The sequence below is a fragment of the Sphingopyxis sp. GW821-FHT02C12 genome, from assembly GCF_059421785.1.
This window is the reverse complement of record NZ_JBWKVQ010000001.1, coordinates 1,815,172-1,924,017: the sequence shown is the minus strand read 5'-3', so window position 1 is coordinate 1,924,017 and position 108,846 is coordinate 1,815,172. Positions and strand designations below refer to the sequence as shown.

Genomic DNA, 108,846 nt, shown 5'->3' with positions numbered 1-108,846 from the left:
CGTCGACAGCGATCTGGTGATCGTCACCAAGCCCAACAGCATCGCGCTGCGCATGGCGCTCGTCGCCGACGACCGCGCCGATCTGGTCGCGACGCTGCGCTGGGGTTTCGAATGGGACGTCGCCGCCGCGGCGCTGATCGCGACCGAGGCGGGGGCCGCGGTGACCGACGCGTTCGGCGCCCCTTTGCGGTTCAACACCCCGCGCGCGCAGGCCTTCGGGGTCATCGCCTGTGCCCCCGGAATCCACCGGGCCGTCGTCGACCGCTTGCACGACCGGGCGGTGGCGCTTACAACCTCCGCCTGACCACCCGCCGCGGTGGTGCATTTTGCCGCAGTTCGCTTGACAATTCGGGCGACTCACCTTAACTGCGCCTCCATTCCGACAGCCTGACCGGACGGCGAAGCGCGCTCGCGCATTCGTGGTCCGTTTTTTGCGTTGGGAATCAGACGCTTTGAGATGGGGCCGGTTGCCTACGGCCCTGTGGAGCAGGAGAAAGTACCCCATGGCACGTATCGCGGGCGTCAATTTGCCCACCAACAAGCGCGTGATCATCGCGCTCACCTACATCCACGGCATCGGTCGCAAGACCGCCGTCGACATCGCCACCAAGCTGGGCATCGACCACACGCGTCGCGTTCAGGACCTCAGCGACGCCGAGATCCTGCAGATCCGCGAAACGCTGGACGCCGACCACACGGTCGAGGGTGACCTTCGCCGCAACACGGCGATGAACATCAAGCGCCTGATGGACCTCGCCTGCTACCGCGGCCTGCGTCATCGCAAGGGCCTGCCGGTCCGCGGCCAGCGCACGCACACCAACGCGCGCACCCGCAAGGGCAAGGCGAAGCCGATCGCCGGCAAGAAGAAGTAAGGTTCGAGCGCGTCCTTGCGGGCGCGCTTCCTTACTTTCCGCCGGAGGTCGCCACGACCTGCGGCCAGCTTCAGGATTTAGGATTAGGATTTCATCATGGCTCGTGAACCGCAGCGCCTTCGTCGGCGCGAACGCAAAAACATCTCGTCGGGCGTCGCCCACGTCAACGCGACCTTCAACAACACGATGATCACCATCACCGACGCACAGGGCAATGCGATTGCCTGGTCGAGCGCCGGCATGATGGGCTTCAAGGGAAGCCGCAAGTCGACCCCTTATGCGGCGCAGGTCTGCGCCGAAGACGCCGGCAAGAAGGCCGCCGAACATGGCGTCCGCACGCTGGAAGTCGAAGTCAAGGGTCCGGGCGCCGGTCGCGAATCGGCGCTGCGCGCGCTGCAGGCGGTCGGTTTCCACATCACCTCGATCCGCGATGTGACCCCGATCCCGCACAATGGTGTCCGCCCGGCCAAGCGCCGTCGCGTCTGATACCTGCTTCGGATCCGCCCCGTCCGGGGCGGCATCCGCTATCTCCTAACGCCGGACCGGTCGGTTTCCGCCCCCGCCCTGTCCCGCCAAAAGCAAAGGGAAGACCATGACTGTCAATATCCGGAACTGGCAGGAATTGAAGAAGCCCAGCAACCTGGAAATCAAGGCCGGCAGCGACGGCAAGCGCAAGGCGACCTTCGTCGCCGAGCCGCTTGAGCGCGGCTTCGGTCTGACGCTCGGCAACGCGCTGCGCCGCGTGCTGCTCTCGTCGCTCCAGGGTGCGGCCATCACGTCGATCAAGATCGAGAACGTCCTCCACGAATTCTCGAGCCTGGCCGGCGTGCGCGAAGATGTCACCGACATCGTCCTCAACGTGAAGCAGATCGCGCTGAAGATGGAAGGCGAAGGCCCGAAGCGGCTGCAGCTTTCGGCCACCGGTCCCGCGACCGTCAAGGCCGGCGACATCATGGTGTCGGGCGACATCAAGGTGATGAACCCGAACCATGTCATCTGCCACCTCGACGAGGGTGCGACGCTGAACATGGAACTCGTCGCCGACACCGGCAAGGGTTATGTCCCGGCGACCGCCAACCGTCCGGTCGACGCGCCGATCGGCCTGATCCCGGTCGACTCGCTCTTCTCGCCCGTGCGCCAGGTCGCCTATAAGGTCGACAATGCCCGCATCGGTCAGGAACTGGACTATGACAAGCTGTCGCTGACCGTCGATACCGACGGCACGGTGACCCCGGAAGACGCCGTCGCTTACGCCGCGCGCATCCTCCAGGACCAGCTGCAGGTCTTCGTCCACTTCGAAGAAGCGATGAACGACAGCGGCATGATCGGCATGGCGGCGTCGCCGACCACCGCCGACGAGTCGGACGTCAACCAGCTCAACCGCTTCCTGCTCAAGAAGGTCGACGAGCTCGAACTGTCGGTCCGTTCGGCCAACTGCCTGAAGAACGACAACATCATCTATATCGGTGATCTCGTTCAGAAGACCGAAGCCGAAATGCTCCGCACCCCGAACTTCGGCCGCAAGTCCTTGAACGAAATCAAGGAAGTGCTGTCGTCGATGGGCCTGCGCCTCGGCATGGACATCCCCGGCTGGCCGCCCGAGAATATCGAGGAAATGGCCAAGAAGCTCGAACAGGAACTTCTCGGCTGATCTTGCGCCCCGGCTTCGGCCGGGGCCAACAACGGGAAAGGGTCGGCCCGCAATCGACCTGGTCTGGGCTACCTCACACGGGCCTTTAACGAACGAAGGACAACATCATGATTCATAAAACCGGCGGCCGCAAACTGCAGCGCACCAGCGCGCACCGCACCGCGATGTTCCGCAACATGTCGGCCTCGCTGATCAAGCATGAGCAGATCATGACGACCGTCGCCAAGGCGAAGGAACTGCGTCCCTATATCGAAAAGCTGGTCACGCTCGCCAAGCGCGGCGGCCTGGCCAATCGCCGTCTCGCGCAGAGCCGCCTGCTCGACGAAACGCAGCTCAAGAAGCTGTTCGACGTCATCGCGACCCGCTACGCCGACCGCGCCGGCGGCTACACCCGCGTCATCAAGGCCGGTATCCGCGCCTCGGACGCGGCGTCGATGGCGATCATCGAATTCGTCGACCGCGACGTCGATGCCAAGGGCCAGGATTCGGGGCCCGTCGATCAGTATGACGACGAGGCGGAAGCCGCATAAGCCGCGCTTCCGGCAAAACGAAATCAAGGGCGGCGTCCGAAAGGATGGCCGCCCTTTTTCATGCCTCCCTCGTCATTGCGAGCGTAGCGAAGCAATCCAGAGCGGTTTACGCAGGCTCTGGATTGCTTCGCTACGCTCGCAATGACGAGGCTTTGAAACTCTATCCCAGCGCAATCCGCCGCGTCACCCCGACCGCGTCCAGGAATGGCGCGTCGTGGCTGACCACGAGCAGCGCGCCGTCATAGGCAGCGAGCCCCGCCTCGACCGCTTCCAGCGAGTCGATGTCGAGATGGTTGGTCGGCTCGTCGAGGATCAGCAGTTGCGGCGGCTGCGGCGCGCCGAGCGTGCAGGCCAGCCCGGCGCGCAGCATCTGGCCGCCGCTCAGCGTGCCGACGACCTGTAGCGCCGCATCGGCACGAAAGCGAAACCGCGCGAGCGCGGCGCGGCAGGCGTTTTCGTCGGTTTCCGGATGCAGGCGGCGGAAATTGTCGCGGATCGATTGTGCCGGGTCGAGCAGCGACACCGTCTGATCGAGCATCGCATGCTCGGCAATCACCCGCACCCGCCCCGCCCATGGCTGTAACTGGCCGGTGAGCAGCGCGAGCAGCGTCGTCTTGCCCGAGCCATTGGGGCCGGTGATCGCGACGCGTTCGGGGCCGACCATGGTGAAGGACAGGGTTTCGATCACCGGTTCGCCGGACGCATAGCCCGTAGTGGCATCCGCGACGTCGACGACAAGGCGGTTCGCCGCGAGGCCGCTGGGCGCGATGGCGACGGTGAACGGCTGAAGCACCTCGACGCGGCTTCGCGCAGCGGCCAGCGCGTCGCCGGCTTCGTCGCGCTTGCGGGCCGCCAGCCGCGCCCCGGCGCCGCCGCTGTCCTCGGCGCGGTCCTTCATCGCGCCGAGCAGGATGCGCGGCATGTCGCCCTTCGCGGCCTTCTTGCGCCCGCCCTTGTCCTTGCGCGCCTTGCGCTCGCTCGCCGCCTGCACCTCGCGCGCGACCTCGGCCGATCGGCGCTCGGCGTCGGCGAGGCCCTGCTCGGCCTGCGCGAGCTCTGCGGCCTTGCGCGCACGATAGGCGCTCCAGTTGCCGCCGTAGCGCGCCGCACCGAGCGACGTGAGTTCGACGGTCGCGTCCATTTCCTCGAGCAGTTCGCGGTCGTGGCTGACGACGATCATCCCGCCGCGCCAATCGGCGACCAGGTCGATCACCGCCTGCCGCCCGTCGCGGTCGAGATTGTTGGTCGGTTCGTCGAGCAGCAGGAAATCGGGTTCGGCGAGGACCGCCGCGGCAAGCGCGGCGCAGGTGCGCTGGCCGCCCGACAGGCCGGCGAGCGGCGTATCAGGGGTCGCGACGAGTCCGACGCGGGCGAGCGCTACTTCGATCCGGCTTTCGAGCGTCCAGTCGGCGTCGGCGAGTTCGTCGGCCGTCGCGGTGCCCGCCTCGGCACGTGCGAGCAGCGCCAGCGCGTCGGTCACCCTGAACAGATCGGCGATCCGCGCGCCGGGTTGCGGCTGGACGGTCTGGCGGAGCATCGCGAGCGTGCCCGCGACACGCACGCCGCCGGCTCGCGGCTCGATCTCGCCCGCAATCAGGCGCAGCAGCGTCGTCTTGCCGACGCCGTTGCGCCCGACGAGCCCCGTCCGCTCGGCGGCGAAGCCGAGGTCGAGGCCGGTGAACAGCGGCTGGGCGTCAGGGGTGGTGTAGTGAAGATTCGAGAGGGTGATCGTGGCGGGCATGGACTTCATCCTGCAAGGCAAGGCTTTGGGGCGATGGCTTGGCCGGGAAATCCATGGCGGCTTACTCTTCCTTCGAAATCAGGCAATCATGATAGGCCGCGCGGGCCGCCACCGCAACCCACGCGCCGGGCGATCGATCGCCTGGCCTTCAATAGGGCGCCTCGCCCGCCGCGACCTCATCGCGCTTGCGCCGCAGCGAACCGCGCAATTCGTCCGCGGGCAGGCTCGCGGCGATCCGATTGGCTTCGTCGATCAGCGCCTGGTCCCTGGTCATCCAGCCATGGTCGTAGAGCGCCTCGGCGAGCAGTATTTTTTCGAACCAGTCGTCGGGGATCGCCTTCACGCGGTAGCGGTTCGCCTGCACCCGCATCGCCGACCATTCGGCGAGCCGCGGATCGTCGAAACGCAGCCCATGGTCGAACAACTGGCCGGCGGCGCCGCGAAATTCATAATGATCGCCATCGCCGCCGCGCACCGCGAGCGCCGGGCCGAGCAGTCGCACGGTTTCGTCGAGCCAGGCGATTTCCTGTTGCTGACCCGCGACATCGCCATAGTCGGGATCATTGTGCTGCGCGGCATAAAAGGCGCCGATCGCCTGCAATTCGCGCAGCTTCAGGCTCGCCTCGGGGTCCGAGGCAAAGCGCACCGCCGATGCCTTGGCGCGCGCCTCGATCTGGATGAAGGCGTCGCGGATCGCGTCCTTTTGTGCGCTATAGTCGAGGCCGAAGGCATCGGAGACCATCTGCCCGATCGCCTCGACCTCGGCCTCGCCCGCCGCGCTCTCCACCTGCATCGCCATCGCGTTCGGCGCCGCCGCGCCGATCGCTCCCGTCGCCAGCAAAGCCGCCGCCATCCCTGTCCGCATAAAAGCTCCACCTTCCGGAGCGACCCTGCGCCCCGTCTAGCCGCGTTCCCGCTCTCACGGCAATATTGACATCGTTCCTGTTTCGACTATTATTTCTGTCATGACAGAAATTATCGAACATGAGTCGAAACTGTCCCCCGCGGCGACCGAGTTCATCCTCCATTGGGGCAATCTCGGCGGGCAATGGGGGGTCAACCGGTCGGTCGCGCAGATCCACGCGCTGCTCTTCGTCAGCGACCGCCCGCTGCACGCCGAGGAGATCGCCGACCTGCTGGGCCTTGCGCGCTCGAACGTCTCCAATTCGATCAAGGAATTGCTCGGCTGGCGGCTGATCAGCCGCATACCCGTGCTCGGCGACCGGCGCGATCATTTCGCCGCCGAAACCGACATCTGGGAAATGGTGACGCGCATCGCTGCCGGGCGCAAGGCGCGCGAGGTCGATCCGGCCGAGGCGGCGCTGAAGGCGTGCGTCGCACGCGCGGCACACGACCCCGGCCTGAGCGACGGCGCAAAGGCGCGGCTTTCCGACATGCTCGATTTCGTCACGACGATGTCGCGGTGGCACGACGAGATGCTGGCGGTGCCGAAGCCGGCGCTGATGCGGCTGATCAAGCTGGGCGCCGGGGTGACCAAGCTGATCAATTGGCGGCCCGGCAAGGGCAAAGAGGCCAAGTAGGAGACGGACGATGTGGGGCGGAGCGCAGCGCGAAACGGTCGAAACGGCCCCCGCCTCTTCCGTGCGCGGCGACGAGGCGCTGTATGACTACCGCTTTCGCCGCCTCGTCGCGTGCGCCGACTGGGACGCGCTGCCGGGCGACGTCCGCCGCCGCTTTTCCAAGCGACTCACCGGACAGGCCGTCGCGGCCTATAGCGGCGAGATCGTGTGGACCCGTCTTTCCCGGGCGGGATGGTGGCTTGCGCAGGTCTGCCGCCTGATCGGCGCGCCGCTCCCCCTCGCCGCCAGCGGCCCCGCCCCGGCGGCGGTCGCGGTGAGCGAGGACCGCCGCAGCGGCGGGCAATATTGGACGCGCCTCTACGGCCGAAAGGCGGGCCACCCGCAGGTGATCCACAGCGCCAAGAGCTTCGCCGGGCCGACGGGGCTGGAGGAGCATATCGGGCGCGGCTTCGGCATGGCGCTGACCGTGCGCGCCGAGGCCGACGCGTTGATCTTCGCCTCCGACCATTATTTCTGGCAGGCCGGCCGCCTGCGGCTGCGCCTCCCCCGCTGGGTCACGCCCGGCGAGACGATGGTCACGCACCAGCATCTCGGCAGCGGGCGCTTTGCTTTCGACCTCAAGGTGACGCACGCGCTGCTCGGCGAACTGGTTAACCAGCACGGATTGTTCCGCGATGGCTGATGGCCCGGTCATCCTGTTCGACGCCGAATGCGTCCTTTGCTCGGCCAATGCGCAGTTCGTGCTGCGCCATGACAGGGCGGGGCATTTCCGGCTGGCGTCGATCCAGGGGGAAAAAGGCGCCGCGCTCGCCCGCGCGCACGGCCTCGACCCCGCTGACCCGGTGAGCATGCTGATCGTCGAGGGCGATCATGTGCGCCGCGACAGCGACGCGGTGCTGTCGATCTACGAAGCGCTCGGCCTGCCCTGGCGGCTGATGGGTCTCTTCCGGCTGATCCCGGCAGCGCTCCGCGATCCCGTCTATCGCTGGGTCGCGCGCCATCGCTACCGCCTGTTCGGCAAGCGCGAAACCTGCTGGGTCGCCCCGCCCGAGTATCGCGCCCGCATCCTGTGAAAGACGTTCCATGAAAATCCTGATCCTCGGCGGCTATGGCGTCTTCGGCGGGCGTCTCGCCGAACTGCTCGCCGATTGCGCCGATCTGGAATTGCTTGTCGCGGGCCGCGACCGCCAGCGCGCCGAGGGTTTTTGTGCGGCCTATCGTGGGCAGGCGCGCGTCATCCCGCTCCAGCTCGACCGCCGCGACATTGCGGACGCCCTCACCGTGCAGCAGCCCGATCTCGTCGTCGACGCCTCGGGGCCGTTCCAGGATTATGGCGCCGACGGCTATCGCGTGATCGAAGCCTGCATCGCCGCCGGGGTCGACTATCTCGATTTCGCCGACGGCGCCGATTTCGTTTTCGGAGTGAGCCGCTTCGACGCGGCAGCCAAGGCCGCAGGGGTGTTCGTCCTGTCGGGGGTCAGCAGCTTTCCCGCGCTGACCGCCGCGGTGCTGCGCGAGATGGCGAAAACGATGGAGATCAGGACCGTCGACGGCGGCATCGCCCCGTCGCCTTACGCCGGGATCGGGCTCAACGTCATGCGCGCGGTGGTGGGTTACGCCGGCGCACCGGTGAAGCTGCGGCGCGCTGGCAAGGACGGACACGGCACCGGCCTCGCCGAAAGCCAGCGCTTCACCGTCGCGGTCCCCGGCCGCCTGCCGCTGCGCAATATTCATTTCTCGCTCGTCGATGTGCCCGACCTGCAGGTGCTGCCTCCCGCCTATCCGGCGCTGACCGACATCTGGATGGGCGCGGGGCCGGTGCCCGAAATCCTGCACCGCATATTGAACCTGCTCGCGAAAGCGCGTTCGACGCTGCGCCTGCCCTCGCTCGAACCCTTGTCGCGGCTTTTCTATTGGGTCCTCAACCGGATGAAGTTTGGCGAACATCGCGGCGGCATGTTCATCCGCGCCCGCGGGCAAGCGGACGGCGCGCCGGTCGAACGCAGCTGGCACCTGCTCGCGGAGGGCGACGACGGCCCCTACATTCCGTCGATGGCGATCGAGGCGATCGTCCGCAAGCTGCTTGCCGGGATACGCCCCGAGCCGGGCGCACGCTCGTCGATCGATGCGCTCGACCTCGCCGATTTCGAAGCGCTGTTCGCACCGCGCTCGATCCACACCGGCTTTCGCGCCGACGAACCCGACGCGCCCTTCTATCGTCGCATCCTCGGCTCGGCGTTCGACGCCTTGCCGCCTCGCGTCCGCGAACTCCATGCGAGCGAGGCCGCGCGCCGATGGCGCGGCGTGGCCGAAGTCCGCCGCGGCAAAAGTCCGCTCGCGCGGCTCGCCGCCGCGATCATCGGCTTTCCCAAGGCAGCGGACGCGGTGCCGGTGACGGTAAGCTTCACGCCCGAAGCCAAAGGCGAGCGCTGGACACGCGACTTCGGCGGCCGCCGCTTTTCATCGCTGCAACATGCGGGAAGCGGGAAAAATGCCTTTCTGCTCGTCGAACGCTTCGGCCCTGCCGCCTTTGCGATGGCGCTCGTCGTCGACGGCGACCGGATGCGGCTCGTGCCGCGCCGCTGGTCGCTGCTCGGCGTGCCGATGCCGCGTTTCCTGATGCCCGGCGGGCCGAGCTTCGAGACCGACACCGACGGCAAGTTCGAGTTCAATGTCGAAATCCGCCTGCCCCTGGCCGGGCTGGTCGTCGCGTATCGAGGCACGCTTGAGCCGGTCCTCCCAGCCTGAATCCGCTTGCCCGCCGCTTTTGCATCCTTACATTGGCACGCACGATAATTTCCCAAACCAAGAGGTCGCCTTGCCATGTCCCGTAAAGCCGTCACCGCGCCGCTGGCGCTGGTCGCCCTGTTCATGACCCCCGCCGCCGCACAGGCCGCCGGCGACGCCGCGAGCGCGACCACCCCTGCCGCGCTGACCTATCCCGACAGCGAGCGCGGCACGACGGTCGATCCGCAGTTCGGGGTCGACGTCGCCGACCCCTATCGCTGGCTGGAGGACGATGTCCGCGTCAATCCAAAGGTCGCGGCGTGGGTCGCCGATCAGAACAAGGTCACCGACGCCTATTTGGACACGCTGCCCGGCCGCGACGCGTTCAAGGCGCGGATGACCGAACTCTATAATTACGAACGCTTCGGCCTGCCGCGCAAGGCGGGCACGCGCTATTTCTACACCCGCAACGACGGGCTGCAGCCGCAGTCGGTGCTGTTCGTCCGCGAAGGGCTGAAGGGCGAGGGCCGCGTCCTGATCGACCCCAATGGCTGGGCCAAGGACGGCGCGACCGCGCTCGCCGAATGGACCCCGTCGGAGGATGGCAAGAATCTGCTCTATTCGGTGCAGGACGGCGGCACCGACTGGCGCATCGTCCGGGTGATGGACGTCGCCACTGGCAAGGATTTGCCCGACGAAGTGCGCTGGGTGAAATTTTCGTCGCTCGACTGGGCGAAGGACGGCAGCGGCTTTTATTATTCGCGCTTCCCCGAGCCGAAGGAGGGCGAGGCCTTCCAGTCGCTCAATGAAAATCACGCTGTCTATTTCCACAAGCTCGGCACGCCGCAAAGCGCCGACGTGCTGATCCACGCGACCCCCGACAAGCCCAAGCTCAACAACAGCGCCGTGGTCAGCGACGACGGCAAATATCTGATCGTCGTCGGCTCCGAAGGCACCGACGAACGCTATGGACTGACGCTCTATCCGATCGGGCCGAAGGGCGCGGGCAAGCCGGTGTCGCTGGTGAGCGACTTCGCGAACAATTGGGAATATGTGACCAACACCGGAACGCGCTTCACCTTCCTCACCAACAAGGGCGCGCCGCGTCAGCGGCTGGTGTCGATGGATATTAGGAAGCCCGCGGCGCTGACCCAGCTCGTCGGCGAACAGGCGGGCACGCTGGTCGGCGCCTCGCGCGTCGGCAACCGCATCATCCTGTCCTACCTCGGCGATGCCAAGTCGGAAGCGCGGATGGTCGCGCTCGACGGCAAGCCGGTCGCCAATATCAACCTCGCCGACATCGGGTCGGCGTCGGGCTTTGGCGGCAAGTCGGCCGACCCCGAAACCTTCTACAGCTTCTCCAGCTACGCTCGGCCAACGACGATCTATCGGCTCGACACCGCGACCGGAAAGAGCGAGATTTTTGCCGAGCCAAAGCTGACCTTCAATCCGCAGGACTTCAGCGTCGAACAGCGTTTCTATACGTCGAAGGACGGCACCAAGGTGCCGATGTTCCTGGTGATGAAGAAAGGCCTCGACCGCAGCAAGGGATCGCCGACCCTGCTCTACGGTTATGGCGGCTTCAATGTGTCGATGACCCCGGGCTTCTCGCCCACCCGCCTCGCCTGGGTCGACAAGGGCGGCGTGCTCGCGATCGCGAACCTGCGCGGCGGCGGCGAATATGGCAAGGCGTGGCACGACGCCGGCCGCCTCGACAAGAAGCAGAATGTCTTCGACGATTTCATCGGCGCGGGCGAATATCTGATCGCGCAGGGCATCACCGGCAAGGGCCAGCTGGCGATCGAGGGCGGATCGAACGGCGGGCTGCTCGTCGGCGCGGTGACCAACCAGCGCCCCGACCTGATCGCCGCGGCGCTGCCCGCGGTCGGCGTGATGGACATGCTGCGCTTCGACCGCTTCACCGCCGGGCGCTATTGGGTCGACGATTATGGCTATCCGTCGAAGGAGGCCGATTTCAAGACCCTGCTCGGTTACTCGCCCTATCATAATATCAAGGACGGCACCGCCTATCCGGCGGTGCTGGTGACCACCGCCGACACCGACGACCGCGTGGTTCCGGGGCACAGCTTCAAATATACCGCCGCGCTCCAGCACGCCCATGCCGGCGACAAGCCGCACCTGATCCGCATCGAAACGCGCGCCGGCCACGGATCGGGCAAGCCGACCGACAAGATCATCGCCGAAGCCGCCGACAAATATGCCTTTGCGGCCAAATGGACCGGGCTGAGCGTCCAGTAAGGCGCTGGCCCTGGGTCGCCGCCACCATCCTCCTCGGGCTGGTGGCGGCGGTCTGGGCCGTGCTTCCCGACGGCAGGGCGGCGCGCGTCGAACGCCACGCGGCGTGCGGCGACCTCGCCGGCCTGCCGCGTGTCGAACGCCTGGCCGACGGGCGAAGCGCGATGCGGCTGCGCGTGCTGCAGTGGAACGTCGAGGGCTTGCCCTGGCCGATCCGTAGCGGACGCGAAGCAAAACTGGCGCGCGTTGCCGACTGGATCGCGAAACACCGCGCCGCGGGCCTCGGCCCCGACATATTGATCCTGCACAAGGCTTTCACGCCCACAGCCTCGCGCATCGCCGTCGCGGCCGGGTTCCGCACGATCCTTCCCGGTCCGGCGCGCGATCAGCGGCGCGAACTCGCCTCGGCGCCGCCGCCCGCGGGCTATGCCGACGCCGCGCGCTGGTGGAAGGGCGAACATGTCGGCAAATGGCTCGACGGAGGACTCTATGTCGCGACCGACCTTCCCGCCATGGGCGTCGTCAGCACTGCCTTCGGACGCGACAGTTGCGCCGGATATGATTGCCTGTCGAACAAGGGCGCCCAGTTCCTCGCGCTCCCCCTGCCCGGCGCGCCCGAGCCGCTCGCGATCTTCAACACCCATCGCAATTCGCGCGAACCCGCCAAGGTCGGGATCGCGCGCGCCGAGACCGCGCATATGTTGCAGACGAAGGAAAACGACGCTTTCCTGACCGGGTTCGCGGCGTCCGATGCGGCGATGATCGCCGCTGGCGATTTCAACAACTATCGCGCCGGCGACCGCAGCGGACGCTTCGCCGCCGATCCGGCCTTCCGGCTGGTCGGGAAGGGCGCGGGCTTTGCCGCGCGCCCGGCGCCGATGACCGACCACGCGGCATGGAAACAGGCCTATGACCTGATCGGTTATCGCAGCAACGACCGGCTACGCGTCGAACCGCTTTCGGTCGCGACCCTGTTCGATGGCAAACATGGCCCTCGTCTTTCGGACCATGACGCCCAATATATCGTCTTTCGCATCAGCTGGCGCAGCGACGCTCAGCCGTTCGACCCTCCCCCCTGCTTCAAAGGGAAATGACATGTCCTTCGCCTTCGCCCCGACCGCCACTACCGCCGACGCCCAATGGGCCGAAACCGCCGCCGCCGCCGAAGCGCTGATAGAGGGCGAACCCGACGGCATCGCCAATATGGCCAATGTCGCGGCTCTGATCTGGCAGGCGATCCCCGATTTGAACTGGGCGGGCTTCTACCGCTTCGACGGCAAGGAACTCGTACTCGGCCCATTCCAGGGCAAGGCGGCGTGCATCCGCATCCCGCTCGACAAGGGCGTGTGCGGCGCTGCGGCGCGACTGCGCGCGACCCAGCGGGTCGAGGATGTCCACGCCTTCCCCGGTCACATCGCGTGCGACGCCGACAGCCGCAGTGAGCTGGTGGTGCCGATCGTCGCCGGCGACCGGTTGATCGGGGTGCTCGACCTCGACAGCCCCATCCCCAATCGCTTCACCGCCGACGATCAGGCCGGTGCCGAGTCGCTGGTCGCGCGCATTGCGGCGGCGCTCGCCCCTTGAAATCTGACCCAAATCGGGACGAAATCGTCAAGGTAAACGGATTCGCGGAAAAGCCGCGATTTTGCTAACAAGCTGTTAACCAATCGCTGTTGCCGCCCCCGGCGACCGCTGTCGGAACAGGGAGTTAGACCATGCGCACCGCAATTCTTCTCGGGCTCGCCGCCGGATCGCTGCTGCTGGCGGGCCAGGCGCACGCCTTTGGCCATGATCCCGCGCCGCGGCTCGACTATGGCGCGCCGTCGGCGCCCGACGCGCGCGTCTACACCGGTTATCCCGACCGCGTGCCGAGCGAAGTCGATTACCGCCAGGTCAACGGCACCTACGACGCCGAGGGGCGCTGGACGGGCACCTGGAACGGCACCTATGAAGCGCCCGACGGCCGCCGTTACGACGGCCGCTACGAAGGTACGGTCGAGGGTGCGGGCACCAGCTATGCGCCGCCGCCCGCGTACGATCCCTACTATGACAATCGTGGCGGCTATGACGGGTACGACGCGCGCTATGACGAGGAAATGAATCGCCGCTGTGGCCGGGGGGGCACGGTCGGCGGTGCGGTTGTCGGCGGCGTCGTGGGGGGCATCGCCGGCAATCGCATCGCGGGGCGCGGCAACCGGACCGAAGGCACGCTGATCGGTGGCGCGCTCGGCGCCGTCGCCGGCGGCGCGATCGGCAGCGACGCCGACCGCAAGCGCTGCGACGAGTGGCACAGCCGCCGCAGCTCCTATCAGCAGGGCGGGGGCTATCCGCCGCAGGGCTATTACGGCCAAGGCGGCACGACCGTCTATCAGCAGGGCGGCTACGGCTATCAGGGCTATGGCGCGCCCTATGGCTATTACACCCCGGGGGTCGTCGTGACGACGATCATCACCACCGGCGCGCCGGTGGTGACCGAGCGGGTCGAGACGACCACCCGCTCCTATTATGAAAATGTCCCGGTGCGGAAGCGCTATGTCGCCAAGAAGAAGTGGAAGCCCCGGCCCAAGCCGCGCTGCGCCTGCTGAACCACGGATCGGCAAGAGCAGAGGGCCCGCCTCCCGACAGGGACGGCGGGCCTTTTGCCGTCCGGCAACGTTTCGTCGTGCCCGAATACCGGTTCAGCGGCGCGAAAGCATCCTGGTCCTATTGCGCGACGATGGCGGACCGCGATGGGCGATGTCCGCGCGTGGGGAAGGAATCCTCGATGCGTAAGATTGCCAATATCGCCGCCGCCGCCGCGGTCGTCATCACCTCGGTCGGGCTGAGCGCCGTTCCCGCCGAGGCGCGCGGGCGCCATGGCGGCTGGGGCCATCGCGACCGCGACAACATCAGCACCGGCGAAGTGCTCGGTGGCCTGTTCGTCATCGGCGCGATCGCCGCGATCGCCAGCGCCGCGACCAAGGACAAGGACCAGCGCCGCGAGCCACGCTACGACCCGCCCTATCCGAACGATCAGTATCGCGAAGTGCCGCGCTACCAACCCGACGCCGACAGCGACGCATCCACCGGCGCCTATGGCCGCGGCGAGGCCGAGGCGCGCGCCGCCGACGCGTGCAGCTGGGCGGTCGAGGCCGAAATGGGCGACGATGCCCGCGTCGACCGCGTCGACGGCACCGAGCCGAACAATGGCGGCTGGTATGTCACCGGCACCGCCTCGCACGCCAACGGCGAGGTCCGCAGCTTCGGGTGCAGCTACAGCAACGGCCGGGTGGTCGACGTCAACTTCGGCGGCTGATCACCACCCACCGCATTCGCAAAGGGCCGCGTCACCCAAGGGTGGCGCGGCCCTTTGCTTTTGAAGCTGAACCCCCGCTAAACCAAGTCTGAACCCCAGATAAGCGGCGGGTTCAGACCCGCGACACCCCCCTCCTTCTATACCGGCATCAACAGGCGGCGAACTCTGCCCCCTGCGTTGAAGGAGACCGAACCATGGCTATGACCAAATTGACCAAGGCCGCAGTTGGTGCGGCCACCGCCGGCGCAATGTTGCTCGGCAGCACCCCCGCGATGGCCCGCGACCGCGATCGCGATCGCGATGGCGACGGGATCAGCGCGGGCGAAGTGATCGCCGGCGCCGTCGTCCTCGGCGGCCTCGCCGCGATCCTGTCGAGCGGCGGCAACGACCGTTACGACCGCGGCGACCGTTACGATGGGCGCTACGACAACCGCGGCGGTGGGCGCTACGACAATGATGCGCGGTACGGATATGGCTATGACTATGGCCGCTATGGCAACAGCCGCAGCGCGGTGAACCAGTGCGTCAACGCGGTCGAGCGCGGCAGCCGCCGCTATGGCAACACCGACGTCACCCAGGTGACCAGCATCGACCGCAAGCGCGACGGCTACAAGGTCAAGGGCCGCGTCGTCGTCCGCGACGGCTACGGCGGTCGCTGGGGCCGCGGCGGCTATTACGACCAGGGCAAGTTCAGCTGCGACATCCGCTATGGCCGCGTGCAGGACATCAAATTTTCGGGCCTGCGCTAAGCTCCTTGAGCCCCTCCCTTCCGGGGGAGGGGCTTTTCTTTGTCCGCGCCAAGCCGCATGAAGCGGCATGATCAAACACAGCCTGTTCACCGCGCTGCTGCTGACCGCAGCCACCCCCGCCCTGGCGAAGGACGACACCCCCGCCGCCGACCCCGCGCGGCTGAAAGCCGATGTCGAGAAGCTCGTCGCCTTCGGCACCCGCCACACATTGTCATCGGCGACCGATCCGAAGCGCGGCATCGGCGCCGCGCGCAATTGGGGCGCCGCCGAGTTCGAGCGCATTTCCAAGGCCTGCGGCGGCTGCCTGACGGTGTCGCGAATCAGCGACCGCTTCGAAGGCCCGCGCGCACCCGACGGGGTGATCGTCGAAAACGTCCTCGCGATCCAGAAAGGCAGCGGCGATCCGGCGCATGTCATCATGATCGCGGGCCATATCGACAGCCGCGTCACCGACCCGATGAACTTCACCGCCGACGCCCCCGGCGCCAACGACGACGCGTCGGGCACCGCACTGGTGATCGAGGCGGCGCGGCTGCTGTCGAAGGACAAGCACCGCGCGACGATCGTCTATGCGCTGCTGTCGGGCGAGGAGCAGGGGCTGTGGGGCGGCAAGCTGCTCGCGCGGCACGCGCAGACCGAGAAGTGGCAGGTCGCGGCGATGCTTAACAACGACATCGTCGGCGGCACCCACGGGCTCGACGGCACGATCGTCGACGGCCGGGTGCGCGTGTTCAGCGAGGGCATCCGCGCGTCGGAGGATCTGGCGGCACAGCTTGCACGGCGCGGCATCGGTGGCGAGGACGACGGTCCGTCGCGCGCGCTCGCCAAGGCGGCAATCCGGGCGGGCGAAGCGAATCCGGCGATCGGGCTGGAGGTGCTCGCGGTGCGCCGCCCCGACCGTTTCCGCCGCGGCGGCGACCATCTGCCGTCGCTCGAACTCGGCTATCCGGCGATCCGCTTCACCGTCGGGGTCGAGGATTACGACCACCAGCACCAGGATCTGCGCACCGAGAACGGCCGCAAATATGGCGACACGGTCGACGAGATGGACTTCCCCTATCTCGCCCGCGTCACCGCGCTCAACGTCGCGCTGGCGCGCACCCTCGCCGACGCGCCGCCCGCTCCGGCCAGCGTCAGCATCGACGGCGCGGTGAGTTCGGACACGAAAGTCGCCTGGACGCCGGTCAAGGATGCGGCCGCCTATCGCATCCACTGGCGCCGCGCCGACAAGAGCGGCTGGACCGATTCGAAACTGGTTCAGGCCGACGCCGGCGGCGAAATCCTGCTCAAAGGCGTGCAGATCGACGACCATTTTTTCGGCGTGTCGGCGGTGTCGTCGGGCGGTGCCGAAAGCATCGTCACGTTTGGCGGTCTGCCACCGCAAAAATAGGGTGAGCCGACGCCCGCGCTAGCCGATTATTTACCATCCGGTGCTATAGGCAGCGATGGGACCAAAATCGCTGCCCGGAGTGGGATCCGGCGGCATGATTTGGGTCGCCCATGTCGCACGACGAGGAACAATCTGCTTCCGAAAGCGCCGAAAAACGGCAGCCGCGCCAGTCGCGGCTGGTGAAGGCCGCGCTCGAATCCGACCGGTTCGGCCGCTTCGACGTGACCGTGCGCAATGTGTCGCAGACCGGCATCGGCGGCCAGGCGCCGCATTGCCTGGCGCGCGGCGAACGGCTCACCGTCCATTTGCCGGGCCACAGGGCGATGATGGGGACGGTGCGCTGGGTCGTCGATCAGCGTTTCGGGATCGAAACCGACGAGGAAATCCGCCTCGACCAGCTGCGTGCGGCACATGGCGGCGGCGTCCCCTCGGCCGACCGCAGCGTCGAATTCCGCATCATCCCGCCGCCAAAGGACGTTGCGAAGCGCCCCGGCCTGTCGCTCGGCGCGGCTTCGCCCGGCAATCCGTACATGAGCGACTGGCGCGCGCGGCGGTAACGCCCGTTTTCGAGCGAAACGCGACGTTCCATTTCTCGTCACCCCGGGCTTGACCCGGGGCCTGCCTTGTCTTTGAACCGGCAGCGAAAGAAGGAAGGCGGGTCCCGGGTCAAGCCCGGGATGACGATGATGGAGGCGTCCGCTTTCCACCCCAAAGCCGACCTGCAGACGGCAAAACGGAAAACCGGCGCGGATCGCTCCGCGCCGGGTCCCCCGTGTAAACCTGCGATAAAAAAGTGCGCTGCGCGTCAGGCGACGCGGCGCACTTCATTGCCTTCTTCGTCGATGTCGCGCAGCACATAGCCGCGGCCCCAGACGGTCTCGATGTAGTTTTCGCCGCCGCACGCGAGCGCGAGTTTCTTGCGCAGCTTGCAGATGAAGACGTCGATGATCTTGAGTTCGGGTTCGTCCATGCCGCCATAAAGATGGTTCAGGAACATTTCCTTGGTCAGCGTCGTGCCCTTGCGCAAGCTGAGCAGCTCGAGCATCTGATATTCCTTGCCGGTCAGATGGACGCGGGTGCTGTCGACTTCGACCGTCTTGGTGTCGAGATTGACCGCCAGCTTGCCGGTCTTGATGACGCTCTGGCTGTGGCCCTTCGAACGGCGGACGACCGCATGGATGCGGGCGACCAGTTCGTCGCGGTGGAACGGCTTGGTGACATAATCGTCGGCACCGAAGCCGAACGAGCGTACCTTCGAATCCATTTCGGAAATGCCCGACAGGATCAGCACCGGCGTCTGCACCTTGGCGGTGCGGAGCTTTTTCAGCACGTCATAGCCGTGCATGTCGGGCAGGTTCAGGTCGAGCAGGATGATGTCGTAATCATAGAGCTTGCCCAGATCCAGGCCCTCTTCCCCCAGATCGGTGGAATAGACGTTGAAGCCTTCGGTCGTGAGCATCGTGTCGATCGCCTTGGCGGTCGTCGGCTCGTCCTCGATCAGCAATACGCGCATTGGGCACCCCTTGACTGTTTCCCACGATGACCCCGCGACCCGTCCGCTTGATCACCTGCGTGATGTCACCGACCGAACCCCTGTTGCGGGACTGCCGGAACATTAACCATGAAAGCAATGAAGGGAAAAGGTTAATTTTGATTTAACCCGCAGGAATCCACGAGTCGCGAGGCATTCATGCCACAGTTTCGGGTCCCGAACGCCCCGAAGCGAGCATCAGATGCTGCGCATGCGCACCGGTGCAGGAGCGCTTGAGCGTGTCGACCAGATGGTCCGACAACGCCTTGACCCGCGCCGGGCGCAGCCGCGATGGTGGCGAAAGAAGGTGAAGATAGGATTGCGGCAGCGACCAGTCGGTGAGGATGCGGACGACGTCGCCCTTCACCAGCGCCTCCTCGGCGATGAAATCGGGAAGCACCGCGATGCCGCCACCGGCGATCAACAGCGGGATCATGATGTCGCCATTGTTGGTAAACAGCGGCCCGGTCGGGATCACCGTCGCCTCTTCGCCGTCGCGGTGGAACCGCAGCGGCATCGCGCGTTCGCGGTGGCCGTATCCGATCAGCCTGTGGCGGCCGAGGTCGAGCGGGTGGCGCGGGGTGCCCTGTTTTTCCAGATAGGCCGGGCTCGCGATCACCGATCCCGCGACCGGCGCGATGGTGCGCGCGAGCAGGCTCGAATCCTCCATGCTCGCGATGCGCAGCGCCAGGTCGATCCCCTCGGCGACGACATCGTGGCGCGCATCGCTCAGCATCACCTCGATCTCGACCGCGGGGTGCATTTCTAGGAAGGTCGCGAGCGGGCGGCCGAGCACCTTGATCCCGAAGCTCATCGGCGCGGCGAGGCGGATCGGACCGGCCAGGTCGTTGCGGTCGCCGCGCGCCGCCTCGGTCGCCGTGGTCGCCGCCGCGACCATCGCATGCGCCTCGCCGAGCAGCCCGGCGCCGGCGGTCGAGACGGTGACGGTGCGCGAACTGCGGTGGAGCAAGGCAATGCCGAGCGATGCCTCGAGCCGGGTCACCGCCTTCGACACGCTCGCCTTCGACAGGCCGAGCGTCGTCGCGGCGGCGGTAAAGCTGCCGCTATCGGCGACGGCGGCGAAACAGGCCCAGCCTTCATAATCGGGAAGCGCCATTCTCTTCGTCCTCTATTGCCTGCCCATGGTCGCCACCTGTTGCCCCGTCATTGCAAGCGAAGCGAAGCAATCCAGGGCGGATTACGCACACTCTGGATTGCCGCGTCGCCTCCGACTCCTCGCAATGACGAGGTCTAAAATGGAAACGATAGATTTCCATCTACGCTATTTTAGAAACGATCCCAATCGCTATCTTGGCTTCAACAAGACGGCCACCGCGGCACCCGCCGAAGGCCGATAGAAAGGACGACGCCATGATCGACATTCGCAAATTCGACAGCCTCGGCCACGCCGACCATGGCTGGCTCGACGCCCGCCACCATTTCTCCTTCGCGAACTACCATGACCCGAAGCGCATGGGCTGGGGCGCGCTGCGCGTGTGGAACGACGATGCCATCGCGGCGCAGGCAGGGTTCCCCCCGCACCCGCACCGCGACATGGAAATCATCACCTATGTCCGCAGCGGCGCGATCACCCACCGCGACTCGATGGGCAACACCGGCCGCACCGCGGCGGGCGATGTCCAGGTGATGAGCGCCGGCACCGGCGTGACGCACAGCGAGTTCAACCTCGAGGACGAGCAGACCACGCTGTTTCAGATCTGGATCATGCCCGACCGCGCCGGTGGCAACCCCGGCTGGGGCGCGCGCCAGTTCCCGCAGGCCGATCGGTCCGGCCAGTTCGTGACGCTCGCCAGCGGCATCGAAGGCGATGACGCTTTGCCGATCCGCGCCGACGCCCGGGTGGCGGCGGCAACGGTGAACGCCGGCGAGACGGTCTCCTACGACCTCGAAGCCGGGCGCCACGCCTATCTCGTCGCCGCCAAGGGTCGCATCCGCGTCAATGGCGAGGACGCCGATCCCCGCGACGGCATCGCGCTGCGCGATGTCGGCACGATCGAGGTCGAGGCGATCGACGACGCCGAACTGGTGCTGGTCGACAGCCTGTAACGAAGCCCCGGGCCGCCGCCTCTCCCCCTCCCCTGGCGGCGGCCCACCCCTGTGCCGCGAGTTCCCCTCCCCCCGGCAAATGAACTCGCGGCACCCCCTTCTTCCCAATGTTCCAGTCCAAGGAGTAAAATCATGTCCCATATTCTTCGCATCGATGCCTCGGCCCGCAACAGCGGTTCGACCACCCGCCAACTCACCGACCAGCTCGTCGCCCGCCTTGTCGAACAGGGCTATGGCGCCGCGGTCACCCAGCGCGACCTCGCGCTCACCCCGCCGGCGCTGCTGACCGAAAACTGGGTCGGCGCCAATTTCACCGACGATGCCGAGCGCAACGACGACCAACGCGCGGCCCTCGCGCTTTCGGACGAGCTGATCGCCGAACTCGAAGCCGCCGACACGATCGTCATCGGCGTGCCGGTCTATAATTTCGGCATCCCCGCCGCGCTCAAGGCGTGGGTCGACCTGATCGCCCGCGCCCGTCGCACCTTCCGCTACACCGAGACCGGCCCCGAAGGCCTGCTCAAGGGCAAGAAGGCCTATCTCGTCGTCGCCTCGGGCGGCGTGCCGGTCGGCAGCGATTATGATTTCGCGAGCCGCTACATGCTCCAGCTGCTCGGCTTCGTCGGCATCACCGACGTGCAGATCATCGCCGCCGACCAGCAGATGGTGGACGGCGAAGCGATCGCCCGCGCGACCGCGTCGATCGCCGACCTCAAGCAGGCGGCCTGAATCGATGCGCCGTCTCCCGAGCCTTTTCGTTTCGCACGGCTCGCCGATGATGGCGCTCGAGCCCAGCCCGGCGCGGACCTTCCTCGCCGGGCTGGGCACCCAATTGCCGCGCCCGCGTACAATCCTGATGGTGTCGGCGCACCACGACGCGGCGTACCAAGGGGGCCGCGCGACGGTGACCTCGTCGGCGAACCCGCCGACGATCCACGACTTCGGCGGCTTTCCCGACGAACTCTTTGCGATGCGCTATCCGGCGCCGGGCGACCCGGCGCTCGCGGCGCGCATCGTCGCTCTGCTCGGCGACCACCGCCTGACGGTCACCGCCGATCCCGAACGCGGGCTCGACCATGGCGCCTGGGTGCCCTTGTCGCTGACCTATCCCGGTGCCGATATCCCCGTCGTCCAGCTCTCGATCGCGTCGAACGCCTCGCCCGAACGGCATTATGCGCTCGGCCAGGCGCTGACCCCGCTGCGCGACGAAGGCGTGCTGATCATCGGGTCGGGCAGCATCACCCACAACCTCCGCGCGCTCTTCTCGGCACGCCCCACCATCGACGCCCCCGCCCCGGCGTGGGTGACCGGTTTCACCGACTGGGTTGCCGAACGCATGGCGGCGGGCGCGGTCGACGATGTGCTGCACGCGGTCGAGCGGGCGCCGCACGGCCACGACAATCATCCCACCATGGACCATATCCTGCCCTTGTTCGTCGCGATGGGCGCGGGCGGCGCACCCTTCGCGGCCGAGCGGCTGCACGCCAGCATGACCTATGGTCTGCTCGGCATGGACGTTTATTCTTTCGGCTGACCGGCGCGCGGCCTATAGGCCGCCGATGTTACTCACCGACCATATCCTGTTCCTCGACGGCGAGGCGATCGTCGTCGACAAGCCGGCGGGCCTGCCCGTCGATGCGCCGCGCGATGGCGGCATCAGTCTGATCAATCATCTCGACACGCTGAAGTTCGGGTTCAAGCGCTGGCCGCTCGCGGTCCACCGGCTCGACCGCGACACCTCGGGATGCCTGCTGCTCGCGCGCAATCCCAAGGCGCATGGCCGCTTTACCCAGGCGTTCGAGGCGCGCGCGGTCGAAAAGGCCTATCTCGCGATCGTCGACGGTCTGGTCGCGGGGACAAGCGGCACGATCGACCTGCCGCTCGCCAAGGTTTCGACCGCCGAGGATGGCTGGCGCATGGTCGGCGACGCCGACGGCAGCAAGCGCGGCAAGCCGTCGATCTCGCATTGGGAAAAACTCGCCGAGGTCGGCGGTCGCAGCCTGCTGCGCTTCCGCCCCGAAACCGGGCGCACCCACCAGCTGCGCGTCCACGCGCTCGAAGGGCTCGGCTTTCCGCTCGTCGGCGACCCCGTCTATGGTAGCGGCGGTCCGCGTGATCGCACGATGCTCCACGCCGAGCGGCTGGTGGTGGCGCGCGGCGACAAGCCGTCGATCGTCGCCGAAGCCCCCTTCCCCGACCGCTTCACCGCGCTGGGTTTCGCCGCGCCGGAGGGTGCGGAGCCGACGCGTGGCTGAGATTCCGGAATCGGCGATCAGCGAGAAATTCCTCGCCGGAACCGGGCCGGGCGGGCAGAATGTCAACAAGGTCGCGACCGCGTGCCAGTTGCGCGTCAACGTCTATGCGCTCGGGCTCGACCCCGAAGCCTATAAACGGCTGAAGACCCTCGCCGGCAGCCGGATGACGACCGATGGCGAACTCGTCATCCTCGCGCGCCGCTATCGCACCCAGGAAGCGAACCGCGCTGACGCGCGCGAACGGCTGACCGCGCTGGTCAACGCCGCACGCGTCCGCCCCGAACGGCGGGTGAAAACCAAGCCGAGCAAGGCGGCGAAGGCGCGCCGCGTCGACAGCAAGAAGGCGCGCAGCACGATCAAGGCGGGGCGCGGACGCGTCCGCCCGTCGGACTAAGGCGCAAACCGTCCCGCCGCGAGACAGTAAAGCCGCATTTCGCAGATATTTACGCTCTCTGTTTACCGCTGCGAAAGCATCGTCCCCTAGATTCGCCGCTCCACTTCAACGGGAACGCAGCCGACCGTGAAACACTCTGGTACATTCTCCACCAAGCCGGGCGCCCAAACCCGCGGCGCCGAGCGCGCGCAGGTCAAGGCGAACGCGCGGTTTCGCGAGGCGGGCTTCAACCCCTATGACGCCGAGCTGTTCGACCTGTCGTCGACCGGCTTTCGCATGAACACCTTCGCGCGCCCGGCGATCGGCAAGCATATCTGGGTCAGCCTGCCCGGGCTGCAGCAGCTCGAATGCATCGTCCGCCGCGTCGACGGCAATGAATATGGCTGCGAGTTCGTCAACCCGCTGCACCCGTCGGTCGCCGCGCACATGCAGACCAAGCTGCGCACGCCGCTGCGCTGAGCGTCAGCCTTCGGGCTTTTCCGACTTCTTCAGAATATGCTTCCACTCGGCGGGCGTTACGCGCCCGACCGACAACCGCGACAGCCGGATCAGGTCCATGTCGGCGAGTTTGGGATCGGCCTTGATCGCCGCCAGCGTCACCGGATTGGCGAGCGGACGCACCGGCGCAACGCGCACGATGACCCACGGCGAGCCGTCCTCGGCGGTCGGATCGGGCGACGCCTCCTCGACGATCTCCATGATCCCGACGCATTCCTTGCCGATATTGCTGTGATAGAAGAGCGCCTCGTCGCCGACCTTCATCGCCTTCATATTGAGCTTGGCGCTGTGGTTGCGCACCCCGTCCCACATGCCCTTGCCGTCCTTGACGAGCGTTTCCCACGCATAGGCGTCGGGTTCGGATTTCATCAGCCAATATTGCTTTGCCATGGCGGCGGGCTTAGCCGAGCGATGCGCGGGACGGAACCGCCTTTTTCCCTTTAACCTGTGCCGCGCAACGCCTAAATCGCATGGCATGACGCGCGCCTCGGCGCCGCCCCCTTGCTAGATGGATGACAAGATGACCGCCGCCGTACCCGTGATTTCCATGGCGCTTCCCGCCGACCGTTTCGCGCAGGATTTCGGCGCCTCCTTCGAACGCTTCGGCTTTGCGATGATCACCGACCATGGCATCGACCCCGATCTGATCGACGAGGCGTGGGACAAGGCGAAGCAATTTTTCGCGCTCGATGAGGATCAGAAGCGCGCCTATCATATCCCCGGCGGCGGCGGCGCGCGCGGCTACACCCCGTTCGGGACCGAGATCGCCAAGGGCGCCAAGGAAGTCGACCTCAAGGAATTCTGGCACGTCGGCCGCGACCTGCCCGCTGGCCACCGCCTCGCCGCGCAGCAGCCGAACAATGTCTGGCCCGCCGAGATCGCGGGCTTCCGCACCGCCTACGACAAGCTCTTCGCCGAATTCGACCGCGTCGGCGCCCGCCTGCTCTCGGGCATCGCGCGCTATCTGAAGCTCGACCCCGCCTTCTTCGACGACACGGTCAAGGACGGCAACAGCGTGATGCGCCTGCTCCATTATCCGCCGGTCGAGGCGCCCGCCAAGGGCATCCGCGCCGAGGCGCATGAGGATATCAACACGATCACCCTGCTGCTCGGCGCCGAGGAAGCGGGGCTGGAAATCCTCGACAAGGACGGCAGCTGGCTCCCCGTCTCGCCCCCGCCGGGCGCGATGGCGGTCAATGTCGGCGACATGCTCCAGCGACTGACCAACAACAAGCTGCCCTCGACCACCCACCGCGTCCGCAACCCCGATGCGGGGCGGGCGAGCGTCGCGCGTTACTCGATGCCTTTCTTCCTCCACTTCCGGTCGGACTATCCGATTCAGACGCTGGATAATTGCGTCGATGCGGCGCACCCGGACCTCTACCCGACGCCGATCACCGCGGATGAGTATCTGCAAGAGCGGCTGCGCGAAATCGGGTTGAAGAAATAGGCCCGGACGCGGCGGCAATGCACTGGAAAGACAAGGTCGGTGAGGCTGTGGTCGGCGGACTGGCGGGACTCGCCGTCGTCGTCGTCTTCCTGATCGCGCAGGCCATCCTTTACGGCGCGACGCCCGGCGACTGGCTCGCCTTCGCCGGCGCCATGATCGGTATCGGCGGAGCGACCGGCACTGCCATCTATGTCGCCGACCGCTCCCGCCGCACCGCCCGGCGCGACGACGTCAATTTGCTGGGCGGTGCGATGCATGATCTCGACGCCACGCTCGCGAAGATCGCGCGCGGCGACGCGGGCGGGCCGGACAAGGCGAAGCAGAAGGACAGCATCGTCCTGCTGCTCACCCAGCTCGAATTCGGGCGCGAGGTTTTCGCCCATGCGCTCACGACCTCGCGGATCGACGACGTCGCGCTATGGCGGCACGTACGCCTCATCGAGAAAAACATCGCCGATAACGCGAAGATGATCGCGCGCGAAACCGCGATCGTCAGCAAGAACGAGCCGACCGACGACATCCTCCGCATCTACCGTGAACATACGAAGGCTTTTGCAAACGAATTGCGGCCGCTGCTGCGCAGCGCAATCGAGCGCATCGATCGGCTCTGAGGCCGCTGTGTCGCGACACACGTCGCCACGATCAGCGCCGCTTCCGGCGCAGCACCTTTGCGTGCGACAGGACTATTTCGCCGTCACTGCCATTGAAAGGCAGAAGGTTCGACAGACCGATTCCCGCCGACAGGATCGCCAGAACCTCGGCAGAACGGTGGAGCAGCGCGCCGATCCACACGCATTTTTCCTGCCGCGCGACCTCGGCAAACGCGCGCCGCATCGCGTCCTCGTCGGGCAGCCCGGCATAGCCCCCGCTGATCGCGATCATCGGATCGCGCGAGACGATGCAAGCGGTCGGGTCGGGGAGAAACAGCAGCGCCGCGCCCGCAACCAACGCCAGAAGCAAATTGGCGCCCGGCCCGGCCAGCGCGATCGCGAGGGCGCTCTTCGAGGAATGCTGGACCGGATGCGGCGCATAAGAAACGTAACCACCCACCTCCGCCTTGTGCGGTAAGCGGCGAAACGAGAGCCGCCTCTTGGGCACGTCATAATGGATGCCCATGACGCAGATGGTGCGCAGCGTTGCACCCCAGCGCACCACCGCCCAGGCATGGCCGAGTTCGTGGATCAGGATGACGAGGAAATTCAGGACGACGATCAGTACTATAACCGCCCAAAGGTCGAGACGCAGTTCCCTAAGGCCGGCGAAGACGATGAAACTCAGGACCGACTGCACAAGATATGCGAGCTGTCTGATCACCTATCGCCCCGACCAATAATCGAACACCGCCTGCTGCTGCTCCTTTATGAAGCGCGCCGCCGCCGCGCCCTCCCACGGGCCGTGATAGCCGAGCAGCAGCGCCGTGCCGCCGACCCACCAGCCCTGCCCCGGCAGGCGGTCGCTTTCGCGCACCACCAGCACCGCCATGTCGGGCTGACCGTCCGCCGCGCACAGCCGGTCGACCTCTTCGAGCGTGCGGCACACCGCGCGCATCTTGGGCCGGGTGAAACGAAAGCCAAGGTCGCCGAGCAGTTCGGAGTAGCTGACGCTGCGCCCTTCGCGCGCCGCTTCGGTCAGGATCGCGCGGATGCGCGGCGCATCGCCGAGCGCGCTTGCATCGGCGGGGACCGGTCGGTCGGCATCGAGGCCGGGATCAAGCGCCACGCTTTTTCACGACCCATGTTTTTTCGGCGGCCAGGGGATGAAGCCCGACGTGCGCGCGACATAGGCGTCATAGCCCGGCCGCGTATGCTTCATGCCGCGTTCGAGCAGCGCCTTGCCCGACCATTTGGTGAGGGTGAAGGACAGGAACAACGGCCCGATCACGCTTGCCGCCGCGACCCACAGCGCCGCGTCGGCGGCGACGAGCCAGATGCCCCACCAGGTCAGCGCATCGCCGAAATAATTGGGATGCCGCGTATAGCGCCACAGCCCGGTGTCGAGGATCTTGCCCTGATTGTCGGGGTTGCCGCGAAACCGGTCGAGCTGCCAGTCGCCCACGCTCTCGAATGCGATGCCGGTCAGCGCCGCCGCGACCCCGATCCAGCCGATCACCCCGATCTGCGACGCCGGCGATGCCGCGCTTGCGAAAACGCCGATCTGCGCCGGCAGGCTGGTGACGAACAGCAGCGGCGCCTGGGTCAGGAAGACGCTGACCAGCGCGGTCGTTTCCCACCCCCAATGGCGCTTTTTCATGATCCCCGCGATGATCTTTTCGTAACGCGGGTCTTCGCCGCTCCGCCGCCAGCGGATGAACAGGTGGGTCGCGAGGCGCAGCCCCCACAGCGTCGTCAACCCGAGCAGCAATTGCGCGCGCAGCCCTTCGTTGCCGACCTGGATCGCGGTGCCCCACGCGAGCAGCACCATGCCGAAGGCCCAGAAGGCATCGATGAAGGACACGTCGCGGATCGACAGCGCGATCAGCCACAGCACACCGATGACCAGGATCAGGCCGAAGAAATTGGTCGCCAACACGATTCCCACGCTCGTCATCGCCGTCTCCTGCCCCTGTTGCGTCCGGTCCTAATCCGCCCCCACGATATCGTCGATCGACTTCACCGCACGCTCCGGAAATTTCGGGATGCAGCTCTTATAGACCTCCAGCACCTTCATCATGTCGGCGCGAAAGTCGCCCGTCGGCCAGATCAGCGGCCCGAGGCCTCCCGTCTTGGTCCCATAATCCATCATGCCGACGACCATCGGCACCTTGGCCGCCATCGCGATCTGGTAGAATCCGGTGCGCCATTTCTTCGCCTTGCCGCGCGTCCCCTCGGGCGCGACGGTCAGCATGAATTCAGCGCGGCGCGCGAATTCATCGACCATCTGCTGCACCGCGTTGCTGGCATTGTGGCGATCGACCGGAATGCCGCCCATCTGTTTCATGAAGCCCGCGAGCGGCCATTTGAACAGCGACAATTTGCCCATGAAATGCGCGCGGACCTTCAGGTCGGCGGTCAGACCGAGGAAGTTGACGAAATCCCAGTTGCTGGTGTGCGGCGCGGCGATGATGATGAAACGCCGCGGTTCGGGCACCTCGCCGACCGCTTTCCAGCCGCGCATCCGGTACATCAGCAACAACAGACGCCGCACGGCGCGCGCCACGAGTCCGGGCGGATGATCGTCGATTTCGGTCACTTAGGCTCCTCTTCCCTGAAGGCGGGGATGCGCGAAAGCCAACGACCACGCAAGAAAAACAACAGGAACGTGCTGAGAACGCAAGCGATGACTGGCGCCAGCTTTGGGTAGGAAGCGGACATGGGAATCCTCCCTGTGGCGAAGCCATGGGGAGGGGGACCGCCGCCGCAGGCGGTGGTGGAGGGGCCGCAACGTCGCGCCATAGCCCCTCCGTCAGCCCTGCGGGCTGCCACCTCCCCATGGCTTTGCCACAGGGCGGATCACGAACGCACCCTCGCGCCCGAAACCGACCTCTCACCCACCCGCGAAAAACCACTTTCCTAAAAAACCGCGCTATGATCTACCCTGCCGGATGACGGCGTCGCCTGCCCCTTGCAGCTTATCGCGAACCTCCCGCACCCACCCTCCGCTTAAAGCGACAAAGGAGACATTTCGGACGCGTTCGTCCGTATCCTTTGTCTCCTTAAGGCCCGAACCGCCCGTCAATCCGCCTTGCGAGCACCGTCGCTTTCTGCTCCCTTCGTTTGCGAAGGGGATTTCATCTTGAAGACAATCTGGCTGCCGTTGCTATCCGCGCTGGCCTTCGCCACGCCCGCCGCCGCACAACAGGCGCCGCGTCCCGACCAGATCGCCTTTCGCGAGATTTTCAAGGAGCTGATCGAAACCAACACGACGCTGTCGTCGGGCAGTTGCACTCTCGCCGCCGAGCGCATGGCGACGCGGATGAAGGCGGCGGGTTTTCCGGGCGACCAGCTCACCCTTTTCGCCACCCCCGACCATCCCAAGGAAGGCGGCCTCGTCGCCGTCTATCCGGGGACCTCGAAGACAGCGAAGCCGATCCTGGTGATGGCGCACATCGACGTGGTCGAGGCGAAGCGCGAGGATTGGGAGCGCGACCCCTTCACCCTGTTCGAGGAGAATGGCTATTTCTATGGCCGTGGCACGCTCGACGTGAAGTCGCAGGCCGCGGTGTGGGTCGACATGCTGATCCGCTTCCAGCAGGCGGGCTATAAGCCCAAACGCACGATCAAGATGGCGCTGACTTGCGGCGAGGAAAGCAATGGTGCGTTCAACGGGGTCGAGTGGCTCGTCGCCAACAAGCGCGACCTGATCGACGCCGAGTTCGCGCTGAACGAGGGCGGTGGCGGCGACAGCGACGGCAAGGGCAAGGTCATCGGCCAGTCGGTGCAGGTCGGCGAAAAGACCTTTGCCAACTTCCGCCTCGAAACGCGCAATCCCGGCGGGCACAGCTCGGCGCCGGTGCCCGCCAATGCGATCTACGAACTCGCCCGCGCGCTGACCAGGATTGAAGAGCATGACTTTCCGGTCGAGATGACCGACGTGACGCGGCGCTATTTTGCCGAAGCCGGCGCGGTCCGCGGCGACGACATCGGCCGGGCGATGATGGCACTGGCGAAAGACCCGGCGGACACGGCGGCCGAGGCGATCGTCAACAAGGACCCGTTCCTGCACAGCAACCTGCGCACCACCTGCGTCGCGACCTTGCTCGACGGCGGCCACGCCCCCAACGCACTGCCGCAGCGCGCGGGCGCGAACATCAACTGCCGCATCTTTCCCGGGCACAGCATCGAATCGATCAAGGACGAACTGGCGAAGGTCATCGGCGACCCCGGCGTCGCCATAACCCAGTTGCCGCCCAAGCGCCCCGCACCGCCCGCGCCGCCGCTCGACCCGAAGGTCATCGGCCCGATGGAAAGGCTGGTCGCCAAATATTGGCCGGGGCTGAAGGTGATCCCGTCGATGGCGAACGGCTATACCGATGCGACCTTCCTCGGCGCGGTCGGCATCCCGACCTATGGCATCCCCGGCATGTGGGGCGATCCCGACGGCAATGGCGTCCACGGCCTCAACGAACGGATCGAGGTGAAATCGCTCTATGTCGGGCGCGATTATATGGTCGATCTGGTGAAGGCCTATGCGGACTGAGCTTTAACCGACGAACGCGCGCTCGATCACGAAATCGCCCGGCGCGGCGTTCGAGCCTTCCCTGAAGCCCAGCGCTTCGAAGCGCGCCTGCAGGTCGCGGATCATCGCCATGCTGCCGCACATCATGATGCGGTCGCTGGACGGGTCGAACGCCGCCGGTCCGGTCAGCGGATGGCTGAACAGCGCGCCATCGTCGATCAGCGCGTCGATGCGCCCCGTGGTACGGAACGGCTCGCGCGTCACCGTCGGCAGATAATGGAATTGCAGCAACGCCTGATCCTGCACCAGCGGATCGCCGGCGAGCTGGCTTTCGAGGTCGTCGCGGAACGCGAGGTCGCCGACCTGACGCACGCAATGGACCAACACGATCTCGTTGAACCGCTCATAAATGTCGGGATCGCGCGCGAGGCTGAGGAAGGGGGCGAGGCCGGTGCCGGTCGAGAGCAGGAACAGGCGGCGACCGGGGGTCAGCGCGTCAGCGACCAGCGTGCCCGTCGGCTTGCGCCCGAGATAGACGGGGTCGCCGGGCCGGATCGACTGGAGGCGCGAGGTCAGCGGGCCGTCCGGCACCTTGATCGACAGGAATTCCAGTTCGTCGGCCCAGGCGGGACTGGCGATCGAGTAAGCGCGCAGCAGCGGCCGCCCCTCGCCACCCGGCAGGCCGATCATCACGAACTCGCCCGAACGGAAACGAAAGCTCGACGGGCGGGTGATCGTGAAGCTGAACAGGTGGTCGTTCCAATGGCGGACGCTGCGCACCGCTTCGACGGTCAGCGAGGCGGAGGGGGCCAGCTTGGCCGCGGCGGCGATACGGTCGCTCATCACTTGGATTCCTGATGTGTCTTGGGGGGTGGGGCGGAAAGCGGCGACAGGTCGAAACCCGCCGCACCGAGCGCGGCGACCGCGCTGGTCATGGCCCTGGCGATCGGCGCGGCAACATCGGGCGCGACCAGCAACGTCAAAGTGACGCGCAGCCGCACCGCTTCACCACGCGCGGCGTCGCGCCACAGCCCGATGAGAATGGCCTCATCCTCAGCAATCCGGCCGCAGGCCATCGGCGCGAGCGTCAGGCCTGCGCGTCCGTCGCTCGCCAGCATAGCCATCGCGACGTGGAAATCGGGCAGCGCCATTCTGGCATTCATCCCCGAAAAACCGCGGTGCAGTGCGCGTGGCGGGCATTTGCCCCGCTCCGCCGCCCCGACCCAGCCGCGCATCGCCTACAACAGGAAGCGGCCGCCGTTGCACAGGCTGTCCACGGGGCGGTCGACAAAGGCGTACATAAACTCTCCGGCGCTGGCGATGCACCGGCTCTATATGGTATTGCGAGTCATTTGCAATAAACTTCTTCTACGCGGCACCTTCGCCAACATCCGCCCGCCATCAACACCCCCTTTGCCTTGTGGCGCCAGCCTTGCTATCGCGCCGCGACCATGGCGAATTCGACCGACGATCCCGATAGCAACGCACCCGTTCCCGGAATGACCGACACGCCCTTCGACAGCGCGCTGTCGGAGCGCTACCTCGTCTATGCGTTGTCGACGATCACCGCGCGCTCGCTGCCCGACCTGCGCGACGGGCTGAAGCCCGTCCACCGCCGGCTGCTGTGGGCGATGCGCGCGATGCGGCTCGACCCGTCGCAGGGCTACAAGAAATCGGCGCGCGTCGTCGGCGACGTCATCGGCAAATTCCATCCGCACGGCGACACCGCGGTCTATGACGCGATGGTCCGCCTCGCGCAGGATTTCTCGCTGCGCTATCCGCTCGTCGACGGCCAGGGCAATTTCGGCAATATCGACGGCGATAATGCCGCCGCCTATCGTTACACCGAAGCGCGGCTGACGCGCGTTGCCGTCGATCTGATGCAGGGCCTCGACGAGGGCACCGTCGATTTCAAGCCGACCTATAATGGCGAGGACGAAGAGCCCGAGATCATGCCGGGGCTGTTCCCGAACCTGCTCGCCAATGGCGCGAGCGGGATCGCGGTCGGCATGGCGACGAACATCCCGCCGCACAACGCAGCCGAGGTGATCGACGCGGCGCTGGTGCTGATCGAGAACCCGCGCGCCGAGCTGACCGAACTGCTCGACCATGTGAAGGGCCCCGACTTCCCGACCGGCGGCATCGTCGTCGACAGCCCCGAAACGATCGCCCACGCCTATGCCACCGGCCGTGGCGGTTTTCGCGTCCGCGCCCGCTTTTCGACCGGCAAGGCCGAGAGCGGCTGGGAAGATACGGGGATCGAGAAACAGGCGGGCGGCACCTGGCAGCTCGTCATCAGCGAAATCCCCTATGGCGTCGCCAAGGGCAAGCTGATCGAGCAGATCGCGCAGCTCATCGCCGACAAGAAGCTGCCGATCCTCGAGGATGTGCGCGACGAAAGCGCCGAGGACCTGCGCATCGTCCTCGTCCCCAAGAGCCGCAACGTCGACCCCGACGTGCTGAAGGAAAGCCTGTACCGGCTGACCGATCTTGAAAGCCGCTTCGCGCTCAACCTCAACGTGCTCGACGCAACACGCACGCCCAAGGTGATGGGGCTGCACCAGCTGCTCACCGAATGGCTGCAGCACCAGATCGTCGTGCTCGTCCGCCGCGCGCAGCATCGCATCGCGAAGATCGACGACCGGCTCGAACTGGTCGCGGGCTACATCATCGCCTTTTTGAACCTCGACCGGATCATCGAGATCATCCGCACCGAGGACGAGCCCAAGCCGGTGATGATCGCCGAATTCATCCTGACCGACCGGCAGGCCGAGGCGATCCTCAACATGCGGCTGCGTTCGCTGCGCCGCCTTGAGGAAATGGAGCTGAAACGCGAACAGGCGGATTTGACCGCCGAGCGCGAGGAACTGACGAAGCTGGTCGAGAGTCCGGCGCGGCAGAAGACGCGGCTGCGCAAGGACCTGGAGAAATTGCGCGCCGTCTATGGCCTCGACACCCTGCTCGGCGCGCGGCGCACGACGATCGCCGAGGCGGCGCCGGCGCGCGATATCCCGCTCGACGCGATGATCGAGAAGGAACCGGTGACAGTCATCCTGTCGAAGCGCGGCTGGATCCGCGCCCAGCGCGCGCATGTCGCGGCCGACCAGTGGGGCGAGTTCAAGTTCAAGGAAGGCGACGAACTCGCCTTTGCGGTCCATGCGCAGACCACCGACAAATTGCTGATCGCGGCGAGCGACGGGCGTTTCTATACCATCGGCGCCGACAAATTGCCCGGCGGCCGCGGTTTCGGCGAGCCGCTGCGGCTGATGGTCGATATCGACCCCGAGGCGCGCATCGTCGCGCTGATCCCGGCGAGCGCCGACGGCCGGCTGCTGCTCGCCTCGACCAGCGGGCACGGTTTTGTCGCGCAAATGGGCGAGATCATCGCCGAGACGCGCAAGGGCCGAAACGTCGTCAACCTCAAACCCAAGGCGCAACTCGGCGTCGTGCGGCCGATCGGCGCGGGTGACGACAGCGTCGCGGTGGTCGGCGAGAACCGCAAGCTCGTCGTCTTCCCGCTCGCCGAAGTGCCGGTGATGGCGCGCGGCCAGGGCGTCATGCTGCAACGCTATCGCGACGGCGGGCTGTCCGACGCGGTCGCCTTTGCCTTTGCCGACGGTTTGAGCTGGGCGATGGGCGGCGATACGGGGCGCACGCGCACCGAAACCGACCTGGCGCCGTGGCGGGTAGCGCGCGGCGCGGCGGGGCGCATGCCGCCGACCGGCTTCCCACGGAACAATCGTTTCGGCTGATCGCTTTTCGATGTAGCCGTAAATAGCTTCTTTACCCCCCGCCCCATAGTGTTTGAGCAATGGGGAAAGGTCGCACAAAACCCTCTTTTATGCCTATCGATCGAACCGGCGAGGACCGGCCCCTTCTGTTCGTCGGCTGGATCGACGCATTACCGGTGCCGGCGGCGCTGATCCGGCCGCTCGCGCGCGGCAATTTTCGCCTGCACGCGAGCAACGCCGCCTTCGACCGACTCGCCCTCTCGCCCGCCGGTGCGAACGCGCCGATCGAGCTGCGCCGCGCGATCGAACGCGCCGAACAGGCCCCTGATGATACGCAGGAATTTTCGTGCCAGCTGGGCGAGGGCCCGGCGGCGCGCGACCTGCGTGGATCGATCGGGCCGCTGTCCGAAGAATGCGGCGACGACAATCTGTTCCTGCTGACGCTGATCGACCGCACCCAGGAAATGATGACCGAGCGCAATCTGCGCCGCGAGCTGGTGTCGGACAGCCTGACCGGCCTGCCCAACCGCGCCGGATTCGAGGAACTGGTCGAACAGCGAATCGCCGCCGACGGCGAATCGGACCATGCCATCCTGCTGCTGGACCTGGCGCGGTTCAGCCGCATCAACGAACATATCGGGCCGCTGGCGGGCGACGAACTGATCATCACCGTCGCACGTCGGCTGAAGTCGAGCCTGCGCAGCGGCGACATATTGGCGCGCACCGGCGGCGACGAATTCGCCATCTCGTCGCGCATCGCGGGCGGCCGCGCCGATGTGCGCGAGATCGCGCGCCGCATTCGCGGCTGTTTCGACCACCCCTTTCGCATCGGCGAGCTGAAGGTCAGCGTCGACTGCGCACTCGGCTGCACGATCCAGCCCGCGGCGGACACCGATGTCGCCGACCAGATCCGCCACGCCCAGATCGCCCTGAAGCGCGCCAAGCAGACCGACCGCATCGAGATTTACGAGCCCGAGGCGGCGATGCTGTCCGACAATCGCTTCGGCCTGGAAACCGCCTTGCGCAGCGCGATCGAGGAGGACCGGCTCCACCTCGCCTTCCAGCCGCTGATCGAGCTGGCGACGGGCAAGGTTTCGGGGTTCGAGGCGCTCGCGCGCTGGGACAATGCCGGCAGCCGTTCGATATCGCCGACCGAATTCATCCCCATCGCCGAGGATTCGGGGCTGATCGTCCCGCTCGGCCAATGGGCGATCGCCAAGGCGGCAAGCACAATCGCCGAATGGGATGCCAAGAATGGCGGCGTGCCGGTCGATTGCTATTTTTCTGTCAATGTCTCGGCGATCCAGCTGGTGCGCGACGATGTCGCCGCGGCGGTGCGCCAGGCCCTGGCGTCCAACGGGATCGGCGGCGAGCGGCTGATGATCGAGCTGACCGAAAGCGCGATCATCGGCGATCCCGACCTCGCGCTGTCGGTCCTGAGCGAACTCAAGGCGCTGTCGACGCGCGTCGCGATGGACGATTTCGGCACCGGATATTCGAACCTCGCCTATCTCCAGCGCTTGCCGCTCGACGTGCTCAAGATCGACCGCAGCTTCGTCGAGCATATGGTCGAGGACCGCGACAAGGTCGCCATCGTCCGCACGATCCAGAGCCTGGCCGAAGCGCTGGGCATGAAGACCACCGCCGAGGGGGTCGAGACCGCAGACCAGGCGCGGCTGCTGTCGGCGCTCGGTTGCGATTTCGGGCAGGGCTTCCTGTTCGCGCACCCGATGGTCGCCGACACCGCCTTCGATTACTGGCGTCAGTCGCTGACGCGCCCGATCTTCTGATCGAGCAACGCGGCGACGCGCGCCGCATCGGGGAAATCCTCGGCGACCCATGCCGCTTCGACCGCTTTCAACAGCGCCGCGACTTCGGGTCCGACGGTGACGCCCCGCGCGACGATCTCGCCGCCCTTGAGCGGGAGGGTCGGAACGGTCCAGCCCGCCAGCGATTGTGCGGCATCCGCCGCCTCGTCGGATCCCGCGGCAAGCAGATAAGCGTCGGTCGCAGCTTCGATGCCGATCTTGTGCGCAAGCTGGCGCGGGGGCGGCAGCGCGGCAGCGCGATGCGCGGCGAGCGCGGAGAGATGTTTCCGCTGGCGCGAGGAGAGGCGGAGTCGGCTCGCGACATCCTCGGCGGTCGGTGCGTCCGGCGGGAGCAAGGCGGCGAGGCGGCGGAAGGCCGAAGGGGCCGCGCCGGCAGTGGCTTCATTGGCGAGCAGGCGGTCGAGCGTCGCGGCGAAATCGGGAGCGAGTTCGGGCAGGATCACCGCGAACATGCCGTCGGTCGCCATCTGGCCGACGATGGCACGCGGGTCGGGAAGCGCCAATATCTTGGTAAGCTCGTCGGCGACGCGTTCGCGCGACAGGCTTTTCAGCGACTGGCGCGCGGCGATCACCGCCGCATGGCTGTCGGGGTCGAGTTCGCCCTGTCCGAAGCGCGCCGCGAAGCGGTAGAAGCGCAATATCCGCAAATGATCCTCGGCGATGCGCGTGGCGGCGTCGCCGATGAAGCGGATGCGTCCCGCGTCGAGGTCGGCCAGACCGCCGAAATAATCGTCGACCGCACCGGTCAGCGGGTCGGCATAGAGCGCATTGATCGTGAAATCGCGCCGCGCCGCATCGTCCCGCCAGTCGTCGGCGAAGGCGACCGTCGCGCGGCGGCCGTCGGTCGCGACGTCGCGGCGCAGCGTCGTGATCTCGTGCCGTTCGTGGCTGGCGATCGCGGTGACGGTGCCGTGCGCAATGCCGGTGGGCACGACCTTGATCCCCGCCTTTTCGAGCCGCTGCATGACCTGATCGGGCATCAGCGGGGTCGCAAGATCGATGTCGGCGACGGGCAGGCCGAGCAGCGTGTCCCGCACCGCACCCCCGACGAGCTTCACCGCCCCGCCGCGTGCGAGCAGCGCGGTGACGATGCGCCGCAGCCCCTCGCCATGGCGCCATTCGGCGTCGGGCAGCACGGTCATCGGTGCCAGTCCGCCGGCATCCGCCGCGCGAGGTTGATGATGATGCCCGCCGTCACGCCCCAGATCCGCCGTCCCTGCCACATCATGTCATAATAATGCCGATCATGGCCCTGCCAATGCGCATGGTGGAGCGCGTAATTTTCGGGGTCGAACAGGATATCGATCGGCACCTCGAACCAGTCCTCGACCTCGTCGGGATTGGGATCGAGCGGCAGGTCGGGCGGGATTACGCCGAGCACCGGGGTGATATGATAACCGCTGCCCGACCGATAGGCGTCGCAGGTGCCAGCGATCGTCACGTCGCGTCGGTTGAGTCCGATTTCCTCCTCTGCCTCGCGCAGCGCAGCGTCGACCGCGTCGACGTCGCCGGGATCGATCTTGCCGCCCGGAAAGGCGACCTGCCCCGCGTGGCTACGCAGCCATTGCGGGCGCTGGGTCAGGATGATGCCGGGTTCGGGGCGGTCGGTGAAGGCAATGAGCACCGCGGCATCGCGCAGCGTCGGCGTACCGAGATAGGTTTCGTCCTCATCCTCGCCGGGGAGCAGATTGTCGAGCGCGACGCGCAGTTTGTCGGAGAGCATCAGCCGGCCACCAGCGCGAAGCGCGCGCCATTCGACCAGATCGCGGGTGGATCGTCGCCCTCGACGAGCGCGAGGTCGGCGATCTCATAATAGAGCGCTCGATCGACGCGTGCTTCGAGGCCATTGCCGGGCGCGCCGCGAACGTGGAGGCGCGGGTCGGGATTGTCGGGGTCGGTGCCGAAGCTCAAGGGATGGTCGGGACCGGCCATCACCAGGTCGTCGGTGTCGAGGCGGAAGACCAGCTTGCGGTCCTTGCCAGCGCCTTCGCTCTTCATCTCGACCGCGCGGAAGGGCATGTCCTCGACCGCGATGACGAGCTTTTCGGCGGGGGTGACGAGGACATGGCTGCCGTCGGGTTCGCGGCGCAGGATCGTCGAGAAAAGCCTGACCATAGCGGGGCGGTTGATGCGCCCGCCCTCATGATACCAGCTGCCGTCGGTGCGGATTTCCATCGCGCTGTCACCGGTGCGCTCGGGATGCCATTGCTCGACCGGCGGCAATTTGCGCGCCGCGAGCAGTTCGGCCGCCTCGGTCAGCGACAGCTGCGCGAAATCCCTGGGAAGCGATGGCGCGGGGGTTACCATGGCGCCCCGACCTTCGCGGGAAAAAGCGGCGGAAAAGCGCGCAACTTCATTCGCGATGCGCGTTCGGGATAGCGAAGGGCCGACAGGAGCACCGGCACGAAAATCCCGGAAAACTGCGCAACTTCATTCACGATGCGCGTTCCGCGGCGATCTCCCGCAAAAGACGTCAGGGGCCGACCGCGTTTCCCCGCCATGGACCCAGGCTTTCGCCGGCGAGCCGCGCGAAGCCGATTCAGAGAAATGGCGGAAAACTGCGCAACGTCATTCGCAAATCGCGGTCGGGAGGGGAGGCAGGGAATCATCGAAAAAACGCTAAGCGAGCGGGATAATGTAGGACAGCGTTTTTTGTCCGCTAGCGCGGGCCGATCATCCCTGCGCCGGTCGGCAGGCCGTGCCCGTTCACCGCGCGCGCGAGCAGGCGACGCTTTTCATAGGGGCCTGGCAAATCCCACGCCCCGGTCGCATCGGCGGTGAAGCCGAAGAAGCGGCCATAATATTCGGGGTCGCCGATCATCATCAGTCCGCTGTCGGCCTCGGTCTCCGCGGCCTCCAGCATATAGGCCATCAGCGTGCGGCCATGGCCGGTGCGCTGGAGGTCGGGGCGCACCGCGACGGGGCCGACCATGACGAGCGAGGTCGCGGCGCCAACGGCGTCGACATGCGCGACGGGCCAGCACTGGATCGTGCCGACCAGCGCGCCATCCTCGACCGCCGCGAAGCTCAAAGCCGGCACCGCATCCATGCCCTGACGGATGCGATAGGCGGTTCGTCCAAAGCGGTCCGCCCCGAATGCGGCGTCGAGGATATCCTCGACCGCCGACGGTGCAATATCCGACAATGGAAGTAACTCGACCAACGTGCGCCCTTTCGCTAATGCGGCGGCGCTTTAGGGTCCGGGGTCGGCGATGGAAAGCCGAATGTCGCCCCGGCCGAACAGGAATTTCTTGTGACCGATACATTGTGGCTGGAGGTGGACGGGCTGACCGTCCAGGTGCTGACCGGCATTTATTCCGAAGAAACCCATTTGCCGCAGCCGCTGCGTATTTCGGTGCGCGCCAAGCTGGCGATGGCCGATCATTATGATCCGACGACGCCGCTCAGCCGGTCGAAGAACTATATGCACCTGAAATTCGCGGCGACCGAGGGGCTGCCCAAGGATGTGCATTTCGTGCTGATCGAAAGCGTCGCCGACCATATCATCGACACCCTGTTCCTGCAGGACGACAAGGTCGAGGCGGTCGAGGTCAAGATCGTCAAGCTGGCGATCGCCGAGGAAGGCGAACAGATCGGTATCACGATGCGGCGAACCCGCCCGGGTTTGGGCAAATGACGCAAAAGCTGGCGCTGGTGACGGGTGGCATCCACCGCGTCGGCGCCGCGATTTCGGCGCGGCTGGCGCGTGAAGGCTATGCGCTGGCGCTGCACAAACGCACCGCCGCGGAGGCCGACCCGGTGCTGGCCGAGGCGCTGGCCGAGACGGGAGCGGTGAGCCACCGCTTCGCCGCCGACCTGTCCGATCCGGCTGCGGTCGATGCGCTGGTGCCGGCGGTGATCGAGAAATTCGGCCGCGCGCCCGACCTGCTGGTCAACAATGCGGCGCATTTCGCCGAGGGCGAATGGACCGACCTGTCGGCGGCGGCGCTCGCCGCGATGATGCAGGTCAATCTGTCCGCGCCGGTGATGCTCGCCAAGGCGCTCGTCGCCGCGAGCGAAGGGCGGCGCCCCGCGATCGTCAACATCGTCGACCAGCGCGTCGTCCACCCGGTGCCCGACCAGATCGCGTACAGCCTGTCGAAATCAGCCTTGTGGCAGGCGACGGCGACGCTGGCGGTCGCGTTCGGCGGCCGCGCACGCGTCAACGCGGTGGCGCCGGGGCTGACGATGGCGACCGGCGATTATTCGGCGCCGCAGGTCGAGCGGCTCGGCAAGCGCATGCCGCTCGGCGCGCTGCCGACGCCGGGGCAGATTGCCGATGCAGTGATGTATCTTGCGCGCGCCGAGGCGGTGACGGGGCAGACGATCTTCGTCGACGGCGGCGCGCATCTGGCGCCGATGGCGCGCGATTTTGTCGCACTGGAGCGGGATTGAACTGGATATTCCTCCCTGTCGCGAAGCGATGGGGAGGTGGCAGCGCAGAGCGCTGACGGAGGGGCGACAACGCAGCGTCGCGGCCCCTCCACCACCGCTTCGCGGCGGTCCTCCTCCCCATCGCTTCGCGACAGGGAGGATTTGCCTCAATAAATATGCACCGCCTTGGTGACCAGATAGCCCTCAAGCCCTTCGGGGCCGCTCTCGCTGCCGAAGCCCGATTGCTTGATGCCGCCGAACGGCATGTCGAGGGTCGAGATGACGAAGCTGTTGACCCCGACCATGCCGCTTTCGATGCTGTCGACGATGCGGTTGATGCGGCGGCCATTTTCGGTGAAGGCGAAGGCGGCAAGGCCGAAGGGCAACCGGTTCGCCTGCTCCAGCGCCTCGTCCTCGGTTCCGAACGGGCGGATCAATGCCATCGGGCCAAAAGGTTCGATGTTCATTGCATCGGCCTCGACCGGGACGTCGGCGATCGCGGTCGGCTGGAAGAAATAGCCGTTGCCGGTCGCCTCGCCGCCGGCGATGACGCGCGCGCCCTTCGCCTTGGCGTCGGCGACCAGAGCCTCCAGCGCGGGCACGCGGCGCGCATTGGCGAGCGGGCCCATCTGGGTATCGGCGTCGAGACCGCTGCCAATCTTCACCTTCGCGGTGCGCTCGGCGAAACCCTTGACGAAAGCGTCGTAAATGCTCTGCTGGACATAGAAGCGCGTCGGCGAAATGCACACCTGTCCAGCGTTGCGGAATTTCTGCCACACGACCTTGTCGAGTGTCGCCTCGAGATCGCAATCGTCGAAGATCAGCACCGGCGCGTGGCCGCCGAGTTCCATCGTAATGCGCTGAACATTATCCGCGGCGAGCTTCATCAGATGCTTGCCGACCGCGGTCGAACCGGTGAAGCTGACCTTGCGGATCACCGGGCTGGCCAGCAGGTGCCGGCTGATCATGTCGGGATCGCCATAGACGAGCTGGACCGCATCGCCGGGGATGCCGGCATCGATCAGGCAGCGCATGATCGCGCTGGTGCAGCCCGGGGTTTCCTCGGGCGCCTTGGCGATCACGACGCAACCCGCGGCGAGCGCCGGGGCGATCTTCTTGACCATCAGATTGACCGGGAAATTCCACGGGCTGAAACCCGCGACGGGGCCGATCGGATGCCTGGTAACCATCGCGCGCTGTCCGGCCGGACGCTGCAGCACGCGGCCTTCGATGCGCTTGCCCTGTTCGGCGAAATAGGCGAGCAACCCCGCCGCCGACAGCACTTCGCCGCGCGCCTCGGCGATCGGCTTGCCCTGTTCGAGCGTCAGCAGTGTGGCGATATGGTCGACGCGTTCGCGTATCAGCCCGGCGGCCTTGTGCATCAGCGCGGCGCGCTCGTCGGGGGTCTTGGCGCGCCAGCTCGGCCAGCCGCGGTCGGCGGCGGCGAGCGCTTCGTCGAGGTCGGCGGCGGTCGCCACCGGCAGCTCGGCGATCGTACCCGCGGTCGCGGGGTTATAGACCGGCCGCGCCTCGCGCCCCTCGCCGCTTCGCCAGGCGCCATTGATGAAGAGTTGGAGGTCGGCGTCGTAGGTGGCGGTCATAGGGTGACTTTCGTTCTAGAGTGCCGTCATTGCGAGGAGCGAAGCGACGCGGCAATCTCCAGCTATCGGCCCGGCGCCAGGTCGATAGCTGGAGATTGCTTCGCTTCGCTCGCAATGACGGTGGGAATATAAGACGGCTCAGCGATAGTTAAAGCTGATGCTGATGCGTTCGCCCTTGCCCGTGTGCGGCATGACCTCGTGGCGCAGCCAGCTTTCCCAAAGGAAGACGCGCCCGGCAGCGGGTTCGGCATAGACGAAGGGCAGCAGATGTTCGGGCGCATCGTCGGTGCGGCCGGGCGCCGCCATCAGCATCGCGAGGCGCGGATCCTCGAGCTTGAGCGCGCCCGATCCCGGCGGGACCGCGACGTAAAAGGTCCCCGACACGATGCTGTGCGGATGGATATGGCCGCTGTGGGTGCCGCCGGGTTTCAGGATATTGACCCACAGGCTGTCGAGTTTGAGTGGCTTGGCGAGGTCGAAATGCGCCGCTTTGGAGAAGGCTTTGACCTCCTTGTCGAGCAGTTTTTTCAGGTCATAAAAGGCCGGATCGCGCTCGGGCAGGTCGCCGAGGCTCGCGTAGCTGGTGTAGCCCTTATAGCCATGGTCGCGGCTCCAGCGCCGGCCCGCGCCATCCTCTTCGGCGAACAGCCGGCTGCTTTCCTCCAGCTCTTCGAGCAGGTCCGCCGAACCGATGTCGGCTTCGTAGAAAATACTGGCGAAGAGCGAGCGAACGGGCATGATGCGCGCAAAGCACAGCAGCAAAGCACACGCAAGGGAGACGAGGATGGCCGAGTTTGAATTGATCGCGAGCGGATTGCGCTTTCCCGAGGCGCCGGTCGTGATGGACGACGGCAGCGTCATCGTCGTCGAGATCGAGCGCGGATGCATCACGCGCTGCTGGCCCGGCGACAGGAAGGAAGTGATCGCAACCCCCGGCGGCGGTCCCAACGGCCTCGCGATCGGTCCCGACGGCAAACTTTATTGCTGCAACAACGGCGGCTTCAACTATGTCGAATCGAACGGCTATCTGGCCCCGCACGGCATCGCGAGCGACTATTCGGGCGGCCGGATCGAACGCATCGACATCGACACCGGCGCGGTCGAGATATTGTACAAGTCGGGCGACAACGGGGTCGTTTTGCGCGGCCCCAACGACATCATGTTCGATGCGCATGGCGGCTTCTGGTTCACAGACCATGGCAAGATCGATTACAGCAAGCGGAGCCACGACATCGTCGGCATCTTTTACGCCAAGGCCGACGGCAGCTTTATCGAAGAGGTCATCTTTCCGTCGAACAACCCCAATGGCGTCGGCCTGTCGCCCGACGGCAGCATACTCTATGCCGCCGAGACCTACACCTGCCGCCTGATGAAGTTCAACATCGTCGCGCCGGGCAAGGTCGCCGCCGACGCCGGACCGGGCGGCCCCGGCATCCCGCTCTATCGCCCCGCCGGCTATAAATTCTTCGACAGCCTCGCGATGGAGGCGTCGGGCAACATCTGCGTCGCGACGATCGGCGAATGCGGGATTTCGGTGGTGTCGCCGGCGGGCGATCTGGTCGAATTCGTCGCGACCGACGACATTTTCACCACCAATATTGCGTTCGGCGGACCCGACCGGCAGGATGCCTATCTGACGCTGTCGGGCAGCGGACGGCTGGTGAAGACCCGCTGGGCGCGGCCGGGACTGCAGCTGCAATATTAGGGCCAGAAACGGAAAAGGCATGCACGAGGAAACCCACGCGGTCACGCGGATCGGCTGGCTGCGCGCCGCGATCCTGGGGGCCAATGACGGCATCGTCTCGACCGCCAGCCTGATCGCCGGGGTCGCGGCGGCGGGCGCCTCGGCCTCGTCGATCCTCGTCACCGGCACCGCGGGCCTCGTCGCGGGCGCGATGTCGATGGCGGCGGGCGAATATGTGTCGGTGAGTTCGCAGGGCGACGCCGAGAAAGCCGACGTCGAGCTCGAAAAGCGGCACCTTGCCGCCGATCCCGAGTTCGAGCTGGAGGAGCTGACGCAAATCTACGAGCAGCGCGGTCTCGACCGCGCGCTCGCGCAACAGGTCGCGGCGCAACTGACCGCGCACGACGCGCTCGACACGCATCTGCGCGACGAACTCGGCATGTCGCGCGAGATGGCGGCGCGGCCGATCCAGGCGGCGGCCGCCTCCGCCGCGAGCTTTACCGTCGGCGCCGCGCTGCCGCTGGCGACCGTATTTTTCGACCGCGGCGCATCGCTGCCGTGGACCGTCTCGGCGGCGTCGCTGCTCTTCCTCGCGCTGCTCGGCGCATTGGGCGCCCGGGCGGGCAATGCGCCGATGCTGCGCCCGGTGGTCCGCGTCACCTTCTGGGGCGCGATGGCGATGGCGGCGACGATCGCGATCGGGTCGCTGTTCGGCGCGGTGGCGGGTTAGCGCGCGAGCAGCCACTCGCGCAGCGCCACCGCATTGTTCCGCTCTTCGCTCTTCGCGGCGTAAAGCAATGTCACGGGACCCGCCTTCGCGGCGGCATCGAGGGTGAACAGCGCCGCTTTCACCTCGTCTCCGCCGCCGTCGAGCTCGGCAAAATAGCCATGGCGGAATGCGTCCCACGCCTCATCCGAATCGGCTGTCGCATGATGAAAGCGTTCACGCAGATCGTCGCTGGGCGACAGCGGCTTCAGCCAGGCGGCGAGCGCGGCCTTCTCCTTCGACACCCCGCGCGGCCACAGCCGGTCGACGAGGAAGCGGGTGCCGTCGTCCGACCCGGCCGGTTCGTAAATGCGTTTCACCGCGATTGTCAGGGGCGCTGCCATCTGTATGACTATCGACCATCCCGCGTTCGCGGGCAAGCAGCCGGAGGGGTCCGCACATGAATGAAACCGGATGGGCGATCGACATCGATCGCGACGATATCGCGCGTGCCGCGCTTGTGGCCGATCCCGCCGCGCCGCTGGCGCCGGGACAGGTCCGCGTGCGCGTCGACGGCTATGCGATGACCGCGAACAACATCACCTATGCGGTGTTCGGCAAGCCCGCCGGGCTGTTCGGCAACGACCAGGGCTATTGGGATTTCTTCGCCGAACGCGATGTGCCCGGCCGTCTGCCGGTGTGGGGATTCGCGACCGTCACCGAGAGCGCCGCCGAGGGGATCGCGGTCGGCGAGACTTTCTATGGCTATTATCCGATGGCGAGCCATGCCGTGCTCAATGTCGGCAACGCCGGCCCCGGCGGCTTCACCGATGTGACGCCGCGCCGCACCACCCTGCCCCCGATCTATAACCAGTATCAGCGGATCGGCGCGCTGCCCGACTATCGCGCCGCCGATCATGATTATTGGCCGGTGTTCCGCCCGCTGTTCCTCACCGGCTGGCTGATCGCCGACCAGTTCGAGGATGAGGGCGATTATGGCGTGCAGCAGATTTTGATCGCCAGCGCGTCGAGCAAGACCGCGATCGGGTTGGGCTTTTCGCTGGCGCAGCGCGCCGGACATCGCCCCGAAACGATCGGGCTGACCAGCGCCGCCAATGTCGATGCCCTCGCCGCGCAGGGCATTTACGACCGCGTCATCAGCTACGACCAGATCATGACGCTCAACGCCGCCACCCCCGCCGCGCTCGTCGACATGGCGGGCAATGGCGCGGTCACGCGCGTCGTGCACAGCCATTTCGGGAATCAGTTGAAGGCGTCGATCATCGTCGGCAAATCGCACTGGGACGCGCAGGCCGATGTCGAGGGGCTGCCCGGCCCCGAGCGCCAGGGATTCTTCGCCCCCGGCCGCAGCCAGAAGCGCATCGCCGACTGGGGCGGCCCGGCGTTCGGGCGGAAGATCGCCGAAGCCTGGCTGGCGTTCATGGACGTCGCGCCGCGACTCGCGACGATCGACAAGCGCCATGGCGGCGAAGCGGCGCTGGCCGCCTATCGCGAAATGCTGTCGGGCGACGCCGACCCGAAGGCGGGCATCCTGGTCCTGCCCGCCTGATCCGATCCCCGGCTCTGCCCGTCGATTGGCGGTGCGGGGCCGCCGCTTTTCGTGTATGAAAAGCCCCCCGCCATCGCGGGGCCAGAACAGAAACGCCGGTCGCTGCAACGGGCGTCTTTCGAAATGCGTCGCTCGCCAAGTCCGAACAATCCCGATCATGGGGGATGGAGGGCGACATGGGTAGTTTTCTCGAGGATCTGGCGCTGAAGGCGATCACCGCGGTGGCCGGCCGCAGCGGAGTCAATGAATTCCTGATCGACAAGCTGGTCGACGGCGCGCGCAACCGCCCGCATCCGTGGAGCACGCGCTATGATTATATCTGCTGGGACGGGCTGACCGACCGCAGTTACAATGCGCGGCTGCTGCCGGCGAACCGTTACCCCGATGCCGAGGCGATGCGCAGCCGGCGGCCGCCCGAGAACAGCGTCGCGGCGCTGTTCGTTCCCGGTCCGGGCGGGCAGCGCCCCTGCGCCAAATCGACCTGCCTGTTTCCGGCCTTTGCCCAATATCTGACCGACGGCTTTATCCGCACCCAGTTGTCGAACGACGACGCGCTGACCAACCGGCGGCGCACGACGAGCAATCACGAGATCGACCTGAGCGCGCTCTATGGCCGCACCCGGCGCCAGACCGATGTGTTGCGGCTGCGCAGCGAAACCGCGGGGCACAAGGGCCGGCTCAAGACCCAGACGGTCGGCGGCGAGGAGTGGCCGCCCTTCCTCTATCGCGACGACGGCAGCATCGACCCGCATTTCCTGGCCGACGACGGCAGCCAGATTCTCGACCCGCCGCTCGGACTCGATCATGCCACGCCCGAAGGGAAAAAATCGCTGTTCGCGGTGGGCGGCGACCGCGCCAATGCCTCGCCGCAGGTGACGATGGTCAACACCCTGTTCCTGCGCGAACATAACCGGCTGGCGGCGATGCTCGACGCACAGAACCCCGGCTGGGACGACGAGCGCGTGTTCCAGATCGCGCGCAACATCCTGATCTTCATGTTCATCAAGATCGTGGTCGAGGAATATATCAACCACATCAACACATCGGCCTTCCGCTTTCGCGCCGATCCGGAGGTCGCGTGGGAAGCCGACTGGAATCGCCCCAATTGGATGACCGCCGAGTTCAGCCTGCTCTATCGCTGGCATTCGCTGGTGCCCGAAAACCTCGTCTGGGACGGCGCGACGCTGCCGGGTGCCGGCCTGTTGCTCGACAACCGGCTGGTGCTGCGCGACGGGCTGGCGACCTCGTTCGCCGAGATTTCGGCGAACAACGCCATGCAGATCGGGCTCCACAATTCGGCGAGCTTCCTGATCCGGGCCGAGACCAAGGCGGTCGAACAGGCACGCGTAAACCATATCGACGGCTATAACGCCTATCGCGCCGCGATGGGGCTCGACCGGGCCGAAAGCTTTCGCGACATCGTCGGCAAGAGCAAGAATGCCGCCGAGGATGCGCGCCGCAAGGCCCTCGCGAGCGAGCTGGAGGCGCTTTACGGGACGCCCGACAATGTCGAATTCTATGTCGGCCTGTTCGCCGAGCCGGTGGGTCACAATGGCCCGCTGCCCGACCTGATCCTGGCGATGGTGGCGATGGACGCCTTTTCGCAGGCGCTGACCAACCCGCTGCTCAGCCGCCATGTCTATGGCGATCCGGCGAACCGCGAACTGGCCTTTACCGCCAAGGGACTCGAAGCGATCGAGGCGACCCGCACGCTGCGCGACATATTGACGCGCAACGCCCGCGGGCTCGGCGAGCGCTTCGTCGGAATGACGCGGCGCGACTGGCGGCGCGACTGAGGCGAGCGATCGGCGAATGGCGGTTTGACGCGGCGGGCAAATTTCGCTCTAGCCGCGCCATGTCCATCACCACCGTCATCTTCGACTTCGGCGGCGTCATCACCGCGTCCCCCTTTGAGGCTTTCAACCGGCTCGAGGCCGAGCGCGGGCTGCCGCACGATTTCGTGCGGCGGGTCAATGCGGCCAACCCCGACGACAATGCCTGGGCGAAGTTCGAGCGCGCCGAAATCGACGCCGCGACCTTCGACACGATGTTCGCGGACGAGGCCCGCGCGCTGGGGCATGAATTGGAAGGCAGCGCGGTGCTAGCGGTCATCGCGGGGGCGGTGCGGCCCGACATGGTGACGGCGCTCGACACGCTGAAGGCGAAGGGCTTTCGCATCGGGTGCATCACCAACAACGTCCCCGGCGGCAAGATGGGGATCAAGGGCGCCGGCATGACGCGCAGCGAGCAAGCCGCGCAGGAAGTCGCGCGCATCATGGCGCGCTTCGAGCATGTCATCGAATCGAGCAAGGCCGGCGTGCGCAAACCCGACCCCGCCATCTATCTGATGATGTGCGAAACGCTGGGCGTCGAACCCGGCGAATGCGTCTATCTCGACGACCTCGGCATCAACTGCAAACCGGCGGCGGCGCTCGGCATGCACGCGATCAAGGTGACGAGCGGCGAACAGGCGCTCGCCGACCTGTCGGCGGTGCTGGGGATCGCGCTGCCCTGACGCGTCAGTGGGCGAGCAGCAGCGCGATGCGCCCGCTCGTCACCAGATAGCGCGTCACCCCGCCGAACAGCGTCTCGCGCAGCCGGCTGCGGCCGAAGGCGCCCATGACGATCAGCCCCGCCCCCATGTCGAGCGCGGCACCCTCGAGCCTCTCTTCGACCGACAGCGTCCCGCGCGGGATGACCCGCGCCCCGGCATGGATGTCGTGGCGCGAGAGATAGGCGAGCGCATCGGTCGCGGGCAGCCTTCCGTCATCTTCGCCGACGCCAACCAGTTCGACCCGCCGTCCGGCGAACAGCGGGAGCGCGGCGCGCAGCGCGTGCGCCGCCTCGGGACTGCCGTTCCAGGCGACCATCGCGGGCGCATCGAGATCGAGCGTCGCCGCGTCGCGCGGCAGCGCCAGCACCGGCGCGCTGATCGCCAGCGAAAGGTCGCCGGCAAGCAGGCCGGGTTCCTTCCAGCGATCGTGCCCGGCGCCTGGCAGGCTGACGATCGCGAGGTCGGCGAAGGTCGCCGCCGCCGCGAGCGACGCCGCGATATCGCCGTCGGCGGCGGCGATGTCCCACGGCACATCCTCCTTCGCCAGCCGCGCCGACAGCGCCGCGTCGAGCGCGGCATCGTCGAGCTGCGCCTTCGCCATCGCCTCGGTGGCGAGATAGGTACCGCCGAACGGATCGACCGCGATGAATTGCTGGAACGGCGTCGCGATCATCAGCGTGACATGCGCGCGCTGTCGCCGCGCGATGGCGAGCGCGGTCTGCAACCGCCCTTCATTCGCGCTATCATGATCGGCGTGGACGAGAATCGAACGCATCGGGACCTCCTGTGCTGATGGGGTCCCTCTTGGCGTCAGCCGGATGCCCCATCATTGACCGGGGTCAAATTTGCGCCGGCGATGCGCAATTGCGCCGCTTCGTCGAAAATGCGCGTCAGCACCGGCTCGGTATCGGCGACGCGCATCGCGACCTGGAATTCGACCGGCGCGAGCGCGGGCAGCCCCGCGAGTTCGACCAACGCCCCCTCGGCCATCGCGCCGCGCACCATCGGTTCGGGAAAGATGCCGACGCCGCCGCCCGCCCGCGCGATGTCGATCATCATCCGCGCATTGTTGCAGAGGTTGAGCGATTTCTGCGCGATGCGCGACGACCGGATCGCCTCGCGCATCCGGCCGTGGATCGGCGAATGGCTGGCAAGCGACCAGACGGGCACCGAGGCGCCTTCACGCCCTTCGGAAAAGGCCGCGGCGGTCGCGGGACTCGCCAGCCAGACCAGCGCCACCTCGCCGATCGGCCGCGTCTTGAGCGCCGGATGCGCGACCGGCCCGGCGGCGAAGGCAATGTCGGTGCGCCCGGTGAGCAGTTGCTGGATCAGGTTCGCGGTGAGGTCGATCTCGATCTCCAGCCCGACCCCCGGCATCTGGTCCTTGAGCGCCGCGACGAAGGGCGGCAGGCAGCTTGCCGCCGCGATCTCGCCCGCGCCGATCCGCACCACCCCGCTCGCCTCGGCAAAACCGCCCGAGCCGAGCAACGCGCGCTGCATGTCGCGCAGCAGCGGATCGCAATCGCGCACCAGCTTGCGCCCCGCCGCGGTCAACGACATGCCGCGCCCGTCGCGCCGGAACAGCGCGGCCCCCATCCGCTGCTCCAGCTCGCGCATGCGCGCCGACACCGCCGGCTGGGTCGTGTTCAGACGCTCGGCCGCCGCCGAAAAGGTTCCCAGCCGGTCGATCCACAGCAGAGTTTCGAGATGGTAGAGCGAGATGCGACTGATAGACATCATTTATGTATAGCGGAAAATTAGAATAATTAGAATTGATGGATCAAATGCGCCAATGTCGGCGCCGATCACCCATCAAGGAGGCTGTTTCATGGGGAACAAGCGCTATTCCGACGCCGCCGCCGCACTCGAAGGACTGCTCTTCGACGGCATGCAGATTTGTGCGGGCGGCTTCGGCCTTTGCGGCATTCCCGAACGGCTGATCGACGCGATCCGCGACGCGGGCACCAAAGACCTGACCATCGCCAGCAACAACGCCGGCATCGACGGCGAAGGACTCGGCAAGCTGCTACGCACCAAGCAGGTCAAGAAGATGATCTCCTCCTATGTCGGGGAGAATAAGGAGTTCGAACGGCAATATCTGGCCGGCGAACTCGAGGTCGAATTCTGTCCGCAGGGCACGCTCGCCGAACGCTGCCGCGCGGGCGGCGCGGGCATCCCCGGCTTCTACACCAAGACCGGCGTCGGCACGCTCGTCGCCGAGGGCAAGGAAGTGAAGAATTTCGACGGTCAGGATTATATCCTCGAACGCGGCATCTTCGCCGACCTCGCGATCATCAAGGGGTGGAAGGCCGACGAGAGCGGCAACCTGATCTTCCGCAAGACCGCGCGCAACTTCAACCAGCCGATGGCGACCGCCGCCAGGATCTGCGTCGCCGAGGTCGAAGAGATCGTGCCGACCGGCAGCCTCGATCCCGACGCCATCCACCTGCCTGGCATCTATGTGAAGCGGATGATCGTCGGCGCGCCCTATGACAAGAAGATCGAGTTCCGCACCGTGCGCCCGCGCGAGACGGCGTGATGTTCGGTCGGCGACCGGAGCATCCTCATTCCGTACCGTTGACCGGTCATGCGGAACTCGACGATCGGTATCACGAGGTGGCTCGGTTCTGGGTCTCGACAGAACGATCCTTCGTTCTCGTAGCGCCCGACGTCGTAAATTCGCCCGCACTACTCGGTTCGCTTTTGGTGGAATGCATGCATACGGCCGCGGCAGGATATGCAGCGACGGGTAGCTTTAGCGAGGAAGAAGCGCTGAGCGAGCTTTGGAAGGGCTTCGACGAGGAACGTTCTCGCATCGAAAGCCCCGATCAAACGGAAAGGGCCAGCTAATGCCCAAGGCCAGCGTCCGCATTGAATCAGGTGGCGTCGCGGTCGCCATCGCGCTGTCGCTTGCAGGATGCGCAGCAACACCCGATGCGACCGTTTCCGTTCCACCGCCCCCCGGCCCCGCGCTGGCCGAAGCGACCAAGCCGCCGGTCGCGCTGCAATATCTTTATGGCTCGCCCGAGGCGGCGGTTGCGGTGCGTGCGACCAATGCGCGGATCGCCGACTATGGCGTGGAACGGATCAAGCAGCGGCCCAAGGACAGCGTCGTCCTCGCGCCCGGCGCGGGCGTCGATGCCCCGGCGTTCGAGCCGTGCGGCGACAAACCCTTTGCCGCGGTGTTCGACGCAGACGAGACCTTGATCTGGAACCTCGGCCCTATGCGCCATTTCGCCGAGACGGGCACCAGCTTCGACCCGAAGGTCTGGGACCAGTGGGAAAAGACCGGCGCGGGCAAGGCGGTCGCGATGCCGGGGACGATCGAGATGGTGAACGCCCTGCGCGCCGCGGGAATCACCGTCATCGCCAACACCAACCGCAGCGCCGCCAATGCCAAGGGTAGCGAGGATACGCTGCGCGCCGCCGGGCTTGGCGCGTTCAAGCATGGCGAGACCTTGTTCCTGATGGGCGACGACGCCGGCGGATCGAGCAAGGATGGCCGCCGCGCGGCGATCGCGGCGAAATATTGCGTCATCATCCTCGGCGGCGACCAGCTCGGCGACTTCAGCCAGCAGTTCAACGTCAGGGATTTGCCCGCGGCGCAGCGCATGGCGCTCGCGACCAGCGCGGGCGCCACCGCATTATGGGACAAGGGCTGGTTCCTTTTCCCCAACCCCGTCTATGGCCCCTGGGAAAAGCTGGGCTGGGACGACGCTTTCCCCTCCGACAAAAAATGGGAGCCGAAATAATGGCCTGGACGCGTGATGATATGGCGGCGCGCGCCGCGAAGGAACTGCAGGACGGCTATTACGTCAACCTGGGGATCGGCATCCCGACTTTGGTTGCGAACCATATCCCAGCGGGGATGACGGTGACGCTGCAGTCGGAGAATGGCATGCTCGGCATCGGGCCCTTCCCGCTCGAGGGCGACGAGGATGCCGACCTGATCAACGCCGGCAAGCAGACGATCAGCGAGCTGCCGCAAACGGCCTATTTCAGTTCGGCCGACAGTTTCGCGATGATCCGCGGCGGGCATATCGACCTGACCGTGCTCGGCGCGATGGAAATCGCCGAAAATGGCGACATCGCCAACTGGATGATCCCGGGCAAGATGATCAAGGGCATGGGCGGCGCGATGGACCTCGTCGCCGGGGTCAAGAAGATCATCGTCGTGATGGAGCACAATGCCAAGGACGGCAGCCCCAAGTTCATCCCGGCCTGTACGCTGCCGCTGACCGGTAAGAATGTCGTCGACATGATCATCACCGACCTCGCGGTGTTCAAACGCGACGACCATGACAGCCCGTTCCGGCTGGTCGAAGTCGCCCCCGGGGTGACGGCCGAGGACGTCGCCGAAAAGACGACGGCGCATTATATTGCATGATGTCGCGGCGGGTCCCGGCTCCGCCTGGCTGATCGTCGGCGGGTGGCTGTCGGTTCTGGCCGCGCTGCTGCACATCACCTGCATCTTCGGCGGCCCCGACTGGTATCGGTTTTTCGGCGCCGGCGAGGGCATGGCGCGCGCCGCCGCGCGCGGCGACTGGACGCCGACGCTGATCACGCTGGGGATTGCCGCCGTGCTGATGGTCTGGGCCGCCTATGCTTTTTCGGGCGCCGGGTCGCTTCCGCGCCTGCCGCTGCTGCGGACCGGGCTGATCGTCATCACCGGCGTCTACCTGCTGCGCGGGCTGGTCTTTGTGCCCCTCCACCTGTGGCGGCCGCAGCATAGCGACAGTTTCGCGATCTGGTCTTCGCTGATCGTGCTGGTCTATGGCGCGGTTTACGCGGTCGGGACGGTCAAGGCCTGGCGCCATCTGGCACCGTGAGCCGCTGCGGGGGTGACGGCGGGGGAAGTCGCCGCTAAGACGACAGCCAAATATAAGGTCGCCATTCAGTCACGAGTCCATGAAGCGCTTTTTCCTTGTTCTGATAGCCCTCGCCGTGCTCGGCTCGGCGGGCTGGTTTGGCCTTGGTGCCTCTGGTGGCAGCCACACGCTTGCCAGCATCCCGATCCCGATGGCAGCCCCTGAGAACCTGCCCGACACACCGGCGGAATGGCGCGGGCGGATCGACTATCGCGCGCTCGACAAGCAATTGACCGACCTGGCGCAGCGCCCCGAAATGGCCGGGCTGGCGGTGGCGGTGGTCGAAGACGGCAAGCTGAGCTTCGTGCGCGCCTATGGCGTCGCCGACCGCTCGACCGGCGCGCCGGCCACGCTGCAGACCCTGTTCCGCTGGGCCTCGGTTTCCAAGACCGCGACGGGCGCGATGGCCGCCGCCATGGCCCGCGAAGGCCGGATCGATCTGGACCGTCCGGTCGGCGCTTCGCACGCATCGCTGCGCCTGCCCGGCGGCGCCGAAGCGCGGATCACGCTCGCCGATGTGCTGGCGCAGCGCACCGGCCTCACCAAAAACGCCTATGACGAGAAACTGGAGGAAGGGCAGGACCCGGCATTGCTGCGCGCCAGCCTTGCCACCGCGCCGCTGCAATGCGAACCCGGCACCTGCCACACCTATCAGAACATCGCCTTCGATACCGCGAGCGAGATATTGGGCCGCGCCGCGGACAAACCGTTCGGCAAGGCGGTCGAGGACCGGTTTTTCCTGCCGCTGGGCATGGTCAGCGCGGGTTACGGGATGGCGCGGCTGACCGGCGCGAAGGATTGGGCGAGGCCGCATGGCAACGGCCATGTCCGGCCGGTCAAGGAGGCCTATTGGCGCGTTCCCGCCGCCGCGGGGGTCGAGAGCGATATCGTCGATTTCGCCACATGGATGCAGGCGATGATGGGCGCCCGCCCCGAGGTGCTGCCGGCCGCGACGTTGCAGATCGCCCATCGCCCGCGCGTCGGCACCGCGCGGCTCTATGGCGGCGCCCTGCGTCAGGCCACGAACGAGGCATCCTATGGCCTCGGCTGGCGGAACTTCACCTATGAGGGCCACCGGCTCGAAGGCCATTCGGGGGCGGTGTCGGGTTATCGCGCGACGATGATCTTCGAACCGGCGACGCGCACGGGCGTCGTCGCGCTGTGGAACAGCGATTTCGGTTTCCCCTTCCGCATCCCCTTCGCGGCGATCGACAGCTATCACAAGCGCGCGGGCGCCAACTGGCTCGACCTCAGCGAACTGCCCCAACAGGGCGGCGCCGCGGCCAAGGCGCGCCCGATTGCCGAGGAAACAAAGGGATAATCGTCCCGAACCGGCAGGGCAATCGAGGGCTGGCGGCGCCTCTGGCGCCGCGCTAGGACTATGGTCTTGGGCGCCGAATCATCCTTGACCGCGCAACGCCACACCGCCATCGGCACCGATGCTAGGCGGCCCCCCTTTCACATCTGGCTGGTCAAGCCGACGCGCTACGACGACGACGGCTATCCGCTGCAATGGTGGCGGTCGATCATCCCATCGAACTCGCTCGCCTGCCTGACCGGGATCATCGAGGATGCGCTGGCACGCGGCGTGCTCGCGGACCGCGAGGTGCGCATCGAGGTGGTCGACGAGATCCACAGCAAGGTCGACGCCGCGAAGATCGCCCGCTCGATCCGCCGCGCCGGTGGCGGGTTTGTCGGGCTGGTCGGGGTGCAGTCGAACCAGTTCCCCCGCGCGCTCGACCTCGCGCGCGACTTCCGGTCGGGCGGGGTGCAGGTCGCGATCGGCGGCTTCCATGTCTCAGGCTGCCTGTCGATGCTGAAGGCGATGCCGCCCGAACTGGTCGAGGCGCAGGACCTCGGCGTCTCCTTCTTCGCCGGCGAGGCCGAGGAGGGCCGGATCGACGAGGTGCTGGTCGATGCCGCGAACGGTGCGATGAAGCCCGTGTATAACTGGCTCGGCAAGACCCCGCATCTCGAGGGCGCGCCGCTGCCGCTCCTCCCCAAGGCGCAGGTCGACCGCAACATCAATCGTTACGCCAGCTTCGACCTCGGCCGCGGCTGCCCGTTCGAATGCAGTTTCTGCACGATCATCAACGTGCAGGGGCGCAAGAGCCGGTTCCGCACCCCCGACGACCTTGAGGCGATCGTGCGCGCCAACGCCGCGCAGGGTGTGTCGCGCTTCTTTCTGACCGACGATAATTTCGCGCGCAATCGTCACTGGGAGCCTTTGCTCGATCGGCTGATCGCCTTGCAAGACGAAGGACTGGGCGTCCGCATGGCGATCCAGGTCGACACCCTCGCGCACCGCATCGACGGCTTCATCGACAAATGCGTCGCCGCGGGCGCCGACCAGATTTTCATCGGGCTGGAAAATATCAATCCCGACAATCTGGAGGCCGCCAAAAAGCGCCAGAACCGCGTCGAGGAATATCGCGAGATGTTCCTGGCGTGGAAACGCCACCCGGTGGTGATCACCTGCGGCTATATCATCGGTTTCCCGAACGACAGCTATGCGTCGGTGATGCACGATATCGAGATGCTCAAGGAAGAGCTTCCCGTCGACACGCTCTATCTGAATTACCTCACCCCGCTGCCGGGCAGCGAGGATCATCGCCGGCTGGTCGACACCGGCGCATGGATGGACCCCGATCTCAACAAATATGACCTCAACCACCGCGTCACCCACCATCCGACGATGAGCGACGAGGAATGGGAGCGTGCCTATCGCGACGCGCACCGCAGCTTTTACAGCTGGGATCATATGGAGCGCATATTGCGCCGCATGGCCGCGCTCGGTTCGAACAAGAAAAAGACGACGGTCAACCGCCTGCTTGCCTATCGCGAGGCGGTGCGGCTGGAGGGCGTCGCCAAGCTCGAGTCGGGTTATGTGCGGATCAAGCGGCGGACCCAGCGGCGTCCCGGCCTGCCGCGGGAAAATGTCTTTGCCTTCTGGACCGGCTATGGCGCGCACCTGGTCCACGCGCTCGGCGGCAGCCTGGTCACCTATGCGAGGCTTTACCGGATGATGCGGCGGATCGTCACCGACCCCGACCGCTTCGCCTATCGCGACCGCGCGATCAGCGCCGATACCGGCGACGGCGCCTCGCCGCTGATCGCCGACACCCGCGCCACCGATCATTCGCAACGCCGCACCGCGCGCGCCAAAGCCGCCTGACATGCGCGTCCTGCTCACCGGATCGACCGGCTGGCTTGGCCGCTATCTGGCGCCAATGCTGCGCGGCGCGGGGCATCAAGTCGTCGGCCTCGACATCGTCCCCGGCGACGACACCCAGATCGTCGGCACCGTCACCGACCGCGCGCTGGTCGACCGGATCTTCGCGGACCACGGCATCGAGGCGGTCATCCATGCCGGGGCGCTGCACAAGCCCGATATCGTGCGATACCCGCGCCAGGCGTTTGTCGATGTCAACGTCAGCGGCACGCTGAACCTGATCGAGGCCGCGGTTGCGGCGGGCAACGACCGGTTCCTCTTCACGTCGACCACTTCGCTGATGGTGCGCGCCGATGTGCGCGACGGCGCCGGCGCGGCGGGCGCGTGGTGGATGGACGAGGATTTCGGACCGCTCGAGCCGCGCAACATCTATGGCATCACCAAGCTTGCCGCCGAACAGGCATGCCGGCTGGTCCACCGCGAGCATGGTATCGCGGCCCTGATCCTGCGCACCGGGCGCTTCTTTCCCGAGGACGACGACACGCTCGCGGTGCCGGGCGGCCTCAACCTGAAGGCGAACGAGTTGCTCAATCGCCGCCTGACCGTCGAGGATGCCGCCGCCGCGCATCTTGTCGCGCTCGAACGTGCGCCCGCTATCGGCTGCGACACCTTCATCCTGTCAGCGCCGCCGCCCTTCGCCCGCGACGAGGCCGCGGAACTCGCCCGCGATGCACGCGCGGTGATCGCGCGCCACCATCCACAGGCCGAAGCGCTTTATGCCGCGCGCGGCTGGGTGCTGCCCGAGCGGATCGACCGCCTCTACGACCCGTCGCGCGCCGAGCGGCGGCTGGGCTGGCGGGCGAGCACCGATTTCGGCAGCGTGCTGGCGGCGCTCGCCGACGGGGCGCCGCTGCCCTTTGCCCACGAACCCCATTACACCTCGCCGATCGTCGCGCTGCGCCGCCACCGGCGCGCGGACGATCTTTGCACCAACTGACGTGTGGGCCCCCAAATCCGCACGACCGAAAAGCACGGCGCGGCTGTTCGCAATTCGATGGTGCTGCGGAGATTCCTTCGCTAGCAACGCGGTCCATTGTGCCATGCAGAAACGGTGGGAGTTAGGGCGGGATGACAGCGTCGCAGGCCGATGAACGCAAAGCCGTCAACTATTACCATGGTCTCGACACGATCCGCCTCATCTGTGCCGCGGTCGTTGCGATCGGCCACCATTATTCCAATTTCCAGATCTTTGAATCCGAGCGTTATAATCGCCTGATTTCATCGGGATGGGACATATTGTGGAACGGGCCCGCCGCGGTCATCGTGTTCTTCATCATCTCGGGCTTCGTCATCCACGCTCCCTATCACCAGGGGAAGAGCTTCAGCACCGGCGAATTCTACGTCAAACGGTCGATCCGGATCGTGCTGCCGTCGATCGCCTTCATGATCGCCTTCGTGTTTCCCGATATCGGCAAGGTCGCCGAGGTGAGCTGGAAGGCGACGGTGCTGTGGAGCCTGATCTGCGAGCTGATCTATTATTTCCTCTATCCGTTGCTCGTCCGCTTCAACGGCCGGATGCATATCCCGCTCGCCATCTCGTGCGTCGTCACGATCCTGATCTATTATTTTTACGCCGATGTCTTCGTCGACAACCGCAATTATCGCGCGCTCGGCTATGGCACCTTTCTCGTCGGCTTTCCCTGCTGGCTCGCGGGTTGCTGGCTGGCGGAGAATCTGCATCGCTTCGGCCGGCTTTCGGCGCTGTGGATCAACGCGACGCGTGTCGGCATCTTCGCGATGGCGGTCGTCTTCAAGCTCGCGAAGACGCAGTTGGTCGGTTTCGGCCTCTTCACCTCCTCGGCCTTCATCCTCAACATCTTCGCGATCTTCGCGACCTTCTGGCTCGGCTTCGAACTGGTGCGGATGCTCGACCGGTCGGGCCCCGCCCCGTTCGACCGCATGGGCCGCGCCACCTTCAGCCTCTACCTTGTCCATCCGGTCGCGATGCGACTGTTCGAGGGCGGCGACCATGGCGTCGTGTCGCTGCTGCTCTATCTGGTGGTGACCGGCGTCATGACCTATGTCTTTTTCCTGCTGTGCGAACGCCCGAGCCACCGGCTCGCGCATAAGCTGGGCAACCGGCTGGTCGGCCGCGCGCCGACCGAACGGCAGACCGCGGGCACCGCGGCCGCCGGCGACTGAACGACGGAACCCGACATGCGCGACTATTGCCTGATCACCGCCAACCGCAACTATTCGAGCTGGTCGCTGCGGCCGTGGATGCTGATGCGGGGGCTCGGCATCGTCTTCGAGGACCGGATCGAGCCTTTCGCGCAGCCGGTCAATTACGACGCCTTTCGCAGCTTTTCGCCGACCGGACAGGTTCCGGCGCTGCTCCATGCGGGGCGGACGATCTACGACTCGCTGGGCATCGCGCTCTATCTCGCCGACCGGCACGACGCGGTGTGGCCGGCGGATCCCGATGCACGCGCCTGGGCGCAGTGCGCGGCGGCCGAAATGCACAGCGGCTTTGCGGCGCTGCGTAACGATTGCACGATGAACGTCGGCGTGCGCGTGACCCCGAAGCCGATGTCGGACGCGCTGAAAGCCAATGTCGCGCGCATCCGCGAAGTGTTCGAACAGGGGCTCGCCCGCTTCGGCGGACCATGGCTCGCGGGGTCGCAATTTTCGGCGGTCGATGCCTTTTTCGCACCGGTCACCTTTCGTATCCGCACCTATGGCCTCGACGTCGGTGCCGGACAGGCGTGGGTCGACCATATCCTCGCGCATCCGGCGATGCGCGACTGGGAAGAACAGGCGCTCGCCGAAAGCTGGCGCGAGGAAAGCCATGAGGACGAACTGGCGGCAGCCGGGTCGATCACCGCGGACTATCGTCATGGCTGACGAGACGATGGATGTAAGCGAAGCGACGCGCCTTGCGCAGCAGGGTGGCCTGGCGCTCCAGCGCGGCGACGCGGAGACCGCGCGCGCGGCGCTGCAACCTGTGGTCGATGCAGGCCATGCCAATCTGCAGGTCTGGCTGATGCTGGGCGAAGCCTGCCGTCTCGCGAGCGACCGCGACGGGCAGGAAAAGGCCGCCGACGCGATCCTCGAACAGGATGACGGCGCCCTGCGCGCGCTGATCTGGAAGGGCGATTGCCGCCGCTCGGCTGGCGAACGGCGCGTTGCCGCAAGCTGGTATCGCACCGCGCTGCGCCGGGCCGATATCATCGGCACGCTGCCCGCGTCGCTCGCACAGCTGGCCGACGGCGCGCGCACCGCCGCCGCCGAGCTGGAACGTGAATTCGGTCTCGCCGTCGACGCGGGCCTTGCCGCGCGCGGTCTGCCGCCCGAAGCGCGCAGCCCGGGCTTCGCCCGCGCGCTCGCGGTGATGCGCGGCGAGGACCATGTCGACTATGAATTGCAACGCCCGTCGAGCTTCCTCTTCCCGGGTCTGCCGCAACGGCGCTTCTACGAGCGCGAGGAATTCGACTGGGTCCCCGCTTTCGAGGCCGCTACCGACGCGATCCGCACCGAGCTGCACGCGGCGCTCACCGACCCCGATCTGTTCAAGCCCTATCTGACGCATGCACCGGACCGGCCACGCGTCGAATTCAACGGGATGCACGACAACGCCTCCTGGTCGGCCCTCCATCTCGTGCACAATGGCACGATCGTTCCCGAGATGGCGGCACGCTTTCCGGCGACCTTCGCCGCGCTCGAAACCGTTCCGCAGTGCCGCATCTCGGTGCGCTCGCCGTCGATCCTCTTTTCGCTGCTCCAGCCCGGCGCGCATATCGCGCCGCATTACGGCATGATCAACGCACGGCTGATCTGCCACCTGCCGCTGATCGTCCCCGGCGACGGCGCGCTGACCGTCGGCGGCGAGGCGCGGCAGTGGGAGGAAGGCAAGCTGCTCATCTTCGACGATTCGATCGAGCATGAGGCGATCAACCATGCCGACAGCGACCGCGTCGTGCTGATCTTCGACATCTGGCGCCCCGAACTCGGCGAAGCCGACCGGCGCGGGGTCGCGGCGCTGTTCGAGACCGTCGACGCCTATCGCTAGTCGGTCAGCGCGTCGCGCACGACCGCGATGCCGGCTTCGCGCTGCGCCTTGAGTTCGGCCTTGAGCTTCGCGGGGTCGCGCGCGAAGACGAAGCCGAAGCTGACCCCGCCTTCCTTGCCGATCGTCGCATGGTGGAGCTTGTGCGCCTGCACCAAGCGCTTGGCATAGCCACGGCGCGGAACCCAGCGGAAAGTGCGCTGGTGGACAAGCCCGTCGTGAACGAGCGTGTAGATGATACCGTAGAAGAGCACGCCGAGGCCGATCCACGTCCCCGGCTCCCACGCCGATGCGCCCATGATCATCGGGCTGCCGGCTGCGAACATCGATATGCTGAGCGCGGCGCCGAAGAGCGCGAACAGGTCGTTCTTTTCGAGCAATTTATCATGCGGTTCGTGATGGTCGCGGTGCCAGGCCCAGCCGAAACCGTGCATGATATATTTGTGGCTGCCCCACGCGACGCCCTCCATCGCCACGACGGTGGCAAGAACGAGCAAGATGATGGCAAGGACCGACATGGCGCGAATATAGGCCTCCCGCCCCCGCGCTGCCACCGCAATCGCCGCGACCGAAAATTGCGTTTTGGATCGCCACTGGCTTGCATTGTTGTCGGGGGGGCTTAAGTGAACCGCATGACTCGGCCCCGCACCCTCTATGAGAAAATCTGGGACGCGCATGTCGTCGAACAGCGCCCCGATGGTACCGCCCTGATCTTCATCGACCGTCACCTCGTCCATGAAGTCACCAGCCCGCAGGCCTTTGCCGGGCTTCGCGCGAGCGGCCGCACGGTGCGCCGCCCCGACCTGACGCTCGCGGTGCCCGATCACAACCTGCCGACCACGGCACGGCTCGACGCGGCGGGCAACAAGCTGCCGATCGCCGACGCCGAAAGCGCCGCGCAGCTCGCGGCGCTGGAAAAGAACGCCCCCGAATATGGCATCCGCTATATCGATGCGACCGCAGCCGAGCAGGGCATCGTCCATGTCGTCGGCCCCGAGCAGGGTTTCTCGCTGCCGGGCACGACGATCGTCTGCGGCGACAGCCACACCGCGTGCCACGGCGGCATCGGCGCGCTGGCGTTCGGCATCGGGACGAGCGAGGTCGAGCATGTGCTCGCGACGCAGACGCTGCTGCTGCAACCGGCGAAAACGATGGAAGTGCGCGTCGAGGGTGAGGTCGGCCCTGGCATCAGCGCGAAGGACATCATCCTCCACATCACCGGCACCATCGGCGCCGCGGGCGGTACCGGCCATGTCATCGAATATACCGGCAGCGCGATCCGCGCGCTGAGCATCGAGGGCCGGCTGACGGTCAGCAACATGGCGATCGAAGGCGGCGCGCGCGCCGGGCTGATCGCGCCCGACGAGGTTACCTTCGAATATCTGAAGGGCCGCCCCTATGCGCCCAAGGGTGCCGACTGGGACGCGGCGGTCGCGTACTGGAAGAGCCTCGCGACCGATGCGGGTGCGACTTACGACAAGGTTGTGGTGATCGACGCCGCCGACATCGCCCCGAGCGTGACCTGGGGCACCAGCCCCGAGGATGTCGTGCCGATCACCGGGGTCGTCCCCGACCCCGCGAGCTTCGCCGATCCGTCGAAGCAGGCGGCAGCGGCGAAATCGCTCGCCTATATGGGCCTTACCCCCGGCACGCGGATGCAGGATGTGCCGGTCGAAAATATCTTCATCGGCAGCTGCACCAACAGCCGCATCGAGGACATGCGCGCCGCCGCGGCGGTGATCAAGGGCCGCAAGAAGGCCGACAATGTCAAATGGGCGATCGTCGTCCCCGGATCGGGGCTGGTGAAGGCGCAGGCCGAGGCCGAAGGGCTCGACCGCATCTTCACCGAAGCGGGACTGGAGTGGCGCGAACCCGGCTGCTCGGCGTGCCTCGCGATGAACCCCGACAAGGTGCCTGCGGGCGAGCGCTGCGCCAGCACCAGCAACCGCAATTTCGTCGGCCGCCAGGGTCCGGGCAGCCGCACCCACCTCGTCAGCCCCGCGATGGCGGCGGCGGCGGCGGTGACCGGCAAGCTCACCGATGTGCGGGAACTGATGGCATGACCCCGCTGAACGAGGTCGATGGCCGCGCGATTCCGTTCGGGCTGAAGAATGTCGATACCGACGTCATCATCCCCGCGCACTGGCTGAAGGGCACGACGCGCGAGGGCATGGGCCGCGGCGCGTTCGAGGCGATCCGCAAGGACCCCGACAACCTTTTCGACAGCGCCGAATATAAGGGCGCGCCGATCCTGATCGCGGGCGACAATTTCGGCTGCGGATCGAGCCGCGAACATGCCGCATGGGCACTCGGCGACCTGGGCATCCGCGTCGTGATCGCGCCGTCTTACTCGGACATCTTCTCGGGCAATGCGGTGAAGAACGGGATCCTGCCGGTGGTGCTGCCGCAGGCGGCGATCGACCGGCTGATGGAGGTCGCGCTGACCGATCCGGTGCATGTCGACCTCGAAAACCAGACGGTGACGACCCAGTTTCAGGACCGCTTTGCCTTCGAGATCGACCCGTTCCGCAAGATGTGCCTGCTCGAAGGGCTCGACGAGATTTCGATCACTGAAAAGAGCGACGCCGCGATCGGCGACTATGAGAAAAAACTGGCGCAGGACCGGCCCTGGCTGCAACCTTCGCTGTAACACCCCCTGTGAGGAGAAGATGATGAAGGCTCTCTTGTCGACCGCCACCGGCGGCCCCGAAACGCTGGCTATCGGCGAATTGCCGCGCCCGACCGCGGGTGCCGGCCAGATCGTGATCGACGTGAAGGCCTGCGCGGTCAACTTCCCCGACGTGCTGATCATCGAGGACAAATATCAGTTCAAGCCCGAACGCCCCTTCGCGCCCGGCGGCGAGGTCGCGGGACTCGTGGCCGAGGTCGGCGAGGGCGTGACCGACTTCAAGGTCGGCGACCGCGTGATCGCGGGCTGCGGTAACGGCGGCATGGCCGAGGCGATCGCGGTTTCGGTTCATAATGTCTATCATTTGCCCGACGGGCATGACTTCGCCGAAGGGGCCTCGCTGCTGATGACCTATGGCACCAGCATCCACGCGCTGGTCGATCGCGGGCATATCAAGGAAGGCGACACCTTGCTCGTCCTCGGCGCCTCGGGCGGGGTCGGCATCGCGGCGGTGGAACTGGGCAAGGCGTTCGGCGCACGCGTCGTCGCGGGGGTGTCGAGCGAGGACAAGGCCGAGATCGCACGCGCCGCCGGCGCCGACGAAGTCGTCGTCTATGGCCGCCAGCCGTTCGACAAGGACCAGTCGAAGGCGCTCGCGAACAAGTTCAAGGAGGCCGTGGGGCCGAACGGTGCGAACCTCGTCTATGACGCGGTCGGCGGCGACTACGCCGAACCAGCGCTGCGCTCGATCGCGTGGGAAGGCCGCTATCTCGTCGTCGGTTTCCCTGCGGGTATCCCGCGCCTGCCGCTCAACCTGACGCTGCTCAAGAGCTGCGACGTCGCCGGCGTCTTCTGGGGCGCCTTCGTCGCACGCGAACCCGTGCGCAACCGCGGCAATATCGCGCGGCTGTTCGCGCTATGGGCGCAGGGCAAGATCAAGCCGCGGGTCACCGGCACCTATGCCCTTGCCGACGGCGGCAAGGCGATCGCCAAGCTTGGCGACCGCAGCGCGGTCGGCAAGCTGGTCGTGACCATCTGAAATATCGCCCCGAGCCGGCGCTGACCGAAGCGCTGCGTGCGCTGGCGGCGAGCGGACGGCTTGCGGTGCGCGTCACCCCCGGCGCGAGCCGCGACACGGTGACGATCGCGGACGACACCGTGCACCTGCGCGTCACCGCGCCGCCCGCCGATGGCGCCGCGAACGCAGCGGTGCTGCGACTGCTCGCCGCCGCGCTCGACGTCGCGCCGCGCAACCTGTCACTGCTGCGCGGCGCGAGCGCCCGGATCAAGCTGATCGGGATCGCGCCGGACTGATCGCGATCGATTTTTTGCGGGTTAACGCTTTGTCAGTGGCTCCCGGCTATTGAGCAGGGTGTGACACTAGCGCTTCGAGCGCGTTAGACAGGGCAGGGAAGATGGCGACTCGCCGTTCGATCGGGGAAGATACCGCTGCGGGCATCGCGAATATTTCGCGCACCCGCCGCGCGCAGCTTGTTGCCGAGTTCGAAGGCGATCTGGGCATCGATTACAAAGCCCGCGCCAAAGCGATCGCCGACGCGCACCGCTGGCAGGTGATCAAGACGATCATCGTGTGGACGATCGCGCTGATGTTCTTCCTGATCGCGTGCCAGAAACTCTGGATCATGGGCCAGGCGGTCGACGAACCCTTCTCCGACCTTAATTTCTTCCATGGGTGGTTTGGGGGATAGCCTCGGCGCGCGAAAATGGCGCCGCTGGACGCTGTTACCAAAATTTGGTACCATCGCCGCATGGCAGCGAAAAACACCTCGGTCGCCTTGGGCGAACCTTTCATCGAATTCGCCCGCAACAAGGTCGAATCGGGCGAGTTCGCGACGACCAGCGAGGTCGTGCGCGAGGCGATGCGGCGTTATATCGCTTATGACGACGGGGTCGCGGCGTTGCGGCGCGAGATACAGAAGGGCATCGATAGCGGACCCGCCCGCCCCTTCGATTGGGACGCCTTCATGGAGCGGAAGTTCGGCCCCGCAAGCGATGCGTAGCATCATCGTCCGCCCCGAGGCGGAAGTCGACATCGAAGACATTGCGGATCACACCATCGCACAATGGGGCGCCGACCAAGCCCGCCACTATCTCGGCGATCTCCGCCGAACCATCGAGCGCCTTGCGGTGGATGGATTACGCCGCCCGGAAGAAGCGGACGTCTTTCCGGGCCTGAGGCGAGCGCGGAGCGGGCACCATTTCATATTCTATCTGATCGACGACGAGCGGGTCGATGTGATCCGGGTGTTGCATGAGCGGCGGGATGTGATGCGGCAATTGCAAGGTTGAGCGCGAGGCAGACCATCAAGCGAAGGGGTCCGCAACATCCTCCTTTCGGGCCTCCACCTGCGGATTGTCTCCATAAGAAATCATGCCGCGATCGATGCTCATGAACTCGCGCAGCCGCGATGCCTTCAGGCGACGCGACCATTTCCAAAGGTCGCCGCATGAGTCGGACCAGGCAGCATGAGTATAAAGCGTTTCCAGATGCTCGGCGACGTGCTCGATCGACGAAACATCATAACGATCTTGTCACCATCAACGGCGGGGTTGCTGCCCTTCCAACGAACGACCCACCGCTTCTGGCACTTGCTCAATAAACCCGCGCCTTCGGCTTGATATATTCGGCGTCGTCGGTGAGCGTATATTCGTGGACCGGGCGGTAATCGAGGCGGACGCCGCCGCCCTTGCCGCCCCAGCCGTCGAACCAGCTGATGCTGTGCTTCATCCAGTTCGGATCGTCGCGGTTCGGGAAATCCTCGTGCGCGTGGGCGCCGCGGCTTTCCTTGCGGTTGAACGCCGAATGCATCGTCACCGTCGCCTGGCTGATCAGATTGTCGAGCTCGAGCGTTTCGATGAGGTCGGTGTTCCAGATCAGACTGCGGTCGGTGACGCCGATGTCGTTCATCCGCTGATAGGTCTTGGCAAGCTTGTCCTTGCCCTCGGCCATCAGTTCGTCGGTGCGGAACACCGCGGCGTGCATCGACATCGCGCGCTGCATTTCGTCGCGGACGACCGCGGTCGGCGAGCCGCCATTGGCGTTGCGGAAATGATCGAGACGGCCGAGCGCGAGGTCGGCGCTGTCCTTGGGCAGTGCGGCCTGCGCGGCGCCGGGCTTGATGATGTCGCGCAGCCGGTGGCCGGTGGCGCGGCCGAACACGACAAGGTCGATCAGGCTGTTCGAGCCGAGGCGGTTCGCGCCATGGACCGACACGCACGCCGCTTCGCCGACCGCGAACAGGCCGGGGACCACGGTATCGGGATTGCCGTCCTTCAGCGTCACGACTTCGCCATGATAGTTACAGGGAATGCCGCCCATATTGTAATGGACCGTCGGCACGACCGGCAGCGGCTGGCGGGTCAGGTCGACGCCGGCGAAAATCTTGCCGCTCTCGGTAATCCCGGGCAGGCGCTCGGCGAGCACCGCGGGATCGATATGGTCGAGGTGCAGGTAGATATGGTCCTTGTGCGGACCGACGCCGCGGCCTTCGCGGATTTCGAGCGCCATCGAACGCGACACGACGTCGCGCGACGCGAGGTCCTTCGCGGAAGGGGCATAGCGTTCCATGAAACGCTCGCCTTCGCTGTTGGTGAGGTACCCGCCCTCGCCGCGTGCGCCTTCGGTGATCAGCACGCCGGCGCCATAGATGCCGGTCGGGTGGAACTGGACAAATTCCATGTCCTGCAATGGCAGGCCGGCGCGCAGCACCATGCCGCCACCGTCGCCGGTGCAGGTGTGCGCCGAGGTCGCGGTGAAATAGGCGCGGCCATAGCCGCCGGTCGCGAGCACGACGGCCTGCGAGCGGAAGCGGTGGATGCTGCCATCCTCCATGCACAGCGCGATCACGCCGCGGCACACGCCGTCTTCCATGATCAGGTCGAGCGCGAAATATTCGACGAAGAAGTCAGCGTCATATTTCAGCGACTGCTGATAGAGCGCGTGGAGCATTGCATGGCCGGTGCGGTCGGCCGCGGCGCAGGTGCGTTGCACCGGCGGGCCTTCGCCCATATTCTGCATATGGCCGCCGAACGGGCGCTGGTAGATGGTGCCGTCCTGGTTGCGCGAGAAGGGCACGCCGGCGTGCTCGAGTTCGTAGACCGCCTGCGGCGCTTCGCGAACCATATATTCGATCGCGTCCTGGTCACCCAGCCAGTCGGACCCCTTGACGGTGTCGTACATGTGCCAGGTCCAGTGGTCGGGCGAATTGTTGCCGAGGCTGGCGGCGATGCCGCCCTGCGCCGCGACGGTGTGGCTGCGCGTCGGGAACACCTTGGTGATGCAGGCGGTCTTGAGTCCCGCCTCGGCGCTGCCCATCGTGGCGCGCAGGCCCGACCCGCCGGCGCCGACGACGACGGTGTCATAGATATGGTCGATGATCTTGTAAGCTTCGGTCATGTCACATGCCCCCCGGGCCGAGCGCCATGGGCGCCAGTGCGATGCGGGCGATCGTGAAGATCCCGAATGCGGCGCCGCCGATGGCGTAGAAATTGAGCGCGACGAGCGCGAGCAGACGCGTCGCTTCGCCGTGGACATAGTCCTCGATCAGCACCTGCAGCCCGAGGCGCAGATGGACGAAGATGCTGACCACGAGCAGGATGAGCGCGAGCGCGACCATCGGCTGCGACGCCCAGCGATGCACCGCGGCGAAATCGCCGAGGTTCAGGCGCAGGAGCGAGACGACGAGGAAGCCGACGAGGAGCAGATTGCCGAGCGCGGTCAGCCGCGCCTGCAGCCAGTGGTGCGAACCATGCTGGGCCGAGCCGAGGCCGCGAACCTTGCCGAGATGCGTGCCGTTGCCCATCAGAGTGCGCTCCCCAATATATAGAGCCATGTCGCTGCGGTCGCGAACACGCCCGCAGCGATCACCACGGTCGACCACAGCTTGTTGGTCTTGAGTTCATAACCCGCACCGGCGTCGAGGACGAAGTGGCGAAGGCCCGAAAACATATGCTGGAAAAAGGCCCAGGTCAGCCCGACCAGCACGACCTTGCCCAGGATGTTGGTGATCGTGTGGAAGATGCCGACATCGGGGCTGGGGTCGTGCCAGACGCAGGCGACGAACGCCGCATAGGCCTCGGGCCCCGCCGCGATGGCGTAGAGCCACCAGAGGAACATGCTCGCGCCGACGATCGCCAACCCGTCCCCGCTCGCGCGGTGGAGGATCGAGACCGTCATCGCGGGTCCCCATTTATAAACCTGCAAATGCGGCGAGAGCGGCCTGCCGCTCGGTTCGTTGCCAGCCATATCAGCCCCGTTTCTGACTCTAATCGGTCGATGGGCGCCGGTTTAGCGCCATGGCCGCGATATGCAATTGCTTAGGAGCCTTTGTTGCACGGCGCGGAAATATTTGCGACCCTGCGCCCCTTAGAACGGGGGAGACGGGCGTGATCAAGCGGAAAAACGCGGTTCTGGCCATGGCGGCCGTCGGCCTGATGGCGGTGGCGCTGGCGCCCGCCGCCATGGCCGAGGTCACCGAAGCCGAAAAGACCGCCAATGCCGAGGCGATGGCGACGGGCAAGCTGATCTATCAATATGACCAGGCGGCCTGGCACAGCACCGATGCGCTGCTGGCGTTGATCAAACCCGCCGACTATCCCGACCTGCGCGGCTGGGTCGTCGAACCGCATGACGACGGCAAATTGCTGGTCACCTATTTCGGCCAGCGGAACGGTCCGCGTTACGCGATCGTGCGTTATGTGATGCAGGGCGCGGCGGTGGTCGAAGGCGGGCTGGTGCCGAAAGGCGAGGATGCCGCCCTGTCGCCACTCGCCAACCGGCTTGTCGACGCTCGCGACGCAGCGACCGAGCGCTTCGTGAAGGAAAAGCTGGGCTTCTGCACCGAGGGCAGCGCCAACAGCGTTATCCTGCCTCCCGACGGCAACGGACGGATACGCGCCTATATCATGTCACCGTCGGTAACCGCGGGAGTCTTTCCGCTCGGTGGCCATTACCGTTTCGATATCGACGCCGCCGGGAAAGTCGCCAGTTGGCGGCCCTTCCTCAAGAGCTGCATGATGATCGACTCGCGCCCCGACGAGGAGATGAAGGAGAAGGCCTTCTTCGTCGTGTCGCACCTGCTCGACCCGCAGCCGACCGAAATCCATTATTTCGTGCGCAATAACGTGCCGATCGACATGGGCATCATCATGGCCGACGAGGACATCTGGTTGCTCGGAACCGACGGTTTCACCAACCCAAAGGGCAGCGAAATCGGAATGCCCTGATCATTTCTTCCCGCGGTTGGCGTAGAGCAGCGCGGCGAGCACCGCCGCCGAGCCGATGCCGATGCCGGCCGCGGCTGCGGCGGTTTTCCAGCCGGCCTTCTTGCCGGTTCCGGTCGCTTCCTTGTCGGCGGCTTCGGTCGCCTCGGCGGCTTCCTTTTGCGCCTGAAGTTCGCGGGCGGCGCGCAGGACTTCGTTTTCGCTTTCTTCGCCGGTGCCGGTTTCGGGGAGGTCTTCGCTGGGGGTCATTTTAGTCTCAAGTCCTTGTTGTCACAGCAGTGCCTGCTCCACAGGCACATAGTCCGTCCCGACCGCTTCGGCTACGGCTTCGAACGTCACCTTACCATTCCAGACGTTGAGTCCCTGTGCAAGATGCACGTCGCGTTTCAGCGCCTCTTTCCAGCCCAGGTCGGCGATGCGCAGCGCGTGCGGCAGGGTGACGTTGTTGAGCGCATAGGTGCTGGTACGCGCGACCGCACCGGGCATGTTGGCGACCGCATAATGGACGATGCCGTCGACGACATAGGTCGGGTCGGCGTGGGTTGTCGCATGGCTGGTTTCGAAACAGCCGCCCTGGTCGATCGCGACGTCGACGAGCACCGAACCCGGGCGCATCGTGCCGAGCATGTCGCGCGTCACCAGCTTCGGCGCCTCGGCGCCGGGGATCAGCACCGCGCCGATCACCAGATCAGCCTCGGCGACGCATTCGGCGAGGTTGGCACGGTTCGAGAAGCGCGTCTTCGCGCGCGCTTCGAAAAAAGTGCCGACGCGTTCGAGTACTTCGGGATCGCGGTCGAGGATGGTGACGTCGGCGCCGAGCCCCGCCGCCATCTGCGCCGCGTTGAAGCCGACGACGCCGCCGCCGATGATGCAGACCTTGCCCGGCGCCACACCCGGCACGCCGCCGAGCAGCACGCCGCGGCCGCCGTGCGCCTTTTCGAGCGCGGTCGCGCCGGCCTGGATCGACATGCGCCCCGCGACCTGGCTCATCGGTTTCAACAGCGGCAGGCCACCGTGCGGGCTGGTGACGGTTTCATAGGCGATACAGACGGCGCCCGACGCCATCAGGTCGCGCGTCTGGTCGGGGTCGGGGGCGAGATGGAGATAGGTGTAGAGAATCTGCCCGGGGCGGAGCATCGCACGCTCGACGGGCTGGGGTTCCTTGACCTTCACGACCATGTCGCAGGTCGCGAAGATTTCCTCGGCGGTCTGGACGATCTCGGCGCCCGCCTCGACATAAAAGCGGTCGTGCGCGCCGATGCCTTCACCGGCGCCGGTCTGCACGAGCACGCGGTGACCGTGGACGTGGAGCTCGCGCGCGCTTTCGGGGGTCAGGCCGACGCGATATTCGTGATTCTTGATTTCCTTGGGGGTGCCGATGATCATGCGTCGCTCTCCAATACCGGGTGGCCGCCGATCGCGCCTCGCGTTGCCGACGACTCTCTGCCGCCGATATAGCAGCTTCGCCGCGCGAGGTGCTTGCATATCATGGTCCGTTCCCCGACAAGCGCGCACAAATTGTGCGCGAAATCGCCCTGGAGCGCTTCATGATGGATCGGATCGACCGCAAGCTTCTCGACCTGCTGCAGCGACAGGGGCCGCGTCCCGCGGTCGAGCTCGGCGAAAGCGTCGGGCTGTCGGCTTCGGCGTGCCACCGCCGCATCCGCGCGCTCGAGAGTGACGGGATCATCGCCGGCTATGCCGCGCGGCTCGACCCCGACAAGATCGGCCTCGGGCTCGACGTCTTCGTCGACATCAGCCTGACCTCGCAGAGCGAGGAAGCGCTGACCGCCTTTGAAAGCGCGGTGAAGAGCTTCGACGAGATCCTGGAGTGCCAATTGCTGTCGGGTGCATCGGATTACCGGCTGCGCGTCGCGGCGCGCAATGTCGCCGACTTCGACCGGCTGCACCGCCATTGCCTGTCGCGGCTGCCCGGCGTCGCCGCGATGCACAGTGCCTTCGCGCTGCGCACGATCAAGGCGTTCGAGGGCTATCCGGTGCGCGGCGAGGGCTGACGCGCATTTTTTTTCGCGGCGCTGGTTAACGCCGAATTTACCCCTTCCCCACATAGATCGGTCATGATTTTCGCCGGTGACAGCGGACGGCAGCGCCGCGCGCCACGAACGATGTGAGGGAAGCAGGATCATGGTGAAGGAAAATCCGATTCATAAGCAGCAGATTGATCCGATCCTGATGTCGGATCGCTTCCCCTTCTATGATCTCGATGGCCAGCTGGCGGCCGATGGCGCCGAAATCGCGGCGATCGTCACCGGGCACGAGCCCGAGATGGCGCGCGCTTACTGGGATGCCTTCAACGGCCTGTCGCTCGTCGAACGCAAGGTCGAGGGCGACCTGCTGACCAGCTATATCGCCGGCAGCGCGAAACATATGCGCGAGAAATATGCCCATGCCGACGGACAGGCCGCGGCGACGATCGCGTGCCAGAACACCCATATGGCGCTGCGCGTCGGGGTGCCGCTGGCATCGGTCCTGTCGTGCATCGGCGAGAGCCAGCGGCTGGCCTATCATTATGTGGTCGAGGCCTGCGCCGGCGATGCCGCGCGACTGACCCGGCTGTGCGCGGCGATCAACCGGCTCGCGCTGCTCGAATTCGACATCATGGAAACCTATGCCGAGAAGCTGAACCGCGCGGTCATTTCGGGCGAGCGATTGGCGCTGGCCGGCGATTTCGACCAGTCGATCGCCTCGCTGGTCCAGGAAACCGACGGCGTGCGCCGCGAACTCGCCAGGCAGGCGGCCTCGGCCGACCATGCCGCCAAGGGCATGATCGCCAAGACGAGCGAAGTCGCCGCGGCATCCGAACAATCGGCGATCGCGATGCGCGAAGCCGCCTCGACCGCCGCGGGGCTGATCCGCGCGATCGAGGACGCGCGCAGCGAAGTCGAAGCCAGCTCGCACGTCGCGATCCGCGCCTCCGAACAGGCGGGCGAAGCCGTCGCCATGTCCGAAGCGCTGTCGCACCATGCCGAATCGATCGAATCGATCCTCGGCCTGATCCGCGAGATCGCGGGCCAGACCAATTTGCTCGCGCTCAACGCCACGATCGAGGCGGCGCGCGCGGGCGAATCGGGCCGCGGCTTCGCGGTCGTCGCGCAGGAGGTGAAGAGCCTCGCCAACGAAACCGCGCGCGCGACCGACGATATCGCCGGCAAGATCACCGCCATCCAGCAGGCGACCAGGGGTTCGGTCGCCGCCAACCAGTCGATCCAGGCGACGATCGTCGAGGTCCAGCATTCGGCGCAGCGCATCCGCGACGCGATGGACGCGCAGGCGCAGACGGTCACCTCGATCACCGCCGCGGTCGACGAAACCGCGCTCGCCGCCGATTCGATGTCGTCGACGATCGCCAGCATCCGCAACGATTCGGGCATGGTCGCGGGCGAAATCAGCGTGCTGAGCGACGAATTCGCCAAGATGGGCGAGCGGCTGCAGTCGCTCGAACAGGCCGCGAGCGAGTTCAGCCGCCGCGTTGCCTGACCGGCATACCGACCCCATGCTTGGCAAGGTGACGGGGTCCGCTTAAGGGCGGGCCATGCAAACCCATATCCTGATCAGCGGCGCGAGCCGCGGCATCGGCGCCGCGATCGCTGCGGCGCTGCTTTCCGACACGGCCAAGGTCGTCGCGCTGTCGAGCGCCGACGGCGACCTCGCCGACCCCGCGACGCCGGGACGGATCTGGAACCGCGCCCTCACGCAGCTCGATGGCCGTATCGATGTGCTGGTGAACAATGCCGGGGTGTTCGAGGCGAACCCGATCGACGCCGACGACGCCGACTGGCTTGCCAACTGGAACCGCACGCAGCAGATCAACCTGACCGCGAGCGCCCTATTCTGCCGCCTGGCGGTGCTGCACTGGCAACAGCGGAAGTCCGAGGGCCGCATCGTCAATATCGCGAGCCGCGCCGCGCATCGCGGCGACAGCCCCGCGCACTGGCATTATGCGGCGTCGAAGGCGGGCATGGTCGCGATGACCAAGACGATCGCGCGTGCTTATGCGAACGAGAATATCCTCGCCTTCGCCATATGTCCCGGCTTCACGATGACCGGCATGGCCGAGGAGTATCTGGAGAGCCGCGGCGGCGACAAATTGCTTGCCGACATTCCGCTCGGCCGCGTCGCGATGCCCGAGGAAGTGGGCGAAATGGCGCGCTGGTGCGCGATCGACGCGCCCGCATCGATGACCGGCGCGGTGCTCGACGTGAACGGAGCCAGCTATGTCCGCTAGAATCGCCATCCTCGCCGCGCTGGCGCTCGCCGGCTGCACGCCGCAGCGAACCCCTGCCCCCGCCGCGCCCGCTCCGACCGGCAAGGCGCTCGCGACCGCGTGCGAAGGACGCGACGGGTGGAGCGACGCCGCGCCGCCCGCGAAGATTTTCGGCAACACCTATTATGTCGGCACCTGCGGCATCACCGCACTGCTGATCGCGACCCCCGACGGGCTGGTGCTGATCGACGGTGCGACCGCGGAGGCCGCACCGGGCATCCTCGCCAATATCCGCGCGCTCGGCTTCGACCCCAAGAACGTCCGCACTCTGCTCGCGAGCCACGAGCATCTCGACCATGTCGGCGGGTTGAAGGCGCTGCAGGATGCGACCGGCGCCGCGGTGCTGGCGCGGCACGAAGCGGTGGCGACGCTGACCAGCGGCGAGCCCGAGGCGATCGACCCGCAGCGCGGTGCGATCCCGCCCTTCGCCGGGGTCAAGGTATCGCGCGAACTCAAGGATGGCGAGCGCCTGCCGATCGGCGACATCGGGCTGACGATCCACGCGACCCCGGGGCATACGCCGGGCAGCACGAGCTGGACATGGCGCGCGTGCGAGGCGGGCGATTGCCGGACGATCGCCTATGTCGACAGCCTGAGCGCGGTGTCCGCCGACGATTATCGCTTTTCGGACCATCCCGATTATGTCGCGATGCTGCGCGCGACCTTTGCCAAGGTGCCGACGTTGCCGTGCGACCTGCTGATCACCCCGCATCCGTCGGCGAGCAACCTCTTCGATCGACTCGCGGGCGCGGCGCCGCTGGTCGATGCGAGTGCGTGCAAGACTTATGCCGAGGGCGCCGCGAAGCGGCTCGACGACCGGCTGGCGAAGGAAGCCGCGGCGAAATGAGCTGGATCGTCTCGCTCCCCTGCACCCGCGCCGAGGCCGAAGCGCTGTCGGGCGACATCCCCGAACTCGACACGCGGCCCGATGCGCCCGTCGTGGTGACGCGCGAGATCGACGAGGATGCCGGGCAGTGGCAGCTCGACGCCTATATGGACGAACGGCCGGACGCAGCGCTGGTCGAATTGCTGCAGTCGCTGACGCCGAGCGCCAAAGGCGCGAAGCCGGTGATCGAGGAACTGCCCGAGGAGGACTGGGTCACCCTCTCGCAACAAGGACTCGAGCCCGTGCAGGCGGGACGATTCTTCGTCCACACCAGCAGCTTTGCCGACCGCGTGCCACCGGGCAGTACATCCTTCCTGATCGACGCGAGCCAGGCGTTCGGCACCGGCGGGCACGACACCACCGCGGGTTGCCTCGCGATGCTCGACCTGATGGCGCGGGAGGGCATGGTGCCGCGCAACATCGCCGATATCGGCACCGGCACCGGCCTGCTCGCCTTTGCAGCCATGGCGCTGTGGCCGCGCGCACGGACGATCGCATCGGACATCGATCCGGCGAGCATCTTCGTGACCAAAGACAATGCCGGGATCAACGGCGTGCCGCTCGGCCGCGGCGGCGGACGGCTGGCGGTCGCGGTCGCGCCGGGGACCGACCATCCCGCGATCAGGCATCGCGCGCCTTATGACCTCGTCATCGCGAACATCCTCGCGGGGCCGCTGATCACCCTCGCCCCCGATATCGCGAGCGTCACCGCGCCGGGCGGCCATGCGATCCTTGCCGGGCTGATCGCGCGGCAGATGGAGCCGGTGCTGACCGCCTATCGCGCGCAAGGATTTCGCCTCGCCGCGCGCGGCGGCAGCGCCGAATGGCCGTGCCTGCTGCTGGTTAAGCGCCGCCGTTACGGCTGGCGGCGCAAGGAGCGCGCCTTTCACCGCGCGAGCCCGTCGGACGCGAGTTTCGGGAGCTGGTAAGTCAGGTGCTGGAAATTCTCCGGTAATTTGCTAGGCTTGGCGCCGCGTCACCGGGAGACCTGCCATGAGCCTGATCGCCGCCCTCGCCCTGCTTGCCGCCGCCGGCAGCGATCCCGACCCTATCGTCGTGACGGGAACCCCGATCACCGCAGCCGAGGAACGGAAACGCGCCGCCGAATTTGTGCGCCGCGCCGGTGTGGCCCGGCTCGAGCCGGTCGCGCGGTGGATCATGCCGATATGTCCGCGCACGGTCGGGGTCGATGACGCGGTCGCGGCGATCGTCGACAAGCGGATTCGTGCGGTCGCGGCGTCGGCGGGCGCGCCCGTCGCATCGGGTGCGTGCGTCCCCAACATCGCCGTCATTTTCACCGACGACGGCGAGGGCCTGACCCGCGCGATCTTCGCCAAATCACCGCGACAGGCCGCGGCGCTGTCGCCCGTCGTCCGCGAACGGCTGGTCGAGGGCGATGGCGCGATCCGCTGGTGGTACAGCACCCGCGACGAGAGCCGCGACGGAATGCCCGCGGCGTCCGGGGTGGTGCGGCAATATAACAGCAGCATCGTCAGCACCCAGGTCGTGCGCGCGCTGCGGTCGGCGACGGTAATCATCGATGCCGAAAAGGCCGACGGGACCCTGCTCGACTCGGTCGCGTCCTATGCGGCGATGGTCGCGCTCGCCGAATTGAGCAGCAGGCCGCCGCCGCCCGAGGATTCGATCATGGCGCTGTTCGACGGCGAGGCGGGGCGCCGCGAATTATCGGACAACGACGCCGCGCTGCTGCGCGGCATTTACAGCCTGCCGCCCGACCGCGAAGCCTTTCAGCATCGCCGGCGGCTGGTATCGGAGGTCCGCAAGGACCGGGATTGAGAGTCAGCCGCTCTTGGCGAGCGCATAGTCCTGCGTGCCGCGGGTGATCACTTCGTCGCCGGGCAGGATGTCGGCGATGGCGATCGGCGGCAGCGCGTCGTTCGCGGCATAGAGCGGCGCGAAGTCGGTGTTCACCGTGGTATCGAGCAGCTGGTCGAGGCTGTCGATGACGAAATAATTCTGCTGGAAATCGTCGATCCGGTAGTCGGTGCGCATGACGCGGGCTAGGTCGAAGCCGATGCGGTTCGGGCTGTCCGAATCGAGCGCGAAGACGCTTTCGGCATAGCTCGACACGATGCCGGCGCCATAGATGCGCAAGCCCCCCGCTTCGCGGATCAACCCGAATTCGACGGTATACCAGTAAAGCCGCGCGAGCTGTTTGAGCGCGTCGAATTTCAGGCTGCGCAGCCCGCCCTCGCCATAAGCGACCATATAGTCGGCGAATATCGGGTCGGCGAGCATCGGGACATGGCCGAAGACGTCGTGGAAGACGTCGGGTTCTTCCAGATAGTCGAGCTGCTGCGGGGTGCGGATGAAATTGCCCGCGGGGAAGCGGCGGTTGGCGAGATGGTCGAAAAACACCTCGTCGGGGACGAGCCCCGGCACCGCGACGACCTGCCACCCCGTCGCCGCCATCAACCGCGCGTTGAGCTCGCGATAATCGGGGATGCCGGGCTTTTCGAGCCGCAGCACGTCGATGCCGCGCAGAAAGGCTTCGGATGCGCGGCCGGGCAGCATCGCCGACTGGCGCGCGAAGAGACGGTCCCACATCGCATGTTCGTCGGCGGTGAAGGCGTCCCAGTTCTGAGCGATCGTCCAGTCGGCCGCAGCGCCGGGCGGCGGGGTTTCATGGACGTGGGTGAAGCCTTCTTTCATGGGACACGCCTAGCATGAAAAGGTTTCAAATGAAACCGTCTCCGTCGAGCCGCAGCAGGCGGATATGGCCATAGCCGCGTTCGACCTGCCCGGCGCCCGCCAATATACGCAGCGCCGCGCCCAACGTCACGCGCGACACGCCGAGCAGGTCGGCGAGCTGCTGCTGGGTCGCGGTGATCCGATCGCCGCCGGCGCTGTCGGCCGCCATCGCACGCAGCATCGCGAGCAGCCGATCGGGGGTCGACAACCGCCGTTCGGAATCGATGATGTCGAGCGTCGACGCGAGCTGACGCGACAGACTGCGCAGCAGCAGCTCGGCCCAGCCGACGTCGGCGGCCATCAATTGCCGCAGCAGCGGCCGGTCGATCGCGACGAGCCGCGCGCCGCCGCTGGCGAGCGCGTCGACCTGTCGCGGCACACCGGTAAAAAAGGCCAGTTCGCCGAACATGTCGCCGCGCCCCATCACCCCGAAATGGGTGAAACCACCGTCCTCGGCAAAGCGGCCGATCGTCACATGTCCGTCGACGACCGCCCAAAAGGCGTCGCCCGGATCGCCTTGATGCTGGACGAACTGGCCGTCGGCAAAATCGCGCACGCGCGCACTTGCGGTCAGCTGAACCAGCTCGTGCGGCGACAGGGTCGATCGCTCGGCCATCGCAAAATGATAAGTTCTTTGCATTCCGGGTCGCGACACTGTGGCAAGGTCGGCGCCATGGCAAGCAACGACTTGCCGATGGCCATGGGAGTGCCGCGACATGCAGCTGACAAGCGCCCAATCGAGTCTGGTCGTGATGGCGATCTATCTGAGCTTCGCGCTGCTCGAACTCGCCTGCACCCGATTGTTCGCCAAGGACGAACAGACGCGCCACGACGGCATCCTCGAAGTCGTCAGCACCCTGATGCTGCTGGTGGTGACGCAGCCGCTGATCCTGTTCACGGTCGGTGCGATCGGCCAGGCGCTGGTCCCACAGTACGCCAATGCGCTGGCGGGCATTCCCTTCCTCGCCGCGCTCGCGCTGTTCCTCGTCTTCGAGGATATGATGCAATATTGGTGGCACCGTGCGAGCCACAGCTTTTCCTGGCTCTACAACCTCCATCGCGCCCACCATAATGCGCGCTATATGAGCGTCCGGCTCGTCTATCGGAACAACATCCTCTATTATGCGATGATGCCGAGTATCTGGTTCGCGGGGATTCTGGTCTATCTTGGACTCGGCTGGTTCTATGCCGGCTATCTGGTCGTCAAGATGGCCGTGATCATCGGCGCGCACAGCGATTTCGCGTGGGACAGGCCTCTGTACCGGATCAAGGCGCTGTCGCCGCTGATGTGGGTCGTCGAGCGCGTCATCAGCACTCCGGCGACGCATCACGCCCACCACGGCCGCCACCTCAGCGACGGCGCGGTCCATTATAAGGGAAATTTCGGCAATTTGCTGTTCTTCTGGGACGTGCTGTTCGGCACAGCCAAGATCACCCGCAGCTATCCCGTCAGCTATGGCGTCGAAAACCTGCCCCCGGCGACGCTGGGCCAGCAACTGCTGTGGCCGATCTTTCCCGAGAACAAGGATATGGACGCCGATATCCCGGGCGCGGTGCCCCGGTCAGCCATTCCGCAGGTCGCGGCGGGCTGACCGGAGGTACCAAGCGGCGTGTCAGAAGCGCGCGCGGATGCCCGCCGACACGGCGCGCCGTTCGACGGGATAATAGATCGCCGAGGTCGGGGTGACGACGATCGCCGCGCTGATGTCGCCGATCGCCTTTTTGCCGGTGACATTGCGGACGTCGACAAAGGCGTCGATCCCCTCGGCCACCCGCGCCCCGCCGGTGATGCCGAGCAGCGCATAGCCGGGGGTGCGCACCAGATTACGATAATCGGCGAAGGGGCCGTCGGGGACCCATTCGAGGTTCGGCGCGATATGCAGCGCGTCGGTGCCAACCCGCAGTTCGGCGCGATAGACATGGTTCGGGACCACCGGCAGGCGATTGTTCCCGAACTGGACGTCGCCCCGAAAACGAAAGTCGCTGTAATTGTATATTTGCCGCAGCCGCAGCCATGGTGCGGGGTTGAGTTCGAGCGACGCCTCGATGCCCTGATGCAGCGTGCGGTCAGCATTGAAGGTCGCGGCGGGGATATCGCTGCCGGTCGCGAACTGCAGCATTTCGCCCGTCAGCGTCGCGCGGTAGGCGGCGATGTCCCACGCCGCGAAACCGATCGTGCCGCGCGTGCCGATTTCCGCGGTCCAGGCGCGTTGCGGGCGGATGTCGGACACCACGGCGCTTGTCGGCGGGGATCCGACCGTCTGGAAAACCTCGCCGAAGCCCGGGAATTCGGCCGAGCGGCTGTAGTTGGCGAAGACCTGGATGTGATCGGCGGGTTCGAAGAGCAGGCCGAGTTTCGGCGAGAAGGCGTCGAAGTCGATCCGCCCGTCGGTCGCGGCGGTCGCCGAAAAATCGACCCGCCGCGCACGCCAGCCGTCGGCATAGACGCCGCCCGCGACAAGCGTCAGCGTCTCCACCGGCCGCACGCGTACCTCGCCATAGAGGGTTGCGGTCTGTGCCTTCTGGCCGGCGTCGAAGGTCAGCGCACCGCGCCGGCCGCCATTGTTGACGAACTGGCGGGCATCGGTGCGGCCGCGCCGGATTTCGCCGCCGAGGGTGAGCTCGAACGGCCCCGCCGCATAATCGAGCCGGGCAAAGCCGCCGATATCGGTCGATTTCTGGTCGATGAGCTGGAAGATCGGGTGATGCAGCGACTTGGCGTTGACGAAGCCGCCGACGTCGAGCTTCACCGCGCCGAAATCGAGGCTGGTGCGGTTCTGGAGCCGCAGCGAGTCGATATCGCGGCCCTGATCGCCCGCGACGGCGCCCGCATTCGCCTTGCGCGGGGTCGTCAGCGCCTCGGTCTGCGTCAGCGCGCCGGGAAGTTGCTGGTTGATATTGTTGATGCTCGCATAGAAGCGCGTGCGCACAACGCGGCTCAGTTTCAACCCGACATTGCCGTGAAAGCGCAGGCTGCGCCGCTTCGCATGGTCGCGGTCGCCATCCGAGGTGTCGGCGCTGACCGCGCCCCATGCGTCGACCCGGTCCCCCGCGACACCCGCCGAGACAAGTCCGCGCACGCTGCCGAAACTGCCGACATCGCCGCGCAGGTAAATCCCCTCGACGGTGCGCCCGGTCGGGGTCACGCCATTGACCGCGCCGCCGAGCGTGCCCGAGCCGAAGCGCAGCGCGTTGGCGCCGCGATAGACCTCGAGATGGTCGAAGAAGATCGGTTCGAGTTCCTGGAAATCGCCATTGTCGTCGGCGAGGTTGATCGGCACCCCGTCCTGCAGCAGCGTCAGCCCGCGCATGTGGAAGCCGCGCGACAGCCCCGAGCCGCGGATCGAAATCCGTACCTCCTGCCCGTAACGCGGCTGGAGATAGACGCCCGGCGAGAAGGCGAGCGTGTCGCGCAGCGACATGATCGATTTGTCCGCATAGTCCCGATGCGTGACGACGTCGACGCCGCCGGGGGTGCGCGCGGCGCGTGCTTCGGCATCGTCGGTCAGTTCGGGCGCGGTGACGATGATCGTCTGGTCTTCGCCCGCCTCTTCGGCATGGCTGGCGGCGGGGACGAGCGAGAGGACGAGCGCCAGCAACGGCGCCGCCCGATGGGTACGGCTGTTCATGAAATTTCCTTCGCTTGGGATACAGGCACGCGCCGCGCCGCGCGGGATGCGCGGACGGCAATTCAGGCTGGATCAGGCGAAGGCGGGTGGTCCGGTGCTTGGCGGCAGCGGCGAGGCGATGCCGGGGGCATAGCCGAGCGACGGGATCGCGACGGGCGACGGCTCGACCGCGACCGGCGCGGTCGGCAGCGCGGGTTCGGCGGGGACGATCGGTGCCACCGCGAGCGCGCCCCACGGGCAATGCTGCTGCGGCTCGCCATCATGGCCGGCGATTTTCTCGATCGGGATCGTCATCGTCGCGCCCGGATTGGCCGGGTCCGAACAGACGCGCACGGTGATCGTCCCCGACGCGTCGGTCTCGATCATCCAGCCCGGCGCGACGATGATGCGCGCGGCGAGCGCGAGCAGCAGCGGCAGCAGGAGAAGGATGCCCGGACGGCGAAAGGCGGCGAGGAGGCCCATGCGGCGGGCCTTATGGCGACCGCTGTGCAGTGACAAGTGGCCTCGCATTATCAAGCGCGTCATTGCGAGCGGAGCGAAGCAATCCAGAGCGGTTGCCGCTCACTCGGGATTGCTTCGCTTCGCTCGCAATGACGAAGATTTATTCGGCGGGCGTCTCGTCGGTCTTCTTGCCCGTGCGCGTCCACGGGTAGAGCAGTTGGCCCCAATAGTTTTTCGGCACATCCTCGGGGATGCCGTAATTTTCGGGCCAGCGGTCCTTGGGCAGATGAAAGGTGCCGAACAGCTTGTCGATCCACGGGAAATGGATCGCGAAATTGACGTCGAACGCCTCACGTTCGAGGCCGTGGTGCCAGTGGTGAAAGCGCGGGGTCGCGATCCAGTGTCCGGCCCGGTTGAAATTGCCGCCGACATTGGCGTGGAGCAGCGACGACCAGACATAGACGAAGCCGATATAGGCCTGCATCACCGACGGCGAGAAACCGAGGGTGAACAAAGGCAGCGAGGTGATCGCGCGGAGCAGGATGATTTCGATGAAATGCATCCGCGACCCCGCGAGCCAGTCCATCGATTTCGCGCTGTGATGGACGGCGTGGAAGCCCCAGAGAAAGGGGTAGCGATGGAAGGTGCGGTGGAAGAAATATTGCACCACATCCGACGCGATCAGGACGATGACGAATTGCACGGCCCACGGCAGCGAAGCGACCCCGGCGCGGAAGGCGTCCCAGCTGTTCGTATGCTCGTTGACGAACTGCTGCGGCGCGAGCGCGAGGAAGCCCAAGACCTGCACGAACATCGTGCTGACCAGGTAGTAGAAAAGATCCTCGCGCCATTCGGTGCGGAACAGGCGTTGCGCGCGGCGATGCGGGAAGGCGCGTTCGAGCGGCGCGAACATGAAGCCGGTGATCAGCAGGTTGACGACGAAGAAGTCGAGCCCGAAGAAAATCCCCCAGTCGCGGGTCTCGGCGGGCTGGACATTGGCGCCGCCGATCAGCGCGGCAGCGAGCGCGATCATCAACGCGGTGGCGCCGAGCACCTTGCGCGGGCGGAGCAACAGGCTGAGCAGCGCGAGGCCGTAGCTCGCAAGCAGGATCAGGTGGACGACCCCGCGAAACCCGCCCCAATTCTTGACGATCGCGAGTTCGGGGGTGGCGAACCAGTCGGGAAAACGCAGCGCGATCACCAAGCCGAATCCGACGACCGCGAACAGCAGCGCGAAAAAGCCCGACAGCCAGCCGCTGCCGAAGCGCCGCACCTCGGTATGCGATTCGAGATCGCGCATCAGGGCGTTCAGATAATCACGTTTGGCCATGTTTCCCCCTCACGGCATTTGGGCCGCGCCGTCTGTGATGCCGCGCACCGGTTAAATATCCTCCCTGTGGCGAAGCCATGGGGAGGTGGCAGTGCGAAGCGCTGACGGAGGGGCAGTGACACGACGTCGCTGGCCCCTCCACCACTTGCTTCGCAAGCGGTCCCCCTCCCCATCGCTGCGCGACAGGGAGGATCATTATCCCGCCGCCGCGACGATCGTCGCCCAGTCGGCTTCGTCGATCACGCGGATGCCGAGCGCCGCCGCCTGCTTGAGTTTCGATCCCGCGCCGGGGCCCGCGACGACGAGGTCGGTCTTGGCGCTGACGCTGCCTGCCGCCTTGGCGCCGAGCGCTTCGGCCTGCGCCTTCGCTTCGTCGCGGCTCATCGTTTCGAGCTTGCCGGTGAAGACGATTGTCATGCCCGACACCTCGCTCTCGCGCGTCTCGACGATGTAGGGCGGGGGCGACACTTCGCCGAGCAGGTCGTCCCACAGGTCGCGGTTGTGCGGTTCGTGGAAAAAATCGCCGAGCGCTTCGGCGACCGCGGGGCCGATGCCGTCGGCGCGCACCTCGAGGATCGCCTTGATCGCATCGAGCTTGCGGCCCGCGTATTTGCCGTCGGATTCGCTTTCGCCCTGCGGATTCTCATCGAGCCAGGCGTGCAATTCGGCGGCCTTGTCGGGCAGGCGCGCGATCTCGCCGAGCCCCTTGAGCAGGTCGCGCGCGGTCACCGCGCCGATATGACGGATGCCGAGCCCGAAGAGCAGCCGCGCGGCATCGGGCGCGCGCTTCGCCTCGATCGCGGCGAAAAGATTGTCGACCGACTTTTCCTTCCACCCCTCGCGGGTGAGCAGTTCGGCGCGATGGTTTTTCAACCGGAAGATATCCGCCGGCCCCTTGTCGAGCCAGCCAAGGTCGAGAAATTCCTGGATGCTTTTTTCTCCCAGCCCCTCGATATCGAGCGCGCCGCGGCTGACGAAATGGCGCAGGCGCTCGAACTTCTGCGCGTTGCAGATGAGGCCGCCGGTGCAGCGCACATCGACCTCGCCCTCCTCGGCGACCGCTTCGCTGCCGCAGACCGGGCAATGGTCGGGGAAGATATACGCGGCGCGCTCTTCGGCGCGGGTGAGGTTCTCGACGACCTGCGGGATGACGTCGCCGGCGCGCTGGATGACGACGCGATCGCCGGGGCGCACGCCCAATCGGCCGATCTCGTCGCGGTTGTGGAGGGTGACGTTCGACACGACGACACCGCCGACGGTGACCGGCACCAGCCGCCCGACCGGGGTGAGCTTGCCGGTGCGTCCGACCTGGATGTCGATGGCTTCGAGCGTCGTCTGTGCGCGTTCGGCGGGGAATTTATGCGCGATGGCCCAGCGCGGCGCCTTCGCGACGAACCCGAGGCGGCCCTGCCAGTCGAGCCGGTCGACCTTGTAGACGACGCCGTCGATATCATAGGGCAGCTCGGCGCGCTGGCGTTCGATGTCGCGATAGTGGGCAAGCACGCCCTCGACGCCGTCGAAGCGTTTCAACAAGGGCGACACCGGGACACCCCAGCTTTCGATGAGCCGCATCATGTCGAATTGCGTGGCGGCGGGCACGGCACTGACCTCGCCCCAGCCGTGCGCGAGGAAGCGCAGCGGGCGCGAGGCGGTGACGCTCGCATCCTTCTGGCGCAGCGATCCCGCGGCGGCGTTGCGCGGGTTGGCGAACTGACGGACGGTGGCGGGGTCGAACGCGACCTCGCGCTGCGCGGCGAGCGCCTGGCCTTCCTCCATCAGCCGCGCGTTGAGCGCGGCAAAGTCGGTCTTGGCCATATAGACCTCGCCGCGGATCTCGAAGACGTCGGGGACCTCGCCGTTCAGTTGCTGCGGGATATCTCCGATCGTAGCCACATTGGGCGTAACATCCTCGCCGACGCTGCCATCGCCGCGCGTTGCCGCCTGCACCAGCTCGCCCTGTTCGTAGCGCAGCGAACAGGACAGGCCATCGATCTTGTCCTCAGCGGTCAGCGCGATCGCCTCGCCTTCGCCGAGGTTGAGGAAGCGCCGCACCCGCGCCGCGAACTCGTCAACGTCATCACCGCTGAACGCATTGTCGAGGCTCATCATGCGCTGGGCATGGGTGACCTTGGCGAGCGGCGACGCCTCGACCGCGGCGCCGACCGTGTTGTTCGGGCTGTCGGCGCGGACCAGATGCGGGAAGGCGGCTTCGAGTTCGGTGTTGCGGCGGACGAGCGCGTCATAATCGGCGTCCGAAATCTCGGGCGCATCCTCGGCATGATAACGTTTGCCATGATAGGCGATCGTTTTCGCGAGGCGCATCAGTTCGTTGGCGGCGTCGGCTTCGGTGGTCACGGCGATTTCAGGGCTTCCACAAAGGCGGGGTCGGAAAACACCTGCCGCACGAGCAGCGGGTATAGCGCATTATACTGGCGGAAAGCCTCGGGTATAGCGAGGGCGCCGATAAAATCGCCCTTCCACGTCGTCTCGACGCGATAATCCTTCGCAAAACGCTCGGTCCCCTCGCGTATCACCGAAATCCGCACGCCCAGCGCGGCGCGCGTTTCGCCGGCGCGGCTTTCGATGAGGCGACCGGCAATCGCAACCGGAGCGCCAGGATCGAAACGGTTCGCCGTCCGGAGCTCGTTTTCGAAACTCAGTCCCAGAAATTCGGCGAAACTCGCCCCTTTCGGCGGGCTCATCGTCGAGCCGCGGATGACGACGGTGCGCGCGACCGGCGCGGCGCCGCCGGCATCGACGAAGGCCCCCACGGCCATCGGCGGCACGTTCGCCGCGCGCAATATCTTCAGCGTTTCGATCGACGGCGCCGTTTCATCGATCCGCGCATGGACGCAGCCCGCGAGCACCAGCATGATCGCGGCGACCCCGAGTGCCCGGACCGATCCCCTCGGCATGGCTATTGCGGAAACGCCGGGTCGGAGACGAGGTTGTTGACGCCATGGTCGGTCGCCTGGCGGACGACGGTCTTCACCGCCTCGGTGACATTCTTGACCTGCGTCCCCGGAATCTCGACGTCCTTCTTGCCATATTTCATGTGCAGCGCGTGCTGGACGAGCGTCTTGATCGAGGATGCGCCCTCGCCGGGAAGATATTCGAAGGTCACGTCGTACCGGTCGGTCGCGACAACCCCGCCGAACAGCCCGAAACCGAGCCCGGCGCCGAAAGCGTCCTTCTTCGCCTTGTCGAGTTCCTTCTGCGGCACAATGTTGTTGAAGGTGATGCTGAGCACCGCGCCGCCGGCAACGGGCGCCTCGGCGACCTCGCTGAACGCCCCGGTGCCCTTCAGCGACTCGATGATCCACGGCTTGACCTCTTTGGTTGCGCGCGGATTGGGCTCGCCGTTGCGCTGAAACTCGAAGATCAGCTGGACCGGCTTCGGCGTCGCGGGGGTCTTTTTATCCTCGGCCTTCACATCGCCGAGCGTATTGTCGACAAACCATTTCGCCGCCTGCGCCGCCGTCGGCGCGATGAGCAGCATCAGCGCCGCGAACGCCGACAAGAGTTTGGCGCGCCCCGACAAAAAGCGATTCAGCATGATAGATCCCCTTCCCCAATACAGGATCGGATAGCAGCGCCGCCCAAATCGGCAAGCCGCTTCGCGCCCGCGCGCCGCGACAGCGTCAGTGCCGCGCGGACGCGACCGGTTTGAACTCGATCCGCTGGCCGAAACCCGCGATTAGCGGACGGCCCTTTTTGATCGCCGCCTGCACCGCGGGAAGCTGTAGCGACGCCGCGTGTGCGTCCTTGTCGGACCATAGCTCGACGATCCAGATCGCGTCGGGGTTCGCGCTGTCCTCGCCGATCAGATAGCCGATATTGCCCGGCATCGCGGTCGTGCCGTCTGCGAGAATGGCGGCGAGCGCCGCGCGCTGGCCGGGCTGCGCGATCATCTGGCCGATCAGGCCATATTGCGGGTCGGCTTCTTCCATCATGGCCTCCAGGGCGCGCAGCTTCGTGATCGGCAACAGCGCCGCCGCCGTGCCGGCGAGCGCGATGAGATGCTGGCGCCGGTTCACCGCGCGATCGCCAGCACATGGATTTCGCGGCGGATGCGAAACCCCAGCGATTCATAGAGCGCGATCGCGCCCGCATTGTCGGCATAGCTGTGGAGGAAGGGCGTCTCGCCGCGCGCGACCATCGCACGCATGACATGGCCGATCAGCGCACGCGCCAGCCCGCGGCCACGGCAATCCTCCCACGTCGACACGCCGCTGACCTCCGCCATGCCGGGCAAGAGGATGCGCTGGCCCGCCATCGCGAGCAGGCGGCCATTCTCGCGCACGCCGAAGAAGGGGCCGTAGAGATGGGTCTTGGGTCCCCAAGGGCCGGGTTTGGCATGATCGGCGAGCACCGCCATTTCGGCGGCGTCGGCGTCACCGAGCGCGATGATCGACGGTTCGTTTTCGCGCCGGGCGGGCGGTGGACCCTCGGCGACCATCTGCGTCAGGACGGCGCGCTTCACTTCGCGCGTGCCGGGGGGCAGCGGCCAGGGCTCGCCATCGACAATCCACAATTCCTCGCCGACGGGACAGTGCGCGGCGAGCGCCGCCTGCGCAGCGGAACCAGTGTCGGCGGCGATGCCGAACACGCCATAGCCGCGGTCGATCCGCACCGCCGAACCGGGGTCGCCCTCGGCCAGATGCGCCTGCCGTCCGGTGAGCATGCTCCAAACGGGGCGGTCGAGGGGGTGGGTGATCGCCCTCATAAGGCAAAGCCGACCAAGGCCACCGACGCAGCAACAATCGCAAGCCCGATGAAAACCATGGCCTTCCCAACATCTTGCGACCGAAAACGCCAGAGCCCGATAAACAACGCCGCCGCGACCGCGATTACCAGTTCGGGGATGCTCGACAGCCAAAAGCGCTGCGGGTCGTAGGTCTCCGGATGATAAAAGGAATTAACGGCGTCCCAGACATAGCGGAACAGGAAAAATGGCAGTGGGAGCAGGAGCGCGAGGACTATTCTGCCCGACTGAATGAGGCGAAGGGCGTTCCCCCGCCGTATCATGCCGCGACTTCCAGCAACCGCTCGGCCTGCGCCCTTGCCTCGTCAGTCACTTCCGCCCCCGACAGCATCCGTGCGATTTCCTCGCGCCGCGCCGCTTCGTCGAGCGCGCGGACGCCGGTGCGCGTCACCGTGCCCTCGCTCGATTTGGCGATCAGGAAGTGCGCCGCGCCCTTGGCCGCGACCTGCGGCGAGTGCGTGACCGCGAGCAGTTGCTTGCCGGCACCCGCGAGCCTTGCCAGCCGCTCGCCGATCGCGCTTGCCACCGCGCCGCCGACGCCGCGGTCGATTTCGTCGAAGATGATCGTATCGGCGCCGCCTTCCTCCGCCAGCGCGACCTTGAGCGCGAGGATGAAGCGCGAGAGTTCGCCGCCGCTCGCGATCTTGATCAAGGGCGCGAAGGGTGCGCCGGGGTTGGTCGAGATCAGGAATTCGACGCGGTCCATGCCCTCCGCGCCCCAGCGTTCGGCGGGCAGGCGCTCGACCAGCGTCTGGAAGCGCGCGGCATCAAGCTTGAGCGGCACCAGTTCGCCCGCGACCGCCTTGTCGAGCCGCGCCGCCGCCTTGCTCCGCGCGTCGGACAGCGCGGTCGCGGCATGGGTGTAGGCCGCGGCTTTCGCCGCAACCTCCGCCTCGAGCCTCGCGAGGCCCTCGCTGCCGCCCTCGATCGCGTCGAGCCGTGCCGCGAGGTCGCCCGCGAGGGTGGCGAGTTCGTCGGGCTGGACATGATGTTTGCGCGCCATCGCGCGCAGTTCGAACAATCGCGTTTCGGTCTCTTCGAGCCGCGCCGGATCATATTCGAGCGCGCGCGCCGCCTCGTTCAGCCGTTGCTCGGCCTCGTCGGCCTCGATGATCGCCCGGTCGAGTCCGGCGAGCGCTTCGGCGAGCAAAGGGTGGTCGCCCGCGAGCCGGTCGAGCCGCCGCGCCGCGGCGCGCAATTGCGCGGGGCCGCTGTCGCTGCCCTCGAACGCCGCCATGATCGCGCCCATATCGCCGGCGATCCGCTCGCCCTTCTGCATCGCGCCGCGCGCTTCGGCGAGTTCGGCCTCTTCGCCCGGCTGCGGCGCCAATGTCGCGAGTTCAGCGACGCAGTGGGTCAGCCAGTCGCGATCGCGCTCGGCCTCGTCGAGCGACGCGCGGGCGGCGGCGAGACGCATTTCGGCGCTGCGCCATTCGCCATGCGCCGCAGCGACGGCCGCACTGTCGCAGCGGCCATAGCTGTCGAGCAGCGCGCGGTGCCCCGCCGGCGCGAGCAGGCCGCGATCGTCGTGCTGGCCGTGGATTTCGACCAGATGCGCCCCGACTTCGCGCAGCAGCGCCGCCGAGCAGGGCTGGTCGTTGAGGAAGGCGCGGCTGCCGCCATCGGCGCGCAGCGTGCGGCGGACGAGCAAGGGTTCGCCGGGTTCGATCCCGATATCGTTTGCGGCGAGCAGCGCGGCAAGCGGGGTTCCGGGTGCCGGCGGGGCAAAGCTCGCGGTCACCTGCGCCTTGTCGCTGCCCTGGCGGACCAGCGCGCTGTCGGCGCGCGCGCCGAGCGCGAGTCCGAGCGCGTCGAGCAGGATCGACTTGCCCGCCCCGGTCTCGCCGGTGAGCACGCCGAGCCCGGCCGCGAAATCGAGGTCGAGCCGTTCGATCAGGACGATATTGGCGATGGACAGGGCCGTCAGCATGACCCGCCCTTACATCAGAACAAAAAGCGAATCCACGCCCCGCGCGTTACGCGGAAGGCGCATTCTTTTGCATCAGCTGATACGCGCGCTCATACCATTTGCTGCCCGGGTAGTTGGCGCCGAGCACCGCGGCCGACTTCTTCGCCTCCGACGGCACGCCCAGGGCGAGATAGCATTCGGTCAGGCGATAGAGCGCCTCGGGGGTGTGGCTCGTCGACTGGAACTTTTCGGTCACTTCGCGGAAGCGGATCGACGCGGCGAGCCAGTTCGAGCTGCGCTGATAGAAACGGCCGATTTCCATTTCCTTGCCCGCAAGGTGGTCCTGCACCAGATCGACCTTGAGCCGCGCGTCGGCGGCGTAGCGGCTGTCAGGATAGCGGCGGATCACTTCGCCCAAGGCGGCGAGCGCCTGCTGGGTGATCTTCTGGTCGCGGGTGACGTCGCTGATCTGCTCATAGTAGCTGAGCCCGATCAGATAATAGGCATAGGGCGCGTCCTTGTTGCCCGGATGGATCGACAGGAATCGTTGCGAAGCCTCGATCGCCGGCGCATATTCGCGGTCCATATAATAGCTGAACGAGCTCATCAGCTGTGCGCGGCGCGCCCAAGGCGAATAGGGATGCTGGCGCTCGACCTCGTCGAACAGCGCGGCGGCGAGGCCATATTGGTTCCGGTCGAGCCGGTCCTGCGCCGCGCGGTACAGCGTGTTGACGTCGCGCGCGACATAACGCGTGTCCTTTTTGACGCCGCTGCCCCCGGCGCAAGCGGCCAGCAGGGGGGTGATCACAAGGGCGGCGGCGAGCAGGCGCGTCGAGGCGCGCAGGGTGGGACGCTGAGTCATGGGCGCGGTATAGCCACAGCGCGGATGAACGCAAAATAAATGATGGGGGTGTCGGCGCGGAATTACGGCGCTTTGACCACGCAACCCGCCGGCACGTCCGCGGGTGCCGGAACGCGGCGTGCGGTCTTGATCGTCACCATCGGGTCGAGCATCTGGCCCTGCATCACCCCCTCGCCCGCGGTCGGCGAGACCGGCGCGGCGAAAATCTTCTCCGCGACATCGGCGCCAGCAACGACTTCGCCGAACACCGCGAAGCCCGCGCCGTCGCCGCCAGGCGCATCGGCGTCGAAACCCTTGATGTCGCCGAGCAGCAGGAAGAAGTCGCTGGTCGCGTCGCCGGGGTGGAGCCGCGCCATCGACAGCGCGCCCTTGCAATTGGTGAGTCCGGTCGCCGTCGTCGGCTCATGCGCGATCGGCGCGAAGTTGGTGCGCGGGTCGCCGCGGTTGCCCGCCTGGACCAGCTGGTTCGCCGGACCCCAGTTGCGCGTCGCACGATAGAATTTGAAACCGTCCATGCGCTTGCCGTCGACATAGCGCAGGAAATTGCCCGAGGTGATCGGCGCGCGCTTGTCCTCGAGCCGCACAACGATCGTGCCGAGGTCGGTGGTAAGTGCGACAAAGGGGCGCGTATCGACCTCGACCAGCGGCGCGGCCGGGCCGGCGATGGGCGGAATCGGCGGCGGCAATTGCGTCGTCTGGGGCGGGACCGTGGCGGGCTGGGCCGCAAGCGCGAGCGCCGGAAGGATCATCGTCAGCATCGCGCCAGCATAAGCGAAAAACCATCACGCTGGCGACCCCCTTCGCAACGGCGGGTGGTGCGCGGATCAACATATAAAGAAATCTTTATATGCGTATTGACAGCTCGCCGGTCGGAGCTATTCTAGGCTGGTCGAGGTTCCCCGCGTCCGGCAGGACATGGGGCTAAGACGGGAAGCCGGTGCGCCTTTCGGGGCAAGGCCGGCGCTGCCCCCGCAACTGTAAGCGGTGAGCGGTGGTCGATAAGTGTCACTGGTTCGGCAAGGAACCGGGAAGGCCAGACCCCCGCGTCGATCCGTGAGCCAGGAGACCTGCCTCGTCAGATAACGTCCTCCGGCGGGGTGTCCGGTCTGGTCGCATGCATGGCTGCGCCCGGGCTTGTCCTGCCGGACGCATCGGCCGTTGCTTGTGGTCCGGCCCGTCCCTTGCCCAACGCAAGGTTTGAAGACATGGCCATCACCGTCGCCACGCTCGGTTTTCCCCGCATCGGCCCGCGCCGCGAACTGAAATTCCTGCTCGAAGGCTATTGGGCGGGCAAGAAGAACGAAGAGGAATTGCGCGAAGGCGCCGCCGCGCTGCGCGCCGCGACCTGGGCGCGCCAGCGCGCGCTGGGCGCCGATGTCCTGCCCTCGGGCGATTTCTCGCTCTACGACCATGTGCTCGACACCTCGGCGATGGTCGGCGCGATTCCGGCGCGATTCCGGTGGGACGGCGCCGCGGTCGGGCTCGACACCTATTTCGCGATGGCGCGCGGCACGCAGGGCGGCGCCGGCCATCAAGGCTGCACCCACAGCCTCGACGCGACCGCGCAGGAAATGACCAAATGGTTCGACACCAACTATCATTATATGGTGCCCGAACTCGAAGCGGGGCAGGTCTTTCGACTGTCGTCGACGCGCCTGGTCGATGAGTTTCGCGAGGCCAAGGCGCTCGGCTATCACACCCGCCCGGTGCTGCTGGGTCCGGTCAGTTACCTGATGCTGGCGAAAGGGCGCGGGGTCGAGCCGCTGTCGCTGCTCTCCGCCCTGCTTCCCATTTATACGGAAATCCTGACCGCGCTTGCCGATGCCGGCGCCGACTGGGTCCAGATCGACGAACCCTGCCTCGTCCTCGACCTCGACCATGCCCAGCATGCCGCTTTCGCCGACGCCTATGCGCGGCTGGCGGGCGCCGGGGTCAAGCTGATGCTCACCACCTATTTCGGCGGCCTCGGCGAGAATCTCGGACTCGTCGCGGGATTGCCGGTCGACGGCTTGCACATCGACCTCGTCCGCGCGCCCGAACAGCTCGGCGCGATCTGCGCCCGCGTGCCGAAGACGATGCTGCTGTCGCTGGGGGTGATCGACGGCCGCAATATCTGGCGCGCCGATCTCGATACGATCCTGGCGCGCATCGCGCCGATCGCCGCGACGCGCGATATCGTCGTCGCGCCGTCCTGCTCGCTGCTCCACACGCCCGTGGACCTCGCGCTCGAAAAGCGGCTCGATCCCGAAATCGCGCAATGGCTGGCCTTTGCGGTGCAGAAGATCGGCGAGCTGGCGACGATCGCCAGGGCGCTCAACGAAGGCGAGAACACAGTGGCCGACGCGCTTGCCGCTGCGCGTGCCGCCGCCGGGACGCGCCGCAGTTCGCCGCGCATCCACGACCCGGCGGTACAGGAACGCATGGCGGCGATCGACGCGGCGATGGTCGAGCGCCGCTCGCCCTTCGCCGACCGCCGCGCGTTGCAGCGCGACCGGCTCGCCCTGCCCGCCTTTCCGACGACGACGATCGGCTCCTTCCCGCAGACCCCCGAGGTTCGCAAGGCGCGATCGGCGCATAGCAAGGGCGAGATCGACGATGCCGCCTATGCCCAATATCTGCGCGTCGAAACGCGCGCCGCGATCAAGTGGCAGGAGGAAATCGGGATCGACGTGCTGGTCCATGGCGAATTCGAGCGCAACGACATGGTGCAATATTTCGGCGAGCAGCTGGCGGGATTCGCCTTCACCCAGAGTGGCTGGGTGCAAAGCTATGGCTCGCGCTGCGTGCGGCCGCCGATCCTCTATGGCGATGTGTCGCGCCCGGCGCCGATGACGGTCGAATGGTGGCGCTATGCGCAGGACCAGACCGACCGGCCGATGAAGGGCATGCTGACCGGTCCGGTGACGATTCTGAACTGGTCGTTCGTGCGCGACGACCAGCCGCGCGCGGTGAGCTGCCGCCAGATCGCGCTCGCGATCCGCGACGAGGTGCTCGACCTCGAGCGCGCAGGCGCGGCAGTGATCCAGATCGACGAAGCAGCCCTTCGCGAAGGCCTGCCGCTGCGCCGCGGCGAATGGCAGGCCTATCTCGACTGGGCGGTCGAGGCGTTCCGGCTGTCGGCGTCGGGGGTCGCCGACGACACCCAGATCCACACCCATATGTGCTATTCGGAGTTCAACGACATCATCGCGTCGATCGGCGCGATGGACGCCGACGTTATCTCGATCGAGACCGCGCGCTCGCAGATGGAGCTGCTCGACGTCTTCGCCGACTACGCCTATCCGAACGAGATCGGCCCGGGTGTCTATGACATCCATTCGCCGCGCACCCCCGCCGAGGGCGAGATGACGCAATTGCTGAAACTCGCGAGCCGGCGGCTGCCCGCCGAGCAGATCTGGGTGAACCCCGATTGCGGGCTCAAGACGCGCAAATGGGACGAGGTGCGCCCCGCCCTCATCGCGATGGTCGCCGCGGCGCAGCGGCTGCGCGTCAAGGGGGCCTATGATGCAGCCTGATGGTTCCCCTGCGGTCCGCGTCACCGCGATGCCCGCCAACGCCAATGTCTATGGCGATATCTTCGGCGGCTGGTTGATGGCGCAGATGGACCTCGCCGCCTCCTCGGTCGCGTCGCACCATGCGCGCGGCCGGGCGGTGACGATCGCGGTGGAGGGGATGACCTTTCACCGCCCGGTCTTCGTCGGCGACGAGGTGTCGGTCTATGCCCGGCTGCTCAAGGTCGGGCGCACGTCGATGCAGGTCGCGGTCGAAGCCTGGGCACGCGACCGCCATTCCGACGAAGCGAACAAGGTCACCGAGGCCAATTTCGCCTTTGTCGCCATGGGTCCCGACCGGCGACCGCGCGCCGTGGCACCGCTCGGCTGACGGGCATGCCATTCTATATTCAACCAACAGGTTGACAATTGGGATCTGCGAATCATATTTAACCACATGGTTGAACATGATTCGCAGACTCTCGACACGATCTTTCACGCGCTCGGCGACGCGACGCGGCGCGCGATGCTGGGCGAACTCGCCGCGGGCGAGCGCTCGGTCGGCGAACTCGCCGAACCCTTCGCCATGTCGCTCGCCGCCGCGTCGAAGCATATCAAGGTGCTCGAAGCCGCAGGGCTGATCCGCCGCGAGGTGCGCGGGCGGACGCATATGTGCAGCCTCGATCCGGCGCCGCTGATGGGTGCCGACCAGTGGCTCGGCATCTATCGCCGCTTCTGGACCAGCCAGCTCGATACTTTGGAAGCGCTGCTGCGCGCCGAAGATGCCGCCCCGCCCCCGCCGAAGAACCCCCTCCCCGGGAAAGAAGGAGACTGACGATGACCGACATGCTTGCCGACGCCCCCTATGGCGTGCTCACCGAACCCGCGACGCTGACGGTCGTGCGCGTCCTGCCCGGTCCGATCGAGCGCGTCTGGTCCTATATCATCGATGGCGCGCTGCGCCGCCAATGGCTTGCGGCGGGCGCTATGGAGGAAAAGGTCGGCGCGCCGGTGACGCTGACCTGGCGCAACGACGAGCTGACCGATCCGCCGGGCGAGCGGCCCGAGGGCATGGGCGCCGAGCACAGCATGACGTGCGAGGTGATCGAGATCGACCCGCCGCGCAAGCTGGTCATCAGCTGGGGCAGCACCGGCGGGGTGACCTTCACCCTCTCCGAAAAGGGCGACGAGGTGCTGCTGACGTTGGTCCACAAGCGCGTCGAGGACCCGGCGGTGCTGCTCAACGTCAGCGCCGGCTGGCACGCGCATGTCGACGTGCTGGAGGCAAAGCTGCGCGGCACGGCGGCGAAACCGCATTGGGACAATTGGGCCCAGTTGCGCACCGCTTATGCCGAGCGCTTCGCGCGCTGATCCCCACGTTCGCGAGATCGGAACGGGGCCGCCGCGTGCGGCCCCTTTTCTTCTGGCTATCCGTGCCGCCGATCCATATCGACGATGGAGCAACGGATAAGGGTCGATGATGAAGCGCAAATGGAAGATCATTTCGGCCGTCGTCGGCGCCCTGGTCGTGGTCGGCGGCGGCGGTTTTGCCTATATGCTCACCCGCGCACCGTCGCCCGCCAAGGTCGCCGACGCCGGCGCGACCGGGCAGCGGATCAATGCGAACGGCATCTTCGCCAATTATTATCCCGCCGCCGGGGCGGCTCCACACCCCGCGATCCTGTTGCTCGGCGGGTCCGAGGGCGGGCTGGGCAAGGACATGCAGGCGGCGGCGTTGCTGCTTCAGGCCCAAGGCTTCAGCACGCTCCAGCTTGCCTATCACAACGCGCCGGGCAAGCCCGCGAAGCTCAAGAATATCCCGCTCGAGGATTTCACGCGCGGTCTCGACTGGCTCAAGAAACAGCCCGGGGTCGATGCGTCGCGGCTGGGCATTATCGGCTATTCGAAGGGTGCCGAGGCGGGACTGCTCGTCGCGGCGCGCACCCCGGGCATTCGCGCCGCGGTGCTCGGCATGCCGTCGAGCGTCGTGTGGGACGGGATGTCGGGCGAGAATTACCTGCTCGGCTCGTTCAGTTCATCGTGGAGCGCCAACGGCAAACCCCTCCCCCACCTTGCCTATAAGGGCCAGCCCGATGCGCGCGGACTGATGCCGGTGTTCGAGAACGGCCTCAAGGACCTCGACAAGAATCTCGCCGCGATCATCCCGGTCGAGAATTTCAAGGGCAAGCTGATGCTGGTCTGCGGCGAGGCCGAGAAATTATGGCCGAGCTGCCCGATGACCGACCAGATCGTCGCGCGCGCGGCGAAGGCGGGCGGACCGCCGACCGTCGTGCTGCGTTACAAGGATGCCGGGCACGGCGTGATGGGGGCGCCCTTCACGGACGACGCCGCGCGCGCGAACTGGAGCCAGATGGGCGGGTCCAAGGAGGGCAATGCCGCGGCGCGCGCGGACAGCTGGCCGAAGATCGTCACGTTCCTGAAAACCGAACTCGAGATGCCCGCGCCGGCGCAATAAGCGCGTCAGGCAGCCCATTCGGCCGGGTCTGGCTCCTCGCCGATCAGCGCGAGACCGTGGGCGATCGAGGTGAGTTCGCCGCCGGTCGCGATGCGCTCGGCGCCGAAGCGGCGTTCGAAGATCGCGCGGATCGCGGGGATCAGCGACGAGCCCCCGGTGAGAAAGATGCGATCGACGGCGGCGGGTTCGACGCCCGCCTTGGCAAGCGCGCTATCCATCGCGGCTTCGATGCTGCGGAGGTCGCCCGCGATCCAGCTTTCGAAATCGGCGCGGCGGATCGCGGCGGTGATATCGACCCCGCCGCCCGCGAAATGAAACTCGGCCTCCTCCGCGCTCGACAGCGCGCGCTTGACCCGGCCCACCGCGTCGTAGAGCGGAAAGCCCTGCTCATGCTCGATCAGCGCGATCATCCGTTCGATCCGGTCGGGTTCGAGCGCGTCGCGCTGCAGGCGGCGCAGTTCGTCGATCGTGCGGCGGTTGCGCATCAGCGCGAGGCGCGACCAGTCGGCAAAGTCGGAGAAATAACCGCCGGGGATGTCGAGGATCTTGTCGAACGAACGATAGTGGCTGCCCTTGCCGAGCAAAGGCAGCACCAGCCGGTCGACGATATGGCGATCGAACCGGTCGCCGGCGATCGCGACCCCCGACGAGGCGAGCGGCACACAGCGCCGCGGCGCGCCCGGCTCCGCGATGCGGACGATCGAAAAGTCGGTGGTGCCGCCGCCGAAGTCGGCGACGAGGATCGTCGCGGGTTCGGTCAGCCGCGACGCATAGCTGTGCGCGGCGCCAAGCGGTTCGTGGACGTAGAAAAGCTCGACGCCGAACTCGGCGAGCATCGCGTCGTAGCGCTGGCGCGCGAGCGCCGGGTCGGCTCGGGCACCGGCATATTCGACCGGGCGGCCGACGATGACGCGGCGTGGGCGCTGGTCGAGCGCGCCCCCGGCATGGGCGACGAGCCGCTGGAGGAACAGCCGCCCCATATCCTCGAAACGAAAGGGCTTGCCCCAGATCAACGCGCGCTCGAACAGCGGGCTCGCCGCGACGCTCTTGAACGACTGGACGAAACGGCTGTCGAGCGGCGACTGGAGATATTCGGCGATCGCCCAGGGCCCCGCCTCGGACGCGACCCCCTGCCAGGCGCGCTCTTCCTCCCAGAAACAGAGCGCCGAGCGGAACACGGGGCCGGTCGCTTCCTCGCCCGCAAAATCGACGAGCCGCGAACCACCCTGCCCGTCCGCGAGCGCGACGACGGTGTTGGTCGTCCCGAAATCGAGGCCGAGCGCGGTCGCGGCCATATTGCTGTCCATGATCTATCCTGTGCGGGGTCGGAGATGTCGCGAGGGGCGGCGCCTATTGCACAGGCGGCCGGGTGGGGCAAGCTGCCGGCGTTCGCCGCTTCGGCGATCGAAAGGCCAAGCGACCCTGAGCTGTCGGGAACCTACAATTCTGCCAAGCGGAACAATGACAAGCGGGCGCCATCTTTTGAGGGAGTTTGTGCAATGATGCTTGGGGTTCTGCGTTCGACGATGCGGATGGCCGCGATACTGGTCCTGGCGGGATCGCCCGTGCTGGCCTCCGCGGCCGACAAGGCGGCGGGGTGGCGCAATTGGGCCGACCGCGGCGAACGCATCGTCGCGGCGATCGGCGCGGTAAACCCCGGGCAGCTCGATGGCGCTTGCGACGGGGTGACGGGGACGGTGATCGGCCAGGGATTCCAATTCCCCTATTGGGGCCAGCAGTTGATCGGTGTGTGCCGCGTTTATCGCAGCCTGTTCAGCCACCTGAAGGACAACAGCACGACCCGCAGCGCCAAGAAGAGCGAGTGCAAGGAGCTGAAACAGGTGCGCGGCAATCTGGCCAAGGCCACCGATGTCGCCGAGGAGCCCCGCGCCCTGCCCGTCGCGCAGAAACTCGTGGTGCTGATCGAGGCGATGCAGGATGTATATTGCACCTGACGATCGGCGCCGCGAACCGACGCGACCAACAAAAAAGGGGCCGCTCTCGCGGCCCCTTTCCTTGTTCCTGCTCCGAAGCGCTTAGTCCTTCAGGAAGTCGGGCACATGCCCCTGATCTTCCGGACCTTCGCTGCGTTCGCGGCGCGGGCCCCGATCGCTGCGACCTTCGCCGCCGCCGTCGCGACGCGGACCACGGTCGCGACCGCCGCCGCCATCACGACGCGGGCCGCGATCACCGCGGTCGCCGCCGTCACGGCGCGGACCACGGTCGCCGCGGGGCTCGCGGGGTTCGCGCGCCGGGCGGGTATCTTCGAGCTCGGCGCCGGTTTCCTGATCGACAACGCGCATCGACAGGCGAACCTTGCCGCGCTGGTCGATCTCGAGGACCTTGACCTTGACTTCCTGGCCTTCGCTGAGGACGTCCGAGACCTTCTCGACGCGCTCGTTGGCGATTTCGCTGACGTGGACGAGACCGTCCTTGCCGCCCATGAAATTCACGAACGCCCCGAAATCGACGAGATTGACGACCTTGCCGTCATAGATCTTGCCGACTTCGGCTTCCTCAACGATGCCGCTGATCCACTTGCGGGCCGCCTCGATCTGGTCGAGGTCGCTCGACGAAATCTTGATCAGGCCTTCGTCGTCGATGTCGACCTTGGCGCCGGTGGTCGCGACGATCTCGCGGATCACCTTGCCGCCGGTGCCGATGATGTCGCGGATCTTCGACTTGTCGATCTGCATCGTTTCGATGCGCGGGGCGTGCGCCGACAATTCGCTGCGGGTTTCGCCGAGCGCCTTGGCCATTTCACCGAGGATGTGTGCGCGGCCTTCCTTGGCCTGGTTCAGTGCGGCCTCGAAGATGTCGCGGGTGATGCCCGCAATCTTAATGTCCATCTGCATCGTGGTGATGCCTTCGGACGTGCCCGCGACCTTGAAATCCATGTCGCCGAGATGATCTTCGTCGCCGAGGATGTCCGACAGGATCGCATAATCCTTGCCTTCGAGGATCAGGCCCATCGCGATGCCCGAGACGGGGCGCTTGATCGGCACGCCGGCGTCCATCATCGCGAGTGAACCACCACACACCGACGCCATCGACGACGAGCCGTTCGACTCGGTGATGTCGCTGGTGATGCGGATCGTGTAGGGGAACTCGTCCTTCGTCGGCAGCACCGCGTGCAGCGCACGCCATGCCAGCTTGCCATGGCCGATGTCGCGGCGGCTGGGCGCCCCGAAACGGCCGACTTCGCCGACCGAATAGGGCGGGAAGTTATAGTGCAGCATGAAGTTCGAATAGGACAGGCCGTTGAGCCCGTCGATCATCTGCTCGCTTTCCTTGGTGCCCAAGGTGCAGGTCGCGATCGTCTGCGTTTCACCACGGGTGAACAGCGCCGAGCCATGCGCGCGGGGCAGGAAGTGCGTTTCGGCGACGATCGGACGAATCTGCGTCGTGGTGCGGCCGTCGATGCGCTTGCCGTCCTTGAGGATGGCGCCGCGAACGATTTCGGCCTCGAGCTTCTTCATCAGCTTGCCGGCGGCCATCTGGTCCTGCGGGGTCGCGTCGGCGAAGGCGGCCTTGGCGGCGGCGCGCGCTTCGTTGAGCGCGTTCGAGCGGGCCGATTTGTCGGTCAGCTTGTAAGCGGCGGCAATATCCTTGCCGATCAGCTTCTTCAGCTTGTCCTTGGCGGCCGACAGGTCGGCCTGTTCGGCCATGTCCCAGGGATCCTTGGCAGCCTGTTCGGCGAGCTTGACGATCGCCTTGACGACCTCCTTGCACGCGTCGTGCGCGAACAGGACGGCACCGAGCATGACCTCTTCCGACAGCTCATTGGCTTCGGACTCGACCATCATCACCGCATCGTAGGTGGCGGCGACGACGAGGTCGAGGTCGCCGGCGGCGACCTGTTCGTCGGTCGGGTTCAGAATATATTCGCCATCGACATAACCGACGCGCGCGGCGCCGATCGGGCCCATGAAGGGCACGCCCGAAATGGTCAGCGCGGCCGACGCGGCGACCATCGCGAGGATGTCGGGCTCGTTGTGGCCGTCATAGCTCAGGACCTGGGCAATGACGTTGATCTCGTTATAGAAACCTTCGGGGAACAGCGGACGGATCGGACGATCGGTCAAACGCGAAACCAGGGTTTCCTTTTCGGTCGCACCGCGTTCGCGCTTGAAGAAGCCGCCGGGGATGCGGCCCGCGCCCGAATATTTTTCCTGATAATGGACGGTGAGCGGGAAAAAATCCTGCCCTTCCTTGACCGTCTTGGCAGCGGTGACCGCGCACAGGACGACGGTTTCGCCGAGCGTCGCGACAACCGCGCCGTCGGCCTGACGGGCAACCTTGCCCGTTTCGAGGGTCAGCGTTTCACCGCCCCACTCGATCGATACTTTTTTCACGTCAAACATGTGATTTCCTTTGCCCGCCGGGCCCTATGCCGGGCGGGGCCTCTGTTCCGGGCAATCCGGCCCGGGGCGGTGCGGGGCGCTTTTATGCCCCAATGGCGGTCCCGCCGGATGCGGGAGCGGCCCAGTGGCGTCGCGCATTTTTGCGGACAGCCAATATGACAGCGGCCCCGGAAATCCGGGGCCGCCAGAAACTCTTATTTACGCAAGCCGAGCTTGGCGATGATCGCCTGATAGCGGGCCTCGTCCTTCTTCTTCAGATAGTCGAGGAGGCTGCGGCGCTTGTTGACCATCATCAGCAGCCCGCGGCGGCTGTGATTGTCCTTGTGGTTCGCCTTGAAGTGACCGGTCAGGTTGTTGATGCGGTCGGTCAGGATCGCGACCTGGACTTCCGGCGACCCGGTATCGCCCTTGGTGCGGGCATTGTCATTGATGACTTCGGTTTTACGCTCGGCGGTAATCGACATATATCTGTTCCTCGAACATCATGGCTTAAAGATTGAAGCCGCGCACGACCTTCAGCGTTCCCGCCAAAGCCTCGATCAGGGCGATCGGACGATTGTCGTCGTCGCGTCCCCAATAGAGCCCGTCGTCCGTAGCTACCCCGGTCCAGACACGACCCTGACGGATCGCCCCTGCCGCTTCCGGGGAGAGGTTCAGAGCCGGGATGTCGACCAGCCCTGCCTCGAGCGGCAGAATGACTTCTGATTGCGCGGCGCCTTGGCCGAACGCGTTCAATTTGTCCAGCGAAATCGCCTGTTCCAGATCGAACGGTCCGGCCTTGGTGCGGCGGAGCATCGTAACGTGGCCGACGGTGCCGGCCGCATGCGCGATATCGCGCGCCAGGCTGCGGATATAGGTGCCCTTGGAGACATGCGCGGTGAGGGTGATTTCTTTAAGCCGCGCCCCCCCGTCATCGTCACCCCGGACTTGACCCGGGGTCCATGCTTCCGTCGCCGCAATGGATGCCGGATCAAGTCCGGCATGACGAAGGGAATAGATCGTAACACCCCGCGCCTTCATCTCGACCGCTTCGCCCTTGCGCGCCAGGTCATACGCCCGCTGGCCGTCGATCTTGATCGCGCTGTACGCTGGCGGCACCTGTTCGATCGGGCCGGTGAAGCGCGGCAGCACCGCTTCCACTTCGGCCAAAGTCGGCCGCACGTCGCTCGTCGCGACGACTTCGCCCTCGGCATCGAGCCCGTCGGTCTGGACGCCGAAGCGGATCGTGAAGTCGTAGATCTTGCTCGCGTCGAGCATCCGCCCGCACAGCTTGGTCGCCTCGCCGAGCGCGATCGGCAGCACGCCGGTCGCGAGCGGGTCGAGCGTCCCGCCATGGCCGACCTTGACTTTGCCCAGTCCCGCCTCGCGGCACACGCGCTTGACCGCGCCGACCGCCTGCGTCGAACCGAGCCCCAGGGGTTTGTCGAGGATGATCCAGCCGTTCATCGCCGCGCTCTATGGCGCGGCGCCGCCAGCGTCAATTTGACTCGGCGGCTTTCGCGGCGGCCTTCGCTTCCTTGGCCAGCTTCAACCGCTGCTTGCGCGGCAGCGGCTTTTCGGCGGTGACGAAGGAGGTGAAAGCGCAGCGCTGGCCGCCCACGATGATCGCGCCGAACTTGTCGAGCCGTGCGGTGCCGCGCGTATCGATCGCGATCGCCTGGACGAAATCCAAATCGGGGCAATAGCCGGTGAGCTTGGCATAATACCAGTCGCGGCGCTGGTCCTCGATCCAGATGCCGTCGTCGCCGTCAGCCTCGAAATTGCGGACGGTGCCATAAGCAGGAAAGGCGATACTGGCCTCGACGCCGATTTCGCGCGGCGCCTCCGGCTCGGCGGCCGCCGCTGCCGAAAGGGGGAGCAGCAAGGCGGCCAGGGAGAGTGCGAGTTTCTGTTTCATGATGGCATCCCCCTAACAGGCCGAGTCTGAACCGGTGCTGACCCTAGCGCACCACCCACTCATCCGCGAGCAGCGACCAGAGCGCGGTGTCGCGCACATATCCGGTCCAGGTGATGCGTTCCGAGCGCAGCGTGCCCTCCTTGGTGCAGCCCAGTTTCGCGACGGCGGCCTGGCTGCGCGTGTTGCGCTCGTCGATGCGGAACTCGATGCGGCGGATGCCGACCGCGAAGGCATGGTCGAGCATCAACTGCTTCACCCGCCCGTTGAAGCCGGTTCCCCGCGCATCCGGATGGATATAGGAGTTGCCGACCTCGACCGTCTGCGCGGACATATCGGGGCGCAGCCAGGCGGTCATGCCGACGAGCCTGTCGCCGTCGAAGATCGCATAGGGCATGCGGCCGCCCTTGCCGATCAGCGCATCGAAGCTCGCATCGAAATGACCGGGGCCGAAGCTCGACGAATAGATCGGCCAGATATCGGTATCGGCGGCGCACGCAATGCGCAGCGCGTCGCGATGCGCCTCGGCCAGCTTGACGAGTTTGAGATCGCCATCGGCGAGTTCGACATAGAGGCGGTCAAGCATCGGTCAACGCCGCCGCGGCCTCGCGCCGTTTCGCCATGAAATGGCGCCGGCACATCGCGACATAGCGGTCGTTGCCGCCGATCTCGGTCTGCGCGCCCGCGACCACCGCGCGGCCGGTTTCGTCGACGCGCAGGTTCATCGTCGCCTTGCGCCCGCATTCGCACACCGCCTTCAGCTCGACGAGCGCGTCGGCAATGCCGAGCAGGGCGGCAGACCCGGGGAAGAGCTCGGCCGAAAAATCGGTGCGCAGGCCGTAGCAGAGGATCGGGATATTGGCCTCGTCGGCGAGCGTCGCGAGCTGGAACACCTGCGCCTTGGTCAGGAATTGCGCCTCGTCGACGAGAACGCAGGCGAGCGGGCGCTGGCGGTTCTCGGAGAGCACCGCGGCGCCGATGTCGCTGTCGGGGTCGAATTTATGCGCCTCGGCCATCAAGCCGATGCGGCTCGTCACCTGCCCCGCGCCGTACCGGTCGTCGAGCGCCGCGGTCCACAGCATCGTTTCCATGCCGCGCTCGCGATAGTTGAAATCCGCTTGCAACAGCGTCGTCGATTTGCCGGCGTTCATGCTGGCATAGTAGAAATAGAGCTTGGCCATGGCGCCCAATAGCGCGGGCGCCGGCCTTGTACCAGTTATCAGGATCTAAAGCGCGACACGCCAATGCTCGCTCTGTTCGGGCTTGCCGAATTCGTCGTGGGTCTCGACCTTTTCGATGGTGAAACCAAGATCCGCATAGATGGCGCGCGCCGGTACGAGGACCGTGTGTGTCCAGAGCACCAGTTCGGTATAGCCCGCGCCGCGCGCGAAAGCGATGCAGCGCCCGACGAGATCGCGGCCGAGACCATGGCCGCGCGCCGCGGCGTCGACATAGAGCAGGCGCAGCCGCGCCACGCTGTCCGACTCGGCGACGAGGAAGACGCTGCCGAGCAGTTCGCCATGCCGTTCGGCGACCCAGCATTGTTCGCGGCCGGCCTGAAAATCGCGAACGAAGCGGCTCGTGATCTCACCGACCAGCACCTCCATCGCATCGCCCCATCCATAGGCGTGGCGATAATAGACCGCCTGTTGCGCGGTGATCAGCCCCATGTCGCCCGGTCGCCACAGGCGGACCGTCGGCGGCGGCAGCGGCGTACCCGCCAGCCGTGCCTCGATCCATGCCAGTCGCTCGGCAAGCCCTGCCTGCTCGTCGCGCGACAGATGCGCGAGCGTTGCCGATGTCGACGCAGCGGTGGTGCGATCGAGGTCCGAAAACAGCGCCTCGCCCGCGGCGGTCAGCCGGATCGGATGCTCGCGCGCGTCGGCACCGCGCGTCCGCGCGATCCATCCCTGTTGGGCAAATCGGCGCAGGATGCGGCTGAGATAGCCGGGGTCGACCGACAGCGTCTCGACGATCCGCTTCGAGACGATCGGCTGCCCCGTCGCGATTTCATAGAGGATGCGCGCCTCGATCAGCGATAGCTCGCTGCCCATATAGCCGGGGCCGAGCACCCCGGCGAAGCGCGTGTAGAAGCGGTTGAAACGGCGCAGCGCGGCAGTGGCGGCGTCGGGCGCCGGCGCCTGATCGTCCGGCTGGGGAAGGTTGACCGATGGCATGGCGATCCGATGCGCCATTTATTTGACGATGTCAACTAAATGGCATGGACCGTCCGCTTGACTCGCCCGCCCCCCCTGCCATGCTGCGCACAATAAACGCAGCACATACAGTGGGGAGAGCTGCCGATGCGCCTGATGCCGATCAGCGATGCGATGTTTCTGGTGGGGGAAAGCCGGGAGATGCCGATGCATATCGGCGGCATCAACCTGTACACCCTGCCCGACGATGTCGACGAGACCGACTGGCTCAACGAACAGCTTGCGCTGCTCCGCCAGTCCGAAGGCCTGCGGCGGCCGTTCAGCGAAGTCTTGAAGCTGACCGCGCTCGGCCAATATGGGCCGATCCGGCTCGAACCCGACCGCGACATCGACATGCATTACCATGTCCGCGCCTCGGCACTGCCCAAGCCCGGCCGCTATCGCGAGATGTTCGAGCTCGCCTCGCGGCTCCATTCGGGGCTGCTCGACCGAACGCGGCCGCTGTGGGAGATCACGCTGATCTCGGGCCTGCCCAACCGGCAGATCGCGACCTTCAAGAAAATCCATCACGCGCTGATGGACGGCGCGGCGAGCATCCATTTCTACAATTCGATGCTGTCGCCCGACCCCAAGGAACGGCGCACCGCCTCGCCGCTCTCGGTCGAGGCCTATGAAGCCTATAAGCGCAAATTCCCGCAGCCAAAAAAGGCGCAGCGCCCCAGCCTGACCGACATCGCGGCGATCGGCGATTTCCTGAAGGAGCAATGGGGCAACAGCGTCGGGGTGACCAAGGCGCTCAACCAATATGTCGCGGCGATGGTGGGGCTCGGCGGCGAAGGACTCGTCACGCCCTTCGCCGGGGTGCCCCGCACCAGCTTCAACCGCAACATCACCGGTGCGCGCCGCTTCGTCGCGCAGAGCTGGTCGCTCGAACGCGTACGGCGGGTCGGCAAGGCCTATGACGGCACGATCAACGACGCGGTGCTCGGCATGTGCGCGGGCGCGATGCGCAAATATCTCCAGTCGCTGAACGAGCTGCCCGACAAGCCGCTGAAAGCCATGGCGCCGGTGTCGATCCGGCCCAAGGACGATATCGATTCGGGCAATTCGGTGGCGTCGGTAACCGCCAACCTCGCGACGCATATCGACGACCCGGCGACGCGCATGGCGGCGATCCAGGAATCGATGAACTCGGCGAAGGCGCAGCTGCGCGCGATGACCGCGTCGCAGATCCAGCTCTATACCGCGATCACCAGCTTTCCGATGATGCTCACCGCGCTGACCCGCACCGCCGACAAATTCCCGGCCTATTCGGTGACGATCTCCAACGTCCCCGGCCCGCGCGAGCAGATGTACTGGAACGGCGCGCGCCTCGACGGCATGTACCCCGCGAGCATCCCCGTCGACGGCATGGCGATGAACATCACCCAGGTGTCGAATTTCGAGAATATCGACTTCGGCATCACGGCGTGCCGCCGCAGCGTGCCGCACGCGCAGCGCATGATCGACTATCTGGAGGAAGCGCTGGTCGAGCTGGAGGCGGCGGCGGGCATCAAGACGGGGAAGGGCAAGTAGGCGCCCTTAGCATCAGAAATCCGCATAGGGGCCATCGGCCGGGAAATCCCATTTGCCGTCATCCGGCAGCAGGCGGATCGAATCCGCGACGACCGCGCCGGTGTCGACATCCGAGATCATCAGGAACGGTGTCCATTGCTGGTCGGCGGGGATCGGTCCCGACATGTCGCCATAAAAGACGCACATGTCGGGGCGCGTCACATAGGCCCATGCGAGCCGCCGCCCGTCGCGCGACCATTTGATGCCGCTTCCCGATGCCTCCATCTTGTCGATGGGAAGGCACGGAGAAATGCGGTGCGCTTGGGCCAGACCTGCATCGAGATGGCGGCGATGCTCGACTACCCCGGAAGGCGTAATCTCGAACACGCGGGGCTGCTCTAGGCCGGACCCCAGCCAATGATTGATCAGAAACCAGTCGCGCCGCGGCGACCATCGCAGCACGAACGGCATGCTGTCATTGAGTGTGGGGATCGAACCAATGATGCGCCCGCTCGCGTCCTCGATCCGAACGTCGTAGATTTCTCGCTCGCCGCCCGTGGCCGGCGTCTGAACGATCTTCCAGCGCCCATCGGGCGAGGTTGCCGACCGCGGGCACATGACCATGAACTGCACGCTGCCGTCGGGGTTGGCGCCGCTGTTGTTGCAATCGGCATCGAGCGCACCCCGCGCAACATGCCATTCTTGCTCGCCGCCGGACAACGACACGCCGAGAGCCACAGCGATCGCGATCAGAGTCGCGCTCACCACGGCGATCCAGCGCGCCCTCATTCGGCGCCCCTGTCCTCCAAATCCCGTGCCACCTTCGGATCGCGCAGCAATTTTTCGATATGACTCGCCTCGTCGAAGCTTTCGTCGCTCAGGAATTTCAGCTTCGCGGCATATTTCATGCGCATCTTTTCGGCGACGCTCTTTTGCAGCCAGGCGGTGTTGGTGCGCAGCGCCTTGAGCACCGCCTCCTCTTCCTTGCCGAGCAAAGATTTGATGAACACCGTCGCGTGGCGCAGGTCGGGCGACATGCGGACTTCGGTGACGCTCACCGGATGCCGGGTGAGCACATCGTCATGGACGTCGCCGCGCGCGAGGATTTCGCTGAGCAGGTGGCGCACCTGTTCGCCGACGCGCAGCGCGCGGACCGAGGGGCCTTTGTCCTTTTCGGTCTTCATCGCCTAACCCTTTGCCTCTTCGTCCAGTTTCGCGACGATCCGTGCGATCGAGCGCATGTTACGCGCGGTGCCTTTGCATCCCAAGTGCCTTTCGATGAAAACCCCGGTCAGCTTGCTGTCGGCGACGCCGTCGCCATAATCGAGGAACAGCATGCGCTTGCCGAGCGCCAGTTTCTCGCCCCCGCGGCCAAGATGATCGCCGACCAGCTGCTCGAACTGCGCCGTGGTCGGCTGGTCGGTCAGGAACATCGTATGGACGAACTTGTCCTCGTTCGTGCCCGCGAACGGATTGTCCGAAATCGCCGACGCCAGCTCGTCCCGGTCGCGCACGAGCACCGCGCTCGTCATGTCGAAGCGGTCGTCGACCATCAGGCCAAGCTTTTCCTCAAGCCCGCGCGTCGGCCGCGCATCATGGTCGAACAGCACATTGCCGCTTGCCACGACGGTCTCGACATTGCTGAAGCCCTCGGCCTCGAACGCCGAGCGCAGGTCGACCATCTTCAGCCGGTTGCCGCCGACGTTGATGCTGCCGAACAAGGCGACGTAACGAGCGATATCGAGAGCCTCACACAAGGAAATAGGGATGCACGGCCTGCCAAAGACCGTGCCCCGCCACCACAAACACCGCGCTCAGCCCCGCGCCGAGAGGAAGGCACCCGAACAAGCAGCCGTCGCCGAGGAATCCGAGAGCCTCGCGCTCCCACCCTGCCTCGTCGCCGTCCTGCTGGTCCCTGCCTTCCCCGGCCATGCCACCTCGCCGTTACAGCGTCCGTTCGCGCATCTCGACTTCGAACACTTCGAGGTTGTCGCCGGCCTTGATGTCGTTGGTATCCGACAGCACGACACCGCATTCCAGACCGGCGCGCACTTCGGCGACGTCGTCCTTGAAGCGGCGCAGCGACGCGATGGTCGTTGCCGAGACGATGACGTCGGCGCGCGTGAGGCGTGCGTGCAGCCCCTTGCGGATGACGCCTTCGAGCACGAGCAGACCCGCAGCCTTGTCGCGCTTGCCGGCCGGAAAGACGTCCTTGACCTCGGCACGCCCAACGACGGTTTCGATCCGCTCCGGACCCAGCTCGCCCGCCATTTCCTTCCGGATCTCGTCGGTCAGGTGATAGATGACGTCGTGATAGAGGAAGCGCACTTTTTCGCGCTTGGCGATCTCGCGCGCCTTGGCGTTCGGACGGACGTTGAAGCCGATGATCGGCGCCTTGGTCGCCGCCGCCAGCGTCACATCGCTTTCGGTGATGGCGCCAGCACCCGAATGGAGCACGCGAACGCGGATCTCGTCGGTCGACAGCTTGTTGAGCGCATTGACGATCGCCTCGACGCTGCCCTGCACATCGCCTTTGATGACCACCGGATACTGGATGACATTGGTCTTGTCGGCCAGCGCCTCGAACATGCCCTCGAGGCTGACCGGTGCCTGAACGGTACGCTTGCGGGTCGCCTGTTCCTGGCGATAGGCCGCGACTTCGCGCGCGCGCGCCTCGTTCTCGACGACGGTGAGGATGTCGCCCGCCATCGGCACACCGCCGAGGCCGAGCACCTCGACCGGCATCGACGGACCGGCGGTCTTGATCTGCTGCCCCTTGTCGTCGATCAGCGCGCGAACGCGGCCGCTTTCGGCGCCGCAGACGAAGATGTCGCCGACCTTGAGCGTGCCGCGGCGAACGAGAATCGTCGCCACCGGACCGCGGCCCTTGTCGAGCTTGGCCTCGATCACCGTGCCTTCGGCGGCGCGGTCGGGATTGGCCTTGAGCTCCATGATCTCGGCCTGCACCGCGATCGCTTCGAGCAATTTGTCGAGGCCGGTCTT

General features: G+C 66.3%; 120 protein-coding genes, 1 pseudogene and 1 riboswitch (2 of these 122 cut by a window edge). Of the genes and pseudogenes, 68 read left to right on the top strand and 53 right to left on the bottom strand.

Annotated features, from left to right (window positions below; translation table 11 throughout):
- From AC07U1_RS09215 to rplQ, 5 genes are all read left to right on the top strand, one after another.
- Nucleotides 1-304, top strand: the 3' portion of a protein-coding gene (locus AC07U1_RS09215; RefSeq protein ID WP_495176737.1) for a 3'(2'),5'-bisphosphate nucleotidase CysQ. It extends 488 nt beyond the left edge of the window; the window shows 304 of its 792 coding nt (coding positions 489-792); its start codon lies off the left edge, out of view; it ends in the stop codon at nt 302-304.
- Nucleotides 305-503: 199 nt separating this feature from the next.
- Nucleotides 504-872: a 30S ribosomal protein S13 gene (rpsM, locus tag AC07U1_RS09210; RefSeq protein WP_056345954.1), complete on the top strand. Its 369-nt coding sequence runs from the start codon at nt 504-506 to the stop codon at nt 870-872.
- Nucleotides 873-968: 96 nt separating this feature from the next.
- Nucleotides 969-1,358, top strand: coding sequence for a 30S ribosomal protein S11 (rpsK, locus tag AC07U1_RS09205; RefSeq protein WP_003040416.1), 390 nt, complete (start codon nt 969-971; stop codon nt 1,356-1,358).
- Nucleotides 1,359-1,464: 106 nt separating this feature from the next.
- On the top strand, nt 1,465-2,523 hold the full coding sequence (locus tag AC07U1_RS09200) for a DNA-directed RNA polymerase subunit alpha (RefSeq protein ID WP_056345952.1): 1,059 nt from the start codon (nt 1,465-1,467) through the stop codon (nt 2,521-2,523).
- Between the two features lie 107 nt (nt 2,524-2,630).
- Nucleotides 2,631-3,053, top strand: a complete 423-nt coding sequence (gene rplQ, locus AC07U1_RS09195) for a 50S ribosomal protein L17 (protein ID WP_187140570.1) — start codon at nt 2,631-2,633, stop codon at nt 3,051-3,053.
- Between the two features lie 160 nt (nt 3,054-3,213).
- Here rplQ and AC07U1_RS09190 read toward each other — a convergent pair whose 3' ends face one another.
- The 3 genes and pseudogenes from AC07U1_RS09190 to AC07U1_RS09180 form a co-directional block, all read right to left on the bottom strand.
- Nucleotides 3,214-4,233, bottom strand: coding sequence for an ATP-binding cassette domain-containing protein (locus tag AC07U1_RS09190; RefSeq protein WP_495197732.1), 1,020 nt, complete (start codon nt 4,231-4,233; stop codon nt 3,214-3,216).
- 120 nt (nt 4,234-4,353) lie between these two features.
- Nucleotides 4,354-4,698 (bottom strand): annotated as a pseudogene (locus tag AC07U1_RS09185) (ATP-binding cassette domain-containing protein); the annotation flags it as partial.
- Nucleotides 4,699-4,942: 244 nt separating this feature from the next.
- Nucleotides 4,943-5,659 (bottom strand): hypothetical protein, encoded by a 717-nt coding sequence (locus AC07U1_RS09180; RefSeq protein ID WP_495176739.1) that lies wholly within the window; start codon nt 5,657-5,659, stop codon nt 4,943-4,945.
- 100 nt (nt 5,660-5,759) lie between these two features.
- Between AC07U1_RS09180 and AC07U1_RS09175 the strand changes: the two genes are divergently transcribed.
- The 12 genes from AC07U1_RS09175 (at nt 5,760) to AC07U1_RS09120 (ending at nt 17,309) form a co-directional block, all read left to right on the top strand.
- A complete protein-coding gene (locus tag AC07U1_RS09175) occupies nt 5,760-6,335 on the top strand; it encodes a GbsR/MarR family transcriptional regulator (RefSeq protein ID WP_495176740.1) in 576 nt (191 codons plus the stop codon).
- Nucleotides 6,336-6,345: 10 nt separating this feature from the next.
- On the top strand, nt 6,346-7,017 hold the full coding sequence (locus tag AC07U1_RS09170; RefSeq protein WP_495176741.1) for a DUF4166 domain-containing protein: 672 nt from the start codon (nt 6,346-6,348) through the stop codon (nt 7,015-7,017).
- Complete coding sequence (locus AC07U1_RS09165) at nt 7,010-7,408, top strand: thiol-disulfide oxidoreductase DCC family protein (protein ID WP_495176742.1); 399 nt, start codon at nt 7,010-7,012, stop codon at nt 7,406-7,408. Before AC07U1_RS09170 ends, AC07U1_RS09165 begins: the two co-directional genes overlap by 8 nt.
- Nucleotides 7,409-7,418: 10 nt before the next feature.
- Complete coding sequence (locus AC07U1_RS09160) at nt 7,419-9,083, top strand: saccharopine dehydrogenase family protein (protein WP_495176743.1); 1,665 nt, start codon at nt 7,419-7,421, stop codon at nt 9,081-9,083.
- A gap of 75 nt (nt 9,084-9,158) precedes the next feature.
- Nucleotides 9,159-11,321 (top strand): prolyl oligopeptidase family serine peptidase, encoded by a 2,163-nt coding sequence (locus AC07U1_RS09155; RefSeq protein ID WP_495176744.1) that lies wholly within the window; start codon nt 9,159-9,161, stop codon nt 11,319-11,321.
- The gene (locus AC07U1_RS09150) at nt 11,297-12,412 is read left to right on the top strand and encodes an exonuclease/endonuclease/phosphatase family protein (protein ID WP_495176745.1); all 1,116 of its coding nucleotides are present in this window, start codon (nt 11,297-11,299) and stop codon (nt 12,410-12,412) included. The genes AC07U1_RS09155 and AC07U1_RS09150 overlap by 25 nt, the downstream gene beginning before the upstream one ends.
- Before the next feature lies 1 nt (nt 12,413).
- Complete coding sequence (locus AC07U1_RS09145) at nt 12,414-12,902, top strand: GAF domain-containing protein (protein WP_495176746.1); 489 nt, start codon at nt 12,414-12,416, stop codon at nt 12,900-12,902.
- Nucleotides 12,903-13,033: 131 nt separating this feature from the next.
- Nucleotides 13,034-13,903 (top strand): glycine zipper 2TM domain-containing protein, encoded by an 870-nt coding sequence (locus tag AC07U1_RS09140; protein WP_187140562.1) that lies wholly within the window; start codon nt 13,034-13,036, stop codon nt 13,901-13,903.
- Nucleotides 13,904-14,082: 179 nt separating this feature from the next.
- Nucleotides 14,083-14,613 (top strand): hypothetical protein, encoded by a 531-nt coding sequence (locus tag AC07U1_RS09135; protein ID WP_492737058.1) that lies wholly within the window; start codon nt 14,083-14,085, stop codon nt 14,611-14,613.
- A gap of 194 nt (nt 14,614-14,807) precedes the next feature.
- Nucleotides 14,808-15,362 (top strand): hypothetical protein, encoded by a 555-nt coding sequence (locus tag AC07U1_RS09130; RefSeq protein WP_495176747.1) that lies wholly within the window; start codon nt 14,808-14,810, stop codon nt 15,360-15,362.
- Between the two features lie 67 nt (nt 15,363-15,429).
- Entirely contained in the window at nt 15,430-16,752 is a 1,323-nt protein-coding gene (locus tag AC07U1_RS09125) for a M20/M25/M40 family metallo-hydrolase (RefSeq protein ID WP_495176748.1), read from the top strand.
- Nucleotides 16,753-16,862: 110 nt separating this feature from the next.
- Nucleotides 16,863-17,309, top strand: a complete 447-nt coding sequence (locus AC07U1_RS09120; RefSeq protein WP_056345921.1) for a PilZ domain-containing protein — start codon at nt 16,863-16,865, stop codon at nt 17,307-17,309.
- Nucleotides 17,310-17,557: 248 nt separating this feature from the next.
- On the opposite strand, the gene ctrA is transcribed toward AC07U1_RS09120, so the two are convergent.
- Together ctrA and AC07U1_RS09110 are read right to left on the bottom strand one after the other, a co-directional pair.
- Entirely contained in the window at nt 17,558-18,265 is a 708-nt protein-coding gene (gene ctrA / locus AC07U1_RS09115) for a response regulator transcription factor CtrA (RefSeq protein ID WP_056345920.1), read from the bottom strand.
- A 175-nt stretch (nt 18,266-18,440) separates the two neighbouring features.
- Nucleotides 18,441-19,400 (bottom strand): LysR family transcriptional regulator, encoded by a 960-nt coding sequence (locus AC07U1_RS09110; protein WP_056345918.1) that lies wholly within the window; start codon nt 19,398-19,400, stop codon nt 18,441-18,443.
- Between the two features lie 254 nt (nt 19,401-19,654).
- On the opposite strand from AC07U1_RS09110, the gene AC07U1_RS09105 reads away from it, so the two are divergent.
- From AC07U1_RS09105 to AC07U1_RS09080, 6 genes are all read left to right on the top strand, one after another.
- The gene (locus AC07U1_RS09105; RefSeq protein WP_187140558.1) at nt 19,655-20,350 is read left to right on the top strand and encodes a pirin family protein; all 696 of its coding nucleotides are present in this window, start codon (nt 19,655-19,657) and stop codon (nt 20,348-20,350) included.
- A gap of 132 nt (nt 20,351-20,482) precedes the next feature.
- Nucleotides 20,483-21,079: an FMN-dependent NADH-azoreductase gene (locus AC07U1_RS09100; RefSeq protein ID WP_056345915.1), complete on the top strand. Its 597-nt coding sequence runs from the start codon at nt 20,483-20,485 to the stop codon at nt 21,077-21,079.
- Nucleotides 21,080-21,083: 4 nt separating this feature from the next.
- Complete coding sequence (locus tag AC07U1_RS09095) at nt 21,084-21,884, top strand: DODA-type extradiol aromatic ring-opening family dioxygenase (protein ID WP_495176749.1); 801 nt, start codon at nt 21,084-21,086, stop codon at nt 21,882-21,884.
- 25 nt (nt 21,885-21,909) lie between these two features.
- The gene (locus tag AC07U1_RS09090; protein WP_495176750.1) at nt 21,910-22,605 is read left to right on the top strand and encodes an RluA family pseudouridine synthase; all 696 of its coding nucleotides are present in this window, start codon (nt 21,910-21,912) and stop codon (nt 22,603-22,605) included.
- A complete protein-coding gene (arfB, locus tag AC07U1_RS09085) occupies nt 22,598-22,999 on the top strand; it encodes an alternative ribosome rescue aminoacyl-tRNA hydrolase ArfB (protein WP_495176751.1) in 402 nt (133 codons plus the stop codon). The genes AC07U1_RS09090 and arfB overlap by 8 nt, the downstream gene beginning before the upstream one ends.
- 126 nt (nt 23,000-23,125) lie before the next feature.
- Nucleotides 23,126-23,458: a PilZ domain-containing protein gene (locus tag AC07U1_RS09080; RefSeq protein WP_495176752.1), complete on the top strand. Its 333-nt coding sequence runs from the start codon at nt 23,126-23,128 to the stop codon at nt 23,456-23,458.
- Nucleotides 23,459-23,461: 3 nt separating this feature from the next.
- Here the strand turns inward: AC07U1_RS09080 and AC07U1_RS09075 are convergent, their stop codons facing one another.
- Nucleotides 23,462-23,887, bottom strand: coding sequence for an EVE domain-containing protein (locus AC07U1_RS09075; protein ID WP_495176753.1), 426 nt, complete (start codon nt 23,885-23,887; stop codon nt 23,462-23,464).
- 130 nt (nt 23,888-24,017) lie between these two features.
- Between AC07U1_RS09075 and AC07U1_RS09070 the strand changes: the two genes are divergently transcribed.
- On the top strand, nt 24,018-24,947 hold the full coding sequence (locus AC07U1_RS09070) for an isopenicillin N synthase family dioxygenase (RefSeq protein ID WP_495176754.1): 930 nt from the start codon (nt 24,018-24,020) through the stop codon (nt 24,945-24,947).
- A 17-nt stretch (nt 24,948-24,964) separates the two neighbouring features.
- Nucleotides 24,965-25,558 carry a hypothetical protein gene (locus AC07U1_RS09065; protein WP_495176755.1) on the top strand — a complete coding sequence of 198 codons (594 nt, stop codon included), beginning with the start codon at nt 24,965-24,967 and terminating at the stop codon, nt 25,556-25,558.
- A 31-nt stretch (nt 25,559-25,589) separates the two neighbouring features.
- Here the strand turns inward: AC07U1_RS09065 and AC07U1_RS09060 are convergent, their stop codons facing one another.
- Genes AC07U1_RS09060 through AC07U1_RS09045 form a run of 4 tightly spaced genes read right to left on the bottom strand, consistent with a single transcriptional unit; the run spans nt 25,590 to nt 28,136 of the window.
- Nucleotides 25,590-26,261, bottom strand: coding sequence for a site-2 protease family protein (locus AC07U1_RS09060; RefSeq protein ID WP_495176756.1), 672 nt, complete (start codon nt 26,259-26,261; stop codon nt 25,590-25,592).
- Nucleotides 26,262-26,666 (bottom strand): hypothetical protein, encoded by a 405-nt coding sequence (locus AC07U1_RS09055; protein ID WP_056345900.1) that lies wholly within the window; start codon nt 26,664-26,666, stop codon nt 26,262-26,264.
- Nucleotides 26,667-26,672: 6 nt separating this feature from the next.
- The gene (locus AC07U1_RS09050) at nt 26,673-27,494 is read right to left on the bottom strand and encodes a DUF1295 domain-containing protein (protein ID WP_495176757.1); all 822 of its coding nucleotides are present in this window, start codon (nt 27,492-27,494) and stop codon (nt 26,673-26,675) included.
- 30 nt (nt 27,495-27,524) lie between these two features.
- Nucleotides 27,525-28,136, bottom strand: a complete 612-nt coding sequence (locus AC07U1_RS09045; protein ID WP_495176758.1) for a lysophospholipid acyltransferase family protein — start codon at nt 28,134-28,136, stop codon at nt 27,525-27,527.
- 540 nt (nt 28,137-28,676) lie between these two features.
- On the opposite strand from AC07U1_RS09045, the gene AC07U1_RS09040 reads away from it, so the two are divergent.
- A complete protein-coding gene (locus tag AC07U1_RS09040; protein WP_495177470.1) occupies nt 28,677-30,083 on the top strand; it encodes a M20/M25/M40 family metallo-hydrolase in 1,407 nt (468 codons plus the stop codon).
- A gap of 3 nt (nt 30,084-30,086) precedes the next feature.
- On the opposite strand, the gene AC07U1_RS09035 is transcribed toward AC07U1_RS09040, so the two are convergent.
- Nucleotides 30,087-30,905 (bottom strand): ferredoxin--NADP reductase, encoded by an 819-nt coding sequence (locus AC07U1_RS09035; protein WP_187141209.1) that lies wholly within the window; start codon nt 30,903-30,905, stop codon nt 30,087-30,089.
- On the bottom strand, nt 30,905-31,213 hold the full coding sequence (locus tag AC07U1_RS09030; protein ID WP_495176759.1) for a hypothetical protein: 309 nt from the start codon (nt 31,211-31,213) through the stop codon (nt 30,905-30,907). The genes AC07U1_RS09035 and AC07U1_RS09030 overlap by 1 nt, the downstream gene beginning before the upstream one ends.
- A gap of 300 nt (nt 31,214-31,513) precedes the next feature.
- Between AC07U1_RS09030 and parC the strand changes: the two genes are divergently transcribed.
- Nucleotides 31,514-33,814 (top strand): DNA topoisomerase IV subunit A, encoded by a 2,301-nt coding sequence (gene parC / locus AC07U1_RS09025; RefSeq protein WP_495176760.1) that lies wholly within the window; start codon nt 31,514-31,516, stop codon nt 33,812-33,814.
- Nucleotides 33,815-33,903: 89 nt separating this feature from the next.
- Nucleotides 33,904-35,583 (top strand): putative bifunctional diguanylate cyclase/phosphodiesterase, encoded by a 1,680-nt coding sequence (locus tag AC07U1_RS09020; protein WP_495176761.1) that lies wholly within the window; start codon nt 33,904-33,906, stop codon nt 35,581-35,583.
- On the opposite strand, the gene AC07U1_RS09015 is transcribed toward AC07U1_RS09020, so the two are convergent.
- The 4 genes from AC07U1_RS09015 to AC07U1_RS09000 all read right to left on the bottom strand — a co-directional run bounded on the left by AC07U1_RS09015 (nt 35,556) and on the right by AC07U1_RS09000 (nt 38,767).
- Nucleotides 35,556-36,764 (bottom strand): CCA tRNA nucleotidyltransferase, encoded by a 1,209-nt coding sequence (locus tag AC07U1_RS09015; RefSeq protein ID WP_495176762.1) that lies wholly within the window; start codon nt 36,762-36,764, stop codon nt 35,556-35,558. The genes AC07U1_RS09020 and AC07U1_RS09015 overlap by 28 nt on opposite strands.
- Nucleotides 36,761-37,345: a CoA pyrophosphatase gene (locus AC07U1_RS09010; protein WP_495176763.1), complete on the bottom strand. Its 585-nt coding sequence runs from the start codon at nt 37,343-37,345 to the stop codon at nt 36,761-36,763. The genes AC07U1_RS09015 and AC07U1_RS09010 overlap by 4 nt, the downstream gene beginning before the upstream one ends.
- A complete protein-coding gene (locus AC07U1_RS09005) occupies nt 37,345-37,929 on the bottom strand; it encodes a DUF1285 domain-containing protein (RefSeq protein ID WP_495176764.1) in 585 nt (194 codons plus the stop codon). Before AC07U1_RS09005 ends, AC07U1_RS09010 begins: the two co-directional genes overlap by 1 nt.
- 352 nt (nt 37,930-38,281) lie before the next feature.
- Entirely contained in the window at nt 38,282-38,767 is a 486-nt protein-coding gene (locus AC07U1_RS09000; protein ID WP_495197683.1) for a GNAT family N-acetyltransferase, read from the bottom strand.
- A gap of 108 nt (nt 38,768-38,875) precedes the next feature.
- On the opposite strand from AC07U1_RS09000, the gene AC07U1_RS08995 reads away from it, so the two are divergent.
- On the top strand, nt 38,876-39,259 hold the full coding sequence (locus AC07U1_RS08995) for a dihydroneopterin aldolase (RefSeq protein WP_056345871.1): 384 nt from the start codon (nt 38,876-38,878) through the stop codon (nt 39,257-39,259).
- Nucleotides 39,256-40,017, top strand: coding sequence for an SDR family oxidoreductase (locus AC07U1_RS08990; RefSeq protein ID WP_492737102.1), 762 nt, complete (start codon nt 39,256-39,258; stop codon nt 40,015-40,017). The genes AC07U1_RS08995 and AC07U1_RS08990 overlap by 4 nt, the downstream gene beginning before the upstream one ends.
- 146 nt (nt 40,018-40,163) lie before the next feature.
- On the opposite strand, the gene AC07U1_RS08985 is transcribed toward AC07U1_RS08990, so the two are convergent.
- Nucleotides 40,164-41,597: an NAD-dependent succinate-semialdehyde dehydrogenase gene (locus AC07U1_RS08985; protein ID WP_495176766.1), complete on the bottom strand. Its 1,434-nt coding sequence runs from the start codon at nt 41,595-41,597 to the stop codon at nt 40,164-40,166.
- 138 nt (nt 41,598-41,735) lie between these two features.
- Nucleotides 41,736-42,335 (bottom strand): TIGR02466 family protein, encoded by a 600-nt coding sequence (locus AC07U1_RS08980; protein WP_495176767.1) that lies wholly within the window; start codon nt 42,333-42,335, stop codon nt 41,736-41,738.
- A 46-nt stretch (nt 42,336-42,381) separates the two neighbouring features.
- Between AC07U1_RS08980 and AC07U1_RS08975 the strand changes: the two genes are divergently transcribed.
- Together AC07U1_RS08975 and AC07U1_RS08970 are read left to right on the top strand one after the other, a co-directional pair.
- Nucleotides 42,382-43,302, top strand: coding sequence for an SMP-30/gluconolactonase/LRE family protein (locus tag AC07U1_RS08975; RefSeq protein WP_495176768.1), 921 nt, complete (start codon nt 42,382-42,384; stop codon nt 43,300-43,302).
- Nucleotides 43,303-43,321: 19 nt separating this feature from the next.
- Complete coding sequence (locus AC07U1_RS08970) at nt 43,322-44,011, top strand: VIT1/CCC1 transporter family protein (protein ID WP_492737108.1); 690 nt, start codon at nt 43,322-43,324, stop codon at nt 44,009-44,011.
- On the opposite strand, the gene AC07U1_RS08965 is transcribed toward AC07U1_RS08970, so the two are convergent.
- Complete coding sequence (locus AC07U1_RS08965) at nt 44,008-44,391, bottom strand: DUF488 domain-containing protein (protein WP_492737110.1); 384 nt, start codon at nt 44,389-44,391, stop codon at nt 44,008-44,010. The genes AC07U1_RS08970 and AC07U1_RS08965 overlap by 4 nt on opposite strands.
- A 56-nt stretch (nt 44,392-44,447) precedes the next feature.
- On the opposite strand from AC07U1_RS08965, the gene AC07U1_RS08960 reads away from it, so the two are divergent.
- The 3 genes from AC07U1_RS08960 to AC07U1_RS08950 all read left to right on the top strand — a co-directional run bounded on the left by AC07U1_RS08960 (nt 44,448) and on the right by AC07U1_RS08950 (nt 48,072).
- Nucleotides 44,448-45,557, top strand: coding sequence for a DUF2855 family protein (locus AC07U1_RS08960; protein ID WP_495176769.1), 1,110 nt, complete (start codon nt 44,448-44,450; stop codon nt 45,555-45,557).
- A gap of 176 nt (nt 45,558-45,733) precedes the next feature.
- The gene (locus AC07U1_RS08955) at nt 45,734-47,353 is read left to right on the top strand and encodes a peroxidase family protein (protein WP_495176770.1); all 1,620 of its coding nucleotides are present in this window, start codon (nt 45,734-45,736) and stop codon (nt 47,351-47,353) included.
- 59 nt (nt 47,354-47,412) lie between these two features.
- Nucleotides 47,413-48,072: an HAD-IA family hydrolase gene (locus AC07U1_RS08950; protein WP_187141194.1), complete on the top strand. Its 660-nt coding sequence runs from the start codon at nt 47,413-47,415 to the stop codon at nt 48,070-48,072.
- Nucleotides 48,073-48,076: 4 nt separating this feature from the next.
- Here AC07U1_RS08950 and AC07U1_RS08945 read toward each other — a convergent pair whose 3' ends face one another.
- Both AC07U1_RS08945 and AC07U1_RS08940 read right to left on the bottom strand, forming a co-directional pair.
- Nucleotides 48,077-48,886: a universal stress protein gene (locus AC07U1_RS08945; RefSeq protein WP_495176771.1), complete on the bottom strand. Its 810-nt coding sequence runs from the start codon at nt 48,884-48,886 to the stop codon at nt 48,077-48,079.
- A 35-nt stretch (nt 48,887-48,921) separates the two neighbouring features.
- On the bottom strand, nt 48,922-49,848 hold the full coding sequence (locus AC07U1_RS08940; RefSeq protein ID WP_495177471.1) for a LysR family transcriptional regulator: 927 nt from the start codon (nt 49,846-49,848) through the stop codon (nt 48,922-48,924).
- A gap of 91 nt (nt 49,849-49,939) precedes the next feature.
- Here AC07U1_RS08940 and AC07U1_RS08935 point away from each other — a divergent pair, with 91 nt between their 5' ends.
- From AC07U1_RS08935 to AC07U1_RS08885, 11 genes are all read left to right on the top strand, one after another.
- Complete coding sequence (locus AC07U1_RS08935; RefSeq protein WP_495176772.1) at nt 49,940-50,650, top strand: CoA transferase subunit A; 711 nt, start codon at nt 49,940-49,942, stop codon at nt 50,648-50,650.
- Nucleotides 50,650-50,961, top strand: a complete 312-nt coding sequence (locus AC07U1_RS08930) for a DUF5076 domain-containing protein (RefSeq protein ID WP_443028029.1) — start codon at nt 50,650-50,652, stop codon at nt 50,959-50,961. Before AC07U1_RS08935 ends, AC07U1_RS08930 begins: the two co-directional genes overlap by 1 nt.
- Nucleotides 50,961-51,863, top strand: a complete 903-nt coding sequence (locus AC07U1_RS08925; protein ID WP_495176773.1) for an HAD family acid phosphatase — start codon at nt 50,961-50,963, stop codon at nt 51,861-51,863. The genes AC07U1_RS08930 and AC07U1_RS08925 overlap by 1 nt, the downstream gene beginning before the upstream one ends.
- On the top strand, nt 51,863-52,498 hold the full coding sequence (locus AC07U1_RS08920) for a CoA transferase subunit B (protein ID WP_495176774.1): 636 nt from the start codon (nt 51,863-51,865) through the stop codon (nt 52,496-52,498). Before AC07U1_RS08925 ends, AC07U1_RS08920 begins: the two co-directional genes overlap by 1 nt.
- Complete coding sequence (locus AC07U1_RS08915; RefSeq protein ID WP_495176775.1) at nt 52,491-52,940, top strand: hypothetical protein; 450 nt, start codon at nt 52,491-52,493, stop codon at nt 52,938-52,940. Before AC07U1_RS08920 ends, AC07U1_RS08915 begins: the two co-directional genes overlap by 8 nt.
- A gap of 79 nt (nt 52,941-53,019) precedes the next feature.
- Entirely contained in the window at nt 53,020-54,300 is a 1,281-nt protein-coding gene (locus AC07U1_RS08910) for a serine hydrolase domain-containing protein (RefSeq protein ID WP_495176776.1), read from the top strand.
- Nucleotides 54,301-54,384: 84 nt separating this feature from the next.
- Nucleotides 54,385-56,154 (top strand): B12-binding domain-containing radical SAM protein, encoded by a 1,770-nt coding sequence (locus AC07U1_RS08905; RefSeq protein ID WP_495176777.1) that lies wholly within the window; start codon nt 54,385-54,387, stop codon nt 56,152-56,154.
- Nucleotide 56,155: 1 nt separating this feature from the next.
- Nucleotides 56,156-57,148 (top strand): NAD-dependent epimerase/dehydratase family protein, encoded by a 993-nt coding sequence (locus AC07U1_RS08900; RefSeq protein WP_495176778.1) that lies wholly within the window; start codon nt 56,156-56,158, stop codon nt 57,146-57,148.
- 131 nt (nt 57,149-57,279) lie between these two features.
- Nucleotides 57,280-58,353 carry an acyltransferase family protein gene (locus tag AC07U1_RS08895; protein ID WP_495176779.1) on the top strand — a complete coding sequence of 358 codons (1,074 nt, stop codon included), beginning with the start codon at nt 57,280-57,282 and terminating at the stop codon, nt 58,351-58,353.
- Nucleotides 58,354-58,368: 15 nt separating this feature from the next.
- Nucleotides 58,369-59,055, top strand: coding sequence for a glutathione S-transferase family protein (locus tag AC07U1_RS08890; RefSeq protein ID WP_495176780.1), 687 nt, complete (start codon nt 58,369-58,371; stop codon nt 59,053-59,055).
- On the top strand, nt 59,048-60,220 hold the full coding sequence (locus AC07U1_RS08885) for an aspartyl/asparaginyl beta-hydroxylase domain-containing protein (protein WP_495176781.1): 1,173 nt from the start codon (nt 59,048-59,050) through the stop codon (nt 60,218-60,220). The genes AC07U1_RS08890 and AC07U1_RS08885 overlap by 8 nt, the downstream gene beginning before the upstream one ends.
- Here AC07U1_RS08885 and AC07U1_RS08880 read toward each other — a convergent pair.
- On the bottom strand, nt 60,217-60,735 hold the full coding sequence (locus AC07U1_RS08880; protein WP_495176782.1) for a sterol desaturase family protein: 519 nt from the start codon (nt 60,733-60,735) through the stop codon (nt 60,217-60,219). The genes AC07U1_RS08885 and AC07U1_RS08880 overlap by 4 nt on opposite strands.
- A 114-nt stretch (nt 60,736-60,849) precedes the next feature.
- Here AC07U1_RS08880 and leuC point away from each other — a divergent pair, with 114 nt between their 5' ends.
- The 7 genes from leuC to AC07U1_RS08845 all read left to right on the top strand — a co-directional run bounded on the left by leuC (nt 60,850) and on the right by AC07U1_RS08845 (nt 65,156).
- Nucleotides 60,850-62,280, top strand: coding sequence for a 3-isopropylmalate dehydratase large subunit (gene leuC / locus AC07U1_RS08875; protein ID WP_495176783.1), 1,431 nt, complete (start codon nt 60,850-60,852; stop codon nt 62,278-62,280).
- Complete coding sequence (gene leuD, locus AC07U1_RS08870; RefSeq protein ID WP_187141181.1) at nt 62,277-62,867, top strand: 3-isopropylmalate dehydratase small subunit; 591 nt, start codon at nt 62,277-62,279, stop codon at nt 62,865-62,867. The genes leuC and leuD overlap by 4 nt, the downstream gene beginning before the upstream one ends.
- A 22-nt stretch (nt 62,868-62,889) precedes the next feature.
- A complete protein-coding gene (locus AC07U1_RS08865; protein ID WP_495177472.1) occupies nt 62,890-63,885 on the top strand; it encodes an NADPH:quinone oxidoreductase family protein in 996 nt (331 codons plus the stop codon).
- Nucleotides 63,886-63,950: 65 nt separating this feature from the next.
- Complete coding sequence (locus AC07U1_RS08860) at nt 63,951-64,160, top strand: DUF167 family protein (RefSeq protein WP_187141227.1); 210 nt, start codon at nt 63,951-63,953, stop codon at nt 64,158-64,160.
- Between the two features lie 101 nt (nt 64,161-64,261).
- On the top strand, nt 64,262-64,555 hold the full coding sequence (locus AC07U1_RS08855) for a hypothetical protein (RefSeq protein WP_056345822.1): 294 nt from the start codon (nt 64,262-64,264) through the stop codon (nt 64,553-64,555).
- Nucleotides 64,556-64,615: 60 nt separating this feature from the next.
- Nucleotides 64,616-64,867, top strand: coding sequence for a type II toxin-antitoxin system ParD family antitoxin (locus AC07U1_RS08850; RefSeq protein ID WP_187141179.1), 252 nt, complete (start codon nt 64,616-64,618; stop codon nt 64,865-64,867).
- A complete protein-coding gene (locus tag AC07U1_RS08845; protein ID WP_495176784.1) occupies nt 64,860-65,156 on the top strand; it encodes a type II toxin-antitoxin system RelE/ParE family toxin in 297 nt (98 codons plus the stop codon). The genes AC07U1_RS08850 and AC07U1_RS08845 overlap by 8 nt, the downstream gene beginning before the upstream one ends.
- A 304-nt stretch (nt 65,157-65,460) precedes the next feature.
- On the opposite strand, the gene sdhA is transcribed toward AC07U1_RS08845, so the two are convergent.
- The 3 genes from sdhA to sdhC are packed head-to-tail and all read right to left on the bottom strand — an operon-like array spanning nt 65,461 to nt 68,112.
- Nucleotides 65,461-67,263 (bottom strand): succinate dehydrogenase flavoprotein subunit, encoded by a 1,803-nt coding sequence (gene sdhA / locus AC07U1_RS08840; protein WP_056345816.1) that lies wholly within the window; start codon nt 67,261-67,263, stop codon nt 65,461-65,463.
- A 1-nt stretch (nt 67,264) separates the two neighbouring features.
- On the bottom strand, nt 67,265-67,669 hold the full coding sequence (gene sdhD, locus AC07U1_RS08835; RefSeq protein ID WP_056345814.1) for a succinate dehydrogenase, hydrophobic membrane anchor protein: 405 nt from the start codon (nt 67,667-67,669) through the stop codon (nt 67,265-67,267).
- On the bottom strand, nt 67,669-68,112 hold the full coding sequence (gene sdhC / locus AC07U1_RS08830) for a succinate dehydrogenase, cytochrome b556 subunit (RefSeq protein WP_495176785.1): 444 nt from the start codon (nt 68,110-68,112) through the stop codon (nt 67,669-67,671). Before sdhC ends, sdhD begins: the two co-directional genes overlap by 1 nt.
- 140 nt (nt 68,113-68,252) lie before the next feature.
- Between sdhC and AC07U1_RS08825 the strand changes: the two genes are divergently transcribed.
- On the top strand, nt 68,253-69,092 hold the full coding sequence (locus tag AC07U1_RS08825) for a hypothetical protein (protein WP_495176786.1): 840 nt from the start codon (nt 68,253-68,255) through the stop codon (nt 69,090-69,092).
- Here AC07U1_RS08825 and AC07U1_RS08820 read toward each other — a convergent pair whose 3' ends face one another.
- Together AC07U1_RS08820 and ald are read right to left on the bottom strand one after the other, a co-directional pair.
- Complete coding sequence (locus AC07U1_RS08820; protein ID WP_056345806.1) at nt 69,093-69,338, bottom strand: hypothetical protein; 246 nt, start codon at nt 69,336-69,338, stop codon at nt 69,093-69,095.
- A 21-nt stretch (nt 69,339-69,359) separates the two neighbouring features.
- Nucleotides 69,360-70,475, bottom strand: a complete 1,116-nt coding sequence (gene ald / locus AC07U1_RS08815; protein ID WP_495176787.1) for an alanine dehydrogenase — start codon at nt 70,473-70,475, stop codon at nt 69,360-69,362.
- A 164-nt stretch (nt 70,476-70,639) separates the two neighbouring features.
- Here ald and AC07U1_RS08810 point away from each other — a divergent pair, with 164 nt between their 5' ends.
- The 6 genes from AC07U1_RS08810 to AC07U1_RS08785 all read left to right on the top strand — a co-directional run bounded on the left by AC07U1_RS08810 (nt 70,640) and on the right by AC07U1_RS08785 (nt 76,057).
- On the top strand, nt 70,640-71,104 hold the full coding sequence (locus tag AC07U1_RS08810; protein ID WP_495177473.1) for an Lrp/AsnC family transcriptional regulator: 465 nt from the start codon (nt 70,640-70,642) through the stop codon (nt 71,102-71,104).
- Between the two features lie 130 nt (nt 71,105-71,234).
- A complete protein-coding gene (locus AC07U1_RS08805; RefSeq protein ID WP_056345803.1) occupies nt 71,235-72,587 on the top strand; it encodes a methyl-accepting chemotaxis protein in 1,353 nt (450 codons plus the stop codon).
- Between the two features lie 55 nt (nt 72,588-72,642).
- Entirely contained in the window at nt 72,643-73,335 is a 693-nt protein-coding gene (locus AC07U1_RS08800; protein WP_495176788.1) for an SDR family NAD(P)-dependent oxidoreductase, read from the top strand.
- Nucleotides 73,325-74,221, top strand: a complete 897-nt coding sequence (bla, locus tag AC07U1_RS08795; RefSeq protein WP_495176789.1) for a subclass B3 metallo-beta-lactamase — start codon at nt 73,325-73,327, stop codon at nt 74,219-74,221. Before AC07U1_RS08800 ends, bla begins: the two co-directional genes overlap by 11 nt.
- Nucleotides 74,218-75,189, top strand: a complete 972-nt coding sequence (locus tag AC07U1_RS08790; protein ID WP_495176790.1) for a 50S ribosomal protein L11 methyltransferase — start codon at nt 74,218-74,220, stop codon at nt 75,187-75,189. The genes bla and AC07U1_RS08790 overlap by 4 nt, the downstream gene beginning before the upstream one ends.
- A 64-nt stretch (nt 75,190-75,253) precedes the next feature.
- Nucleotides 75,254-76,057, top strand: coding sequence for a hypothetical protein (locus AC07U1_RS08785; protein ID WP_056345794.1), 804 nt, complete (start codon nt 75,254-75,256; stop codon nt 76,055-76,057).
- A 3-nt stretch (nt 76,058-76,060) separates the two neighbouring features.
- Here the strand turns inward: AC07U1_RS08785 and phhA are convergent, their stop codons facing one another.
- Nucleotides 76,061-76,933 (bottom strand): phenylalanine 4-monooxygenase, encoded by an 873-nt coding sequence (phhA, locus tag AC07U1_RS08780; protein ID WP_495176791.1) that lies wholly within the window; start codon nt 76,931-76,933, stop codon nt 76,061-76,063.
- 25 nt (nt 76,934-76,958) lie between these two features.
- Complete coding sequence (locus tag AC07U1_RS08775; RefSeq protein WP_495176792.1) at nt 76,959-77,588, bottom strand: Crp/Fnr family transcriptional regulator; 630 nt, start codon at nt 77,586-77,588, stop codon at nt 76,959-76,961.
- A gap of 100 nt (nt 77,589-77,688) precedes the next feature.
- Here AC07U1_RS08775 and AC07U1_RS08770 point away from each other — a divergent pair, with 100 nt between their 5' ends.
- A complete protein-coding gene (locus AC07U1_RS08770; RefSeq protein ID WP_187141168.1) occupies nt 77,689-78,564 on the top strand; it encodes a sterol desaturase family protein in 876 nt (291 codons plus the stop codon).
- Between the two features lie 21 nt (nt 78,565-78,585).
- On the opposite strand, the gene AC07U1_RS08765 is transcribed toward AC07U1_RS08770, so the two are convergent.
- From AC07U1_RS08765 to AC07U1_RS08710, 12 genes are all read right to left on the bottom strand, one after another.
- Nucleotides 78,586-80,601 carry a TonB-dependent receptor family protein gene (locus AC07U1_RS08765; RefSeq protein WP_495176793.1) on the bottom strand — a complete coding sequence of 672 codons (2,016 nt, stop codon included), beginning with the start codon at nt 80,599-80,601 and terminating at the stop codon, nt 78,586-78,588.
- 72 nt (nt 80,602-80,673) lie between these two features.
- Nucleotides 80,674-81,063, bottom strand: coding sequence for a hypothetical protein (locus AC07U1_RS08760; protein ID WP_495176794.1), 390 nt, complete (start codon nt 81,061-81,063; stop codon nt 80,674-80,676).
- A 139-nt stretch (nt 81,064-81,202) separates the two neighbouring features.
- The gene (locus AC07U1_RS08755) at nt 81,203-82,372 is read right to left on the bottom strand and encodes a sterol desaturase family protein (protein WP_495176795.1); all 1,170 of its coding nucleotides are present in this window, start codon (nt 82,370-82,372) and stop codon (nt 81,203-81,205) included.
- Nucleotides 82,373-82,567: 195 nt separating this feature from the next.
- Entirely contained in the window at nt 82,568-84,694 is a 2,127-nt protein-coding gene (gene ligA, locus AC07U1_RS08750; protein WP_495177474.1) for an NAD-dependent DNA ligase LigA, read from the bottom strand.
- A 29-nt stretch (nt 84,695-84,723) separates the two neighbouring features.
- A complete protein-coding gene (locus AC07U1_RS08745) occupies nt 84,724-85,287 on the bottom strand; it encodes a hypothetical protein (protein WP_495176796.1) in 564 nt (187 codons plus the stop codon).
- 2 nt (nt 85,288-85,289) lie between these two features.
- Nucleotides 85,290-85,928, bottom strand: a complete 639-nt coding sequence (locus AC07U1_RS08740; RefSeq protein WP_492737171.1) for a hypothetical protein — start codon at nt 85,926-85,928, stop codon at nt 85,290-85,292.
- 85 nt (nt 85,929-86,013) lie between these two features.
- Complete coding sequence (locus tag AC07U1_RS08735) at nt 86,014-86,409, bottom strand: putative quinol monooxygenase (RefSeq protein WP_495176797.1); 396 nt, start codon at nt 86,407-86,409, stop codon at nt 86,014-86,016.
- Complete coding sequence (locus AC07U1_RS08730) at nt 86,406-87,098, bottom strand: GNAT family N-acetyltransferase (RefSeq protein WP_495176798.1); 693 nt, start codon at nt 87,096-87,098, stop codon at nt 86,406-86,408. The genes AC07U1_RS08735 and AC07U1_RS08730 overlap by 4 nt, the downstream gene beginning before the upstream one ends.
- Nucleotides 87,095-87,400 carry a hypothetical protein gene (locus tag AC07U1_RS08725; protein ID WP_495176799.1) on the bottom strand — a complete coding sequence of 102 codons (306 nt, stop codon included), beginning with the start codon at nt 87,398-87,400 and terminating at the stop codon, nt 87,095-87,097. The genes AC07U1_RS08730 and AC07U1_RS08725 overlap by 4 nt, the downstream gene beginning before the upstream one ends.
- Entirely contained in the window at nt 87,397-89,067 is a 1,671-nt protein-coding gene (recN, locus tag AC07U1_RS08720) for a DNA repair protein RecN (protein ID WP_495176800.1), read from the bottom strand. Before recN ends, AC07U1_RS08725 begins: the two co-directional genes overlap by 4 nt.
- A 46-nt stretch (nt 89,068-89,113) precedes the next feature.
- Nucleotides 89,114-89,908, bottom strand: a complete 795-nt coding sequence (locus tag AC07U1_RS08715) for an outer membrane protein assembly factor BamD (RefSeq protein WP_056345771.1) — start codon at nt 89,906-89,908, stop codon at nt 89,114-89,116.
- Nucleotides 89,909-89,970: 62 nt separating this feature from the next.
- Nucleotides 89,971-90,666, bottom strand: a complete 696-nt coding sequence (locus AC07U1_RS08710; RefSeq protein ID WP_495176801.1) for a peptidylprolyl isomerase — start codon at nt 90,664-90,666, stop codon at nt 89,971-89,973.
- 117 nt (nt 90,667-90,783) lie between these two features.
- Nucleotides 90,784-90,997, top strand: a riboswitch (cobalamin riboswitch).
- 116 nt (nt 90,998-91,113) lie between these two features.
- On the opposite strand from AC07U1_RS08710, the gene metE reads away from it, so the two are divergent.
- The 5 genes from metE (at nt 91,114) to AC07U1_RS08685 (ending at nt 95,875) form a co-directional block, all read left to right on the top strand.
- Nucleotides 91,114-93,423: a 5-methyltetrahydropteroyltriglutamate--homocysteine S-methyltransferase gene (gene metE, locus AC07U1_RS08705; protein WP_495176802.1), complete on the top strand. Its 2,310-nt coding sequence runs from the start codon at nt 91,114-91,116 to the stop codon at nt 93,421-93,423.
- Nucleotides 93,413-93,790 (top strand): acyl-CoA thioesterase, encoded by a 378-nt coding sequence (locus tag AC07U1_RS08700; RefSeq protein ID WP_056345765.1) that lies wholly within the window; start codon nt 93,413-93,415, stop codon nt 93,788-93,790. The genes metE and AC07U1_RS08700 overlap by 11 nt, the downstream gene beginning before the upstream one ends.
- Nucleotides 93,791-93,856: 66 nt before the next feature.
- Complete coding sequence (locus tag AC07U1_RS08695; protein WP_495176803.1) at nt 93,857-94,234, top strand: ArsR/SmtB family transcription factor; 378 nt, start codon at nt 93,857-93,859, stop codon at nt 94,232-94,234.
- Between the two features lie 2 nt (nt 94,235-94,236).
- Nucleotides 94,237-94,770 (top strand): SRPBCC family protein, encoded by a 534-nt coding sequence (locus tag AC07U1_RS08690; protein ID WP_187141157.1) that lies wholly within the window; start codon nt 94,237-94,239, stop codon nt 94,768-94,770.
- Between the two features lie 106 nt (nt 94,771-94,876).
- Nucleotides 94,877-95,875, top strand: a complete 999-nt coding sequence (locus tag AC07U1_RS08685) for an acyl-CoA thioester hydrolase/BAAT C-terminal domain-containing protein (protein ID WP_495176804.1) — start codon at nt 94,877-94,879, stop codon at nt 95,873-95,875.
- Nucleotides 95,876-95,880: 5 nt separating this feature from the next.
- On the opposite strand, the gene AC07U1_RS08680 is transcribed toward AC07U1_RS08685, so the two are convergent.
- A complete protein-coding gene (locus AC07U1_RS08680; protein ID WP_495176805.1) occupies nt 95,881-97,182 on the bottom strand; it encodes an Hsp70 family protein in 1,302 nt (433 codons plus the stop codon).
- A gap of 192 nt (nt 97,183-97,374) precedes the next feature.
- Between AC07U1_RS08680 and AC07U1_RS08675 the strand changes: the two genes are divergently transcribed.
- Nucleotides 97,375-97,830, top strand: a complete 456-nt coding sequence (locus tag AC07U1_RS08675) for a hypothetical protein (RefSeq protein ID WP_495176806.1) — start codon at nt 97,375-97,377, stop codon at nt 97,828-97,830.
- A gap of 81 nt (nt 97,831-97,911) precedes the next feature.
- Here AC07U1_RS08675 and pnp read toward each other — a convergent pair whose 3' ends face one another.
- From pnp to AC07U1_RS08640, 7 genes are all read right to left on the bottom strand, one after another.
- Nucleotides 97,912-100,239: a polyribonucleotide nucleotidyltransferase gene (pnp, locus tag AC07U1_RS08670; RefSeq protein ID WP_495176807.1), complete on the bottom strand. Its 2,328-nt coding sequence runs from the start codon at nt 100,237-100,239 to the stop codon at nt 97,912-97,914.
- A 194-nt stretch (nt 100,240-100,433) separates the two neighbouring features.
- Nucleotides 100,434-100,703, bottom strand: coding sequence for a 30S ribosomal protein S15 (rpsO, locus tag AC07U1_RS08665; protein ID WP_056345752.1), 270 nt, complete (start codon nt 100,701-100,703; stop codon nt 100,434-100,436).
- A gap of 25 nt (nt 100,704-100,728) precedes the next feature.
- A complete protein-coding gene (gene truB, locus AC07U1_RS08660; protein ID WP_495176808.1) occupies nt 100,729-101,685 on the bottom strand; it encodes a tRNA pseudouridine(55) synthase TruB in 957 nt (318 codons plus the stop codon).
- Nucleotides 101,686-101,716: 31 nt separating this feature from the next.
- Nucleotides 101,717-102,136, bottom strand: coding sequence for a DUF6491 family protein (locus AC07U1_RS08655; protein WP_492737197.1), 420 nt, complete (start codon nt 102,134-102,136; stop codon nt 101,717-101,719).
- A 43-nt stretch (nt 102,137-102,179) separates the two neighbouring features.
- Entirely contained in the window at nt 102,180-102,719 is a 540-nt protein-coding gene (locus tag AC07U1_RS08650) for a GNAT family N-acetyltransferase (RefSeq protein ID WP_495176809.1), read from the bottom strand.
- Nucleotides 102,712-103,314, bottom strand: coding sequence for a thymidine kinase (locus AC07U1_RS08645; protein WP_495176810.1), 603 nt, complete (start codon nt 103,312-103,314; stop codon nt 102,712-102,714). Before AC07U1_RS08645 ends, AC07U1_RS08650 begins: the two co-directional genes overlap by 8 nt.
- Nucleotides 103,315-103,359: 45 nt before the next feature.
- Complete coding sequence (locus AC07U1_RS08640; RefSeq protein WP_495176811.1) at nt 103,360-104,310, bottom strand: bifunctional helix-turn-helix transcriptional regulator/GNAT family N-acetyltransferase; 951 nt, start codon at nt 104,308-104,310, stop codon at nt 103,360-103,362.
- Between the two features lie 126 nt (nt 104,311-104,436).
- Here AC07U1_RS08640 and AC07U1_RS08635 point away from each other — a divergent pair, with 126 nt between their 5' ends.
- Nucleotides 104,437-105,864: a WS/DGAT/MGAT family O-acyltransferase gene (locus tag AC07U1_RS08635; RefSeq protein WP_495176812.1), complete on the top strand. Its 1,428-nt coding sequence runs from the start codon at nt 104,437-104,439 to the stop codon at nt 105,862-105,864.
- 12 nt (nt 105,865-105,876) lie between these two features.
- On the opposite strand, the gene AC07U1_RS08630 is transcribed toward AC07U1_RS08635, so the two are convergent.
- The 4 genes from AC07U1_RS08630 to infB all read right to left on the bottom strand — a co-directional run.
- Entirely contained in the window at nt 105,877-106,632 is a 756-nt protein-coding gene (locus AC07U1_RS08630) for a hypothetical protein (protein WP_495176813.1), read from the bottom strand.
- Complete coding sequence (gene rbfA, locus AC07U1_RS08625; RefSeq protein WP_187141147.1) at nt 106,629-107,027, bottom strand: 30S ribosome-binding factor RbfA; 399 nt, start codon at nt 107,025-107,027, stop codon at nt 106,629-106,631. The genes AC07U1_RS08630 and rbfA overlap by 4 nt, the downstream gene beginning before the upstream one ends.
- A gap of 3 nt (nt 107,028-107,030) precedes the next feature.
- Nucleotides 107,031-107,600: a DUF1697 domain-containing protein gene (locus AC07U1_RS08620; protein WP_495176814.1), complete on the bottom strand. Its 570-nt coding sequence runs from the start codon at nt 107,598-107,600 to the stop codon at nt 107,031-107,033.
- 187 nt (nt 107,601-107,787) lie between these two features.
- Nucleotides 107,788-108,846: the 3' end of a translation initiation factor IF-2 gene (gene infB, locus AC07U1_RS08615; protein ID WP_495176815.1), read on the bottom strand. The gene runs 1,497 nt beyond the window's last position; only the last 1,059 of its 2,556 coding nucleotides appear in the window; the start codon falls outside the window, past its right edge — the gene reads right to left on this strand; it ends in the stop codon at nt 107,788-107,790.

What these genes read in the sequence shown, in the direction of transcription:
- AC07U1_RS08965 (WP_492737110.1), bottom strand. Translation starts at nt 44,391, where the DNA reads ATGGCAGCGCCCCTGACAATCGCGGTGAAACGCATTTACGAACCGGCC.
- AC07U1_RS09070 (WP_495176754.1), top strand. Translation starts at nt 24,018, where the DNA reads ATGACCGCCGCCGTACCCGTGATTTCCATGGCGCTTCCCGCCGACCGT.
- rpsM (WP_056345954.1), top strand. Translation starts at nt 504, where the DNA reads ATGGCACGTATCGCGGGCGTCAATTTGCCCACCAACAAGCGCGTGATC.
- AC07U1_RS09010 (WP_495176763.1), bottom strand. Translation starts at nt 37,345, where the DNA reads ATGCTCTCCGACAAACTGCGCGTCGCGCTCGACAATCTGCTCCCCGGC.
- AC07U1_RS09100 (WP_056345915.1), top strand. Translation starts at nt 20,483, where the DNA reads ATGTCCCATATTCTTCGCATCGATGCCTCGGCCCGCAACAGCGGTTCG.
- leuC (WP_495176783.1), top strand. Translation starts at nt 60,850, where the DNA reads ATGACTCGGCCCCGCACCCTCTATGAGAAAATCTGGGACGCGCATGTC.
- AC07U1_RS08920 (WP_495176774.1), top strand. Translation starts at nt 51,863, where the DNA reads ATGGCCTGGACGCGTGATGATATGGCGGCGCGCGCCGCGAAGGAACTG.
- rbfA (WP_187141147.1), bottom strand. Translation starts at nt 107,027, where the DNA reads ATGAAGACCGAAAAGGACAAAGGCCCCTCGGTCCGCGCGCTGCGCGTC.
- AC07U1_RS09130 (WP_495176747.1), top strand. Translation starts at nt 14,808, where the DNA reads ATGGCTATGACCAAATTGACCAAGGCCGCAGTTGGTGCGGCCACCGCC.
- metE (WP_495176802.1), top strand. Translation starts at nt 91,114, where the DNA reads ATGGCCATCACCGTCGCCACGCTCGGTTTTCCCCGCATCGGCCCGCGC.
- AC07U1_RS09005 (WP_495176764.1), bottom strand. Translation starts at nt 37,929, where the DNA reads ATGGTAACCCCCGCGCCATCGCTTCCCAGGGATTTCGCGCAGCTGTCG.
- AC07U1_RS08740 (WP_492737171.1), bottom strand. Translation starts at nt 85,928, where the DNA reads ATGCTGAATCGCTTTTTGTCGGGGCGCGCCAAACTCTTGTCGGCGTTC.
- sdhC (WP_495176785.1), bottom strand. Translation starts at nt 68,112, where the DNA reads ATGGCTGGCAACGAACCGAGCGGCAGGCCGCTCTCGCCGCATTTGCAG.
- AC07U1_RS08855 (WP_056345822.1), top strand. Translation starts at nt 64,262, where the DNA reads ATGGCGACTCGCCGTTCGATCGGGGAAGATACCGCTGCGGGCATCGCG.
- AC07U1_RS08885 (WP_495176781.1), top strand. Translation starts at nt 59,048, where the DNA reads ATGGCTGACGAGACGATGGATGTAAGCGAAGCGACGCGCCTTGCGCAG.
- AC07U1_RS08910 (WP_495176776.1), top strand. Translation starts at nt 53,020, where the DNA reads ATGAAGCGCTTTTTCCTTGTTCTGATAGCCCTCGCCGTGCTCGGCTCG.
- AC07U1_RS08895 (WP_495176779.1), top strand. Translation starts at nt 57,280, where the DNA reads ATGACAGCGTCGCAGGCCGATGAACGCAAAGCCGTCAACTATTACCAT.
- AC07U1_RS09015 (WP_495176762.1), bottom strand. Translation starts at nt 36,764, where the DNA reads ATGACCGTGCTGCCCGACGCCGAATGGCGCCATGGCGAGGGGCTGCGG.
- AC07U1_RS08970 (WP_492737108.1), top strand. Translation starts at nt 43,322, where the DNA reads ATGCACGAGGAAACCCACGCGGTCACGCGGATCGGCTGGCTGCGCGCC.
- AC07U1_RS09155 (WP_495176744.1), top strand. Translation starts at nt 9,159, where the DNA reads ATGTCCCGTAAAGCCGTCACCGCGCCGCTGGCGCTGGTCGCCCTGTTC.
- parC (WP_495176760.1), top strand. Translation starts at nt 31,514, where the DNA reads ATGGCGAATTCGACCGACGATCCCGATAGCAACGCACCCGTTCCCGGA.
- recN (WP_495176800.1), bottom strand. Translation starts at nt 89,067, where the DNA reads ATGCTGACGGCCCTGTCCATCGCCAATATCGTCCTGATCGAACGGCTC.
- AC07U1_RS09120 (WP_056345921.1), top strand. Translation starts at nt 16,863, where the DNA reads ATGTCGCACGACGAGGAACAATCTGCTTCCGAAAGCGCCGAAAAACGG.
- AC07U1_RS09050 (WP_495176757.1), bottom strand. Translation starts at nt 27,494, where the DNA reads ATGACGAGCGTGGGAATCGTGTTGGCGACCAATTTCTTCGGCCTGATC.
- AC07U1_RS08810 (WP_495177473.1), top strand. Translation starts at nt 70,640, where the DNA reads ATGGATCGGATCGACCGCAAGCTTCTCGACCTGCTGCAGCGACAGGGG.
- AC07U1_RS08980 (WP_495176767.1), bottom strand. Translation starts at nt 42,335, where the DNA reads ATGCCCGTTCGCTCGCTCTTCGCCAGTATTTTCTACGAAGCCGACATC.
- AC07U1_RS08630 (WP_495176813.1), bottom strand. Translation starts at nt 106,632, where the DNA reads ATGAGGGCGCGCTGGATCGCCGTGGTGAGCGCGACTCTGATCGCGATC.
- AC07U1_RS08925 (WP_495176773.1), top strand. Translation starts at nt 50,961, where the DNA reads ATGCCCAAGGCCAGCGTCCGCATTGAATCAGGTGGCGTCGCGGTCGCC.
- AC07U1_RS08990 (WP_492737102.1), top strand. Translation starts at nt 39,256, where the DNA reads ATGACGCAAAAGCTGGCGCTGGTGACGGGTGGCATCCACCGCGTCGGC.
- AC07U1_RS08725 (WP_495176799.1), bottom strand. Translation starts at nt 87,400, where the DNA reads ATGATACGGCGGGGGAACGCCCTTCGCCTCATTCAGTCGGGCAGAATA.
- AC07U1_RS08695 (WP_495176803.1), top strand. Translation starts at nt 93,857, where the DNA reads ATGGTTGAACATGATTCGCAGACTCTCGACACGATCTTTCACGCGCTC.
- AC07U1_RS08805 (WP_056345803.1), top strand. Translation starts at nt 71,235, where the DNA reads ATGGTGAAGGAAAATCCGATTCATAAGCAGCAGATTGATCCGATCCTG.
- AC07U1_RS08650 (WP_495176809.1), bottom strand. Translation starts at nt 102,719, where the DNA reads ATGCTTGACCGCCTCTATGTCGAACTCGCCGATGGCGATCTCAAACTC.
- AC07U1_RS08850 (WP_187141179.1), top strand. Translation starts at nt 64,616, where the DNA reads ATGGCAGCGAAAAACACCTCGGTCGCCTTGGGCGAACCTTTCATCGAA.
- AC07U1_RS09180 (WP_495176739.1), bottom strand. Translation starts at nt 5,659, where the DNA reads ATGCGGACAGGGATGGCGGCGGCTTTGCTGGCGACGGGAGCGATCGGC.
- AC07U1_RS09150 (WP_495176745.1), top strand. Translation starts at nt 11,297, where the DNA reads ATGGACCGGGCTGAGCGTCCAGTAAGGCGCTGGCCCTGGGTCGCCGCC.
- AC07U1_RS08745 (WP_495176796.1), bottom strand. Translation starts at nt 85,287, where the DNA reads ATGCCGAGGGGATCGGTCCGGGCACTCGGGGTCGCCGCGATCATGCTG.
- AC07U1_RS09175 (WP_495176740.1), top strand. Translation starts at nt 5,760, where the DNA reads ATGACAGAAATTATCGAACATGAGTCGAAACTGTCCCCCGCGGCGACC.
- AC07U1_RS08710 (WP_495176801.1), bottom strand. Translation starts at nt 90,666, where the DNA reads ATGCTGACGATGATCCTTCCGGCGCTCGCGCTTGCGGCCCAGCCCGCC.
- AC07U1_RS08800 (WP_495176788.1), top strand. Translation starts at nt 72,643, where the DNA reads ATGCAAACCCATATCCTGATCAGCGGCGCGAGCCGCGGCATCGGCGCC.
- AC07U1_RS08940 (WP_495177471.1), bottom strand. Translation starts at nt 49,848, where the DNA reads ATGTCTATCAGTCGCATCTCGCTCTACCATCTCGAAACTCTGCTGTGG.
- AC07U1_RS08955 (WP_495176770.1), top strand. Translation starts at nt 45,734, where the DNA reads ATGGGTAGTTTTCTCGAGGATCTGGCGCTGAAGGCGATCACCGCGGTG.
- AC07U1_RS08755 (WP_495176795.1), bottom strand. Translation starts at nt 82,372, where the DNA reads ATGGCCAAACGTGATTATCTGAACGCCCTGATGCGCGATCTCGAATCG.
- phhA (WP_495176791.1), bottom strand. Translation starts at nt 76,933, where the DNA reads ATGAAAGAAGGCTTCACCCACGTCCATGAAACCCCGCCGCCCGGCGCT.
- AC07U1_RS08945 (WP_495176771.1), bottom strand. Translation starts at nt 48,886, where the DNA reads ATGCGTTCGATTCTCGTCCACGCCGATCATGATAGCGCGAATGAAGGG.
- AC07U1_RS09160 (WP_495176743.1), top strand. Translation starts at nt 7,419, where the DNA reads ATGAAAATCCTGATCCTCGGCGGCTATGGCGTCTTCGGCGGGCGTCTC.
- AC07U1_RS09090 (WP_495176750.1), top strand. Translation starts at nt 21,910, where the DNA reads ATGTTACTCACCGACCATATCCTGTTCCTCGACGGCGAGGCGATCGTC.
- AC07U1_RS08975 (WP_495176768.1), top strand. Translation starts at nt 42,382, where the DNA reads ATGGCCGAGTTTGAATTGATCGCGAGCGGATTGCGCTTTCCCGAGGCG.
- ctrA (WP_056345920.1), bottom strand. Translation starts at nt 18,265, where the DNA reads ATGCGCGTATTGCTGATCGAGGACGAGCCGACGACCGCCAAGGCGATC.
- AC07U1_RS08690 (WP_187141157.1), top strand. Translation starts at nt 94,237, where the DNA reads ATGACCGACATGCTTGCCGACGCCCCCTATGGCGTGCTCACCGAACCC.
- rpsO (WP_056345752.1), bottom strand. Translation starts at nt 100,703, where the DNA reads ATGTCGATTACCGCCGAGCGTAAAACCGAAGTCATCAATGACAATGCC.
- AC07U1_RS09020 (WP_495176761.1), top strand. Translation starts at nt 33,904, where the DNA reads ATGCCTATCGATCGAACCGGCGAGGACCGGCCCCTTCTGTTCGTCGGC.
- AC07U1_RS08635 (WP_495176812.1), top strand. Translation starts at nt 104,437, where the DNA reads ATGCGCCTGATGCCGATCAGCGATGCGATGTTTCTGGTGGGGGAAAGC.
- pnp (WP_495176807.1), bottom strand. Translation starts at nt 100,239, where the DNA reads ATGTTTGACGTGAAAAAAGTATCGATCGAGTGGGGCGGTGAAACGCTG.
- AC07U1_RS08680 (WP_495176805.1), bottom strand. Translation starts at nt 97,182, where the DNA reads ATGGACAGCAATATGGCCGCGACCGCGCTCGGCCTCGATTTCGGGACG.
- AC07U1_RS08890 (WP_495176780.1), top strand. Translation starts at nt 58,369, where the DNA reads ATGCGCGACTATTGCCTGATCACCGCCAACCGCAACTATTCGAGCTGG.
- ald (WP_495176787.1), bottom strand. Translation starts at nt 70,475, where the DNA reads ATGATCATCGGCACCCCCAAGGAAATCAAGAATCACGAATATCGCGTC.
- AC07U1_RS08865 (WP_495177472.1), top strand. Translation starts at nt 62,890, where the DNA reads ATGAAGGCTCTCTTGTCGACCGCCACCGGCGGCCCCGAAACGCTGGCT.
- AC07U1_RS08880 (WP_495176782.1), bottom strand. Translation starts at nt 60,735, where the DNA reads ATGTCGGTCCTTGCCATCATCTTGCTCGTTCTTGCCACCGTCGTGGCG.
- AC07U1_RS08700 (WP_056345765.1), top strand. Translation starts at nt 93,413, where the DNA reads ATGCAGCCTGATGGTTCCCCTGCGGTCCGCGTCACCGCGATGCCCGCC.
- AC07U1_RS08655 (WP_492737197.1), bottom strand. Translation starts at nt 102,136, where the DNA reads ATGAAACAGAAACTCGCACTCTCCCTGGCCGCCTTGCTGCTCCCCCTT.
- AC07U1_RS08760 (WP_495176794.1), bottom strand. Translation starts at nt 81,063, where the DNA reads ATGGGCCTCCTCGCCGCCTTTCGCCGTCCGGGCATCCTTCTCCTGCTG.
- AC07U1_RS08765 (WP_495176793.1), bottom strand. Translation starts at nt 80,601, where the DNA reads ATGAACAGCCGTACCCATCGGGCGGCGCCGTTGCTGGCGCTCGTCCTC.
- AC07U1_RS08785 (WP_056345794.1), top strand. Translation starts at nt 75,254, where the DNA reads ATGAGCCTGATCGCCGCCCTCGCCCTGCTTGCCGCCGCCGGCAGCGAT.
- rpsK (WP_003040416.1), top strand. Translation starts at nt 969, where the DNA reads ATGGCTCGTGAACCGCAGCGCCTTCGTCGGCGCGAACGCAAAAACATC.
- AC07U1_RS09200 (WP_056345952.1), top strand. Translation starts at nt 1,465, where the DNA reads ATGACTGTCAATATCCGGAACTGGCAGGAATTGAAGAAGCCCAGCAAC.
- AC07U1_RS08640 (WP_495176811.1), bottom strand. Translation starts at nt 104,310, where the DNA reads ATGCCATCGGTCAACCTTCCCCAGCCGGACGATCAGGCGCCGGCGCCC.
- AC07U1_RS08715 (WP_056345771.1), bottom strand. Translation starts at nt 89,908, where the DNA reads ATGACTCAGCGTCCCACCCTGCGCGCCTCGACGCGCCTGCTCGCCGCC.
- AC07U1_RS08675 (WP_495176806.1), top strand. Translation starts at nt 97,375, where the DNA reads ATGATGCTTGGGGTTCTGCGTTCGACGATGCGGATGGCCGCGATACTG.
- AC07U1_RS09165 (WP_495176742.1), top strand. Translation starts at nt 7,010, where the DNA reads ATGGCTGATGGCCCGGTCATCCTGTTCGACGCCGAATGCGTCCTTTGC.
- AC07U1_RS09145 (WP_495176746.1), top strand. Translation starts at nt 12,414, where the DNA reads ATGTCCTTCGCCTTCGCCCCGACCGCCACTACCGCCGACGCCCAATGG.
- rplQ (WP_187140570.1), top strand. Translation starts at nt 2,631, where the DNA reads ATGATTCATAAAACCGGCGGCCGCAAACTGCAGCGCACCAGCGCGCAC.
- AC07U1_RS09035 (WP_187141209.1), bottom strand. Translation starts at nt 30,905, where the DNA reads ATGAGCGACCGTATCGCCGCCGCGGCCAAGCTGGCCCCCTCCGCCTCG.
- sdhD (WP_056345814.1), bottom strand. Translation starts at nt 67,669, where the DNA reads ATGGGCAACGGCACGCATCTCGGCAAGGTTCGCGGCCTCGGCTCGGCC.
- AC07U1_RS09030 (WP_495176759.1), bottom strand. Translation starts at nt 31,213, where the DNA reads ATGGCGCTGCCCGATTTCCACGTCGCGATGGCTATGCTGGCGAGCGAC.
- AC07U1_RS09075 (WP_495176753.1), bottom strand. Translation starts at nt 23,887, where the DNA reads ATGGCAAAGCAATATTGGCTGATGAAATCCGAACCCGACGCCTATGCG.
- AC07U1_RS08790 (WP_495176790.1), top strand. Translation starts at nt 74,218, where the DNA reads ATGAGCTGGATCGTCTCGCTCCCCTGCACCCGCGCCGAGGCCGAAGCG.
- sdhA (WP_056345816.1), bottom strand. Translation starts at nt 67,263, where the DNA reads ATGACCGAAGCTTACAAGATCATCGACCATATCTATGACACCGTCGTC.
- AC07U1_RS08950 (WP_187141194.1), top strand. Translation starts at nt 47,413, where the DNA reads ATGTCCATCACCACCGTCATCTTCGACTTCGGCGGCGTCATCACCGCG.
- AC07U1_RS08960 (WP_495176769.1), top strand. Translation starts at nt 44,448, where the DNA reads ATGAATGAAACCGGATGGGCGATCGACATCGATCGCGACGATATCGCG.
- bla (WP_495176789.1), top strand. Translation starts at nt 73,325, where the DNA reads ATGTCCGCTAGAATCGCCATCCTCGCCGCGCTGGCGCTCGCCGGCTGC.
- AC07U1_RS09105 (WP_187140558.1), top strand. Translation starts at nt 19,655, where the DNA reads ATGATCGACATTCGCAAATTCGACAGCCTCGGCCACGCCGACCATGGC.
- AC07U1_RS09125 (WP_495176748.1), top strand. Translation starts at nt 15,430, where the DNA reads ATGATCAAACACAGCCTGTTCACCGCGCTGCTGCTGACCGCAGCCACC.
- AC07U1_RS09110 (WP_056345918.1), bottom strand. Translation starts at nt 19,400, where the DNA reads ATGGCGCTTCCCGATTATGAAGGCTGGGCCTGTTTCGCCGCCGTCGCC.
- AC07U1_RS08820 (WP_056345806.1), bottom strand. Translation starts at nt 69,338, where the DNA reads ATGACCCCCAGCGAAGACCTCCCCGAAACCGGCACCGGCGAAGAAAGC.
- AC07U1_RS09140 (WP_187140562.1), top strand. Translation starts at nt 13,034, where the DNA reads ATGCGCACCGCAATTCTTCTCGGGCTCGCCGCCGGATCGCTGCTGCTG.
- AC07U1_RS08985 (WP_495176766.1), bottom strand. Translation starts at nt 41,597, where the DNA reads ATGACCGCCACCTACGACGCCGACCTCCAACTCTTCATCAATGGCGCC.
- leuD (WP_187141181.1), top strand. Translation starts at nt 62,277, where the DNA reads ATGACCCCGCTGAACGAGGTCGATGGCCGCGCGATTCCGTTCGGGCTG.
- ligA (WP_495177474.1), bottom strand. Translation starts at nt 84,694, where the DNA reads ATGCGCCTCGCGAAAACGATCGCCTATCATGGCAAACGTTATCATGCC.
- AC07U1_RS09095 (WP_495176749.1), top strand. Translation starts at nt 21,084, where the DNA reads ATGCGCCGTCTCCCGAGCCTTTTCGTTTCGCACGGCTCGCCGATGATG.
- truB (WP_495176808.1), bottom strand. Translation starts at nt 101,685, where the DNA reads ATGAACGGCTGGATCATCCTCGACAAACCCCTGGGGCTCGGTTCGACG.
- AC07U1_RS08645 (WP_495176810.1), bottom strand. Translation starts at nt 103,314, where the DNA reads ATGGCCAAGCTCTATTTCTACTATGCCAGCATGAACGCCGGCAAATCG.
- AC07U1_RS08770 (WP_187141168.1), top strand. Translation starts at nt 77,689, where the DNA reads ATGCAGCTGACAAGCGCCCAATCGAGTCTGGTCGTGATGGCGATCTAT.
- AC07U1_RS09135 (WP_492737058.1), top strand. Translation starts at nt 14,083, where the DNA reads ATGCGTAAGATTGCCAATATCGCCGCCGCCGCCGCGGTCGTCATCACC.
- AC07U1_RS08685 (WP_495176804.1), top strand. Translation starts at nt 94,877, where the DNA reads ATGATGAAGCGCAAATGGAAGATCATTTCGGCCGTCGTCGGCGCCCTG.
- AC07U1_RS09170 (WP_495176741.1), top strand. Translation starts at nt 6,346, where the DNA reads ATGTGGGGCGGAGCGCAGCGCGAAACGGTCGAAACGGCCCCCGCCTCT.
- AC07U1_RS09190 (WP_495197732.1), bottom strand. Translation starts at nt 4,233, where the DNA reads ATGATCGTCGTCAGCCACGACCGCGAACTGCTCGAGGAAATGGACGCG.
- AC07U1_RS08935 (WP_495176772.1), top strand. Translation starts at nt 49,940, where the DNA reads ATGGGGAACAAGCGCTATTCCGACGCCGCCGCCGCACTCGAAGGACTG.
- AC07U1_RS08900 (WP_495176778.1), top strand. Translation starts at nt 56,156, where the DNA reads ATGCGCGTCCTGCTCACCGGATCGACCGGCTGGCTTGGCCGCTATCTG.
- AC07U1_RS08730 (WP_495176798.1), bottom strand. Translation starts at nt 87,098, where the DNA reads ATGAGGGCGATCACCCACCCCCTCGACCGCCCCGTTTGGAGCATGCTC.
- AC07U1_RS08930 (WP_443028029.1), top strand. Translation starts at nt 50,650, where the DNA reads ATGTTCGGTCGGCGACCGGAGCATCCTCATTCCGTACCGTTGACCGGT.
- AC07U1_RS08845 (WP_495176784.1), top strand. Translation starts at nt 64,860, where the DNA reads ATGCGTAGCATCATCGTCCGCCCCGAGGCGGAAGTCGACATCGAAGAC.
- AC07U1_RS08775 (WP_495176792.1), bottom strand. Translation starts at nt 77,588, where the DNA reads ATGGCCGAGCGATCGACCCTGTCGCCGCACGAGCTGGTTCAGCTGACC.
- AC07U1_RS09065 (WP_495176755.1), top strand. Translation starts at nt 24,965, where the DNA reads ATGCACTGGAAAGACAAGGTCGGTGAGGCTGTGGTCGGCGGACTGGCG.